Below are 115343 nucleotides of genomic sequence, written 5' to 3'. Positions count from 1 at the left end.
AGTTGGTCCTGTTCGACACCGGCGGACCCCAGGGCACGCGTGCGCTGTACGAAGCTGTGCGCGCGTGGAGCCGCGACCCGGTGCACCTCGCTGTCTTTTCGCACGGGCATATCGACCACGTCTTCGGCATGGACCCGTTCGACGCTGAAGACGGCCCCCGGCCCACGGTGATCGCCCAGGAGAAGATCAGCGACCGCTTCGACCGCTATCTGCTCACCAACGGGTACAACACCGTCATCAACCAGCGGCAGTTCCAGGCACCGGACCTGCGGTGGCCGATGTCGTACCGGCGTCCCGAACTGACCTACCGTGATGGGCTGACGGTGACGCGCGGCGACCTGACCTTCGAGCTGTTCCACGTCAAGGGCGAAACCGACGACGCGACCGTCGCCTGGATACCCGAACACCGCATTCTGTGCCCCGGCGACATGTTCGTGTGGGTGACGCCCAACTGCGGCAATCCGCAGAAGGTGCAGCGCTACCCCCGCGAGTGGGCCCACGCGCTGCGGCGGATGGCGGCCCTGGACGCCGAGATCATGCTGCCTTCGCACGGCGTTCCCGTCTTCGGCGCCGACCGGGTCCGGCAGGCGCTCACCGAGACGGCCGCCTGGCTGGAGAGTCTGGTGGAGCAGACGCTGGAGGGCATCAACGCCGGAGCCCGGTTGGACGACATCGTGCGCTCCGTCTCACCTCCCGTGCACCTGGCCGACCGCGTCTACCTGCGGGCGAGGTACGACGAGCCGGAGTTCGTCGTCCGCAATCTCTGGCGACGCTACGCCGGCTGGTACGACGGCAACCCCGCCCGGCTCAAGCCCGCATCGGACACCCAACTCGCCACCGCGCTCGCCGAGCTGGCGGGTGGACCGGCCGCCCTGGCGGATGCGGCGCGCCGGTACGCCGACGACGGCGAACTGCGCTTGGCCGGCCACCTCGCCGAACTGGCCGTCCAGGCGGCGCCAGGCGAGCCGGCGCTGCACTCCGTGCGGGCTGAGGTCAACCAGGCCCGCGCCGAGGCGGAATCGTCTCTGATGGCCCGTGGCATCTTCTCCTGGGCGGCCGGCGAGTCGCGCGCACACACCGCCGATGGCGGGGGGCCGTCCGCCGGCCCGCCTGCCCGGCTCCTGGGGGCCGGACGGGCGCAGGGCGGCGACGCGTGAACGGCTCACCGAGGCGGAATCCGGTGCATCGCCCCGCTCGAGTGCCGGATTGCCGCGAAGTGGCGGCTCCGAGCGGCGTGCGCCGCAGGGTGTGTGGGTCCGTGATCCCGGAAGGGTTGGAGGCATCTGCAGTGCACAGAACGACGCGGCTCACCGTGGCGCTCCTCTTCGCCGCCTGGAGCGTCGATTACATCGACCGGCTCGTCATCAATCTCGCCCTTCCCTCGATCGGCGAGACCTTTCAACTCACCCACGGCCAGCGGGGGATGATCGTCTCGGCGTTCTTCCTCACCTACGCTCTGGTCCAGATCCCGGGCGGTCTGCTCGCCGACCGGTTCGGCAGTGTGCGCATGGCGTGTGTCGCGCTCGGGCTGTGGTCGGTCTTCACCGGACTGACCGCCATAGCGTGGTCATTCGCCGTGCTGCTCGCGGTGCGCTGCCTGTTCGGCGCCGCACAGGGGCTGTTCCCCGGTGCCGCGCTGCACACGCTGAGTCGGCGCAGCCTGCCGGAGCAACGCATGACGGCGAACGGCTGGCTGCAGAGTTCCAACGCGGTCGGCGGGCTGCTGGCTGCCCTCATCTCTTCGGTGCTGCTGTCGCTGTGGGACTGGCGGGCCATGTTTCTGGCGGTGTGCGGACTGGGCCTGGTGGTCATGGTCGCGATCAGGCGCTGGATGCCGGGCCCGCTGCCGGAAACGCTGACCGGCCCCATGCTGCGGAAGGCACGCGGCGCAACGGCCGCGGTGCTGCGGTCCCCCGTGATGTGGGGCTTCGCGGTGATGTTCTTCGCCTACGACGTCATCATCTGGGGCCTCAACTCCTGGAGCGCCTCCTACCTCATCGAGGAGCGTGGCCTCCAGATCAGCCGCGCGGGGCTGCTCGCCATCGGCCCGACCGTCTTCGCAGCCGCGGGTGCCATCATCGGAGGGCGGCTTTCCGACCGCTTCGAGGGACGGCCGCGCCGCATCGTCGTACCGGCCATGTGCGTCGTGGCGGTGCTGCTTTTCTGGCTGCCGCGCACCTCGTCCATCACCGGCTACGTCGCCTGCGCCACCCTGCTGAGCGGGGCAGCCGGACTGTGTTACATGCCATGTCTCTCGGTCCCCCTGCGCAGTCTGCCGCCGGGCCTAAGCGGGGTCGCCTCCGGGATCGTGCTCTTCGGTGGTCAACTCTCCGGCATTTTCACCCCGACCGTGTTCGGTTCCCTGGTCGATCACTTCTCCTACTCGGTCGCCTTCCGGGCCCTCATCGTGGGGCCCGCTCTCGCCGTCATCGCCGTGCTCTGCCTGCCCCAGACCAGCGCACGCTTCCTCGTCCGCTTCCGCGACATCGTCACCGGCAGCACGCAGGAGGCGACCGCCAACAACTCGGAGGATCCGCGTGACCCCACAACTCACGGCCCCGCTCGGGACCGGACTTGATGAGCATCTGCCGCACTGGCAGGAGTTCTACCGCGACCTGCACGCCCACCCCGAACTGGCTTTCGCCGAACGTCGCACCGCGGCCGCCGTGGTCCGGGAAATGGCCGCAATGGACGGTTGGGAGGTGACCGAAGGAGTCGGCGGTACCGGCGTCGTGGCCGTCCTGCGCAACGGGGACGGGCCAGTCGTCCTGCTGCGCGCCGACATGGACGGCCTGCCCGTGCACGAGGAGACGGGCCTGCCGTACGCGTCGGTGGAGGCGGGCCGCATGCACGCCTGCGGCCACGACGTCCACGTCACCTGCCTCCTCGGCGCATGCCGACAGCTGTCCGCCCGTCCGGGGAGCTGGCACGGCACGGTGATCGCCGTCTTCCAGCCCGCGGAGGAGATCGGACAGGGCGCGCGGGCCATGCTGGACGACGGACTGCTGGCACGCTTCCCGCGCCCCCAGGTGTGCCTCGGCCAGCATGTCGGCCCGCTCCCGACGGGCGTCGTCATCACGCGCCCTGGGCCGCTGATGGCCGCGGCGGACAGCCTTCGCGTCACCCTGCACGGTGCGGGCGGTCACGCCTCCGCACCTCAGCAGGCGATCGACCCGATCGTTCTGGCCTCCGCCATCGTGCTGCGCCTGCAGACCTTCGCCGCCCGCCAAGCGCCCCTCTCCCCCGCCACTGTGCTGACGGCGGGCGCCCTGCACTCCGGATCCGCCGCGAACATCATCCCGCACGCCGCCGAACTCCTGCTCAGCCTGCGCACTTACTCCGCGCAGGCACGCGAGGAGGCGTTGACGGCCATCCGCCGCATCATCAACAACGAGGCCGAAGCCTCCGGGGTCCTGCGCCCGCCCGAGATCGAGACGTACGACGGCTTCCCACTCACCGTCAACGACGGTGAGATGACACGGCAGGTGATGCGCGCACTCGATCCGATCGCACAGACGGTGCACGAGTTGCCCTCGCCTCTCGGCGCGAGCGAGGACTTCGGCCTCTTGGGGACGGCCGCCGGCTGCCCGTCGGTCTTCTGGCACTTCGGCGGCACCGACCCGGCCGCGTACACCGCTGACGACCTGGAGAGGCTGCAGAACTCTGGCGCTCTTCCAGCGGGACTGCCTTCCAACCACTCACCGTATTACGCGCCGGCGCCCGAGCCGACACTGGCGGCAGGTATCCGCAACATGCTCGCCGTCGCCTCCTCCTGTCTCACCGAAAGGCCGGCCCCCGTCCACGACCACCGGTGACGTCGCACGTCACGGAGGCGGGGGCGACGTAAGTCGCCCCCGCCTGACGTGCGGTGCCTTCGTCCGGAACACGTGAAGACGGCTCACCCCCGGGAACCCACTGTTTGTCACTTCCGTCCCGGGGCGGCCTCAGCCGCCGTCCTGGGTGTCCTCCCGCAATACGGACTGGATAGCCGGGAGCGTCACCGCGCAGGAGAGCAGGGCAATTGGTCCCGGGAGGAGGAAGAGCAGGCCGGGCCCCAGCACCACCAGGACGAGCGCGCTGACACCGACCAGCATCAGCGATGCCAGGGTGGCCGCAGGGGTGCGGGCGGCGCAGCACAGGGCGGCGTACCACAGCCGGCGTCCGCGTACCCCGTACGCGGTTGCGAGGACCAGTAGGTGCCCGCCGGCCACTACCAGCAGCGCCAGGACGGCGCCGGCAGGCAGCAGTCCAAGCAGTGGCCAGGTGGCCTCGCTCGTGCGGTACGCGTGCACGTCGTACTCGACGGCGGTCAGGGCGATGCCGCCCACCAGCCCGGTGCCGGCCCCGAGGGGGGCGGCGCGCCACATCGCCGCCGCCCACCCACGCAATCGCAACGGGTCGGGGGAGAGCACCCGTGTCGCCGTCGCCACCGCACCCGCAGCCGCAGTGGTGCCCGGCACCAGCGCCACCAGCGGCACCGCCTTCCAGCGACCCGCCGCAGCGCAGGCCGCGGCCGGGAGGAGCGCCAGGCAGACCACCAGATTCACGGCAGCCAGCGCCGGCAGGTTGTCCCACAGCGCGTGCAGTACCGCTCGGGGCCTCCCGGTCAGCCGGCCGCGTCCCCGCGGACTTTCGTCCTCCACCATCTGCACCGGAGCGCAGCCCGCTTGCAGGGAATCGCCGTCCGTACGCCGATGAGCCGAGCCCGCCGGCGCCGCACCGCCCCACCACGGTCGATCCCCCACCGGCGCCGGCCTCATCGGCTGGCCCCGACGAAGGCCACACCCTCGGTGAGCTTGCGCTGGGCGAACAGGAAAAGGACCAACAGCGGCACCACGATCATCGAGACCGCCGCGAAGATGATGACCGGCGACCCGGTCTGCATCTGGTTCTGCAACGAGAAGACACCCACCGGAAGCGTCAGCTTGTCGGAGCTGGTGAGCAGCAGATTGGGCCAGAAGAAGTCGTTCCAGTACTGCTGGGCGGTGAAAATGGCCAGCGCCGACAGCGCGGGCCGGGCGGAGGGCAGCACGATGGACAACAGGATGCGCAGGTGGCCCGCGCCGTCGAGGAGTGCTGCCTCGCTGATCTCCTTGGGCACCGTCATGAAGTGCTGACGCAACAGGAAGATCGACACCACCTGCACCAGCGCCGTGAGGACCAGTGAGAGCCGGTTGTCGATCAGGTGCAGGTAGCGCATCAGCAGATAGACCGGGATGACGGTGATCTGCATGGGGATCATCATCGCGCTCAGCAGCACTCCGAAGATCCCCGAGCGGCCCCGGAACTCCAGCCTGGCCAGCGGGTAGGCCGCCACCGCGGCCACCACGAGCGAGCACACCACGATGGCGGCCGTGACCAGGACGCTGTTCAGGAACTGCTGGGCGAACGGCATCATCGAGAAGACGCTGCGGTACGCGTCGAACGTCACGTGCTGCGGGATCCAGTGCGGGGGCAGGGCGAACGCCTCATCCTCGGGCTGGAGCGAGGCCACCACCGTCCAGTAGAGGGGGATGAGCATGAGCACCCCTCCAATGACCAGTACGAGGTTGACGGTCCAGCGACCGAGTCGTCCGGCCACGGCGTGGGTCGGCGAGCGCCTTACGCCCACAGGAGCCGCGGAAGCATGTCGGATGTTGTCAGACACGGTCATAGTTCACCCAGTAACGGCTGAGGAAGAGTTGGAGGAGGGACAGGAGCACGATCACGACGGCCACCGCCACCGCGATGGAACTGCCGTAGCCGATCTTGAAGTCGCGGAAGGCGGAGTTGTAGATCTCCTCCACCACGCTGAGGGTGCGGTTGCCGGGCCCACCCTGGGTCATGATGTACATCGGGTCGAAGATCTGGAACGCTCCGGTGAAGGCGGTGATGGAGGCGAACAACAGGCTCGGCGAGAGCATGGGCACCGTCACACTGCGGAACTGCCGCCAGGTGCCCGCCCCGTCCACCCGCGCCGCCTCGTACAGCGTCGGCGGGATGGACTGCAGGCCGGCCAGCACGATGACGAAGGTGAACCCGATGGTGTGCCAGAGGTCGAAGGCCACCATGACCCACAGCGCAGTCGAGGAGTCCAGCAGCCAGTTCGGCGGATGGTCGGCCCCCAGCCGCCCCAGGTAGTGGTCGACGAACCCGAAGCTGGGGTCGACCATGTACATCCACACCAGCGCCCCGGCCCCCGCGGAAACGAGCAGCGGGAAGAAATACGCGGTGCGCAGGAAGTAACGCAGGACCGGGGAAACGGCCCGGTTGACCGCCAGCGCCAGCACCAGAGCCAGGACCAGGTGCAGAACGGTCGTGGCCACGGTGAACACCATCGTGTTGAGGAACGCCTGTCCCACGTTGGGGTCGTGCAGCATGGCGCGGTAGTTGTCCAGGCCGATGAACTTCGGCGACGAGAAGGTGTCCCACTGGAAAAAGCTGAGGATCACCGTGCACACCAGCGGCAGCGCGAGGAACACCAGGAACAGCAGCAGCGGCAGGGACAGGAAACGGTAGGCGGTCAGGGTGTCCTGGGCCCGCCTCCCGGCCCACCGCCCTGCGCCTGGTGACCGGCCAGGTGCGGCGTCAGCCCTGTGCCGGGCCGGCTTGGTTGCCATGATTGTCATGAGACCTTCCTTTCCGGCGTCCGCCTCATGAGACGAGCCCGCCGGAGATCTGCTGGTCCAGCGTTTTCAGTCCGGAGCCGATCGCCATGTTCCCGGTGAGCATCTGCGAGATGGCCTGGCTGAACGGCGTGGAGATCCTGGTTTGTTCAGGCACCCCGGGGACCGGGGTCGAGTTCGCCAGCGCCCCGTAGAGGAAGGATGTGCCCGACGGGGCGTTGTTTCTGGTCAGCGGCCCGGTCGCGGACGACCGCCGTACCGGCGAGACACCGAGGAACCCGGTCTTGGCGATGTAGTCCTGACACTCCTTGGACATGGCGTATTTCACGAACTGCCAGGCGGCGTCCTTCTTGTCGGACACCTTGAACATCCCGAATGCTCCGTAGCCGACCGACGATGCCGGGCGGGTGCGGTGCGGGTAGGGGACGAAGGCGTAGTCGTCCATCGCGTAGCCGCGGTGGCGCAATTCCACGATGGCGTTGAACGCGCCGTTCATCATCGCCAGCTTCCCGCTGTGGATGGCGGCGTAGGTGTCGAATGTCCCGCCTGCCTGCGGTGCCATACCGCGGCTGACGAAGGACCGGGTGAACTCCACGGCCTCTCTGGCCCGGCCTGACCCGATGGCCGACTTGCGCCAGGTGTCGTCCAGCACCTGTGCGGAGTTGGTCAGCAGCCAGGGCATGAACCCCCAGAGGTCGGTGGAGAAGGCGATGGAGTAGCTGCCGGTTGTCCGGTGGATCCGCACGGCTGCCCGCTCGAACTCGTCCCAGGTCCACTCCCCGTGCGGGACCTCCACCCCGGCCTGCCGGAAGAGCCTCCGGTTGATCAGCAGGCACGGGCAGTTCTCGCCCATCGGTACGTAGTACGACCTGCCGTCCGGTGGACGGTGGGCGTCGAACTGGTCGAGCACCCGCTTGTCCACGTCGGAGCGGAAGTCGCGCACCGCGTCGGCGTCCCGGTCCAGATACCCTTCCAGCGGCTCCAGCACATTGCGGGAGGAGAACAACAGCTGCCCCTCGGTGGGGGCGTACACCAGGTCGTACTTCTGGCCGCCGACGATCCGGGTCTGCACGGTGGAGAAGAAGCCGGTCCAGGTGTCGTTGCCCGAAGCGGGACCCGAAACGAAGACCGGCTGCAACGTGATGCCGGGGTGGCGGGCCTCGAAGCGCCTGACCAGCGCGCCCCAGAGGGGCCGGTCGCTGGCATTGCCGGAGACCACCACGCGTACCGCGTCGGAGTCGCCGCTCGCGCAGCCGGAGAGCAGCGTCGGTGCTGCGACCGCGGCGCCCGTGGCGCCCACGGCACGCAGGAAAGCGCGCCGCGGCGAACCGGTAGGGACCTTCTTGACGGTGCCCGGTGTCATCGCTCGCCGCCCGGAACGGTTCCGTGGACGGTCGCCGTCCCGCCGGCCGTCAGCACCCGGGGGCCGCCGAGCAGGGTGCAGCGGGCCGCGCCCTCCAGCTCGACCGTCCCGAGCGACAGCCGGCCGCCGTGCACCTCCACGTCGACCTCCCAGCTGCCGGAGGCCGCGTCCAGGCGCTGCCTGCTGGTGCCCCAGGCGTCACCGGTCGACCAGAACCAGCGTGCACCGTCCTCGCCACGCAGCCGCAGGGTCGAGGTGCCGGCCTGGTAACCAAAGCCGGTCCAGGCCAGCAGCACCCCCCACGAGGCCATCGCCCGCACGTAGTGGTGCCCGCACTCGGCCTCGTCGAAGGGGTTGCGCCGCCATCCGTCGAAGCGGTCCCGGATGTCCCGCACGACCTGCACGGCCTCCTCGCGGCGCCCCTCCTGCACCAGACCGATCGCCGCCGTGTACTCACACCCGGTCATGACCTCGTTGGCGTAGGGGAACGGGCGCTCCTCACGCCGGCCGTCGGGGTAGGTGCACATCAGCAGGCCGCTTTCGTCACCGAGGACGTAGCTGCGCTTGTGGTTGAAGTGGTGGTGCGCTCCCTCGATCCGGTTGTGCCGCACGATGCCGTCCAGCGTCGCGCCGACGTTCTCCGGGTCGAGTACGGTGCCCAGGCCGTAGAGCTTCGCGGCACTCTGGCCGACCAGCTGGTCGGTCAGGCAGCCGGCGCCGAGTTGCATGTCGGGACGGGTGGTGTCGCGCGCACCCATGAAGTGGTGTCGCAGCCCGTCCGCGATCGCGTCGGCGCCGACCGGGGCGATGGTGTGCTCGTACCAGGAGCCGTTGAACAGGTTGGCGTCGACCCACGCCGAGCCCCGCTCGAACAGGTCCCGGCAGTGCTGGGCGAAGTCGACCTCACCGAGGTGGCGGGCCATCTCCTCGCAGGCGCGTAGCGCGGCCAGGTACCAGCCCGCCATCTGCGGGTTGGGGCCGTAGTACTCCACGTCCATGGTGTTGTGCTGACACCCCTCCATGACGCCGTCCTGGTCGGCGTCCCACCCGCCGGGGGTCCAGCAGAACTCCATGGCGCGGCGCGCGGCCGGCCACAGCGAACGCAGCATCGCGTCGTCGCCGGACAGGCACCACTCACGGTAGAGCTTGACCAGGCACCCCATCTGCCCGTCGGCCGCGGCCAGATGCCAGTCCTGGGCGCGGTCGGCCAGCGGCAGCATCACCCGGAAACTCATCAGGCCGCGCTCGTCGGTGGCGTGGGCGAACTCGATCTCACGCATGGAACGGGCCAGCGAGCCGTAGAGATGGGCGGAGGCCGACTCGTAGTTCCACACATGGGTGCAGCTGCCCAGGCAGCTGCCGACCCGGTCGCCGCACCCCTCCCAGCCGTAGAACCGCCCGTCCTCGGTGCGGAAGCAGGTCTGGGTGCGCAGGGTGCTGAGGTTGTTGAGCGCGGCCTCCCGTACCACCTGGGGCAGGTCGCTCGCGCACACCTCGCGCACGAAGGCGACGGTGGTGCGCTCAAGGCCGGGCAGCCGGTCCTTGATGTCCTCGGCGACATGCCAGGCGTCCGGCCACAGGGTGGCGTAGTGGTTGCCGACGTAGGCGGTGCCCATGTGCGAGGGCTCGTTGTCCTCGTCGACGTCCCACGCCAGGCGGTTGGGGAAGCGCCAGGTGAGCAGAAACGTTACGGCAACCTCGCCGCCGGCGGGCACCGTACGGTTGACCGCCAGCGAAGCCGTGGGGCTGTCGCTACCGCCGGCCTCGCGCTCCTCCAGGCGGCCGTCGCTGGAGAAGTCGTCCCAGAAGTCGAGAAGGCTGTTGCCCCACTGTGCCTCGGCCCAGGCAGTCCGGTGCGTGACCTCGTCGTCGGGCAGCGTCAGCACGCTCAGCGCCGTGGTCCCCCAGCACTCGTCATCCTCGGGCACACCCTGGCTGGAACAGACCACCGAGTGCAGCCCGGGAGCCGTGCGCACCGCATTGCGGCCCTTGGAGCAGGTGCCCGATGAGCCGTCGGTGCCGATGAAGTTCGGCAGGCTGCCGCAGATGCTCGCCCTGACCGGCTCGGACCCCGGGTTGGTCAGGACGTATCGGAGCACGGCCACCGGCAGACCGCTGAACTCCTCGTCGCCGGGCACCATCGGGTTGTACGCCTGCAACCGCACCCCCAGAGGCATGGCGTCGTCCTCCAGCACCACCTGTGCCAACGGGTAGGCCACTTCGAACCCGGCCTTACGGAACCGGGGCAGGGTGTGGTTCGGCACCGGGCTGCCGTACGCGCCCTCATAGTCCGCGGTGTCGATGGCACCCTCGAGTGCCAGAGTGACGGGCGCCTCGTCGCCGCGCTGGGCCCGCAGGGCGAAGAAGGCGCGCTCGGGGGTGAAGCCCTTGGCGGGACGGTTGACGATCTCCCAGTCCCGCAGATCGCCCCGTCCGCCGAGGCTGACGGTGCCGGTGCCGATGCCGCCCAGGGGCATGGCCACGCGGCGCAGGTGGTCTTGGTCGTAGCGGCCCAGTACGGGCCAATGCGGAAAACGGTCGGTCGTCATTCTGTTGCCCTTACATGAAGCTCGAGTGAGACATCGCCGGACACGGGCCCGGTAGTCCCGGCCCGCGATGGTCGGGTGTCTGTTGAGGTGAGGGGCCCGCCCGTGCGTGGTGGGTGCAGGCCCGGGCCTGCCGCTGATCGCAGCTCGCACGCAGGCGGTCGACAGGTCACATCGGGGCGCCGTCCTGCGTGAAATCCATTTCAGCGAACGTAGGAGCGGGTCGGCATGATGTCAAGAGGTTGATCCGATGGGAATGTGATAGTCGGCTCTGGGATCCCGGCACGGCACAGGGGGCCACTACGCCCTCCAAAGCCTGCATTTGGGCTGATCAGTTGGCCAACCAGCGACCCCTGGGACCAGGCCACCCAATTCGTTGCGCTGCGGCTGTGAGCCCACCGCGCCAGTCGGGAGCGGAGGGGGTGCTCGACGCGCGGGCCACAGAGTCCAGATTGATTGAAATCGATTTCTCTGCTTTGCTGGTTCGGCCGGTGGACGGTGGTGCTACGGGGCCCTCCACCGGATCGGTCGCCTGCTCCCCCGCCACCCCTGGGCCAGGGTCCGAGCGGACTGATGGCACACGGGGCAACAGGGCGCCCCTCCCCGCGGTGGGTTGCGCGGGAAGGGGCACCTGATGTGCGTCCAGGGGGCCTGCCGTGGCATGAGCCCAAGGCCTCCAGGCGCTGGGGTTACTTGCGCTTCTTGCGGAGGGCCGCGAGGTTGGCGTAGCCGATCTTCGCGTCGCTCAGCGACTGGCCCGGGTCGGTGGAGCTGGGGGCGTTGTCCTGCTCGATCATCGGGTTGTGGTAGTTCCGGGAGCCGACGCGGGTGAAGAAGGTGGCGTAGTCGATGTCGCCCGTGCCGAACGGAACCATGTCGTAGCCGTCTCCGCTCGCGGTGTTGATGACGCCGTCCTTGGCGTGAAACAGCGGGTAGCGCTTGTCGTTTCGGACGACGAGCCCGGCCGGGTCGAAGATGTTCTCCTGCGGCGAGCCATCACTGGCCGTGTACGTGTGGAACTTGTACTTGGCCACGTGCGCCCAGAAGATGTCCATCTCCAGCCAGACGCTCTTCGGGTCGGTTATCCCGAGGAAATATTCAAGCTTGCGGATGCCGGAGCTGCGGGTCGGGTGGCCCTGTGCGTCGAGTGGGCCCTGGTCGAGCAGGAAGTTGTAGGCAGAGTCGTGGTTGTGGGTGTAGAGCTGGAGGCCCTCGCGACGGGCCATCTCGCCGAGCGTGTTCCACTTGTCGGCCGCCACGTCCCAGTCGGCCTGGTAGGAGCTGTCCGCCGGGTCGCCGCCGGTGCCCACATGGTCCATGCCGAGGATGTTGGCGATCTCCAGATGCTTCTTGAAGGTCTCCAGGTCGGGGGCCGTCAGCGGCCAGGAGCCGGGGATGAAACCGTGGTTGCCCTGCGCACTGAGGCCGTACTCGTCGAGCCAGGAGCGCAGCAGCTTGGCGCCCTCGACGGATTCGAGACTCGCCCCGCCGGGGGCGTTGGGGTGCTGGCCGTATCCGGCGAACTCGACCTGCTTGTAGCCGTAGCGGGCCAGCTCCTTGAAGACCTCCCGGAAGCCGGAGGGCACATTGGTGGACAGCGGGTCCCGGCCCGTCGCATCGCGGACGGTGTAAAGGATGATGCCGCGCTTCGAGGCAGGGACCAAGACGTCTCCGCCCTGGTCGTCGCCTCTGCGCCGGTCCTGGGCCAGGGCGGGTGAAGCGCCGAAGACAGGAGCGGCGATCGCCGCGGTCGCGACGGCGGTGCAGGTGCCCAGGAACCGGCGGCGGTCGATGCCGAGACTACGGCGCAGAGCATCGTCGGTGCCGTCGGTACGGGGGGCGTCAGGAAGGTGCGTCACGTGTTCCTCTTTCTTGTCGTGGCCGACGAGACGCACCTGCTGAGGTTGGTCAGGGCGCCTGGGGCCGGCGTGGTCAGTGGGGGGTGGTGTCCATGAGGGATGGCGGGCCGGTCGCACAGCGGCGCCGTACCACCGGGGTCGGGCGAGACCGGCGGTGGGTGCCACCTGCGGATGAAGGATCGAGGGTGACGGCAAGCATGCGGTAGCGCATGCGGAGTTCCCTTGTGAGTCCGCAGGACCAGGGGTGGTTCGGGTGGCGTTGGGTCCACCGGGAGGCGGACGGAGATGCGCGGGTCCGGTGGTCGGCGGTGGCTAACACCGTGCGAGTTCCAGGGACGATGCGATGGGGGGTCGCCTGGTCCGGACCGCCGAGGGTGGAGCCGCCGAATTACTCTTCACACCTTTGCCTCTCGGAGAACGAGTGACCTGTAAGTGCCTGCGCCGCCCCCAGGACCGGGCCGACACACATACCCGACCGCCGGCACCCACCGCGGTGTCAGGGGCGCCCTGCGGACGAGCAATGAGAAGCGTGTGTGGAGCCGCCGTCAACCGGCGGTCGCGTGGGACACGGCTCCGTGCGGTGTGGGCCCAGGAGGGCGGCGGCGGGGTTGGAGCCGCCCTCCCGGGGATCAAGGGCCGGTCGACCCGCTGTGGCGATGGCGAAGTCGTTCACGTCGTCGAGCGTTTCCGCGCCGCCTTGGGGGACGAGGTGAAGCGTGGCGGTGCGACTCCGGGCCCGAAGGGGATCCAGTAGGCGTCCTGCACGTCGCCGACCGTCTTCCCACCGTTGACCGGGCCGTGATGCCGGACTCCCCGTCATGCGCGATGCTCACCAGGTAAGCGCCGGCGAGCATGGCGTTCGTGACGCCGGCCAGGGTCTTGCTCATTCTGAACCGTTTCCTGTGCACGGATTGCTCTCCAGAGGGATGACGTGAGGCGCGCGCCGTCGCTCGCGCCCCGGGAGATCACCAGCAGGGGACCGTTCGTGAACCGGTACTTCGATAGGGAACCAGCAGGACCGTAACCGACTTCTTCTGTTTCGGAAACCCCTTCGTAGGAAAATCGGGGAACTTTTTCCCCTGTCTGGAGAAACTGGGCGGTGCGATGACAAGCCCGGAGCGCCCGGTCCGGGCATCAGCGCGTCCGGGGATCGAGCCCCCAGACGAGGCCGCAGACGGACGACCGTTGGGTTCCTGCCAACTCGTGCCCCGCAGTGGGCCGTTTGGGGCCACCTCCTGCCCAGGGGAAGCCGTCCGCCGTGACTGGTCCGCACGCGGGTTGTCCCTCCAGCACGCCGCCTTGTTCCTCGTCCCGCCGGGCCCCGACCGGAGACGCCGCGGCGGTGCCGATGGCAGGGCCTCTGCCATCGGCACCCCTGGCCGGTGCGGCCGGCGGTCCGCCGGCTCCGCTGCTACCGCTTGCCGCCCTCTCCCTCACCCGGGCCGCGGGTGATGTTGTTGCGCAGGCCCAGCCCCATGGTGGTGGGTCGACCCGTCCTGAAGAGATTGGTCGGACCGAGATCACCTCCGGGACACCAGGCCCAGGTCCAACACCGTGCGTGACGCAGAGCTTGGCTCGAGTCCTGGCAACAGGACTCACTCCGCGCAGTATTGCGGAACGGTCAGCCCTTGACGGTGATCCGCTGCTGCAGCACGTCCGAGCTGGAGGAGGTGCCCAGGTGAACGGTGCGCGCGCCGGTCGCCGTGACCCAGCGGCTGCCCGCCGTGGACCAGTACTGAAGCTGCCGCGGACGCACGTGGATCGTCATCGTCCGGCTCTGGCCGACGCGCAGGTGCACGCGGTCGAAGCCGGCCAGCGCCTTGGGCGCGAACTGCACGCCCTGCGGCTTGTCGTCCGGTGCGCCGAGATACACCTGGGGCACCGCGTCGCCGGCGGCCGCTCCGTCGTTGCGCACCCGGAAGGTGACGTCGAGGCCGCCGTCGTGCGCGGCCTTGACGTGCATGCCCGAGTAGTCGAACGACGTGTAGGACAGACCGTAGCCGAACGGGTACAGCGGGGTCTCACCGGTCGCCTGGAAGAACCGGTAGCCGACGTTGACGCCCTCGGAGTAGGTCGTCTTGCCGTCAATGCCGCTCGACGAGCGCTCGGGGTGGGAGGCCTGGTGCGCCACTTCCTGGTCGATGGACTTCGGCCAGGTGAAGGGCAGCTTGCCGGCCGGGTTGGCCTTGCCCAGCAGCACGTCCGCCGTTGCGTAGCCACCGCGGTCGCCCGAATACCACATCTGCAGCACCGACTTGACCTTCGACCGCCACGGCATGGCGATCGGCTGGCTGGTGTTGAGCACCACCACGGTGTTGGGGTTGACCGCGGCGACATCCTCGATGAGCTGGTCCTGTCCCTCGGGCAGTGGCTTGGACAAGTCGTCGCCGCTGCCGCCCCAGGCGAACACGACAGCGGTCTTCGCCGACTTGGCCGCGGCCACGGCCGCGTCGTGGGTCGCCTTCTGCTGCTCGGGGGTCACCCAGTTCAGCCGCACCTGGACGGCCCTGCCGGAGACGTCCGCGTGCTGGACCACCTTGATGGCGTGTTCGCCGGCGTCGAGCTTGATCTGCGCCCGCCCGTTGGCCAGCCCATCCGTGGTCGGCAGCGGACCGTTGCCGTCGGTGGCGTGGACGGCGCCGTAGCGGGGCGGCCCGGACTGACCGTCGTATCCGCCGCCCACATTGGTGATGATCTTGCCGTCGACGCTCAGCGTCCCCCAGGCTCCCAGGGACTGGATGTTCAACCCGTAGCTGCCGGAGGCGGGGACGTTCAGGCTGCCGGTCCAGGTGTGGTCCGAGCCGACGGGGAGCGAACTGTGGTCAGCGGTGCTGAAGTCCAGCCGTCCGTCGGCCTGCACGGCCTTGCCGCTGGCGTCCTCACGCTGCAGGCCCGGCTTGCCGTCGTGCGACAGCGCCGAGGCGGGGACCGGCACACCGGTCATGTCGTCGCCCACGGCGTAGCTCAGCTTCGCCCGGTCCCCGAGCTGCTTCTTCAGCACCTGGTAGGTGCCGACCTGCTCGGAGACGACGCCGCCGGACTTCTCGCCGCCGCCGTCGGTGGCGACGGTCTGACCGGCGCCCGGGCCGATCAGGGCCATGGAGGAGTTACCGCTCAGCGGCAGGGTGCCGCCGTCGTTCTTCAGCAGCGTGGCCGCGTCCTCGGAGGTCTTCTGGACGGCGGCGTTGTCAGCCTCGCGGTCCTCGGGGGTCACGGTGTGCTTGGACTTGCCGTCGAGCAGCCCGAACCGGTCGTATTCGTAGAGGATCCGGCCGGCGGCCTCGGTGACCCGGGACTCCTTGATCGTCCCGTCCGCGATCGCCGCCTTGATGGCGTCCTTGCCGAAGTACGCCGGGAAGCCGCGGTCCGTCCGGCCCGGGACCGTGTTGCCGTAGCCCTGGCCCGGCATCTCCATGTCCAGGCCGTCGTTGAGGTAGTCCGTGCCGTGGTTGGCGCCCCAGTCGGAGGTGACGAATCCCTTGAAGCCGAGCTCGCCGCGCAGGATGTCGGTCAGGGTGTGCTTGTTCCCGCAGGCCTGGGCGCCGTTGACCTTGTTGTAGGAGCACATGACCGAAGAGACACCGACGTCCACGGCGTCCTGGAAGGGCGCCAGGTATATCTCGTGCAGCGTCTGGTCGTCGAGAGTGATGTCATCCGCACCGTCGTAGGCGATGTAATGCTTGACCTGGGCCATCGTGCCCTGGCTCTGGGTTCCCGTGATCTCCTTGGCGCCCATCTGCCCGGTGAGGTACGGGTCCTCGCCGAAGGTGTTGAACCCGCGGCCGCCGGTGGTGTCGCGGTCGATGTTCACGAAGGGCTGGAGCGCGACGTCCTGGCCCATCGCCTTGGCGTCTCGGCCGACCACCACGCCGTTGAGCTGGGCGTCGGCACGGCTGAACGTGGCCGCGACGCCCATGGTCGCGGTCATCCCGGTCGAGTCCTGCTTGGTGATGACCCCGGGAGGTCCGTCCGCGAGCCTGAGCGAGGGGATGCCCAGGCGGGGAACGCCGGCGAGGTAGCCCGCCTCGTACTGCGGGTCGGCCTCGAGGTCGACCTGGCCCGCGATCATCGAGAGCTTCTCGTCGGGGGTCATCCGGGCCAGCAGCCGGTCGACCTTCGCGTCACCGGTCACCGACGGCGCCCCGGGCCGGTGGCCCGAGTGGCTCGGCGACGCGGCGGCGGCGATCGTGCCGCAGGCGAGCAGGACGACGGAGGCAGCGCCGGCCGTCAGCCGCAGCGCTCTGCGGCCGGGGTTTGCATTGCGTCTTCTGGGCAACATCACATGTCTCCATCTGTTGTTTCTTCGGTGCTTTCCGGGGCTCTCACCCCAGGAGGTACGTCAGCCGGGGCTCCCCCGGCGGTCACTCCACGGCGTTGGTGGAAACGACTGTGATGGACTGCGCGGGCAGGGTGAGTCCTGCGGCTGCCACGCCGGCGCCGGTCCACATCGCCGTCACCGACGGATGCGCCGCGCTGTAGGTGTAGAGGTGGAGATGCTGCCCGTTCCTGCCGGACAGTCCCTTGAGCTTGACCGTGCGGGCTGTGTCCGCCGAGTTGGCCAGCAGCACCCGCCTGGTGTCGCCCCGGGTGGCGGTAAAGGCATCGACGGACTTCTCGGGGGAGGCCAGGGTGGACAGGGTGAAGCCGCCGCCGGCGACCATCGAAGCCATCCGGTAACCGGAGTAGGTGGGCATCGGGGTGTTCACCGGCGGTTCGCCGGGGCGCCCGGTGGACAGGACGCTGAAGTCGCCCTCCTTGTCGGCGAAGCCGTAGTCGTGCAGGTCCCACCAGTCCACGCTCGTGGCTCCGTTGACCAGGTACTGCAGGAGGGTGGAGGCGGTGTACAGGGCGGCGATCGGCTGGTTGTCCTGCGGCAGTGGCGTCTGCGACATGTTGGTCTCGCCGACGAGGACCTTCGCGCCGGGCGCGTAGTGCCGGATGTTGGTGCGGATGGACTCCATCACCGCGGGGACCCTGCGGGCCTGCGCCATGATCTCGTCGTTCGTCACGTGCGGGGTGCCGTAGAACGGGTACCAGTGCATGTCCACGAAGTCGATCTTGTCGCCGAGTGCGCTGAGGACCTTGGTGTTCCAGTCCTCCGGCTTGTCCACTCCGGTACCGGTCCCGGTGGCCTGCTCGGTGGTCAGCGTGTAGGGGACCCCGATCTTGGCGTGCGGATCGACCTTGTGGATGGCGTCGATGAACTTCTCGGCGTTCTGGACATACGACTCCGGCGTGTGCGGATCGGCGTGCTGGTCCTTCTCCCACGGCCCGTACACCTCGTTGCCGATCTCCCACATCGGCTGCTTCGCGGTCGGGTGGGCGAGGAAGTCCTTGACCCAGGCCGCTGCATGCTCCGGGGTGCCGCTTCCGTAGTTGACGGTGAACAGCGGCTGGGCGCCGACCTGGTCGGCGATCCTGTCGAACTGACGGTAGTCGTTGGACTGTTTCTGCCCTCCGGAGGTGCTGGACTTCCAGTCGTAGTCGTCCGAGGTGGAGCCGCCGGGGTAGCGCAGCACTCCGACGTGGATCTTGCTGAGCAGATCGGGGATCCCCGGGTCGAGCAGGTGCTGGTCCCAGGTGGCGACATTCATGCCGAGAGCGGCCGAGGTGGTCGCAGCGCTCGCCGCGCCGGCATCTGCGTGCACCACCGGCACAGCGTGACTGCTGTCGGCAAACCCGGAAGGGGCGAGAACGAGTCCGGTCACGGCGGCCAGGACGGCGGCGGCCGGAAGGACCGTGCGGAACGGGCGGGGAATGGGTGAGCGGGCCACGCGGCCTCCCGTGGGCGGGGCGTGGGCGGCCTGTTCTCTCGCCACCCACTGCTACTTTGTTTTTGTTGTGGACAAATATTTAAGCCCATGAGCAAGGTGTCAAGCCCCGAGGCGGGCAAAGCTTCAGTCAACGGCGAGGCGCGGAACGGCACGCGCCACGCCCTCCATCCGGCACGGTCTGATCGTGCGCAACTGCAACGACAGCGGCCTGATGGTGTGTCACAGGCGCTCGCCCACAGGGGAGACGACGATAACCAGGTCCCCCAGTGACCTGTACCGGACATGCGCCTGGGCGTAACCTGCGGGCCGGCATACCGTTTGCACTGGCGCATTCCCTGCGCGGGAATTGGGATCGTCGAGCCCCGTGGGCTCACCCGCAGGACGGCTGCTCGGGCGCCCGGCAGGACCGTCCTCTCGCCGCTCTTTTCCACCAAGGGATGAATTCGCGGGAGAGTCCCAGCCCACCAGGACTCCATTTCTTGAATCCGCACAACGGGGGGCCGTCTCCTGAAAACAACGAGCGCGTGAAGGCGCAAGGTTGCCGGTGTCGTCACCGCGGACGCACCGGCTCACTCCTTCCCCCAGGGCTGCCTGGACACGAGGAAGCGTCGGGGCAGGACAATCGTCCGGCCCCGACGCTTGGTTGCGCCCTCTCCTGTCACCCGCTCAAGTCTCGGAGCACGCGCCCCGGAGGCGTCAACGTCAGCTTGAGAACGCGAACCACATGACTCGTGCTGCCACGGATGGCTTCAGGTAGATGTCATGGACACCGCTGAGCTTCCCGATGATCGCAGAGGAGAACGTCGCGTAAGCGACGTTGCTGCCCGAGGTCGCCGCCTTCACTGTGCCCAGCCGCTTCCCGCCCGCGCCGGCCGTCGGAGCGTCGGCCCAGACCTCGACGGTGACCTGGCCGTGCGAGTCGCTGTCAGGTGCCAGACGCAGGGAGACCTTCTCCGGCCGGGCCCCGGCGAAGTCGACGTTGCGGTAGGTCCAGGTGCTGCCGGCGGGCATCGTGGTCCGCAGACCGAACTGGTTGCCACCGAAGCCCCAGGTGGTGCCCACCTGAGCGTTGTCCTCGCTGGTCGCGTCGTAGGCGGCCGCCTGCACCATCTTGTAGGCGTCCTTGTGGCCCTGATTGCTGAGCGTGATGGCACGGGCCGCGGAGATGTCGGGGTTGTTCTTCAGCACAGCCGTGACAAGAACTTCGCCGTCCCCCTCGCCCGTCGCCGCGAGCAGTCCCTTGGCATCGACGGTCGCCAGCTTTGTGCTGCTGCCCGCGAGATCGGTGACCTTCCATTCCAGCTCGCCGGCCGGAAGGGTGCGGTACTCGCCGGCGAGGTAGTAACCGTCGGAGTTCTCGTCGAAGAGCCCGCCGAATACAGCTGTCTGCGGGCTGGTGCCCTTGTAGCGCTGGATACTGTCGCCGAGGCCGAGATCGTCGCCGGTACGGAGCAGTATGTAGTCCACCGTCTTCTGCTTGCCGTCGACCGTGACCTTGTTCGCGTCCCGCTGGTTGGTGACCAGGACTTCCTTTGCCGCCTTCTTCCCGGCGGATATGGCGGTCACCAGGACCTTCCCGTTGCCCTTCCCGGTGGCACGCAGTGTCCCCGTACTCCCGTCGATGGTGGCAACGGAGGTTGAGGATCCGTCCAGCGCGGAAACCGACCAGGTGACTGGCGAGACAGAAGTGACCGGCGTCAGCTCAGCCCGCATCTGCAGGACGCCTGCCTGCTTGCGGACGGAGTCCAACCCCTGCGGCTGGTCGACCTTCACCGAGCGGGTGGTCCCCCGCTCGGAGCCGAACGCCAGCCACTCGAGACGGGCGCCCCGATGCTCGGAGACGATGTACACGTCGACGGTGCCCCGGCCACGCGGAGCTTGCGCCTTCATGGCGACGGTGTGCCAATCGGGCTTGACATAGGCGTCCTTGTACGGTCGGCCGTGGACGTCCTTGCCGTTCTGCCCGGCCGGGGAGCCCGGGTAGGGCCGGTTGTCGTGGGCCTGGCCGGTGACCGCGATCGGTCCGATGCCCAGTCCGGTCGGCAGGCCGCGGACGGGCCGCGTGTCCTCCAGACGGAAGGTGGCCAGCGGAGAGACCGTCTTCAGAGCACCCGGATTCTTTCCCGAGGGCACAGCGTAGACCTTGACCGCACCGGTCCGGTCGGACGCCAGCCGCAGGGTCAGCCAGGAGGTGTCCGAGGTGAGGGCGACGTCCTTGAAGACGACCCATGCCCCGTCCTGCCGGAACTCGACGGCGGTGTTGCTGTGGTAGTCGGTGGAAGCCGAGATCAGTTCGATGTCCTGGACTCGGCCGCCGATGTCACTGTAGTCGTCGAAGTTCTCGGCGACCGTGAGCCGGTTGAGGTTGCGTCGGGCCGGCGCCGCGCCGCCGTTGTGCGTGCCGACGTTCAGCGTTGTGGACATGCCCTTGTCGGCGGAGGACTTGGCGGCCTTGATGCGGTACGTGCCCGCCTCGACGATGAATCTGTCCTTTTCGACGTCCCACACACCAAGCTTCTCGGCCATGTCGACTTCCAGGCGGAAGCGCCGTGACTCGCCGGGGGCGATGCCCTTGAGGCGGGCGAAGGCGATCAGCCGGTTGTTCGGCTGATCGATGCGGGAGCGGCCGCCCGTGAAGCAGCTGTAGATCTGGACGACCTCGTCACTCGAGTGCCGGCCGTGGTTGGTGACACGGCCGGAGACCGTGAACTTCCCGTCGCGGATCTCGGAGACGGAGACACCGGAGTAGGCGAACTGCGTGTAGGTGAGGCCATATCCGAAGGCATACAGCGGCTTGCCGGTGAAGTACTGGTAAGTGCGCTGCCCCTTGATGATGTCGTAGGTGAGCAGACCGGTCGGCACCGTGCCGTTCAGGTTGCTCAGGTTGTCGTTCTCCTTCTCGTCGTACGCGGGCCACCGGTAGGAGGCCGGCGGGTGGTCCTCGCTCGCACCGGCCATGGAGTCGATGGATCGGTACCAGGTCGCGCTCAGGCGGCCGGCCGGCGCATAGGCCGGGATGGACCTGCCGGAGACCAGGTACCCGGGGTACTTGGAGTATGCGGCGTACGGCGCGTAGCGGTCCTTGGTCGGGGCCCAGCCCTTTTCGGGGACGGAGTAGCCGTCGTCGAAGAGAACGCTGACGAGCGAGCTGCCCTCCTCCTGACCGGAATGACCGATCTCAAGAATGGCCTTGATCCGCGGGTTGTCGTGGACGCTCTCGTCGATCGTCATCGGGCTGCCGGTCTTGACGATCAGGATGACGTCGCGGTGCTTGGTCTTCGTCAGGTAGTCGATGTTGCGCTTCTGCTGCGCACTCAGGCCGGTGCGCTGCAGGTCGACGGCCTCGCGGGCGTTCAAGTGCGGCTCGTAGCCCACGACGAGGACGACCGGAGCGTCCGCCGGCGCGGCGGCGAGGGCGGCCTCGATGGCCGTCTCACTCGACTGCACCGTCTGGAAGTCGAACTTGTAGTCGTCCGGCAGGCCGTCCACGACGGCGTCGGATGACTTGCGGTCGAAGGGAGCCGCAGTGATGTCCGGTCCTTCTCGGTGGTTCTCCCTGCGGAATGGGCCGACGTGTCCCTTGGTGGCGTCCGCGACGATGGTGCCTCCGTCGGACGACAGGCGCAGGTAGCTCCCGTTGTTGATGTCCTCGTCGTCCTGGTCGTAGGCCATGGCGCTCTCGCCGTAGCTGTTGTTGGCTCCGTCACCGGCAACAGGGCTGTAGATGCCGAACTTTCCGTCCTTGGTCGGGACGAGTCGGAGCTTCTGATAGTTCACATACGCCGTCTGCCCCTGGACGAAGCTGGCCTCGCCCGGGGCCGAGGTGTTGTTGATCAGAACACCGGCGTGGGCTTTGGCGTCTTTCAGGTGCGGGACCTGGGCGTACAGGTCGTTGACGGGGGTGCGCAGCAGGCTGTCGTAGCCGCCGTAGTCGTAGATCTCGAAGAGCAGGTCCTGCTCACTGCGCTGAACATCATTGTCCTTGGCTGCGGAACCGTTGGCCAGCAGGGGCGTGTCGGTAGCCGCGGAGTCGCCGGGCTCACTGAACGGGTTCTTGCCGCTCTTGAGGTACTTGCCGTTGCTCGCCTTGATGGCGACGGTGTCGACGGCGCGGCTGTAATGCAGGTTGCCGGTGCCGAACTTGTTCTGCAGCGCGTCGCGCAGGCTGACGGCATAGGCCCAGTTACCGGTGTAGTGGTCCTTGAGGACCTCCTCACCCATCGACCCGAGCAACACCACCGCCCTGGTTTTCCTGCCGCGCAGCGGCAGGGCTCCGGCCTCGTTCTTGAGCAGGACGATCTGCTCCTGGGACGCCTCGAGCGCCGCCTTGCGGTGCTTGGGCAGCAGGGAGGCACGCGTGACGGCGGTCTCGGGGGTGTAGGGATTGCGGATCTGCAGCTGGTCGAAGTCGCCCATGCGCAGGGTGAGGGCCAGGTTGCGACGCGCGTTGGCCTCGATGTCTCGCTCGGTGAGCACGCCGCGGGCCAGGGCGTCGTACATCTGGGCCACCGGGTCGCCGTAGTCGCGGAAGCTCCATGACATCTGACCGTTCTTCGTGCCCTGGGCGCTCCCCCAGGCCCGCCCGGCGGGATCGTCGGGGAAGTAGCGCTGGCTGTGCACCCACATGCTCGACCCGCTGCCCTCATCATCGATGGTGGCGTACTCGTCGTGGCCGGTGCCCTCGTAGTCCGGCGTCCAGTGGTCCAGCATCTCGCGGAGATACGGGCTGACCGCCATCGGCTTGCCGTTGATGAGGTGGTAGCACGTCATCACACTCTTGGCGTGGCCGGCCTCGATCGCCCATCGGAAGGGCACCGAGTAGTGCTCCCTCGCCACCCGAGGAGGTATGACGGTGTTGGTCCAGAGCCGGTTGATCTCGTTGTTGTAGCCGAAGAAGTGTTTGAGGATGGGCAGGAACTGCTGATACCCGTCCTTCGTGCGGCTGTTCATCGCGCCGGTGATCGCCCGGCCGAAGGTACCGGCGAGGTGGGCGTCCTCGCCCATGGTCTCGTAGCCGCGGCCGGCCCGCGGGTCGTGGAGCAAGTCCATGATCGGGGCCAGCCGCGTCGTGGCGCCGTTGTCGGCGATGGACTCGGTGGCGACGATGTGGCCGACTGCCGTGAAGAGGTCCTCGTCCCAGGACTGGGACATCCCCAGGGGACTGGGGAAGACGGTGGCATGCTGACTGTCCTTGACTCCGTGCAGGCCCTCACCGCCGCCGCCGCGGCCGGCATTGAGCCCCAGCCGCGGAACGGCCGTGGAGTGACCGCTCGTCGCGATCTGGATCTTCTCGTCGAGCGTCAGCCGCTTCATGATGTCCGCCAGGCGTGTACCGGCGTCCACTGCGTCATCGCGGAAGACGTAGTCGACTGCGGGAGCCCCCAGGCGCTGAGTGGTCGTGGCCGCCTGTGCGAGGCCCTGCAGTCCCAGCCCGGCCAAAGTGGCGCCGCCGACAGCGAGTCCTCCAGTCTTGAGGATCTGCCGTCGTGAGGGATTGATGGTCATCCACGCCTCCGTTACATACTGTGCCGGTCGGTGCCGGTGAGAGATGAGTTGAGCGGGGTGTCGGTCGGTTCTCGAGGCGTTGAACGTCGAGCGTGTGCCGAGTTCGCAAAGGCCTGGGGGTGTGTGTTTCGTGCGCCGACGCTGGAAGTGGCAGCCAACGGTTCCGCGTCTGTGAGTACTGCGGGGTCAGGCCTTGAGCCGTTGCACCGGCGCCGTCAGCTGGACCGTCACCGTGCCGTCGCAGTCGTGCTCGACGCCACGCAACTCCGGTCGCCCACCGCCCGCTTTCCTCGTGGGACGACGATGGCCGGCTGGGTCGAACGGAACCCCGGCGATCACCGTGGGCCTGGCGCCGAGAGTTTGTCTTTGTCGTGGACAAATCTTTATGAGTCCCGACCTGGTGTCAAGCCCTTGCGAGCCCCGACTTTCCACCCGGAGTACAGGCACTGCATCGGCGTGCGACGATGGCCCTGGGACGTCCGGATCCACACCTGGACCCGGAACAGGCACCCGCCGGTTCGTTACCGACACGGGCGCCCAGGAGAAGCGGGGACGAGCAGCATGACCACCGGCCAAGCCACTCCGGATGTGCGCCGGCACAACCTGAGGGCCTTGCTACACCACTTGCACCTCCACGGTCCTGGTACGCGTGTCGAGATCGGTGAGAGTCTCCGGTTGACTCGGAGCTCTGTGGCCGATCTGGTGGGCGAATTGACGCGCCGCGAGCTGGTCACCGAGTCCGCGGCACAGCGCGCCGCAAGCAGCCGCGGCCGACCCTCGCACACCGTCGCGCCGGACGGGGCGCGTGCCCACGTACTCGCGGTGAGCCTCGGACTGGAAGGGATCCGGGTTGCCTCGGTCGGGTTGGGAGGTGTCGTGACCGCTGAGACCGTCCTCGACCATGTTCCGGAGCCCGGCGATCCGGGCCCCACCATCGACCAACTCGCGCAGGCCATGCGTCCCCATGTCTCCACGCAGGCGCCGCCGCTGGCCGTCGGCGTGTCCGTCCCTGGGCTGGTCGGCCACGTGCCGGGGGTCGCCTCCTATGTACCGCACCTCGACTGGCACGATGTGAAACTCGTGGACGAACTCCAGCGACGGCTGCCCCTGGACGCACCTGTGCGGTTGGGTAACACATGCAACGCGGCCGCTCTGGCCGAACTGATGTATGGCGCCGGGCAAGGGCACCCGGATCTGCTTTACCTGTACGCCGGCGTCGGGGTGGGCGCCGGCGCGGTCGTCGATGGCCGCCTGTTGGGCGGCCCGGGCTGGACCGGCGGCGAAGTCGGGCACATGGTGTTCGGCACCGGCGGCCGGCCGTGCCGGTGCGGATCATCGGGTTGCTGGGAGACCGAGGTGGGAGCCGACGCTCTGCTGCGCCGGGCCGGACGGAATCCGGTGGGCGGTCCTGCGGGCAAGGCCGCTCTGGCCGAGCTGGTTGAACGGGCCGAACGCGGGGAGCAAGAGGCGGTGGCCGCTGTCGTGGCTCTGGCGCCCGCGGTGAGCACGGGGCTGTCTTCTCTGCAAGCCCTGCTCAGCACGGATGTCATCGTGCTTGACGGGCTCTTTTCTCTTGTTCTGCGCCATACGCGACACACCCTGGAGGAAGCCCTCGGGCAGAGGCGGAGACGACTGGGTATCCAGCGGGGAGTGACGCTCCTGCCGGCAGCGCTGCGGGGCCGAGCTCCGTTGCTGGGGGCGGGAGAGATCGCGGTGGAGACATTCCTTGAAAGCTTGGCTCCGGCTGCACCGCAGCGACAGTCCTCTTCTTCTGGCCGCACGTCAAGTCCTGAACGCGAAGCCAGGTAATCATCGGCGGGTTATTCACCGAGTGAACACGAGCATGCATACTGATGACCGTGTCCGGCATCGCTCCGTAGGGCGCCCAGTGGTGTGTCATGGGTCCGAAGACCTACCTCCGGGTGGCTGCTGACGAGCCTGGTCGGGAGCGGCTTCTGCTGGGTCCCTTCAGGCAGCTCCGGGCCCACACGGGCCATGTCCATGGGGGCATCGAATTCCGGATACGGGGAGCCGGCCCTCCTCGCCGTCCTGCTCCCGTAGCGACGTCCGTAGCACTTGCACGACCCTGCGGTCCCCCCGGTACCTGAGGCACTGAAGCCGCCGGCGAGCCGCCTGCCCGAGCACACACCAGGAAAGGCCCATGACGCCTCGCCGCCGCCCCGACAACCGCCTGATCGTGCCCGTCATGTTTGTTGCCACCATGTCCATCGTGGTCATGGACGGCGCCATCAGCAACGTGGCACTCCCCGCAATCGCGGGGCAGTTCCGTGTACCTGTGGCCGGGGTCGACGGTGTGGTCGTGGTCTACCCGGTCTGCGTCGGCATGGCCATCCTCGTCTCAGGCTGGCTCGGAGACCGCTTCGGCGACAAACCCGTGCTGCTCACCGCCATGTCTTTCTTCACCGCTTTCTCCGCCTTGTGCGGGACGGCCGGCAGCCTCGGTGAGCTCGTCCTGCTGCGGGGCTTACAGGGGCTCTCCGGTGGTTTGCTCACCCCCGTTGTGAGCACCATGCTCTTTCGTACCTTCACCTCGCAGGAGCGGGTCCGTGTGTCCCGGACGATGATCGTGCCCCAGCAGATCGCGCCGGCAGTCGCCCCCATGCTCGGCGGGCTGCTGGTCGACGGGCTTTCATGGCGCTGGGTGTTCTACGTCAACATCCCCCTGGGGGCTGTGACCGTCCTCTTCGGACTGGCCTTTCTCGAGGACCGACGCCAACCGCCCCCCGGCCGTTTCGACTTGCCGGGGTTTCTTCTCTCCGCCGCAGGGGCGTCGGCGCTCATGTATGGACTGTGCGAGGGCGCGCAGCAAGGCTGGGGATCACCCGGTATCGCCGCCTCGTTGGCGGGCGGTGCGGTGCTGCTGGCAACTGCCGTGGCATACGAACTGCGCTCGCCACACCCTGTACTGAGACTGCGTCTGTTCACCGATCGGCTGTTCCGCAACGCCAATATTCTCAACCTGGTTGGACTGGTGCCTTTCATGGGGGCGATGTACCTGGGACCGCTGTTCCTTCAGGAGGCCCTGGGCGCCACCGCTCTGCAGTCCGGCAGCAGCACTTTCACTGAGGCAATCGGTGTGCTGCTCACCGTGCAACTGGTCGCGCGGCTGTACGGCCGCCTGGGACCGCGTCCGATCATCGCCACGGGCCTCCTGTGTGTAGCCGCCGGGCTCATGCTTCTGGCGACCTGCACAGCGCAGACCGGCCTGTGGACCTTCCGGCTGTACATGTTCCTTCTCGGCCTGGGGATGGGCGCGGTCTTCATGCCCGTCACGGTGGCCTCGTTCAGCACGGTGGCGGAGGCGGATGTCGGTCAGGCCTCCACCATGAACTCCGTGCTGCGTCAGCTGTCGACGGCCATCGCCCCGGCGCTGGTAGCGACGCTGCTCACGGGCGGATCGGGCCGCCTCCACAGCACGGCGGCCATGGCGTCGCCTCCCGTGCACACCTACCGCACCGCCTACCTCGTGCTGGCCGGCATCGCCCTGGTTTCCTGCCTCTTGGCCGCCGTCTCTCTCCGGGGCACCTCCGCTCGACAGACAGCGGCCGAGGAGGACGTCTCGCATCAGGGTGCTGTCCCAAACGAGCCGTGCCGGTGCGACGGGGGTCCTCTGCCATAGTGGCGCCCCCCGCAGGCCGGGGCCGGCACAAAACGACAATGGAGTGCGTCACCGAACGACGCCGCCTCCCGCGGTGTCACCCGTTGCTGTCAGTGCACCCGAATGGCCAGTATTCCCCTCCCGCATGAACAATGACCTGCGGTTCGTCTCTGCCTTTCAATCGTGACCGGCACATCAGTGGTGGATACGTGAGGGGACAGTCGTGAGTGAAGACCGACCGGCGCTGCCGGGTCGGCGCACCGTGGTCGTGACCGGTGGAACAAGCGGTATCGGTGCGGCGGTCGCCCGGCGGTTCGCCGCCGAAGGAGACGACGTGGTGGTGGCGGGCATTTATACGGACCGCGTGGCGGACGCCCTACCCGGCGGAGTCCGTGTAGTGCAGCTCGATGTGACGCACGACAGCGAACTGCGGGAATTCTTGTCGGATTTCAGAGATATTGATGTTCTGGTCAATGCAGCGGGCGTCGTCGCGCGGGACCGGGAGTACGACACGGAGATATTTGAACACGTTATCGGCGTCAACCTCACCGGAACCATGAGGTGCTGTGTCGCGGCACGCGAGGGCCTCGCCGGGTCCGGCGGCTGTGTCGTCAACATCGCCTCCATGCTGAGCTTCTTCGGCGGCCCCAGGGTTCCGGCGTACAGCGCCAGTAAGGGAGGCATTGTGCAGCTCACCAAGGCGCTCGCGGTGGCATGGGCGGAGCAAAACATCCGAGTGAATGCCGTCGCGCCGGGCTGGATCCGAACCGGACTCACCCACGATCTGCACGAGAGTGCAGAGGCGAGCCGGAACATCATCGCCCGTACTCCCATGCGGCGTTGGGGCGCGCCCGACGACGTAGCCGGCGCCGTCGCCTTCCTGGCCGGGCGTGACGCAGGCTTCATCACCGGTGCGGTGCTTGCCGTGGACGGCGGTTACCTCGCGGCCTGACGGCAGGGCATGGCTCTCCCCGACCGTGCATCACGGTTCCTACCGATGAAAGGACACATCCTCGAATGCATGACATCGTCTCGCCCAACGTTTCCGAGGGCCCGGTCATATCCGCGTCTCCCGTCGTTCCCCCGGAGATCGCCGTCGCGGCACTGCCGAACGACGACCGGGTGTGGGTTCCGCAGGCGCCCCATGTGTGGTTCAGGCCACTCATGTTCAACACCGTGACGGGCCAGTGGTGCAATCTTCTGAAGGTCACGTCCGCCGGCATCGTATCCCGCCACCGCCACCCCGGTGCCGTGTTCGGGTACGTCATCAAAGGTAAGTGGCACTACCACGAGCACGAATGGACCGCCGATGCCGGACACTTCGTCTACGAACCACCGGGCGAGACCCACACCCTGGCGGTACCGGAGGATTGCCCGGAGATGATCACTTTCTTCAACATCACCGGTGCCATGGCCTACGTGGATGCCAACGGTGTCCAGATCGGTTACGAAGACACTTTCACAAAGATCGAGATGTGCCGAGCCCACTATGCGAAGGTGGGGCTCGGAGCCGACTACGTGGAGCAATTCATCCGTTGACCGGCCGCCCCCGTCGATCGCCTGCATGAGGTTCCTCGTGTTCGGCCGGGGTGACCGGGGCAATCTCCCCGCGATCCCGGTGATCGGAGACATCCCCATGGACCTCAGCAGAGTTGGCGAGTACCGCCTGGACTGGATCGCCAGCTTCGTGGCGGTGGCCCACCACGGCAGCTTCTCCGCGGCAGCCAAAGCGCTCTATCGCTCGCAGCCTCGAGTCAGCAGTCACGTAGCGGCTCTCGAGCGCTTGCTGGGCCGTCGTCTCCTCGATCGGTCTGTGCAGCCCGCGTCCCTCACGCCCGAGGGACGCGGCCTGCTGCCGCAAGCCGAGGAGATACTTCGGCGACTCGATCGGCTGGCTGAAGCCGCGAGCGTCTCCATGTCCGGCACGGTCCGCATCGGCTGCTATCCGAGCGTTGCGGCATATCTGTATCCGCTCGCTGTGCACGCCCTCCGCGCCACACACCCGCTGGTGCGCCTGGTGCTGCAGGAAGGCTCGAGCGTGGAGCTGGGCACGCGCCTCCTCTCCGGCGAGGTCGACCTTGCCGTCCGCCCACTGCATCCGCTCATCAATTCCGACCTGGTTGCCAGTCAGGTCCTCTGGCGTGAACCGCTGGTCGCGGTATTCCGCGGCGACCACCCCTTGGCCGCCGCTACGAGTGTGAGCCTCGCCCAGGCCGCATCGCTTCCCGTCATCAGCATCGGCGAAAGCGGAGACCAACACAGCTATCAGTACGAGACCAATCTGGCCTTCGCGTCATCGGGCCTCCAGCCGGTGATCAGCGAGCGCACCAACCAGCCCCAGACGCTGATCTCACTGGTACGGCACGGCTTGGGCGTCGGCATCACGAACTCCCTGGCGATGACGACCGCGGACACCGAGGGCGTGACTCCCGTGCCCCTGTCGGATGCCGGATGCGAGCGCATCGTCGCAGCTTGGTGGCGTCGCAGTGTGCACGTTTCACCTGCGCTCGACACGGTGCGTGCCTGTCTCGGCCGGCTACCGCCGCCACGTTGGCCGTGGGCGGCTTCATCCCGCCCTCGAGGCACCGAAGAGACAGGTGCCGATGCATTCACCTGACGTCGCGTCAGTGCCGGCGCACGAACGGCCATCTGACGACTGACTCACAGGGCGGACACGCGTGCCTGTGCCACCAGGTCACGATGTGGGATCGGACCCACCGCACCCTGACCGGTGGTGGTCAGCGCGGCGGCCACGACGGCGTATCCGGCGGCGTCCGACACCGTGTCCCCCGCGACGAGCCGTGCGGCGAAAGCGCCGTCGAAAGTGTCGCCCGCTCCCGTGGCGTCCACCGCCCGCACCCGGTGGGCAGGGATTCTCGTGAGGCGTCCGCTTTCGGACAACAGGACTCCCTCGTCTCCCATCTTCAGTACCACCACAGCCGGGCCCTGACGGGCGAAGCAGGCGACCACATCCTCGGGGCGCTGCTGCCCCGTGATGAGCCGCCCTTCCTCCAGGCTCGGCAGGAGGATGTCTGCGAGCGACGCGCTGTGCAGGATCGTGGCACGTGCTCGATCCAGCGACCACAACGCGGGCCGGTAGTTGGGGTCGTAGGACACCAGGGTGCCGACCGAGCGGGCTATTCGCATGCCGTGCAGCGCGGCGTCGCACGCGGAGGCGGAAACGGCCTGGCTGATGCCGCTGACATGCAGGAGCCGTGCGCAGGCAAGGGAGGCTCCGGATATGTCATCCGGGCCCAGTCGGCTGGCGGCCGATCCGGCGCGGCGATAGGTGAAGCGATGGCCTTCCTGGGCGTGCCTGGTAATGAAGTACAGGCCCGTGTTCGCGCCCGGTTCGCGTACCACGCCGGTCACGTCGACCCCTTCGCGCGTCCACATCTCCGTCAACAGACGGCCGAACGCGTCGTCACCGATTCTGGTGAGGTAGCCGGTGCGGGCTCCCGACCGGGCGGCCGCGACGACCATGTTGGAGGTGTCACCACCGAATCCCAGAGTGAAGCGGACCGAATCCTCGAGCGCACCGTCGGACTCGGCGCTGAACTCGACCAGCGGCTCTCCGAGGGCGAGAATGTCGGGACCGGGTTCGGCAGTGCGGGCGGGAACCTGCAAGGTAGAGCTCTGGGTGGAGGACAAGGGATCAGATCCTGTTGTGCCGGGCCAGGCCGTCACGCAGCGACCCGGAGTCGAGTATGTGACGGGTCTGTTCCTTCTCACGTTCCTCGATCTCCTGAGCGGTGTGCAGTACCGCCTCGACCAGACTGACGGGGATGCGCACCACGCCGTCACGATCGGCGACGATGAGATCATCCGGCCGGATTTCGACGCCCCCGACGACAACAGGCTCGTTGAAAGCGACTGTGCGCATCCGCCCGAGTGTGGTGGCGGCGACTGTGGAGCGCGCATACACGGGGAAGTCCGGGAAGTCGCGGGTGATCTCCGTGACGTCGCGTACACCGCCCTCCAGCACGCATCCTGCGAGGTCGCGGGCCACGGCGCCGGCCGTCATCAGCCCGCCCCACACGGCGATGTCTGCACCGCCGGCGTCGATGCACACGATGGACCCGGCAGGGGATTCGTCGATCGCCTGGAGTGCGTGTGCGGGCGGACCGGCCTCCGCGGCCGGAATCTCCCGCACCGTGACAGCAGGGCCGGCGAGCGTACTGCCGCCCGGTGCGATCTGGCGGATGGCGCCGTCCAAGTAGCCACGTTGCCCGTGATGTTCCACGGCGTCCGCAAGGGAGGCGGTGGTGATCACGCGGAATGCATCGAGTGTCTGCGCCGTGTAGCGCCGCTGGTGTCCCGCCGGTGCGGGTGACGTGTTCTCGGACACGAAAGGTCTCCTCTTCGGGAAGAATCGGTCGGGTGAACGGACGAGAGGCGTCCGGTCATGCGGTGGTGTTAGAGGACGTTGTGGCGGGCCCCCCGGCCCGGGCGGGCGCTTGCTTACCCAGAGGCTCGAGGGAACGGATGACAAACCCGTAGACCAGGGCACCGAGCAGGGCCATGCCCCCTGCCACCGTCAGCGGTACGACATATGAACCGTCAAAGGCGTCGAGCAGAGCTCCCACGACCAAAGGGCTAACGAAACCTGCTGCGTTGGAGGCGAAACCCTGTATGCCGGCGAGGGAGCCGACGTTGGCGGGGCTGGGGGCCACATCGACAGGCAGGGCCCAGAGGCTGGATGCGGCGAAACACAGCGCGCTCTGTGACACAGCGAGCAGGGCGAGTGCGAGGTAGCCGTTCTCCACGACGCCGGCGAGCACGATGACCGAGGACAGCACCAGGCCGGTGACGATGGGGAACTTGCGTGCGTACGTCACCGAACGGCCGCGGTCCACCAGCCTCTTCTGCAGCCATCCGCCGTACCACTGCGCGGGTACTGCCAGCAGTGCTGGGAGCATGCCCAGGAAGCCGAGCTTGAGCAGGTCGAAGCCTCGCTCGTCGACCAGGTACGAGGGAAACCAGGTGAGGAAGAAGTACAGCACGAAGGAGAGGCAGAAGAAGCCGAGAACCATGCCCCACACCGTGCGGTGGCGAAACAGCTGCCTCCAGGCCATGGGGGGTTCGGACTGCGTGGAAGGCTGGGCTCCGCCGTCTCTGATGTAGTCACGTTCCCCGCTCGAAAGCCCGGGATGGGTGTCGGGGTCCCGGTAGTACCTCAGCCAGAACGCACTGTAGATGAGGCCGACGGCACCGGCGGCAAAGAAGGATCCTCTCCAGCCGAGGAAAGCTATCACCGCGGCGGTGACGGGCAGGGCGAAGGCAGTGCCCGCCCGCCCCCCGCTGTCGAAGATGGCAGCAGCCATCGCGCGTTCACGGACCGGGAACCACCGGCCGACCACCTGTGAGCAGGACGGATATGCCGGAGACTCGACTGCCCCCAGCAGCAGTCGCATCAGCAGGAGCACCAGGAATCCGGTGGCCATCCCTACACATATGGTGGCCACGGACCACGCGAGCAGTGCGAACGCCATCATGCGGCGTGGTCCGAAGCGGTCCACCAGCCAGCCCGCGCCGGGCAGAAAGGCTGCGTACGTCCAGAAGAAGGCCCCCAGCAGGAGACCGGTGGCTGTCTTCGACAGGTTCATCTCGTGCGTCATGTAGGGCAGCGCGACGCCCAGGTTGGCGCGGTCCACGTAGTTGATCGTCACGGCACCGAACGACAGCCAGATCATCGTCCATCGGACGCGGCCGGCAGCAGGCAGTGCGGTCTGCGGGGCTTCGGTCATCAGAGCTCCTGCGTACGGGTCTGCCACGCGTCCGGCAGAGAGGGCTGAGACGCGCGGTCATGGCACAGAAGGAAAGGGCTTCTGCCGCTTTGCGGCCGCCCCGGGTCGAGCAGGTGGAATGACGCCGAGCGTAGGCGAGCGGCGACGAGCCGTTAAGAGTCAGTCCCGCATGCCGCTATTCGCAATGCGGATCGACCCTTGTCCGAATGCAGGCCCCTCCTTGTGGGCCGCAGGGTGCCGGGATAAGAGGAGGACCATGCTGCGAACCGATGTACGTCTCGACTGGCTTGTTTCCTTCCTCAGCGTTATCGACACCGGCAGCTTCAGCGCCGCCGCCGAAGTGGTGCACCGCTCCCAGCCCCGAGTCAGCATGCACGTCGCCGCGCTGGAACGGGAGGCAGGTGTTCCGCTCTTCGACCGGGACCGACGGCCGGTGTGCCTCACCGACGCGGGCGCCGTTCTCGCCGAGCATGCACGTGCGATCCTGCGGCAGCTCTCCGGAGCGGAGGCCGCCATGGCTGCCCACCGGGGCGCTGCCCGTGGGGTGGTGACCCTCGGCAGCTATCCCAGCGCGAGCGTGGCGTTCGTCCCCCAACTGCTCGAACGTATGGCTCGTACCCGCCCTGCCATCAAGGTGGTTCTGGTGGAACGCTCAACCCTCGAACTCGACGCCGCCCTCGCATCCGGCGAGGTGGACCTCTGTCTGCGCCCGATGACTCCTCCCCCCGGCCCGTCGGTCGAGTACCGGCCCCTGTGGCGTGAGGGGCTCATCGTGGTCCATCGTCCCGACCATCCGCTGGCAGCCCTGCCGGAGCCGCTTCCGGTCGCCAGCGTGGCCGACTACCCGCTCATCACGATCGGGCGGCTGGGTTCACCGGACGCCATGGGCTTCGAGACCTACCGTGCCTTTCGTGAGCGCGGCTTCGAGCCGAACGCCGTCCAGGCCACGAACCAGCCCCAGACTCTGATCTCTCTGGTGCGCAGTGGCCTCGGCATCGGGGTCACCAATCTTCTTGCGGTGTCCACCGCGGACACCAAGGGGCTGGTGGCGCGCAAGCTGGACGTACCCTGCGGCCGGAGGGTCGCCGTGCTCTGGAGCGGCACCAACCCCCTGACGCCGGCCGCTCGAACTCTGCTGCGAGAGATCGAGTCTTCCAACGTGCCGCATGACACCCAGCGGCTCGCACCGGCGCGTCAGACCCCGGACCGGTCACGGTGACGACTCGGCCTTCGCCGATCGCTCAGCCCACGTAACCATTCGCAATGCGAATGCCGTTATGCACGCACGCTTCTTCACCGCACGTGTCGGCGCCCTTACCGTTTCCGTCGATTCCCGATGCCTGCCGTCGTCTCCACGCGCCTCGCTCTGTGAGCGGCGAAGACTGCGCACTGATCGGAATCGTCCATGCTCCCCCGCATCGTCGTCATGCATGACTGAGGAGAAATGTATGAGGAAGTTCAGGCATGTCATTCCCGTGACCGTGTGTGCCTCCGCGCTGTTGATCGGCGGCCTGGCCATAACGGCATTCTCCGCCACAGATGTTTCCCCGGCAGGCCGGGGCCGTGTCCCGGACGCGGTAACAGGGCAGTACCGGGCAACGTCCGCGCAGGAGGCGCTGAGCCGGATGAATCCGGTGGCCACCAAGGCGGACGTGGTGGCCCTGACCGCGGACTGGAAGGGAAAGCGATTCCCCGACGGGCGCCCGAAGGTATCCGACGACCTTCTGCAGCGCATGAAGCTCGTGTCTGTTGAACAAGCCTGGGGGTACCTCAAGGGCAAGGGCTACCACAACCAGTTCACCGGCGGCTGGAAGATGATTCACGAGAACCAGACCATCATCGGCCGGGCCCTCACCGCACAGTTCATGCCCAACAGTCCAGCCCTGGAAAAGCGGATGACGGACGCCGGGCACGCTGCGGGAAACGACGGTCAGATGAATACCTGGCCCGTCGAGAAGCTCCAGAAGGGCGACGTCTACGTGGCCGACGGGTTCGGCAAGGTGGAGGACGGCACCCTTATCGGCGGCAATCTCGGCACCGAGATCTATGCCAGGACACACAACGGTGTCGTCTTCGACGGCACGCTGCGCGACCTGGAGGAGCTGCAGAGCGTCAAGGGGTTCAATGCGTTCACCCGCGGCTGGCACCCGTCGTACATACAGAACGAGATGCTGACCGGCGTCAACCGGAACATCCGCATCGGCGAAGGAGTCGTCCTGCCCGGTGATGTCGTACTCGCCAAGCGCGAAGGCGTGGTCTTCATCCCCGCGCAGCTGGCCGAAGGTCTGGTCAAGGACGCCGAAGTGACGTTGCTGCACGACATGTTCACCAAGCAGCGACTCGCCGATGGCACGTACACGGCCGGTCAGCTGGACAAGGGATGGGACGACCTGGACCAGAAAATCAAGGACGACTTCGTTGGCTGGCTGAAAGAGAACAAGAACAAACTGCCGGTATCGCCCGAGCGCGTTCAGGAAATCATCGTCAGCTCGAGCTGATCACAACCTCGAAAAGGGTCAGTCGTCACCCGCACGTCATCAGCCCGGTCGCGGCCTACACCTGGTCCGAGCATGTCCCACGCCCCCGGGCGACTCCATGTCCGCAAAGTCAGGAGACCAAGTCATGAGCGATGCTGCGCACTCTTCACAGGATTCCCCGGACAGCAGGAACGGGCGCCGGCGCCCCAACAGGCGAGATCTGCTCAAGTTTTCGGCGCTGGGTGCCGGCGGGCTCAGTCTGGGAGCCATGGCGTTCCGTCCCGTCGAAGAACAGGTCGACTACGTCTCGCAGAAGGTCAGCCGGGCGTCCAAGCCGACACAGCTGAAGATCACAGACATGCGGGTGGCGGTTCTCGAAGGCGTGCCCTTCACGAGCCCCGTCGTACGCATCTCCACGAACCAGGGGATCTCCGGATACGGCGAAGTCCGTGATGACGCGGACAAACGCTACGCGCTGGAGCTCAAGAGCCACCTGCTGGGCGAGAATCCGTGCAACGTCGAGATGCTCTTCAAGCGCATCAAACAGTTCGGGAACAATGGCCGCCAGGGCGGCGGGGTATCCGGCGTCGAGATGGCCCTGTGGGATCTGGCGGGCAAGGCCTACGGCGTACCCGTCTTCCAAATGCTCGGCGGCGCATACCGCCGGAAGATCCGCCTCTACACGGACACGACCGAGTCCGACGATCCCAAGGAGTACGCGCGCCGCATGAAGGAGCGCGTCGACAAGGGATTCACCTTCCTCAAGATGGACCTCGGCCTGGAGCTCGTGGCCAAGAAGCCCGGGACCATCATCGGCAAGGACTACTGGGGCGGGAATCTCGAGCAGTACAACGGCGAGGCCGGAAGTTACGGCCAGACCCAGCACAACTTCACCATGGTGCAGGTCACCGACAAGGGCATCGAGCTGATGGCTGACTTCGTGGAGGCCGTGCGCGACGCCGTCGGGTACAACATCCCTCTCGGCATGGACCACACGGGCCACTTCGACGTCAACACGGCGATCCGACTGGCACACCGCTTCGAGCGCTACAACCTGGCATGGATGGAAGACCTGGTGCCGTGGAATTACACGGACGACTGGAAGGAAATCACCAAGGCCATCAACGTGCCTACGATGACGGGGGAGGACATCTACGGGCTCGAAGGCTTCCGCAAGCTGTGCGACGAGGACGCCATCGACCTCGTGCAGCCCGACCCGGCCACCGCCGGTGGCATCCTCGAGACCAAGCGCATCGGCGACTACGCCGCCGAAAAGGGCAAGGCGATGCCCCTTCACTATGCCGGCTCCCCGGTCGGGGCCATGGCAGCAGCGCACATCGCCGCCGCAACCGAGAGCTTCGTCGCCCTCGAGTACCACGCAACGGACGTTCCCTTCTGGAACGACCTCGTCAAGCAGGACCAACCACTGATGGACAAGGGTTGGTACCACCTCACCGACAAGCCGGGCCTGGGCATCGAGATGGATGAAAAGGAGATGGAGAAGCACCTCGCCAAGGGCGAAAAGATGTTCGCCCCGACTCCGGAGTGGAACAAGAAGGTCGCCTGGGACCGCACCTGGAGCTGACGCAGTCCTGTCGTACGGCGCCCTGTTGGCCGGCAACGGCGGTGAGCCTGCCTCGACTTTTGCAGCGGGGCAGGCTCCAGCCGATATCGATGCACCCGCGGCTGACCGTGTCCCGCGGCTGCCACCGCAACGCATTCGGCAGCTCAGCGCCTGGCAACCACGTCGGAACCGCCGCGAACCGCACCCGCCGCGCTGGAGGGGCCCCGCGACTCGTGACCGGCATCTTCCGCTCCGTCGAGGAGTGGGCGACGCTCCTCCCCCACCCTTTCCGGCCCTGGCACTTCAGGGGTTACTCCCCTGCTCGCGAGGCCCGGGCGATGCGCTTCACGATCTCTGTCGCGATCGCCGGCAGATCGGCGTCCACCACCCTGCGCACCGGCCCCGTTGGGTCGGGACTGAAGACGGTGAGGCCGTCGTCGGCGACCGTGACAGTTCCGTGTTCGGTCTCGAACAGGTCGGGCCGGAGCATGGACATGATGGTGATCGGGTCGTGCGGCACGGTCCATTCCCGGCCCTTGAAATCGATCCATACGTCGATCTCTCTGGCAAGAGCCGCACCGTAGGGTCCCGCCGAGCGGATCGTCTCGATGGCCTCCCGGCCCATGCGCATCCGGGTGGTTGTCTCGAGGCCCGTGATGGCTATCACGCCGCCCTGGCGGAGGCCGGCCTGCCGACCTTCGACGATCTCGTGGTGTGGACCAGCTTCACCCGTGAGGGCGGCCGGGCCGGCGCTGCACGCCTGCTGGCCGCTACTCCGCCACCGGAGGCCGTGGTGTGCGCCAACGACCTCATCGCCATCGGCGCCCTGGACATCGCGCGGGAGCACGCCCTGGCCGCGCCTCAGGATATGGCTATCACCGGCTATGACGATATCGAGGCGGCCTCCCTCGTCTCGCCCGCGCTCACCACGGTACTCAACCCCGCCCGCGAGATCGGCCGCACCGCAGCGCAGCTCCTCCTCGACCGACTCGCGAGTGCGGCGGATACCTACGCCCGGGAAGTGGTGCTGTCCCACCGGCTGGTGATCCGCGAATCGACGTGACGGGCGCCGAGCGCGCAATGACGTGGAGCTCACGGCGCTGCGGCCGGCAAGCGTCGGCCGTGCGCGTAGGTTCGGTTCGAGGTGGCGGGGCGCCGAGCGCGGTTCGCCTCTCGGCGCCCCACGAACTCAATCGGTGTGGTCCTCAGTGCCCTCGACCCGCGCCGCGGCGATGTGGTTCATCAGCCCGAGGCCCGTCGTGGTGGGGGCACCGGTCTGGAAGGAGGTGGTCAGACCGAGGTCACCACCCGGGTTCCATGCCCACTGGAGGTAGGACAGGCCGTGCTGGTCGGACCAGTCCTCGAACCTGCCGGTGAAATTGTTGTCGTAACCGTTCTGGCCCATCTCTCCGGTGAGGACTGGGTACTTGGCCGCAATCGGCGCGAGCCGGCTGTTCCAGCAGGACTCGGTGGCGCAGACGTTCCAGTCGTAGAGGTGGTAGCTCAGCGAGATCTGATGGTCGGGGTCGTTCGGTACGTGACTGAGGAACCCCGAGGTGTCGTTGGCGTACTGCATGCCGCCGAGCATCAGCACTCCGTGGAACCCCGCCGTACGGACGCTGTCCACCAGTGACTGCATGCCGGCGACCGGCCACGTGTTGACCGTGCCCTGATCGACCTTGTTCGAGGCCCCCTGGGTGACACAGCCCTTGAGCCAGCAGTCCCAGCTGACGCCGTACGGCTCGTTGTAGAGATCGAGGACGACCGAGTCGTCGCCGCGGAAGGTCTTTGCGACCTGGCTCCAGAATGTCGGGGTGTGGTCGGCGTCGGGCATCGGGCCCTGGAATGTGGCCTCAGTGTCCCCGGGTGCACCCCAGTGCAGATCGAGCACAGCGACGATACCGGCCTTGTTCAGCCGATGCACATACGCCTCGACAGCCTTGCGGTAGGTGGCGCCGGATGCCTCGGGACGGGTGCCGTTGATACCCAGCCAGCAGTCCTCGTTGAGGGGGAGACGGATGGTGTTCAGTCCCCAGGACCGCATGCGCTTGATGGAGTTGGCGTCGATGGGTCCGTCGAAGACCTGGTCGGTGGACAGGCACTGATATTCCTGACCCATCCGGTCCGCGCCGAGCAACCGGATCGTCCTGCCCTTGGCGTCGACGAACTTGTTCCCCTTGACGTGCACGGCGGGGGCCGGAGCCTCCTTCGGAACCGGCAGGGCCGGCAGGTCCTTGCCGGTGGGACCGGTGCCCGGCGTGGCCGGCTTGACATCCCCGCCGGCCTCGGTGGTCACCACCCGGTTGGCGCCGGTGTCGGAGACGTACAGGACGCCGTCCCCTACGGCGAGGCCGCGGGGGTCGGTGACGTGGCCCTCCAGCAGGCTTTTCGCAGCGTGTCCGGAGCGCAGCTCGACCACACGGTCGTGACCGGAGTCGGCGACGAAGACGTCACCCGCCGCGTCGGTGGCGACGGCCGTAGGATTATCCAGCTTCAAGCCCCCGGTGCCCAGCACCTTGGCATGCCCGTCGGACACGGAGACGATCCGGTCATGGCCACTGTCGGCGACGAGCAGGGTGCCGTCAGGAGCGATCGCGAGGCCGGCCGGTTTCGCGAGGCCGCCCTTCAGCTCGACAGGGCCCTGGCCCCGCGGCCCGCCGACGACGGTAGAGATGCGGTTCTGGGTGGGACTGTGGGTGTCCACCATGCGGACGGCGTTGTTGGCGGTGTCGGCGATGTAGACACGGCCCGAACTGTCCGCGGCCACGGCCTGCGGCTGGTCGAGCTGGGCGGAGCCGGCGGAGGAGCCGTCCCCGCCGAAGCCGGGCTTGCCGGTACCGGCCAGCGGGTTGAGGGTGCCGTCGGCTGAGACGGAGACGACGCGGTCGTTGACGGTGTCGGCGACGTAAGTGGTGCCTGACGGGCCACTCGCCACGCCCTGCGGCTTGTCCAGGCCGGCCTCCGTGGCCACTCCGTGGTCGCTGGAGCCCGCGACGCCGGTGCCGGCGACAGTGGCGATCTTTCCAGCACCATCGACGGCGCGAACCGCGTTGTTGAAGCGGTCGGCGATCAGGAGGCGACCCCCGGCGTCGACCGCCAGGCCGGTGGGTGCGTTCAACTGGGCTGTGTCGGCGGCCTCGTTGTCGCCGGCGTTGTGCTCGGTGCCGTTGCCGGCAACGGTGGTGATCGTGCCCCCGGCGGCGACGTGGCGGACCCGGTGGTTACCGCGATCGGCAAAGTAGTAGCCGCCCGAACCGTCCACTGCGATGCCTTCGGGGAGGTACACCTTGGCATTGGTGGCGTCGCCACCGTCCCCGGCGAAACCGTTCTTCGTGGCCTGGCCGGCTGCGCGCGCCATCTTGCCAGTGGCGTGGTCGACGCGGCGGACCTCATAGTTGCTCATGTCCGAGATCAGCAGGTCGCCGTTCGGCTCCACCGCTATGCCGTCAGGAAACTGCAGTTGGGCCATGGTGGCCTTTTCGCCGTCACCGGTGTACCGGGGCCAGCCGTTGCCGGCCACGGTGGCGATCTTCCCGTCCGCGGCGGTGACTTCCCGAACGCGATTGTTCTGCGTGTCCGCCACGAAGATGTCACCCTTGGCGTCAAGAGTGAGGGTGTACGGGGTGTTGAGGGCGGCCTTGTCGGCCGGGCCGCCGTCGCCGGAGTAGTCGGGTGTTCCGGTGCCGGCCACCGTGGTGACCTTGCCGTCGGGACCCAGTTCGCGGACCCGATTGTTGAAGGTGTCGGCGATGTAGACCTCTCCCTCGGCCCCCACCTCCAGCCCATGAGGCTGGCGCAACTGGGTGGCGGTGCCTCGGTGATCGCCGTTGTAGCCGCTCTTGCCGGTGCCGGCGACAGTGGTGATGGCGCCGTTCGAGTGCGCCACCTCGCGGATCCGGTTGTTGTCGGTGTCGGCGATGAAGAGGTTGCCCGACCTGTCGACCGCGACTCCTGCCGGCTGATTCAGGCGGGCGGAGGTGGCTTTGCCGTCGTCGCCGGAAAAGCCTGGGGTGCCTGTGCCGGCCACCACGGTCTCCTTGCCGGTGGTGGCGTCGAGGGCGCGGATCACGTTGTCCGTGGCATCGGCGATGTAGACGGTGTGCCCGAACGATGCAACGTCGGTGGGTGTCTGACCCGCAGTGAGAGCGTCCACGCCGGAGCGTTCACCACCTGCCGCCACCATGCTGGTCGGTGGTCTGTCAGCGGTGACGCGGGGGGCCGCCGTCGCGGGCAGGCTCACGCCGGACAGGGCGGTGACGGCCCCGATCGCGAGGGCCAGCGAACGCAGGGTCGGTTTGCCGGAACTAGCCACGGCTTCTCCTGTTCGTAGGACTTGGGAGATGGTTCGGAGACTCCGGGCCTCACGAAGGTCACTTCCGGGCATCGCGGCGGCCGGTCCTCTATGCGGAGGAGCGGGGCAACGCGGCGATGAGTGGACAGACGGCGTCGTGGTGACGACTACGCGTATGTCATTGATGACCGACTGAACATAAGTCTGACTTACTGGCAAAGTCAACAGAGCATCAGATGGCGACGCCCAGATCATTTTCGAACCCCGGTGACGCCGAAGGGACGCGCTTCGTCATGGCGCCGGAACTCGGAAGGCCCGGAGAACCGGTAGTGGCGGGTTCTCGTCGCGGGCGGGGGGCGGTTACGCCGGACCGACCTCGATCAGCGTCTGGTCTACGATTTCCCGGGCGGCTTGTTCGCTGGCGGACGCGTCGCGGGCGGTGAGCTGTACCACCAGGTGACGGTGACGCTTCACCGACGCAGGGGTGCTGGGGTCCCGGAAGAATGTCTCCTCGACATAGCGTGACGCCAGCGCAGCTGCCACGGTATGGGCGAGTTGGCGGATCACGTCGTTGCCGCAGTGGTGCAGCATCAGCACGTGGAACCGGATGTCGGCCCGGAAGTAGGCCGCCTTGTCGCGACGGCGCCAGGCGTCGGCCATCACCCCGCAGCAGTCCCCCATCTCTTCCAGCGCATCCGCCGGGACGACCGCGGTGGCGGCAAGCCGGGCGGCCATCGGCTCGATGCCGGACCGCAGTTCCAGCAGCTCCTGGCGCTGACGCGCCGATCCGGGGCTGTCGGCATACCAGTCGATGATGCGGGGATCGAGCAGGTCCCAGTTCTCACGGGTCAGCACACGAGTGCCGACGTGCGGCCTGGCCTGTACCAGTCCCATGGACTCCAGTACGCGTACGCATTCACGCACCACCGATCGGGAGACTCCGAACGTGCGGGTGAGTTCGTCGGCATTGAGGAGCGTCCCGGGCACGATGCGGTTTTCCACGATGGCCCGGCCGATCCCGTCCACCACCACGCCATGCAGTCCCTTTGCGGCTTGGCCCCGACGTCCGGCGGCGCCCAGCGCCGGACGCACGATGTCGCCATAGGCGACCTTGGGCCGCTGCTCGGGTGTCACATCGCGTCCTTGCCCTGGGGTGGCCCCGCCGCACGTCACCGGCTTGCCGGGGGGTGCGCACACTCTAGCGGGGGCTGCGGCCTGGTACGAGGCGGCCTGCGCACGGCTGGACCACCGCTCACGGCGAGCCACTGAACGGAAGCCAGAATTCCGGTCATGGCGGTCACCTCCCGTCCCTCTCAGATCCGTGCTTCATTTCGTCAGGACCCTTGACCGTCCCTATAAGTCAGATCTATACCTGCATAGCCACCGCCTCCGCCTGGCAGGTCCATGCCTGCTTCTCGGCCCTTTGTCCTGCCGGGCATCGATGGCCGGTGAGCCCCCTCCCATCCGTACGCGTCCACGGAAGGTCCTTATGCCACCGAACACTTCGTCCTCGACATCGTCAGCCGCTCCGCCACCGCAGCGGAGGCGCCGTACTGGCAGACGCCTGCCCGTCGCCTTGACCACAGCTGTGGCCCTGGCCGTGACCGCCGGCGTGGTCTGCCAGCAGGCACTGGCAGCGGGCGCCCCGGATGCCGCCATCACCCGCGCATCCGCGTCGTTGGACGCCTCCAAGCCATGGATGAATTCCGCTCTCAGCGCCGACAGACGTGCCGACCTGATCGTCGACCGGATGACTCTCAAGGAGAAGACATCGGTCCTCGAAGGGGACTGGCCCTCATGGATCGGGATCCCCGCGCCGCAGGGCGCTGACGGCCCGCTCGGGGTGGACGGCGGTCTCCAGATGCCCGCACCGCTCGCCCTTGCTGCCAGCTTCGACACGAAGGATGCATCGAACTTCGGGGCGATACTCGGTAAGGAGGCACGGGAGCTGGGCAAGAGTGAAGTGGCGGGCCCCACCGTCAACTTGGCGCGCTCCCCGCTGGGTGGACGCACCGCCGAGTCCTTCGGCGAAGATCCCGAGCTCATCTCCACGTTGGACGCGCCCGAGGTCAAGGCCATCCAGCAGCAGAAGGTCATCGCGCAGACCAAGCACTACGCGGCGAACAGCGTCGAGACCAACCGCCGTGGTCTGGACGCCCGGATCGACGACCGCACGCTCAATGAGATGTACCTGCCGGCCTTCCGCAGCGCCGTGGAGAAGGGCGGCGCGTCGAGCATCATGTGCTCGTACAACGAGATCAACGGCGTGCATTCGTGCGACAACGACCAGCTGCTCAATCAGATCCTGCGGCAGCAGTGGGGCTTCGACGGATACGTCGCCTCCGACCACTCGGCACACATGACGACGAAGTCCATCGAACATGGCAACGATCAAGAGGGTCCGCCGTGGATGGAGCTGTACGGCACACACTTGGTGGACGCCGTACACCAGGGCGACGTGTCGGAGAAAGCCGTCGATGACGCGGTCCACGACCACTTCGTGGCTCTCATCGATACCGGCGCTTTCGACGCGCCCCCGAGCAAGCCGGACTCCGGCACTGACGCGAAGATCCGTGCGGACATCCCCTCGCTGAAGAAACTGGCCGCCGACTCCGCGGTGCTGCTCAAGAACCAGAACGACGCGCTGCCGCTGAATCCGAAGCAGACCAAGTCGTTGGCTGTCGTCGGTTACGACGCGAACACCACCTCCACCTCTATCGGCGGCAGCGCCGCGCGCTCGCCACTGACCAAGGACACCGTCCTGGACGGCATCAAGAAGCGGGTACCGAACGCCAAGGTCACCTTCGCACCGGGCACCGACGAGCTGGCGGAAGCCAGCGCACTGGGCGGAGACGACGCCGTGCCTTCAGGCGTGTTGCGCAGTGACGATGACAAACCAGGCCTGACTGCCACGTACTACTACAACGACGACTTCACCCTGACCGACAACCAGCGCATCGAACCCAACGTGCTGCAGTCCGACCAGGACGACGCCGGGGTGCGCACATCCCAGGGCACCCAGCGGGCACAGATCACCCGTGGCATGGACAAGAGTGTCCAGTGGACCGGCACATTGAAGGCGCCGAGCACCGGCACCTACGAGTTCGACCTGTCCAGCTTCAACGACAGCCGCTTCTACCTCGACGGCAAACTGGCGATCGACAACATGGGCAAGCACCTCGACACGCCCAAAGCCAAGAAGGTCAAGCTCCAAGCGGGCCATTCGTACAAGGTACGAGTCGACTACTGGCCCGGCGGGCTCAACCCGAACGTCGACTCCATCCAGGACGACGCCCAGGTCATCAAGTGGGGCTGGAAGCCACCGGTCGGAACAATCGACCCGCAGATTGCCCAGGCAGTCTCCGCGGCGAAGAAGGCGCAGACCGCCGTCGTCGTCGCGCGCGACTACAGCAGCGAGATGCTGGACAAGCGCGACCTGGCACTGCCCAACCGGCAGAACGAGCTGATCGAGGCGGTAGCCAAGGCCAACCCGCACACCGTCGTGCTGCTGACCACGGGCAGCGCGGTCACCATGCCGTGGCTGAAGGATGTGGACGGCGTCATCGAAGGCTGGTGGGGTGGCTCGGCCTCAGGTGCGGCGGCGGCCTCCGTGCTGTTCGGGGACACCAATCCGTCCGGTCACCTGCCACTGACCTTCCCGAAGAAGGACAGTGACATGCCGACCGCCGATCGGGAGCAGTTCCCGGGTAAGGACCGTGTCGCGGACTACTCCGAGAAACTGGGGGTCGGCTACCGTGGTTACCAGAGTTCCGGCACCGAACCGCTGTTCGCCTTCGGGTACGGCCAGTCCTACACGACCTTTTCCTACTCTTCCCTGAAGGTCTCCCCGACCGCGACGGCCGGGGTGGCCGGCAAGGACGGGGCTTTGCCGGACGGTAAGGCCGCGACCGTCAGTCTGAAGGTGACCAATACAGGTAAGCGCGCCGGCGCGGCAGTCCCGCAGGTGTACCTGAAGTACCCCAAGGCCGCCGGTGAACCGCCGCTCCAGCTCAAGGGGTTCCAGAAAGTCTCCCTGCAACCGGGACAGAGCAGAACGGTGTCGATCCCGCTGAGCCAGCAGGACTTCGGGATCTACGACACTGCTGCGCAGCAGTGGAAGGTGGTTCCCGGCACCTACGGGGTGCAGGTCGGTGACTCCAGTGATCACTTGCCGCTGAAGGCCACCACCAAGATCGGTTCCAGCCCCGGAGCACCGCACGTTCAGCTCGCCGCGCAGCCGTTCTTCGACGCCGGTAAGACCACCACACTGTCCGGCGCAGTCGTCAACGACGGCGACCAGGCACTGCACAACGCCTCGGCACAGTTGACCGTCCCGGCAGGCTGGAGCGCCAAGTCGATCGGAAAGGTGCCGGCCGAGGTCGCGGCCCACAGTAAAGCGACCGTGCGCTGGAAGGTGACGGCCCCGAAGAAGGCCACTGCCGAAGGCGTGGACCTCACCGCCCGCCTCTCGTACACCGGCGGAAGCGCCAAGCGAACCAGCACGACGCACACCACCGCGTACGTGCCCTACACATCGCTGGCCGACTCCTTCGACAACGTCGGTGTGACCTCGGACGCCAAGCCGGAAGCCGGTGACCTCGATGGTCGCAAGGACTCCCTGTCGGCCGAGTCGTTGGCCGCGGCAGGCATCAAGCCGGGCGGGAAGATCGCCGGATTCACCTGGCCCGGGTCCGCACCCGGCACCAAGGACAACACCGATGCCTACGGCCAGCCGATCACCTTGGCCGGTAAGGGCAGCTCGGTCTCCGTCCTCGGCACGGCCACCGCGATGGACCGTAACTCCGGTCCCATCACCACAGCGGAGATGAAGATCGTCTACACCGACGGCACGGTCAGCAGCTCTCCGATCCACCTCAATGACTGGCGCTACGGCTCCCCGGTCCCCGGGCAGAAGACCGCCGCGGTGCTCTCGCACTACAACGGTGCGACTACCTGCCCGCCGCCGGACGCCACCACGAAGTGCACTGAAGAGACTCGCCTGTTCACCGCATCGGTCCCGGCCGATCCGCACAAGAAGGTGGCCGGCGTCGTCCTGCCACAGCTGAGCCCGAGCCCGGCCGGTGGGAACGAGACGATGCACGTCTTCTCCCTGCGCGTCGGGTAACTGACAGAAGGCGAATGTGACCCACCGCGCTTCCGCCGTATGTCTGCCCGCCCGGCGTACCCCCGCCCACCAGGGGTACGCCGGGCGCCGCTGCTCAGGAACAGACAACCCTAACCACAGGGAAGTCCTATGGATAGCCCAGGGATCTCGCCCGTTGACCTATGGTCGAGGGCTATTTTAGGGTCATCGACAAGGAGGCTGTCGGTGCATAAGCCTCCCCCTCGGGCACCGCGACGAAGCGGCAATCGCCCTCCTGCGCACGCGGCCCGCCGCGTCCGCTCCATCGGACGACCAAGGAGGCCGTACGCCGGTGTCCAGCACTCCATCTCCGCCCGTGGAACCGTCCTCGGGCAGCGCACTGCGCCGCGACCTGAAGGTCACGGACACCGCCGCGTTCTCCATCGGTCTGATCGGCCCGGTCGGTGCCATGGCGCTGCTGGGCGTGGGCGCCGCCGGGCTGCTGGGCCGGGGCGCGACCTGGGCTTTCGTTTTCGCCATCCTCGGGGTCTGCCTGGTGGCGTACGGATTCGTCAAGCTCTCCCGGCACATCACCCACACCGGTTCGGTCTTTGCACTGGTCGGCCGCACGATCGGCCCACGCACCGGTTTCGTGGCCGGCTGTCTGCTCTTCATGGCCTACGTGACGATCGGAACCGGCTCGACCATCGAGATCGCCCTCTTCTCCAACCGTGTGCTCAGTGGCGTGCACCTGGCCACCGGGGTGACCGAGTGGTACTGGACCGCGCTCGTCGCTCTCGTCGTGACGGTCCTGCTCTCACTCAGCGAGACCCGCGTGATCACCCGTACGCTGCTCGCCTGCGAACTGGGCGGCGCCGTACTCGTGGGCCTGCTCAGCATCATCGTGCTGATCCGCACCGGCATCGGACATGCCCCTGGTCACGCGCGTCTGAGCTGGGCCTTCCTGGAGCTTCCGCACGGCACGGGTGCGGGGACCATCGCTGCTGCGGCGGTGTTCGGATTCCTCGCCTTCGCCGGGTTCGAGGGGGCGGCCACGCTCGGCGAGGAGACCGTTGATCCGAAGCGGCAGATACCCCGGGCCATCAAGATCACCGTGGTGGTCGTGGGCACGTTCTTCCTGCTGACCATCGTCGGCCAGTCGATCGGGTACGGCACTGATGCCGCAGGCGCTCATGCCTTCGCCGCTGCGGACTCGCCCTACTCGGATCTCGCCCAGCGGTATGTGGGGACACCCATGGCCGTATTGCTCGAACTCGTTGCGAGCCTCAGCGTCTTCGCCATCACCCTGGGTACGGTCGGAGGCGCCGCCCGCGTCGGCCTCGCTCTCGTGCGGAGCACCGGATTCAGCGGGCCGGTCACCCGGCTGACCCGGCGGGGCGCGCCCATCGGCACGGTCGGCGTGGCCACGCTCCTGATCGCGGTATTCGTCACCGCACAGCGTTTCGCCGGCACCGGAGCTCTGGCCGCCACCTTCCTGTGGCTCGGTCTGGGCTCGCTCGCCCTGCTGGTCGCCTACGGGCTGGCCACCGTGGGCGCGCTGCGCTACCTCTTCTTCAGCGGGAGACCGAAGGCCCCCCGCTGGCAGGTGATCATCCCCGTGCTGGCGACGGCCTTCGTCTGCTACACGATCTACAGCAATGTCGCTGACGCCGAAGGTGTGTCCGGGCTGTTCCCCTGGATCGTCCTGGCCGTGGCCGTGGTGACCGCGGGTGTCGCGCTGGGCGTGCCCGGTCTCGCAGCCCGGGTCCGGCGGCAGATCGGCGCCGTGCCCCCGGCATCCGGTTCTCCCCTCGAGGCTCCGGCGTCGGACCAGGTGAAGGTCTCGCCATGACCCGCATCGTGTGTCGGCCACTCGCTCCCCGACTGGGGGATCTGGCAGCCAACCAGCGTGCCATCGTCGGGGCCATCGAGTCCGCGTCCGCCGAGGGCGTCGAGATTCTGGTCCTTCCCGAACTCGCCACCTGCGGCTACGTCTTTCACTCCGCCGCCGAGGCCGCCTCCTGCGCCGTCTCCGCAAGTGGCCGCGTCGTGGCCGAATGGAGCGCCGCCGTCAGCGGGGACATGGTCGTTGTGGCCGGATTTGCCGAGCTCGGCTCGAACGGTCTGATCCACAACAGTGCCGCGCTCGTCGACAGCGGAGGCGTGCGGGCCGTGCACCGAAAGGCCCACCTCTGGGACCGGGAGAAGCTGTTCTTCGAGCCCGGCGACGGGCCGGCACCGGTCGTGGAGACAGCCTTCGGCAACATCGGTGTGCTGATCTGCTACGACTTGGAATTCCCGGAGTACACCAGGCGGGCCGCTCTCGACGGTGCCGATCTGCTCGCCGTACCGGTCAACTGGCCTCTGCTACCGCGTCCCCGCGGGGAGCGGCCGCCCGAGGTCGTCATCGGCCAAGCGGCAGCCCGGGTCAACAGGACCGTCGTAGCGGTGTGCGATCGCGGTGGCAGGGAGCGCGGGCAGGAATGGACGGAAGGCAGCACGATCATCGGGAGCGACGGCTGGGTCCTGGCGGCGGACGACGGTGCGGACCCCAGCGGCGTGCGCGCGGACGTCGATCTCGTCGCATGCCGTGACAAACGGTTGACGGAACACTGCGATCTCTTCGGTGACCGGCGTCCGGAGCTGTACGGACGCTGAGCCGCACACGGGCCGCCCGGGATGCTTCACCGGGCGGCCCTGCGACGTGCCGGTGGATTCAGTGTCGGCGCGTCAGCATGCGGTGTGCCAGCCGGGCCATCTCCCGTGCGGCGGGCGACAGTTCCGATCCCTGACGTTGAATGAGCGCGATGGTGTCGTGCATCGGCTCGTCGAATCCCGTGGTGTGCAGCCCGGCGGGGAAGGACCCGCTCTCGGCGACCGCGCGCGAGACCACCGTGTCGCCCACCCCGTTCGCGACGAGGTCCAAGGCCTGTTCCACATGCTCGACCTCGACCCAGGGCTCGATACGCATCCCGGCGAACTGCGCACGCTCGGCGAGCTGTCGGCGGGTGGGATCGCGCCAGTTGTAGTGCGCGTCGTACAGCACCAGGCGGGCCTGTGCCAGATCAGCGACCGAGACGGGGCGCTGGACGTGGTCGGGATCGCGGCTGACGTACAACACCTCGTCGCGCAGCAATGGGGTCACCTTGAGCGCGGTGTCCTCGATCGGCAGCACCACCAGGCCGGCCTCGATGGTGCCTGCTGCGACCTCCTCGGCGACCTCGACCGAGTTGAGACCGACCATCCGCACCCGGACACCCGGATGATTGCGGTGGAAGTGCTGGACCAGATCGGACAGGACGTAGAAGGCGGCATTGCGCAGCAGCCCGAACGTCACGACGCCGCCCTGCAGGGACCGCAGGGCGCGCAGGGCGTGTGCTCCCTCGTCGACGGCTGCCAGCGCGCGCTCGGCGAACGGCAGCAGCGTGCTGCCCGCACTGGTGAGCAGCAGTCTGCGACTGCCGCGGACGAAGAGGGTGACCCCCTCCTCGTCCTCGGCCTTTCGGATCAATTCGGAGACGGAAGCCTGCGCCACGTCCATGCTCTGCGCGGCGGCGGTGAAGGAGCCGAGACGGGCCGCGGCGACGAAGGACCGGAGCTGCTTGAGCGTCAGGTGTGTGGCGATATCCGAGGGCGAAGGCCGTTTCATAGGAAAACCCTATGCGTCTCGGAGGTAAAGTCAAGGTTGTCCTGTGGCTTCCCAGGTTCTAGCGTGATCGGCATGCGATTCAACCCCTCCCGCCTTGCGGAGTTCGACGGCTCGTACCGCTTCCTCAAGCCCCCGTCGGACGCCCCGGCCGCCCAGCGCGATCCCGCGGTTGCCTCCCGTGTCTCCGACATGCTCTCCACCATCCAGCGCGACGGCATGGACGCCGTCCTGCGCTACGCCAAGGACCTCGACGGCTGGCAGCAGCCCGACGTCGAGATAGGCGCGGCTGAACTAGCCCGGACCGGCGACAAGCTGCCGGCCGACGTGCGCGCCGCTCTCGAACTCGGCCAGGCCAGGACCAGCGACTTCGCTCGTCGTCAGCGTGCCCATCTCGTCGACTTCGAGGCGGAACTGGCACCGGGCCTGGTGGCCGGGCAGCGTTATGTGCCCGTGCAGCGCGTCGGCGCCTATCTGCCCGCCGGACGTTTTCCGCTGCTCGCCGGTGCCTTCATGACCGTCGGTGTGGCGAAGACCGCCGGCGTCCCCGTCGTGCTCGCCTGTACTCCCCCCGGCCGGGAGGGAGCAGCCGACCCGGCCGTCCTCTACGCCGCTCACCTTTCGGGCGCCGACCGTGCCTACGTGCTCGGTGGCGTCCAGGCGCTCGCCGCCATGGCGTTCGGGCTGCTCGGGGAGCGTCCGGTGGACATGCTCGTCGGCGCGGGCAACGCCTATGTGGCCGAGGCCAAGCGGCAGCTCTACGGGCAGGTCGCCATTGACCTGCCGGCCGGCCCCTCCGAGGTCGCTGTCCTGGCCGACGAGACCGCCGACCCACGCCTTGTCGCCGCAGACCTGCTCGGCCAGGCCGAACACGGTACGGAGTCTCCCGCCGCGCTGGTGACCACCTCCCTGCAGCTCGGCGAGGCGGTGATCGCTGAGATCGACCGGCAGTTGGAGACTCTCGCCACCCGTGACATCGCGGGCCCCGCTTGGCGTGACTACGGCTCTGTGACCTGGGCCAAGGACGCGTCGACGGCCATCCAGCTGATGGACGAGCTGGCTCCCGAGCACCTGGAGATCCAGACCGCCGACGATGACATGTACCTCGCGGGTCTGCACAACTACGGTTCGGTCTTCCTCGGCCCGTGGTCGACCGTCGCGTACTCGGACAAGGGGATGGCGGGCACCAACCATGTCCTGCCGACCGCTGGAGGCGCCAAGCACAGTGCGGGCCTCTCGGTCTCGCGTTTCCTCAAGCCCCTCACCTACCAACGGGTGAGCCGGGAGGGTACGGAGGAGTTGGCCGGCGCAGTCGAAAGCATCTCGGCCTACGAGGGGATGGCGGCGCACGGCGCTACCGCCACCCTCCGTCTTCAGGCACTCCGCAAGGGGGAACAGGCATGAGCCGTCCCGAGAACAGCAGCGCGCCCGCCGCGCATGAGTCGGCTGCAGCACCGGCAGCCCGTCCCGAGCAGCCGGCCCCGGCACCCCAGCCACATCCTGCCGCGGACCGCACCGACCGGGCACTGAGGCGGCACATGCCCCCCGACTACAGCATCGCGCTCCGCCCGGCCAACGGCGCGGATGTCCCCGGTTTCGTCCCCGGCGAGCGCCGTCACCCGATGCGCGGGTTCGAGGACGACTACAGCGACATCGTCGACTACATCGTCCGCATCACCCACCGCATCTGGGAGGACCAGGACGTCGGCTACATCTACGACACCTACGCCCCCGGCTGTCGGCTGCACGACGACAGCGGTCTGAAGATCGGCGTAGAGCCGTTGATCAGCGGCACCATGGCGAGCATCCACGCCTTTCCCGACTGCCGTCACTATGCGGACGAAGTCATCTGGGCGGGCGACGACCGGGACGGGTTCGTCACTTCTCACCGCGCCCAGAACATCGGAACGCACACCGGGGACTGGCAGTGGGGGCCCGCCACCGGAAAAGCCCTGCGCACCTGGGTGATGGCCAACTGCGAGGTGGTCGAGAACGAGATCACCGAGGAGTGGGTGCTCTACAACACCGCCGCCAAGCTGTCCCAGCTCGGCATCGACGTGCGCGAGGCGGCCCGGTCCTTCGGCAACGCAGGCGGTCTCGACCCGCTCAGCGACCGTACGCTCGGCGATATCGACCGTCTGGTGGGCGGCCGCAAGCCGCTGCCCTACCCCCGGAGCCGACACGACAACGGCTTCGATGTGGACCACCTGGTGCGCGCCCTGTTCCACGACGTCTACAACCGGCGTGTCCTGAGTGCGATCGACCGCGCCTACGCGCCCAACGCCCGGTGGTACGGCCCCTCCAACCGCTCCGGCTACGGGCGCGCCGATGTCCGTGGAATGGCGCGCGGTCTGCTCGCGACCTTCCCCGACCTCGGCCTTCAGGTCGACGAGGTCTACTGGATGGGCAACGAGGCCGACGGTTTCCGCGTCTCCGTGCGCTGGACCGCCGTGGGCACGCACCGGGGCCACGCGCTGTACGGCCGCCCCACCGGACGCCGGGTGTATCTGTGGGGGCTCTCGCAGCTGTACCTCTCGCACGGCCGTATCACTGAGGACTGGATGCTGTTCAACGAGTTCGACGTACTGGCCCAGTTGCTCCGTGACGATCCGGTCGAGCTGGTGGCCGGCTGACCCACGGCGGCGGCAGCCAACTGCGCGGGAATCACCGATCAGTTGGCGGCCGCCGCCGGTAGTCCGGGGAAGCCGGACGGAGTCCGCACCGGCAGCCACCGCGCGAAGCATGGTGAGTCGAACAGCTCGTCGATGACCATGAACGCCGCTCCCACGAGACCGCCCGATTCGCCGTCCGGCATCCGATGGATCTCCAGATCGCGCGTCGAGAGCGGCAGGGACCGGCGGTAGATGGTCTCCCGGACAGTGGCCAGGAACAGGTCCCCGGCGCTTGCGACCCCGCCCCCGAGGAGGATGGCAGCAGGGTTGTAGAAGTTCACCAGGGTGGCCAGCAGGACACCGATCCGCTGGGCTGCGGTCGTGAGCAGCTCCACGGCAGTCCGGTCACCTGCGCGCACGGCGCTCGCAATGTCCTTGCTGGTCACCGTGCCGGTGGTCGTCAGCACCTCTCGTAGATAGGGGCTGCTGCCCGCCTCAGCAGCCGCCTTCCCGTCGCGCGCCAGGGCGGCCCCGCCTGCAAGCGCTTCGAGGCATCCGGTCTTGCCGCAGCGGCATACGACGGGGCTGTCGTCGACGACGGGGGCGTGGCCGATGTCGCCGGCGCAGCCTTTGGCGCCGCGGTGAAGCAGGCCGTTCGTGGTGATACCGGCACCGATGCCCGTGCCGACCTTTACATAGAGCAGATCGCCGGGCGCGGAATGGCGACCGGAGCGGAGGGCGCCGAGGGCCATGAGGTTCACTTCGTTGTCCACCCAGACGGGCGCGTCATAGCGTGTGGCCAGGCGATCACGTACCGGGTACCCGTCCCAGCCGGGCATGATCGGGGGTTCGTTCGGTCGACCTGTGGCGAATTCGACGGGCCCCGGCAGTCCCACTCCCAGGCCCCAGATCGGCATGGACCCGAAGTTCTCATCCTGCAGCATCTCATCGAGCATCGCTTCGACACGCTCGAGTACGGTCTCAGCACCGGCGGCGATGTCACCCGGCTCGGTGCGGGACGTTTGCAGGGTTCCGTTGAGATCGGCGATGCCGACAGAGAATGAAGTCGCCCCCAACTCCACTGCCAGGATGCAGCCGGCATCCTGGCGGAAGCGCAGGGTCCGCGGCTGGCGTCCGCCGGTTGACGCGCTCAGTTCGCCTTCCTCCAGCAGCCCGATCTCGATCAGCTGATTCACCCGCTGAGTGACGGCTGTCCGGCCGAGCCCGGTTGCCGCGCTCAGTTCGGGGCGGGTCCGGGCCGCCTTGGTGCGCACCAATTCCAGCAGGATCAGCAGGCTTGTGGCGAGCTCGCCGCCTGCGGCGTCCACCCCTGGCTTCTTACTCATCTTGCCTACCTTTCGTATGCCGTAGGCCCGATTATATCCCCCAAAGCGTTGACTTATGTTTTTTTGCGGCGTTAGATGGACCTACTTCCAACGGAAGGTAGACCAATGCGTTTCGACTCTTACTCCATCACTCGGGGCGGAGCCGTCGGGGACGCCGCCGGCGCTCCGGTGCGCACCTTCGGTATGCACAATGCAGCAGCCCCACAGCAGACGCCGCAGTTGCGGCTTCGGGCCCGCAGCCGCCACCCCAGGCACCCGGCCTCACCCCCCGCTGTGCCCGCGCCGACGCGCTCACTCAGGGCCCCTCGTACGCGCCGTGCTGTCATTACGCTGCCCGCCGAGGAATGCCGGGTCCGGACCGTCCGTCGCTTCGTATCGGCCCTGCTGACCCAGTGGTCAGTGGTCGGCGACGCCCAGGACCGTGCCGTGCTCATCGTCAGCGAGCTTGCCGCCAACGCCGCTCAGCACGGGCGCACCGACATGACTGTGGCCCTCTGCTTGGTGGGCCGCGCCCTTCACGTCGACGTCGTTGACTCCGGGGAGCCGACCGTGACCCGCACCGGGCCCACGGTGGGCATGGCCGAAGACGAGCACGGCCGGGGGCTCGACATGGTCACCGCCCTCGCAGACTGGACCGAAATGCAGCGGCAGCCGACCGGCTGGCACACCCGTGCCCGCCTGCACACGGCACCGGCCTCCTCCCCCGCCGCGCTCTGATCCTTGAGTCAGTCGCGGGTCCTCTGCCGACTGCCCGGGCCCCTGACCATGTTCACGCCCACGGCATGAGCGCGCTGGGTGACGAGCTGCCGGGCCGCGACGTTCGGCACGTAGCCGAGGCGGTCAATCGAATCGTTCACGGACTTGGCGAGCCCGCTGCTCACCGGCACTGATCCGCGCACCACACGCGAGCCGGTGGAGGGTGATACCCCGCCGGAGCGGCTACGCCGGCAAGGGCATGCCGCCCGACCTGGGCCTCCCGCTGTGATCCGACGCGCGGGGCCGATCAGTCCTTGACCGCGCCCAGCGTCATGCCGGCGACGAACTGCCGTTGCATACGGACGTACACGACGATGATCGGGACGACAGACATCGTCAGCGCGGCGGTGAGGACCGGCCAGTTGGTCGTGTACTGCCCTACCAGCGAGTACAGCGTGGGCTGCAGCGGAAGGTGCGACGGCGTCTGGATGATCGTGTTGGCGTAGAGGAACTCGTTCCAGGTCTGCAGGAACTGGAAGATCACAACCGTTGCCACGCCGGGACGCGCCAGCGGCAGCATGACCTTCCAGAAGACCCTGACTTCGCTCGCGCCATCCACGCGCGCCGCCTCAATGAGCTCGTCAGGCAGCGTCTCGAAGAACGCCCGCATGAGGAACACCGCGAACGGCAGCGACGTCCCGACGTAGACCATCACCAGGCCGGTCCTGCTGTCGATCAGATCGAGCTGCTTGAGCATCTGGAACAGCGGGACGATCAGAGCCGTCGCGGGCATCATCAGCGTGCTCAGCAGACCGAAGAAGATGATCTGTCTGCAGCGGAACCGCAGCTTGGCGAACGCGTAGCCCGCCGGCGTGGCCAGGGCGACCACCACGGCCACCGTGACCGAGGTGATGACCAGGCTGGTAAGGAAGTGACTGCCGAAGGAGATCTGGTTCCACGCCTGGCGATAAGCCGAACCGGTGAACCGGGTCGGGAAGAAGGGCCCGTTGAAAACCGTGTTGGCCGGGCGCAGCGAGGTCAGCAGCATCCACACCAGGGGAATGAGCGTCACCACGCCCAGCACGACGAGCACTACCGTGCCCGCACCCCGCCCAAGGATGGAGGCCCTGAAGCGCGGAACTTCGCCGTGCTGGGCGCGAGGGGTGCGGGTCAGCCGCACAGAAGGGCCCTTCCGCTTGTTGCTAGGCATCGGCCTTCCTCCGGTTCACACCGAACTGCGCTGCCACCGCGATCACGCAGAGCACCACCACGACGATGCTGACAGCAGTCGCATAACCAACCTGTGGAACCGAACCGGACAGAGTCCCGAAAGCGAGGCTGTACAGGTAGGTGCCCAGCACGTCGGACGCATGGTTGGGACCACCCTGAGTCATGACGAAGACGAGATCGAAGGTCTTGAGTCCGTTGATCAGATTGAGGGTGATCACCACTCCGGTGACGGTGCGCAGCATCGGGACCGTGATCTTGGTCAACCGCTGCCACCCATTGGCTCCGTCGATCCGAGCTGCCTCGTAAAGGACGGGATTGATGCCCTGCAGGCCGGCGACGAAGATCAACATGTACAGGCCGAACGACTGCCACAGCGACACCACGATGATCGCGGGCACTACCGTTGTCGGGTCGCCCAGCCACTGGCCGGCGAGCGCGTTCAGGCCGATGTCCTTCAGGAGGCGGTTGAGGACGCCGAGGTTGGGGTCGTAGATGAGCTGCCAGATAGTGCCCGTGACCACGAAGGAGATCACACCGGGCAGGAACAGGATCGTGCGAATGAGGGCGCCTGCTCTGCGCCATGCGGTGTTGACCAGCACCGCGACCAGCATCGGGACCACTGTCTGCAGGACCGTCGTAACGGCCGTGAAGATGATGGTGACGAGCAGAGCGCGGCGGAAGACCGGGTCATGTGCCAGGCGGGTGTAGTTGTCCACACCCACGTAGGTGGGGGTTGCGTACCCGCTGTAGGAGGTGAAGCTGAAATAGATCGCCCGCACGATCGGCCATGCCACGAAGGCGAGGAAGAGGACGACCGTCGGCAGAATGAAGACATAGCCGGTGAGCTGCTGTCGTGGCTTCCGGCGGGCGACACTTCGGCCAGGTGTCCGCTGTGCTGTGGCAGCCATTACCTGCGCGCCCTTTCGACGGTCTGCTGCATCGCTTCAGCCGCCTTCCTCGGGCTCATCTGTCCGCCGATGAGCGCGGCCAACGGGTCAGCTGTGCCGGCCGATCCCCGGCCGAAGGGGATGTGGGGTGCGCCATTCCCGGCGATGAGCCACGAGGTCATCTCCTTCAGTGTCGGGTCGGACACACGCTCGGCAGCGGCCTTGGTCGACGGCATGCCGAACGAGGCATTCATGACACCGGTGTACCGGTCACGCTGGTAGAGAAACCGGAGGAACTCCAGCGCGGCCTCTTTGTTCGGGCTGGTCTCGCTCACGGCCAGCCCTGCGCCCGCTTGATTGGCGCACCAGTGTCTTCCCCCGGACTTGAGAGCGGGTGTCTGCGCGACACGGTAGCTGTGCGCGAATGAGGGCGACGCGTTCTGTTGGATGTCCTGCGGCACCCACGAGCCCATGAACAGCATCGCCGCCCTGCCGGTGTAGAACAGCTGCTCGGCCTGGGTTGTCTGGGTGGCGTTGACGCCGTCCTGGAAGGCCCCGCCCCGCACGAGCCTGTCCACCAGCTCGAGAGCATGGACGACCGAGGGATCCGTCCACTGCACGCCGCCTTCCAGGCGGTCCAGCTTCAGCACGTATCCCGGATCGTCGGCGACCTGGGCAATCAGTGGCCAGAAGAAGTCGATACCGTTGGTGCCCGGATTATTGCTCAGGATGCATGGGAGTTTGCCCGTCTTCGACTTCACCGCCTTCGATGCAGCGAGCAGATCGTCCCACGTCTCCGGTGGTTGCACTCCCGCAGCAGAGAGGATCTGCGGGTTGTAGAAGATCCCGAATGTTTGCGCCATCCATCCGACCGCGTACTGCTTGCCGCTGTCCGCGTACTCCTGATTGATGGAGTCGAAGAAGTCGGCGATGAAGTCGGAGCCGAGCTCTTTCCTCAAATCGGCCGAGATGCCGGCCTTGCCGTACTCCAGCGCGAGGACATGTGGGGCGAAGACCTCCGGGGGGTTACCGCCGGCGACAGCCGCCTGCAGCGCGGGGAGATAGGAATTGGTGCCCCCGAACAGCCGGTTCTCGATCTTGATACTGGGGTGGTGGTGCTCGAATTCCTCGATGAGCTGCGGCCACTGGTGGCTTTGGTAGGTGTACCAAGTCCAGACCCGGACCCTGGCCTTGCCACCGACTCTGTCTCCGGAGGAATCGCATCCAGTCAGTAGGGGCGCGGCGGTGGCGAGTCCCGCGGCACCGATGCCTGCTCTCAGCAATCCCCGCCGGCTGAGCGGCTTTCCGGAATGGACGTCCACAGATGCGGCAGGAGTGCCGGGGTGCGCTGTTGACATGCTGCTCTCCCTTCAGCAGGGTCGGTACGCAGCCCGCAGGGGGCCACGTACCAACCCTGACCCCAAAAATGAGGCCAGGAGAACGTCGACGTACCTCGCGGCCGACCAGAGGCCGAAGCACCACCTCAATGGCGGTCTCACGTCGAGAAACGAGCGCTGATCCACTGCGGCTCACACGCGCCGTCCCGCTTCCGGAGTACCGCCGGATCAGCTCAGGGAACGCGGGCGTGTGTGGCCCGCGGCACGAACTCGGTGGGCAGAATCAGGCGTTCGCCTGCGGGATCGGCCTCGCCGTTGATCCGTCGTACCAGCAGGCGCGCCGCCTGGTAGGAGAGTTCGCACAGGTCGTGCCGGACCGTGGTCAGCCGGAACACCTCCCAGTCCGCCATGGGGAGGTCGTCGAAGCCGATCACGGTGAGATCGTCCGGAACCCGGATCCCGGCCGCGACCGCTGCGTTCAGAACGCCGATGGCGACCACATCGTTACCGCAGAAAACCGCCGTCGGTGTTTCGGCGGCGGCAAGCAGAAAGGGCAGCGCCTCATATCCTGTGTCGTACTCGAAGGACCCGCGCGCCACGCGGTCCTCCGGCAGACCGATCCCGGCATCGGCCAGGGCAAGCCGGAAGCCGAGTTCACGCTCGCGTCCGGTGGTCGTATTGGATGACCCGAAGATGCCCGCGATCCGGCGGTGCCCCAACCCGACGAGCACGTCGGCCACCAGACGGCCCCCGCCCTCGTTGTCGACGACGGAAGCGTAGTCGCCCCGCTTTCCGGTGTCCCGGTTGAGAAACACATACGGCATGCCACGGCGGTCCAGCTGAGCCGGAAGACTCGACTCAGTCGTCGCTGTCGCCAGAACAACGCCGTCCAAGGACTGATCCAGGAGGTTCTCCCCGGCCACAGCTTCATCGGATCGCTCTGTGATGAGCATCATCCGGTAGCCCAGGCGCTGGAGTTCGTCGTGCAGCGGCGCGACAACATGGGGGTAGAAAGGATTCGTCAGGTCTGTCACGATGACCCCGATGCGACGCGTGGAACGGGTCGCGAGAGTCCTTCCCGCCTCGCTGGGTACGTAGTTCAACGCCTGCGCGGCCCGCTTGACCTTCTCACGAGTGGCGACCGACACCCGGTGGTCGTCCCGCAAGGCCCGGGAGACCGTCGGCTGCGAGACACCCGCCAGTCTCGCCACGTCGTGACTCGTGATCGCCATCGACCCTCTTCCCGTCGCCCCGTTACGCCGGCGTCGGCGTCGACGCCCAAGCCACTCACTATACGTATGTAGCTTGCGCTCCCCAGCGCCGGCCGCCCCGCACCTCCCGGTCCGACGCCGCGAGAACTCTCACCGCGACATGCAGCATACGCCTGAAACCGATCACGCGTGTGCCCTTGACATCACCCGGTGGAAGGCCTGTTATGGGTAATGCATACGTATTCCAGGTCAAGGAGCAGCCATGCCCGATGTCGTCGTTTCTACCGGGGAGCTGGGTCGCCGCACGGTCCGCCGCAGTGACTTCGTCTCCTGCAACCAGGCATTCATCGACTGCCGTACGCCGGGATCGGACCGAAAGGAGAACTACGCGATGATCGGCCCCGGTGTCTCACAGGCCGCCGGCCAGCACGTCAACCTCCGACTGCCGCACGGTTTCAACATCGGTGCCGCGGCCATGCCGCACGGCATCACCAACAACCTTCACCTGCACTACACGGCGGAGGTGTTCGTCTGCACCGAGGGCGAGTACCTGCTGCGCTGGGGCGCGGACGGCAACGAGGGGGAACTGCTGCTCAAGGCGGGAGACATCGCCTCCATCCCGACGTGGATCTTCCGTGGCTTCACCAACACCGGTCCGGACGACGGATGGCTGTTCACCGTGCTCGGCATGGACGACACCGGCGGCATCATCTGGGGTCCCTCGGTACTGCGTGAGGCGGAGGGGCACGGCCTGTACCTCACCGCCGACAATGAACTGATCGACGCGGTCGCCGGCGACGAGATCCCGGTCGACACCGAGCTGACCAGGCCCATGGAACAGGAGTACATCGACCAGCTCCGGCACTACAGCGCTGATCAGATGAAGCGCCGCATTGCGGCGGCGGACGAACTCGTGTGGTCCGAGCGACCCTTCCTCGACAGCACGCTGGCCGGCGGAGGCGTGCGGCTGAGCTGCGTCGTCGGGTACGGCATGACGGAAGATCCGCACCAGGAACCCCGGATCTTCAATCCGCACGGCCACAACATCGCCTGGCTGCGCGCCGAGCCCGGCCAGGGCGTCTCCCTCCACCGGCAGAGTGAGACACAGACCCTGATCATCAAGAGCGGCCTCTGGGAAGTCACCCTGAACCGCACCGACCCGGTCTCGGTGCGGCTGGGACCGCGCGACATTCTCTCCGTTCCGCAGGACGCCTGGCGCACGCTGCGCAATGTCGGTGACACGGAGGGCGATCTCCTGGTCGTCAACTCGGGCGACGGCCGGGTGCGCATGGAGTGGGACGAGGAGGTCGTCAAGAGTGCCGCCGACGCGGGGCTCGGCATCGACCACAACGGCTACATCGCCCCGTACGCCCTCCTGCCTCGCTCCGCGCGCCGCTGGTGACCGCCGCCCCCCGGAGCGGGCCCTCCGGGCCCCTGCCCCTGGTGGCGATTCCCGGTATGCTCTGCGACGCGAGCCTCTGGTCCGACGTGGTATTCCCGGACGGGCACGAGGTGCATCACCTCGCACTGACGAAGCCGGACATCGGCGAGCTGGCCAACGACGCCCTGTCCTCGGTATCCGGCCCGTTCGTCCTGGTCGGGCTCAGTCTTGGGGCCATCGTCGGCTTCGAGGTGCTGCGCCGGGCTCCGGAGCGGGTCGCGGGCTTCTGCGCGATGTCGACCAACGCGGGCGCACCCAGGTCCGAGCAGTACACGGCCTGGCACGCGATGGGCGAACTGATCACCGACGGCCGGTTCGCCGACGTCGTGGAACAGACGCTGCCCGGCATGTTCGATGTGCCGGATCCGCCGGAAGCGTTGGCGGGACGCTACCGGAGCATGGCACAGGCCGTCGGCCCAGGTGCCGCCCGTGCCCAGCTCACCGCGCAGGCGACCCGCGCCGACGCGTTCGGCTGGCTGCGGAACTCCGGATGTCCTTCGGTCGTGCTGTACGGCACCCGGGACAGGCTGTGCCCGCCGGACTTCCACCGGTCGATCGCCGGGGCCATGCCGGGCGCGCGGCTGCGCGAGCTGTCCGGCGCCGGTCACCTACTGCCGTGGCAGCGTCCACACGCCGTTTCCTCCGCACTGCGGGACCTGCTCAGGGAGGCGGAACGGGCTCGACAACCGGATACCGGCGCCCCTCCCCCTGCTTCATCCTCACTCGTCCGAACACCATCACCGCATTCGACAACCGACCTGAAATGAGAGCCGTCCATGCCCCGTTTCCTCAAGTCCCCCGTACCCGCCGGTGAGGTGCGCGCCGCCCGGGCGGACGTCGCCGACCGCGTCAGCGCCATCCTCGCCGACATCCGCGAACGGGGTGACGAAGCGGTCCGCCAGTATTCCGAGAAGTTCGACAACTGGAGCCCCGAGTCCTTCCGTCTCGGACCTGACGAGATCAGCAGGATCGTTTCCGGAGTGCCGGACACGGTGCTCGACGACATCCGCTTCGTTCAGCATCAGGTGCGTACGTTCGCCCAGGCGCAGCGCGATTCGTTGCGTGACGTCGAGATCGAGACGCTGCCCGGCGTGCACCTGGGGCACCGGCATGTGCCGGTGGCCGGCGCGGGTGCCTACGTACCCGGCGGCCGCTACCCGCTGACCGCGTCGGCGCACATGACGATCGTGACCGCGAAGGTCGCCGGTGTGCCCCGGGTCGCCGCCTGCACTCCGCCGATCCGTGGGGAGATCCCCGCCGCCACGGTCGCAGCGATGCAGCTGGCGGGCGCCGACGAGATCTACCTCCTCGGCGGCGTCCAGGCCGTCGCGGCCCTCGCCATCGGAACCGAGACCATCGGCCGGGTGCCGCTGATCGCCGGGCCGGGCAACGCTTACGTCGCCGAGGCCAAGCGCCAGCTGTTCGGCGAGGTCGGTATCGACCTGTTCGCCGGTCCCACCGAGATCCTGGTGATCGCCGACGAGCAGGCGGACCCGTTCGTCGTCGCCGTTGACCTGCTCTCGCAGGCCGAGCACGGACCGGACTCCCCGGCCGTCCTCGTCACCACCTCCGAGAAGCTGGGCCGGACCGTGCAGGGGCACATCGACCGGCTGCTCCCCTCCATGCCGACCCGGGACTTCGCCGAGCCGGCCTGGCGCGACCACGGAGAGATCGTCGTGGCCGGTTCCCTCGACGAGGCCTTCGAGATCGCGGACTCCTACGCCAGCGAACACGTCGAGGTGCTCACCGAGAACCCGCGCCAGGCGCTGGACCGGATGCGCGACTACGGTGCACTCTTCCTGGGCGAAGGTACCTGCGTCTCCTACGGCGACAAGGTCATCGGGACCAACCACGTCCTGCCCACCCGGGGCGCCGCCCGCTACACCGGTGGCCTGTGGGTCGGCAAGTACCTGAAGACGGTCACCTACCAGGAAGTGACGGACACCTCCTCGTCGGCGCTGCTCGGCGAGGTGTGCGGGCGCGCCGCGCGCGTCGAGCTGTTCGAGGGGCATGCCCGCTCCGGTGACGTACGAGCGGCCAAGTACGGCAACGGCACGCTGCCGTGGAACGGTGAGGACGGCGCATGACCGGCAGCACGGCCCCGCTGACCGGGCGCACCGCGCTCGTCAGCGGAGGCGGCAGCGGACTCGGCAGCGCCATCACGCGTTCCCTGCTCTCCGACGGCGCCCGGGTGGTGATCACCGGCCGGCACGGGCGCAAACTCAAGGAGACGGCGTCGGCCTTCGGCCCGGACGTCACCTACCGGGTCTGCGACGTCTCCGAGCCCTCCGACGTGGAAGCACTCGCCGAGAGCCTCGCGGGTGAGGAGATCTCGGTCCTCGTCAACAACGCCGGGATCGCGGGGCCGGTGGCTCCCCTGACCGACATCTCGGCGGACGACTGGGACGAGGTCTTCGACGTCAACGTCCGGGGAGTGTTCCTGATGTGCCGCGCCTTCCTGCCGGCCATGGCGGAGCGGGGCACCGGCGACATCATCAACATCGCCTCGGTGTCGGGAAAGCGCCCGCTGCTGCGCCGCACTCCCTACTGCGCGTCGAAGATGGCGGTCATCGGCCTGACCGCGACCCTGGCGGGTGAGGTCGGCCCCTCGGGGGTCACGGTGAACTCCCTGTCCCCCGGGCCCGTCTCAGGACCGAGAATGCAGCGGAACTTCCGCCTCGAGGCGGAACGGACCGGCTGCAGCTACGCGGAGGCGGAGGCAGCCTTCGTGTCGCGGTCGGCGCTCGGGCGGATGGTCACCGAGGAAGAGGTCGGTGCCGCCGTGAGTGCGATGCTGCGGATGCCGGGGCTCTGCGGTGCCGACATCGACCTGTCCGCGGGGATGGTGGCGCGGTGACGGCGGCGAAAGAGGGACGCCGTTCCCTCAAACAACGATTGGCCGCAGGGGAACGGCTCTACGGTGCTCTGCTCCGGCTCCCGTCGGAGACCCTGGTGGAGATGGCGGGCGTCGCGGGACTCGACTACGTGGTCATCGACTGCGAGCATGGACCCGCCGACATGACGGTGCTCCAGCACCACGTGACGGCCGCCGCGGCTCAGGGGCTCGACGTGCTCGTCCGCGTCGGCATGTCCGAGCCCGCACTCGCCCTGCGCTGCCTGGATCTGGGAGCCGCCGGTCTCATCCATCCACACGTCGACAGCGCGCAGGACGCGCGGCAGGCGGTGGCGGCCGACCGATACCCGCCGCTGGGCCGGCGCGGGTTCGCGACGTACAGCAGGGCGGGCCGCTTCGGCACGGTCTCTGCGGCCGACCACTTGGCCGCGGCGGAACAAACCCTGGTCGTTGCGATGATCGAGACGGCCCGGGCCTGTGCCGTCGCCGAGGAGATCGTCTCCACAGAGGGCGTGGACGCCGTGCTGGTCGGCCCGGCCGACCTGGCGGCCGACTGCGGCTTCCCCGGTCAGGACGTCATCGACGGGCTGATCGCCACGGCGCACCGGGCGACCCGTGCGGCGGGCCGGTCGGTCATGACCATCGTGCCCGGCGCCGCCGGCGCCAGGGCGGCAGAGCAGGCAGGTGCCCAACTTGTGCTCTACAACATGGCGCACGTCCTGATGGACACCTTCCGGGCCCTGGTCCCACCTCGGCCCGGGGACGGGGACCACCGACGTTGACCGGCAGCGGCCGGCCGCCGGCCACCAGCCCTCGATGTACCGCAATTCACCTCTTGACGTCCTCCGCCCCGCTCCTTAGTGTTCGGCGGAAGTTCATACGTATGCATTGCAGGTAACCGCGCGAATGGAGAAGCCATGTCCGCTGTAGTGCCGCCCCCGACCGCCGTTGATACCGAGAGGATCGACGAGGAGAAGCGGAATGCGATACGCCGAGCCATCGGCGCGGGAAGCATCGGGAACTTCGTAGAGCAGTTCGACTTCGGTCTCTACGGCTACCTTGCACCGATCCTGGCCCCGTCCTTCTTCCCCGACAGCAACCCGACCGCGGCAGTGCTCAGCACCTACGCGATTCTCGCCATCGCGTGCCTGTTCCGTCCCCTGGGCGGGACCCTGGTCGGGCGCTGGGGAGACCGGGCGGGCCGCAGGAAGACGCTGCTGTGGACCATCGCGTTCATGGGAGTAGCCACCGCCCTGATCGGCGCACTGCCGACGTACCAACAGATCGGGCTCTTCGCACCCCTCCTTCTTCTGCTGCTGCGCGTCGTCCAGGGCATGATCTCCGGCGGCGAGTACGTGGGAGCGGTGGCCTTCATCGTGGAGTGGGCGGAGCCCAAGCGGCGCGCCTACTACACGTCGTACGCCTCCAACAGCTGCTTCCTCGGCCTCCTCGCCGGGGCCGGCACCGCCGCGCTGACCAGCTGGGCGTTCCAGGGCCCCGCGCTGGATTCGTGGGGCTGGCGGATCCCCTTCCTGCTCACGCTGCCGCTGAGCGCGGTCGGGATCTGGCTGCGCAAGCGCATCGGGGAGACGCCGGAGTTCGTCCGCGCCACGCAGGACGGCACCCAGATCGCCAAGGCGCCGGTCCGCGAGGCGCTGCGCTCGCAGTGGCGGCCGATGCTCGTCTTCTGCGGCGTCTCGGTGATGCTGGCGATCCTGTCCTACAGCTGGGTCACGTTCTATCCCCAGTATCTGACCGGCACACTGGGTCTGCCTCGCTGGATGGCCCTGATCTCCAACGCGATCTCGATCGCGGTCCTCATCCCGCTGCTGCCACTGGCCGGCCGCCTCTCGGACCGGATCGGCCGCAAACCGATGCTGATCGCTGGGGCCATCGGGTGCATCGTCCTGGTCCCGCTGGCCTTCCGGGTCGGTCAGGAGGGCACGTTCGGCGCGGCGATCGTGAGCCAGCTGATCTACATCATCCCGGAATTCTTCCTGACCGGCATCGTCACGGTCTGCGTCGCGGAGCTCTTCGCCACCCGCACCAGGTTCAGCGCCAGCGCCATCGCGTACAACAGCTCCTTCTCCATCTTCCAGGGGATCACGCCGTTCGTCGCAGCCGCGCTGGTCAGTACCTTCGGCACGATCTACGCGGTGTGGGTGTACCTCGCGGTGGCGGCGGTACTCGCCCTGGTCGTGGTCAGCGCCTTCATGACGGAGACGTTCCGGAGCCAGCTGGGCGCTGACAAGTTCGCACGGTGAACCTCCTCGGCCGCAGGACCACCCGCTGCCCGGGACCCGCACACCACCCCGGCGTCCGACACGTCATACATACGCATACAGCGATTCGCGAGAGGACAAGCCCATGCCGTTGGACCCCGTTGCCTATCTCCCGTACAACGACCCGGACGACTTCATCCGTGAGGTGACCGACCGCATCTGGGTCGGCCGGGACGTGGCGTACATCGTGGACAACTACGAGCCGGACTCGATCGTCCACACCGGCCTCGGCACCCTCGTCGGTCGTGACGGTGTGATCGAGGGCAGCACGATGCGGATGGGCAGTACACCCCAGCACATCGGCCAGGCCGAGGACGTGGTGTGGGAGGCCCGCGGGAACGACGCCTTCCTCAGCTCGCACCTGGTCTTCTCCGCGGACGAGCATCTGGTCGGCGGTCAGAACATCCGTATCCGTAAGCGGACTGTCGCCAACTGTCTCTACCGCCGGGGACGGATGGTCGAGGAGTGGGTGGTCCGCGACGAGCTCGCGGACTGTCTGCAGCGCGGCGTGGACCCGGACGACGCGGCGCGCGCACTGCGGTTCCAGGGATACAGCGGTTCGATGACGGAGGAGCCGCCGAAGGACGTTCTGCTGGCGGGTGTCAGTGGTACGCGTCCGGACGACTTCCGGCCCGAGTGCGAGATGGTCCTCGAGTTCATCGACGAGGTCTGGACACAGCGCCGACTGCACAGGGTCAACGACTTCATGGTGCGAGACCTCTTTCTGCACACGATCGGCGACCGGACCGTCATCCGGCCGGAGCGATACCAGAGCGATCTGCTGGCCATGGTCGGCGCCTTCCCCGACGCGCAGTTCGCGGTGCGGGACGTGCAGACCAACTACTCCGAGCGTTACGCCGGCCTGCGGGTCGCCGTCCTGTGGACCATGCACGGCACCTACCGGGGAACGCCCGCCTTCGGGCAACTGACCGACAGCCCCGTCACCGTCCTCGGGGTATCCCAGTTTCTGATCCAGCAGGGCCGGATCGTTCGGGAGTTCCGGATCTACGACGAGATCTCACTGCGGGCCCAGATCAACAGCACCCGCGGTGACGGCCCGCCGGCCGAGGCCAACATCTACTGAGCCGAACGGCCCACCGTGAGCCCGGGCACTGCGACAGTGCGGGCCATGTCGGCGTCGGCGCCACCGGGTCAGGAGATACGCGCCGCGGATCCGCCGGAACCTGCTGCGCACCGGCTGCTGCCTCGGACATCGAGCTGATGCGGGATGACGACATCCAGCGGAGGCACCGCCGCGGCAGGGCTGTAGATACGGTCGGCCAGACACTGCAGCGCCCGTTCGGCGATCTGCTTCTTGTCCGGCACCACGGTGGTCAGCGGCGGATAGGCGTATCGCGCGTCCTCGATGCCGTCGAACCCCACGAACGCGAGGTCCTCCGGGATGTGGAGGCCGCGTTCATGTGCCACGTGCATCGCGCCCAGGGCGAGTTCGTCACTGAACGCGAAGACGGCGTCGGGCCGCGCATCTCGCTCCAGGAGCGAGGTCATGGCCTCGGCGCCGTCCTCGCGGTGCAGCTCCGCCACCGGCCTCTCCAGCGCCGGGTCGGGTGACAGCCCCGCACGGCGCAGTGCGCGGTGATAGCCCTCCAGCCGCTGGCGGGCCGTCTCGTTGTGCAGATGGGGCTGCACACCGATCGCCGCGATCCGCTTGCGCCCGATGCCCAGCAGGTGGGTCGTCGCCTCGTCGGCCGCGAGGACACTGTCGACGGCGACACGATCCGCCAGCCCCTCCGCGCGTTGCTCCCCCAGCAGGACTACCGGCACGTGGCGGGCACGGGCAGTCACTTCCTCCGTCCTGAGGGCCCAGGGGCTGGTGATCAGGCCGTCGACCAGCCGCCCCCCGGTTCCTTCGAGGAGCCGCCTCTCCGCCTCGGCATCGCCGAAGGTCTGATCGATGACGACGGTCCAGGACCGCTGCTGAGCTGCGGCGACGATGAGGCCGGCGAGCTCACCGAAGTACGGCGAGTGCAACTCGGGAATGGCCAGGCCGATCAGCCCCGTACGGCCGGCGCGCAGGTTGCGGGCAGCGAGGTTCGGGCGGTAGCCGAGTTCGTCCAATACGGCCTGCACCCGGGCCCGGGTCTGCTCGGCCACCGGTGCGGAGCCACTGACGACATTGGAAACGGTACGGATCGATACCCCGGCCCGGGCGGCCACGTCCTTCAGGCGACTGCTCACGGTGGCCATCTTGGCATGGGGCGATGCGATGGACCAAGAGCGCCAAGAAGTCGCAAGAGGGGTATTGCAACGTTGCATGCTTCGTTGCACGATGAGGCGAACGCAGTACGGCGTAAGGAGGCCCCATGACTACGCACGCATACCCCGGCATCTCCATGCACAGGCTCGACATCGACGTGTCGGCCGACGTGGAGGCCCTGTACAGCGACGGCATCACCGCCCGGAAGGGCGCGTTCACCAAGGAGTGGGCGGACCAGCTCCGGGAGGACGTGGACGCGGCCTTCACCGACGCATACGCACGCCCCGGCGGCGCGGTGGGGCGCGGGCCGAACCGGTACTACGTGGAGATCCACCCCGAGCAGATCAGGGGCTTCGTCGAACTGGTCGACCATCCCTGGGTGCGATCACTGTGCACCGCGGTGCTCGGACCGGACTACCGGATCGTGGAACTCGGCTTCGACGTTCCGCTGGAGGGCGCCGTCAACCAGCCGTGGCACAGGGACTTCCCGATGCCCGAGGAGACTCGCCGCGAGCGGCGGCTGACCTCCCTCGCCATCAATGCGACCACCGTCGACACCGCCGAGGACATGGGTCCCTTCGAAATCGCGCCGGGCACACAGTGGGACGACAGCCCTGAGTTCGAGCACGGCATGTTCCCGCCCAAGTCGCACTACGACCGGTACCTGGAACGTGCCGTGCGCAAGTACCCCCGGCGCGGGGACATCTCCGCCCGCACCGCGCTGACCGTTCACCGCGGCACGAAGAACGAGTCCGCCATGTCCCGCCCCGTCCTGGTGCTCGGCATCGACGGGCCGCAGGCGAGCAACGGCGACCGGCACGACACCGCGGTCACCCGTGCCTTCTGGAACTCCCTGCCCGAGCGTGTCCGCCGGCACCTCGACTGCCCGGTGGTGGACGAACTGGTACCGGTCAGCCAGAAGCACACCATCGAGGGCCTGGTCATGGGCGATGTCTGAGGCGGCCACGATCACGGCAAAGACCCCTGATACAGGCCGCTGGCCCGCCCATGTCTACGCGGTGGCAGCCGTCTCCGCCCTGGGCGGCCTCCTCTTCGGATACGACACCGGCATCATCTCCGGTGCGCTGCTCTACCTCCGGGAAGATCTGCACCTCTCGTCACGGGGACAGGAAATCGTCGTCAGCGTCATCCTCGTGGGCGCGATGATCGGTGCCGTGGCGTCCGGACGGCTCGCCGGGCGGCACGGCAGGCGCCGCATCGTGCTCTGGGTCGCGGTGATCTTCGCGGTGGGCGCGCTCGGCGCCGCGGTCGCCCCGAACACCGGCACCCTGATCGCGGCACGTCTCGTCCTCGGGCTGTCCGTCGGCGGGGCATCGAACATGGTGCCCGTCTACATCGCCGAGGTGGCCCCGCCCGCCATCCGCGGGCGCCTGATGGTGCTCTTCCAACTGATGGTGGCCATCGGGCAGTTGATCGCATACCTGTGCGGCTGGCTCTTCGCCGGCAGCGGCGGGTGGCGGGTGATGTTCGGCCTGGCCGTCATCCCGGCCGCCGCACTGGCCGTCGGTATGACCAAACTGCCGGAGAGCCCCCGCTGGCTTGTCGAGCAGGGACGCGCCGACGTGGCCCACGCGGTGCTGCGCCGGCTCCGCCCGCAGGGGGTTGACGTCACAGCCGAGATCGCCGGCATCCGCGAAGTCTCCAAGTCGGCCCCGCCGCGGGACAGCCGGGCGCTTCTGCGGCCGTGGCTGCGCCCTGCCCTGGCCGTCGCGCTCGGGGTGGCCGCGTTCTCCCAACTGACCGGTATCAACGCGATCGTCTATTACGCCCCCACGATCCTGTCGGACGCGGGGTTCGGAAAGTCGGCCGCGCTGGTCACCGGCATCGGGATCGGGGCGATGCTCGTCGTCGCGGGCATCACCGGCGCCGTCGCGGTGGACGCCATCGGCCGCCGCCGGACCATGCTCTGCTTCCTCCCGTTGTCCGGCCTGGCCATGGCCGTGCTGGGCGTGGCCTTCCTGCTGGACGATTCAGCCGCCCAGCACTGGATCGTGATCACCGCGCTGTTCGCATACATCCTGTGCAACGGCATCGGCATGCAGTCCGTTGTCTGGCTGATCGGGCCCGAGATCCTCCCGCTCAGCGTCCGCGGACCGGCCACCAGCCTCGCTACCCTGACCGTCTGGGGTTTCGACCTCCTGATCGCCGTCACCGCACTCAGCGCGATCAACTCCGTCGGCAGGTCCGGGACGTTCTTCCTCTACGCCGCGATGAACGTGCTCTGCGTCGTCTTCGTTGTGCTGAAGGTGCCGGAGACCCGCAACAGGCCGCTGGAGGACATCGAGCGAGCGCTGCGCGCACCCGGTTCGCTGCGCCGGAATCTCGCCGCATGAGAACGACCGGGTACGGCGGCCGGGCAGGCGTGCCCCACTTTGGGGGTCAGCCTGCCCGGTGCCGGCCGAACAGTGCTGCCGTGGCGTTCGGAACTGCCAGAACTTGCCGGTTGTCCGGCTTGGGACGACGCTGGGTGCAGAGCGGCATGGGCTTCGCGTCAGTGCCCGCGCGCGACCGATCAGGTACTGCAGCCGATGTGGAAGGGGGCGTGTCGCGTCATGTATCTCGGCATTGTGCGTGGTCTCGCTGCGGGCGCAGCCGGTACGACGGCATTGCACGCCATGACGTACGCGGACATGGCCGTGCGTGCGAGGCCTGCGAGCAGTACGCCGGACGAGGTGGTGGACAGACTCGCCGAGAACCTGGGCCACCCCGTACCGGGTAGCGGGTCCGGCCGGGAGAGCCGGCTTTCCGGCCTCGGCGCTCTTTCGGGGATCGCTGTGGGGTGCGGCGTGGGTTCTGCCGTCGCGCTGACGCGTCGCGCGGGGGTGCGCTTGCCGCTGTGGCTGGGCGGACTGGTCACCGGGGCGCTGGCCATGGCGGCCACCGACCTGCCGATGGCCCGGCTGGGCGTCAGCGATCCACGTTCCTGGTCGGCCGTCGACTGGACCTCCGACGTGCTGCCTCATGTCGTCTACGGGCTGGTGACGTACGGCCTGATCACCGCCGGGGACCGGCGGACATGAACGCGACCGCCCATGCACTGGCCCGGGCGGGCCTGATCGGGGCCGCAACGGGCCTGCGCAGCCAGTGCGGACTGGCCGCCGTATCTCTGACCGCCGCCCACCACCCGGCAGGGCCGGCGGCTTCCTTGCTCACTCGGCGCTGGGTCAGAGTGGTGACCGTTTCCGCAGCAGCCGGCGAGTTCCTCGCCGACAAGTCACCGCGCATACCCGACCGTCTTTCACCGGCAGGCCTGATCCCCCGGCTGGTCTTCGCCTCACTGGCAGCCGCCGTACTGACCGTCCGGCACCGCGGCGCAGAGCCTGTGCTGCTCGGCGCTGCGGGCGGCGCCTGCGCTGCCGCGGCCACCGCTTTCGCAGGGGCGAAGTGGCGCGAGACGCCGTCACACCGTGCCTTTCCCGACGGCGTGGCCGCGGTGATCGAGGATCTGCTCGCCCTTGCGCTGGCTCGTGCTGCCTGCGGGTCGGCGCGTCCGACGTACCGAGCTGGGTCAGGCGACAGCCCGGGCCCGGCGGAAGTCGAGGAAGTCATGCCGATGGACGGAAATGCCCCCGGGTCCGGGTCATGGGAGGTCACGTGATGGTCGTCCAGGTGCTGCACAAGGTAGGACTGCGCAGTTCACATGTGCATCTGGCGTCGCTGGGCTCGGTCCTGTTGTGTATCGGTTTTTGGACGCGAGCCAAGGGCTACGACCAGGACGAGCGGGGCAATGCGGAGCGCCGAGCGCTCTTCGTCGGTCTGTGGCCGCCCATGCTCTGGTTGATCGGGCAGTCGCTGCGGGAACTCGAGAGGTGACCTGATGGGCGGCAGGGCGTGGTGTCGGGCTGCGGATGGGGGCGGCCGTGCTGCGTGAGCGCCGCCTGCACCACGATCGAGCGGCCGGACGACTGCGGGCCCTGGCCCGCTTGGACGTCAACTACCGTTTGCCGGCGGGATCCGCTCCTTACTGGAACGCCGGCTGGAACCAGGACAGGTTGTGGTGCACTCTCGCCCGCGAGATCCCGGGAGACCCCGTTTCCGGCGGCGCCTGGGACATCGCCTGTCGCCTGGTGCATGACTATCAATTTGCAGAACCCCGCATTGTGCGCGCGCTGTATCTGCGCGACGACGTGCTCCTCGGCCGGAACATGCTTCTGGAGGGACGCTTCTGCGGTCTCCGATTCGACATGGGTGTCCGCGTCACCTCCGTCATCGACGAGGCACGAGGCACCGGAGAGACGGCTCGGCGCGTATGGGGGTGGGGCTACGAAACCCTGCAAGGCCACTTGGAACAGGGTGAGATGACCTACGAAGTGGTCAAACACCTGCACACCGGGGAAGTGGAGTTCGTGGTGACCGGCCATTCCCGTCGGGCACCACTGGCCAATCCGGTCATCGCGCTCGGCTTCATTCTGTTCGGCCGGATGACACAACACCGCTTCTACCGAGCGAGCGGCCGCCGCCTGCGCCGACTGGTCCAGGCGGAACTACAAGGGTCCGCTCCCCTGTCGGTGCGGACGGTACCCGGCAACACCGCCATCGCCCTCGCCCCCAGCCACGCGCCGGACGGCCGGTGACACCCCAGCGGCGTGTCACGCGTACCGGAAGGCCCGCTGTCAGCAACCCTGCGCCCCGGCGCACAGCTCCGAGGATACGGACCGGGTGACAATGCTGACGCCTCCGCGTGGCCGGCCTCCGGCGATCGCTGCCGCCTGCAAGCAGAAGTGGACCCACATGTTGAACTGGATCTCTTTGCTGATGCGCAGCCTGCCGTAAAGCAGCTCGGCAAACCGGTCCCCGGCCCGCGCCCACGCCTCGACCTGGAAGCACAGAAACTCGCCCTCGGCGGTTGCCCTGAACTCGATCTGCCCGGCTTCCAGATGCCCGCGCAAGGTGGCCAGCCGAAGAGATACCGCGTCCCGGTGCACGACGCGTACCGGGCCGTCCCACGGCCCGGGCATCTGTACCCGGTACTCGTCGCCCGGGCGGGCAGACGCGTCCGGACCGACCGTCTTGTGGAAGACCGCCGCACCGAAGGGCGCCGCCCGGTTGAAATCCCGCGCGATGCGCTCCATGAGCATCTCGGGTTCCATCCGGGCGCCCTCGATGCGGACCATGAATCGGCGATGCAGCAGGCGACCCGAACCGTCCATCAGACGCTGGACGCACTCGTCCACCTGCTCGGCGGGCAGTGGTGGCGGAAGATCGCCGCTGTCCCCGTCCTCCTCGCAGCGGTGCAGTGCGGTGACGCGCCAGACATAGCGCCACGTGACCAGGGTCAGACCGAGGGGAAAGCGCAGCAGCGTGCCCGCCCGACGGGCGAAAGGCGGCCGCCGCGGCTGCGCCGTACGCGGTGCTCTCATCAGCCCAGGATGGCACCGGCCCCGGCCGGTCGCCACGCGATCCTGACCGGGGCGCACAAGCCGAGCACAGCGCCCGGGCCTGGCCGGTCAGCGCCGGGACACCGGTCCGGGCTGCGGTTCCGGCTCCGGTACCGGGTCGGGACCGGGCGGCTGCGGAATCGGATCCGGCGTCGGGGGCGGCGCGGGCGTCGGTCCGGGCACCGGACTCGGCCCGGGTCCTGGCCGGGGCCCTGGGCCCGGTGGCGGTGTGGGCGCCGGGGGCACGGGGTCCGGCCCGCCCGGTCCTGGGATCGGGGGCGCAGGATCGGGGTATGGATGCGTCACGATGGGCCTCCCTCAGTGCCGGCCGTTGTCCTGACCAATGTCTCCTGTCTCCCGTTACGAGTGCCCGTGCCTGCCCGACCCAACCAGGCGCGCCGCCGCCCGCAGCCCCCGACGAGGACTGGAGAGCCGTGACCCCGTCGGCGGACCGGACACCCGCGTCCGGATAACCGTCGCGGTCACCCGCTGCGAAGAGCTCCCAGGCGCCTTCTGCCAGAAGGGTTACCTTCCACCGCTGCGGCTCACCGCTCCCGCGGGTCCGCCGCGAGCTGCTTCCTGGCCTTCTCCACCAGCTCCGGCGAAGCCTCCGGCGCCTGGTCGGGGTGGCGCCCGGCCCAGCGGGCGGCATAGGGGCAGAGCGGCACGACCGGCACGCCCTGACGGGCGGCGATGGCGTAGAACTCGCCGACCAGCGCGCCCGCCACCCCCTTGCCTTCATGGCCGGGCTCCACGACGGTGTGCACCGCGACGAGAGCGGCGGGCACCGCATCCAGTACGAAGTAGTCGATGCGGCCGATGACCCGGCCGCCCTCCCGTGCTTCCAGCCGTCGCTCGGCCCGGTCGTCGCGGATGTCCGTCATGGATCAGGCTCCTACGGTGAGCGGGCGGGCGTGCGGGCTTCGTTCCTGGTCCGTACCGGGCACCGGCGCGGAGGCGTCCGCGCCGAGCGCAACGATCCGGTTGTCCGCGTCGACATGGACGATGCGCGGCTGGAGTGCGCGGGCCTCCGCGTCGTCGACCTGGGCGTAGCTGATGAGGATCACCAGGTCACCGGGGTGTACGAGGTGGGCGGCAGCGCCGTTGATGCCGATGACGCCGGAGCCGCGCTCGCCCTCGATGACATAGGTCTCCAGTCGGGCACCGTTGTCGATGTCGACGATGTGCACCAGCTCGCCGGGCAGCAGATCGGCCGCTTCCATGAGCTCCGCATCTATCGTGACGGACCCCACGTAGTGCAGGTCGGCCTCGGTGACGGTGGCGCGATGGATCTTGGACTTGAACATGGTGCGCAGCATTCGGTACTCCAGGGGGTTGGCTCCCTGCCTGCTCTTACAGGTCAAGGGCGTTTTTCACTCTACATCGACACGGTTTTGCGATGGGGTGCCGACCAACATCAAGGACTGAAGCCGACCAGTCGCCGACTTACCTGACGGCACGTCCGCAACGAAGTCGAAAGGACCCTACGCGACAGACGCGGACCACGCTCATGACAGCGGTCACATCATGAGTCCGGATCACAGCGATTCGGTGGTCGGCTGCCCAGCCAAGTCCGCTCGACCACGGCCACGAACACCAGCATGCGTCCCGGAGTCTTGACCTCGCGCGAACGGGGAGCGAGAGCGCACCGTCAGCGACGAGCGGCTTGCGCGCATCTTCGTCTCGGTCCTCGACGGCCTCTTGTTGCGATTCGGCGTCACGCGTTCCGAGGACGGCTGCCGGGAGGACCTCGCGACCGCCATCGAACTGGTCGAAGCCGCGTCTTTCGAGGAGGCGCCGGCCGATGGCCGGCCATCAGCCACCCGGGGCCGCTGATGGCCAAGGCCGAGGAGAGCGGGGAGATCACCGCCTGGTGGTGCTCGCTCAGGCCGCGCCGCCGTGCGGTGCGGATAGTCGCCGAGGTGCGACCGGACTACGACACTGAGCGGTCCGCGAAGAAGACGGTCAGGCGTGCGGCCCAGGCATGTCACGGCTGCACTCGTGTGGAGCGGGGCCGGTCCACAGATGCTCGGCGTAGCGGTCGGCGATCGTGTTCCAGGTCTCGGTCATCAAGATGCAGAGACGACTTGGAACGGATCGTCTAACGCACCAGGCAGGGGCGCTTGGCGTTGAACGTCCAGTTGGGCACGAGGTACTTCATGCCGACGGCGTCGTTCCGCGCCCCCAGTGCCTCCTTCCGGTACAGCTCTTGGGCCGCGAGGAGGCGGTCCATGTCGAGTTCGACGCCCAGGCCGGGAGCGTCGGGGACGGCGACCTCGCCGTCGACGATCCGTGGCGGGATGACGGTCAGCCGCTCCAGACCCTCCTGCCAGATCCAGTGCGTGTCCAGGGCGTTGTACTCCCCGGGGGCTGCGGCGCCGCAGTGCGTGATCATGGCGAGCGAGATGTCGAAGTGGTTGTTGGAGTGGCAGCCCCAGGTCAGGCCCATCGCATTGCACAGCTGGGCCACACGCACCGAGCCCTGCATGGTCCAGAAGTGGGGGTCGGCCAGTGGGATGGAGACCGACTGCAGGGCCAGGGCGTGGGTCAGCTGTCGCCAGTCGGTGGCGATCATGTTCGTGGCCGTCGGGAGGCCTGTGGCGCGACGGAACTCAGCGAGGATCTCGCGCCCGGAGTAGCCGTCCTCAGCCCCGCAGGGATCCTCGGCGTAGGCGAGCGTGCCGACCAGGGGCGAACACAGTTCGACCGCCTCGCGCAGCGACCACGCGCCGTTCGGGTCCAGGGTGATCCGCGCAGTGGGAAAGCGGTCCTTGAGCGCGCGTACGGCCTTGACCTCGTCCATGCCGGCCAGGACTCCGCCTTTGAGCTTGAAGTCCCGGAAGCCGTACAGGTCGTACGCCGCCTCGGCCTGACGGACGATCGCCTCGGGTGTGAGGGCCTCCTCGTGCCGGAGGCGGTACCAGTCGACCTCCGAGTCGGCCTCACGGACGTACTCCAGATCGGTGCGGTCGGGGTCACCGACGTAGAAGAGGTATCCCAGCACCCTTACTGCGTCGCGCTGTTGGCCGTCGCCGAGGAGGGCCGCGACCGGTACGTCGAGGTGCTGCCCCAGGAGGTCGAGCAACCCTGACTCGACGGCGGTGACCGCGTGGACGGTGGTGCGCAGGTCGAAGGTCTGGGCGCCGCGTCCATCGGCGTCACGATCGGCGAAGCGGTGGGCGATCGCCCGCAGGACACGCTTGTAGTCGCCCACCTTCGCACCGATCACCAGGGACTCGGCATCGCGCAGCGTCTGCGTGATCTTCTCCCCGCCGGGGACCTCGCCGAGTCCCGTACGGCCGTCGGAGTCCTTCAGGACGACGACGTTACGCGTGAAGTAGGGACCGTGCGCGCCGGAGAGGTTCATCTCCATGCAGTCCCGGCCGGCTACCGGATAGACGGAGAACTCGGTGACGATCGGCTGGTTGCGCATTTTCATCAAATCCTTGGGTATGGCGCTGCTAAGGGTTCTGTGGTCAGAGGCTGAGGGCGTCGAGAACCCATTCGCCCGCCAGGACTCCTCCCAGACCGAGGATGGCGAGCACCGTCGTGTAACTGGTGCGGACCTTGATCGCGTCAATGACCGACAGGTTGAAGTACTCCTTGAACAGCCAGAATCCGGGATCGTTGACGTGCGAGAAGGCGATGGATCCGCAGGACACGGCGAGCACCATCATCTCGGCGTGGATCCCGCTGCCCGAGAGGAGCGGCAGCACCACACCCGATGCCGTCACGACGGCCACCGTCGCCGAGCCGAGTGCGATGCGGAGGATGACCGCGATGAGCCAGGCGAGGATGATCGGCGAGATCGCCCAGCTGTCGGTTGCGGTCTTGATGTAGTCGGAGATCCCGCCTTCGACCAGGACGTTCTTGAAGGCGCCGCCCGCACCGATCACCAGCAGAATCATGGCCATGGCCTTGGCCGCCGAGGTGCAGGAGGCGTTGACGTCCGCGAGGCTGCGGCCGATCCGCGGTCCGAACGCCCAGGTCGCCAGCGCCAGGGTCAGCAGAAGCGCGACCGGCGCCGAGCCGATGAAGGCGACCAGGTGCAGGAAAGGGGTGTCGGCGGAGGTGGCCAGATCGGTGAGCGCAGCGCCGGCGATCAGGACGACGGGGAAGAGGGCCACGGACAGCGACCAGCCGAGGCCGGGCATCTCCTCGTCGGTGAACTCGCGCTCGCTGACGAGGCCCTTGGGGATCGCGGGGTCCATCGCCTTGACGAATGGCAGACGCGGCCACACGAGGGCGATGAGCGCGCCGGCCGGGATGGCGATGAAAAGGCCGTAGAGCAAGGTCAGCCCGATGGACGCGTGGAAGGTCGCGGCGACAGCGGTGGGGCCGGGGTGCGGCGGCAGGAAGCTGTGCATGGTGGACAGGGCGATCGACATCGGCAGGCCGACCCAGAGCAGCTTCGATCCGGTGACCCTCACGAGGGTGAACGCGATGGGCACGATGATGATGAACGCGACCTCGTAGAACATGGTCACGCCGATGAGCATGGCGGTGACCACCATGGCCATCTGGACCCAGCGGGGACCGAAGGCGTCGAGGAGCTTGCCGGCTATGCGCTGTGCTGCTCCGGAGTCCCCCATGACCCGGCCGACCATCGCACCGAGCCCGATGACGAGCATGGTGTCACCGATCTGGCCCCCGATGCCTTCCGCGAGGACGTCCGGGATCTTCTCCAGTGGGATCCCCTGAACCACAGCGACGCCGACCGCCACGAGGAGTAGGGCGGCGAAGCCGTTGAGTTTCAGTCGGGTCATGAGAAGCAGCAGAACCAGAACGCTGATACCGACTACGACGAGTGGCATGTCAGTTCTCCTTTGAACTGTCGAACTATCGAATCGCCGGCCTGCCACCGGCTTCTCGCAGTAGGTGGCAGCGGCGGCGGGTGCAGGGCATGCGGCGGGCGCCGGGGTCGTGTCAGTCGGTGCGTCGGCGTCCGGCTCCCACCAGGCTCAGACCGTGGTCGAGGATCTTTTCCAGCTCGCCGAGGTCGGCCGGGCCGGGGTCGGTGAGTGGGGCGCGTACGGGGCCGACCGGCAGACCTCGCAGCCGGGCCGCGGCCTTGACCAGCGACACGGCGTAACCCGGCATGCGGTCACGCAGTTCGACCAGCGGGACGTAGAAGTCGCGCAGCAGATTGTCCACTTCCGCGTCGTCGCCATCCCGCAGGGCGGTGAAGCAGGCGCCGGCGATCTCGGGTGCGAACGCGTGAACGGCCGACGAGTAGGCCGGGACCCCGACGGCGGCGTACGCGCGGGCCTGGATCTCGGCGGTGGCGGCGCCGTTGAAGAAGAGGAAGCCATCGGGCGCGGCGAGGGTGAGGCGCTGAAGCCGATCGAGATCGCTGTGGCCGTCCTTCAGGCCGATGACCGTAGGGATCCCGGCGATCCGGCGCACGCTTTCTGCGGTGAAGGCGACCTGGCCGCGCTGGTATGCGATGAGCGGCAGCCGGGTGCCGGACGCGATCCGGCGCAGCTGCTCGATCAGACCGTCCTGCGGGGCTCGGACCAGGTAATGCGGCATCACCAGCAGGGCGTCGGCGCCGGCGTCCTCTGCGATGCGGGCAAACCGCAGTGCCTGTGCCCAGCCGTAACCGATCCCCGCCACCACGGGCAGCCGGCCGTCGGCGACCTCGACCGTGGCCTCGACAACTGCGCGGTACTCGTCCTCGTCCAGCGCGCTGAACTCCCCCGTACCGCAAGCCGGGAACACCGCGCCGGGTGCGGTGGCCACCTGAGCGGTCAGATACGTCCTGTACGACTCCAGGTCGAGGCTGCCATCGTCCCGGAAGCTCGTGAGGGGGAAGGACAGCACCCCGCCGGCCATGCCCTCGCGCAGCCGCCGAGCCACGTCTTCGATCTCCGCACTGAACCGCTCCATGGATCCCATCCCCATATGCAGATGACGTGCATGTATGAGAACGGAGGTTAGGTGGGTGGCCCGGCCTGGGTCAATGGGCACGACAACGCGGATCTAAAATGCGGCCATGCCGGAAAACAGCGGGGTCCGCGGGGTGAAGTCGGCGGCCCGGACCGTCGCGCTACTCGAACTGCTCGCCACACGGGGCGACCGGCCCGCGCGCCTGGACGAACTCGCCAAGGACCTGGGAGTGCCGCGCAGCAGCATGTACCAGCTGCTGCAGACCCTCGTCGACTGCGGCTGGGTGCGCTCCGACACGACCGGTTCCCTCTACGGCATCGGCATCCGCGCCCTGCACACGGGGACGAGCTACCTGGACAGCGACCCACACGTGCGGACGGCCCGCCCGTATCTCGACAAGGCGTCGGACGCGCTCGGTGAGACGATTCATCTGGCCCGGCTCGACGGGCCGAACGTCATCTACCTAGCGACGCGCGAGTCCCACGAATATCTGCGCACCATCAGCCGGGTCGGCCGCCGGATCCCGGCCTACGCCGGAGCCCTTGGCAAAGCGCTGCTCGCCGAGCGCGCCGACGACCAACTCCCGCTCCCCGAAGGGACTTTGAAGGCCCTCACGGACAACACGCACACCGAGAGCACCACGCTGCTCGCCGACCTCGCCGGAGTGCGGGAGCGCGGCTACTCCGTCGACTACGAGGAGACGGTGTCCGGCATCGCGGGTTTCGGCTTCGCTCTGAGGTACGACACACCGGCCATCGACGCCATCAGCTGCTCGGTGCCGGTGGCGCGACTCAGCGAGGGGCACAGGGCCCGGATCGTTGAGGTCATGCAGGGGATACGGACGGAGATCGAGAGCGCCCTGTCACCCGCCGCAGGTGCTCCCGACTGGCGCTGACCCCTCGCTACTTGACCGGCGCGTCCCATGGGGCGGCGCTGACCCCGCAGAACGCGGTCGAGGACGGCTCGCAGGAGTGGCAACTCGTCCACTCGACGGTACGCCGCTGACGAAAGGCTGTTGGCTCAGCTCCCCTCAACGGTGAGGATGGGGCCGCCGCGACAGTCGGCGGCCCCATACCCGGACTCTCCACTCGGTGCCACCGTTTGACCGAACCAGCGAAAGGACTCGATGAAGGTGTCGAGCATGCCCGAGCCGCGCAACACCATCAACAACCCAGTGATCCCCGGCTTTCACCCCGACCCGAGCATCTGCCGGGCGGGCGCGGACTACTACCTCGCCTGCTCCAGTTTCGAATGCTTTCCCGGCGTGCCCATCTTCCACAGCCGGGACCTGGTGCACTGGACGCAGATCGGCAACGTGCTGGACCGGCCGAGCCAATTGCGCCTGCCACCCGGCACACCGTCGTCCGGCGGCATCTACGCGCCCACGCTGCGCCACCACGACGGCCGGTTCTGGCTGATCGTCACGAATGTGAGCGACGGCGGCAACCTTCTGGTCACGGCGACCGACCCGGCCGGTCCTTGGTCCGATCCCGTCCAGCTGCCCGGGGTCAAGGGCATCGACCCGGACATCGCCTGGGACGACGACGGCACCTGCTGGTGCACCTATGCCGGAGTCGAGCAGGTCCGCATCGACCCGCACACCGGGCAGACGCTGGGTCCGCCACGCCGGCTCTGGTCCGGCAGCCCGGACGCCAAAGCCCCCGAAGCTCCGCATCTGTACCACATCGGCGACTACTGGTACCTGCTCATCGCCGAGGGCGGCACCGAACGTTCTCACGGCGTCTCCATCGCCCGTGGCCGCACGCCGGCCGGCCCGTTCGAGCCGTGCCCGGACAACCCGGTCCTGAGCCACCGCGGCACCGACCACCCCATCCAGAACACCGGCCACGCTGATCTGGTGCAGGCGCCCGACGATTCCTGGTGGATGGTGCTGCTCGGCGTGCGACCGGGCGGCGGCACCCCCGGCTGGCACGTACTCGGCCGGGAAACCTTCCTCGTTCCGGTCGACTGGATCGACGGCTGGCCGGTCGTCGGCGAACTCTCAACCGTCATGCCCGCACCCCCATGGCCGCTCCAGCCACCAGCCGTCCCCTCGGGCCGGGACGACTTCGACCTGGCCGAGTTGGCTTCCCCCTGGATCTCGCTGCGGCGCCGCTCCACCGAGAACTGCACCACGAAGGAACGGCCCGGCTGGCTGACCCTGCATGCCCGTGGCGGATCACTCGACGACACCGATGTCACGTTCGTCGGCCGGCGCCAGCAACACCTGTCCTGCCGGGCACGCACGCTCATCGACCCGGCAGACGGACGCGGTGGCCTGGCCGTCCGCCTCGATGAGCAGCACCACTACGACATCGAGGCAGCATCCGGCGAAGTACGCGTAACAGCCCGCATCGGCCCGCTGAACACCGTCGTGGCATCCCGGCCGATACCGGCCGGCCCCGTGGTACTCCGCATCGAGGTGGAAGCCGTACGCACCGTGAACGATGCACGAACCGGCCCCGATGCCGTCTCCATCGGCATCGAGGAACCGGACGGCACCTACGCCGAGCTCACCGCGCTCGACGGCCGCTACCTGTCCACCGAGGTCGCCGGCGGCTTCACCGGGCGGGTCATCGGAATGTTCGCCTCAGCCGGCTCCGTTCACTTCGACTGGTTCGGCTACGAGCCGCTCGAGGGCTGAGCGGCCGGCCGATCGGTTGCGGTGAGGGGCCGCCATCCGCAGCGATGTCCGGGATCTCCCACCGTGTTGACCCTCGACCTTGTCGAGGGGTCAGAGTTCGGGATGTGGAGAACGAGATGCGCAGCATTGGGGAGATGGCCCGCGACAGCGGACTGGGGGCGAGCGCCCTGCGGTTCTACGACCGTGCCGGCGTCCTGGTCCCTGCCTGGGTGGACCCGGCGAGCGGCTACCGCTGGTACGCCACCGAGCAGCTCGAAGAGGCCGGGGCGCTGGCCCGGCTGCGTCGGGCCGGCATGCCGCTCGCGGACGTCCGGCTGGTGCTGGCCGGCTGGTCCAGCGCGGACACGGACCTGGTGCGCAAGCTGCTCCAGGCGCATCTGCGCCGTCTCGAGCTCGGGCTGTCCGACGCCCGCAGTGAGTTCTCCACGCTCCGAGCACTACTCGACCACAGGGAGAACCCCATGACATCGCCCCGCACCACGACCGTCCGGCTGTCCGTCTCCGCGCCCGAACTGGCCGCCGCGTTGGACGCGGTCCGTTTCGCGGCCAGTACCGACCCGGAACTGCCGATGCTCGGCGGGGTCCTCTTCGACGCGGAGGACGACGCACTCCACGTCGTGGCCACCGACCGCTACCGGCTGGCCGTGGCGCAGGCCGGCGCCACCGGGCATGGCGGGCCCCGTACACAGGTCATCGTGCCCGCCCCGCTCGCCGACGCGATGCGGGCGCTGCTGAGCGATGAGGAACCCGCCGAGCTCGCCGTGGACGGAGACCGCGTGAGCCTGGAGACCGGGGGCCGTCAGGCGGCCGGGCAGTGTCTCGCGTACGACTTCCCCGACTACCGCCGACTCGTCAACCTGCCGTCCGGGCGCCGCACTCCGGTCGATGTGCCGGCCTTCCGGCAGTCACTGGAGACCGGTCCGGTCCGTGCCGGCGAGGTGCGCGAGCAGGACGGCGCTTCCTATGACCTCAGTGTGCTCAAGGTGGCCGACGACGGCACGGTGGTTCCCTGCGCAGACGGTGACGACGACCGGAACAACGTCGCCGTCAACCGCGATTTCCTGCTGGACGCACTCACCGCCGCGGGCCGGGACCAGCTGATCCTGGAGTTCGGCGCCTCCACGACGCCTCTGGTGATCCGCCGCCCCGACGACGAAGAGACGTTCTCGATGCTGATGCCGGTCCGCCTGGACGACTGACCGCCATACGCTCAGCGCAGGTACACCGGGAGTGCTTCGATGCCGTACACGATCGACAGCCTGCGGAAGGCCAGATCCTGCGGAGGGCTCGCCAGGCGCATGTGAGGGAACCTACGCACCAGGGCCGGGTAGGCCGCGCGGAGTTCCATCCGCGCCAGTTCGGCGCCGATACAGCGGTGGATTCCGTAGCCGAACGCGAGATGCCCCGTGGTGTCGCGGTGCGGGTCGAAGCGCCCGCCGTCCGCGGTGTACGACGGGTCGCGGTTGGCGCCGCTCAGGGAGCAGAGGACCATGTCACCCCGGCGGACGACCTGCCCGGCCACCTCGATGTCCTGGCGGGCGAACCGAGGGAAGGCGATCTGCACCGCGGTGAGGTAACGAAGCGCCTCCTCGACGAACGGCGCAGTCATCGCACTGTCGGTCCGTATGCGCTCGAAGAGGTCCTGGTCCCGCAGGAGTACGAGTGAGCCGAGAGCGAGGGTACTGGCGGTCGTCTCGAACCCGCCGGTGAGCACGCCGTCGGCGAGGCCGGCGAGTTCCTCGTCGTCGACACTGTCGCCGTGCTCGCGCACGATCATGCCCAGCAGACCGTCGCCCGGCTCCGCCCGCTGCTTCTTGACGACGTCCCGGAAGTAGCCGAGCGACGCCGACATGGCGCCGAAGGGTGCGGTCGATCCGGCGGCGAGGTCGAAGCGGTCCATGGCCAGCCGCTGAAAGTCGTGACGGTCCTCATAGGGCACGCCGAGCAGTTCACAGATGGTCAGGGAGGGGACCGGCAACGCGAACTCCTGCACCAGGTCGACGGGCCCCGGCAGGGCCTCCATTGCGTCCAGGCGCTCCTCCACGATGGCGTCGATCCTGGGAGTCAGGCGCCGCAGCCGACGCATCGTGAACTCGGGGGTGAGGATCCGTCGCAGCCTGGTGTGAACGGGAGGATCGCTGAACCCGAGCCCGCCGGGGGCCTGTTCCGCCGCCACCCCGGCATTCGCAGCGAGATGAGCGAAGTCGGTACTGAAGGCGTCGGCCGCGCCGAGGACGGCTCTCGACTCCTCATAGCCGGTGACTATCCAGGCGTCCATGCCGAACGGCAGCGATACCTTGGACACCGGCGTCTTCGCCTGCACCTTGGCCAGCCTGTCCACGGGATCCGTGCCGTCGCGGCGCATCAGCATCAGCAGATCTGCCGGCAACAGCCTGATGGTGGAGGGCCCGAGCCCGCGCTGCTGGATCCTGGACAGGTAGGCGCGCCCGATCCGGGCGGTCATACGAGAACGGAATGTCGTCCTCAACGTGCACTCCAAAGGCTGGGCAGAAAGCGCGGAATCGAACGTGGGCGGGTGCGAGAACGGGCGGGCGGCGAGTGGTGTCGGCGTTATGTCTCGAACAAGGGAGACAGCCGACGGTACACAGTGGTGCGGGCGCGCCCGTCCGCGGCCTCCACCAGCCCTTGACGTCGCTCCTGGCCTGCGGATGAATGGCGCTTCGGGTGAGCGGTCAATCGGCGAACTGTAGGAACACATGGGACGTATGAGTCGAAGGGCGCTGATTGCGGGAGGTACTGCGGTGGTTGGGGGGCTCGCGCTTCCCAGCCGGGCCGTGGCAGCCGCGCACGCGAACCGCCGGGGTGGAGGAGGCGGTAGGTGACGCGAGCTGCGCGGCGTATGGATCGCCACGGTCGCCAACACGGACTGGCCGTCCCGGCCCGGGCTGTCTGCCGCCGACCAGCATGCCGAACTCCTGGCGTATCTGGACAGCGCGGTACAGCGGAAACTGAACGTCGTCATCCTTCAGGTACGGCCGACCGCAGACGCACTGTGGCCTTCACCCTACGAGCCCTGGGCGGAGTGCCTCACCGGCGTAAAGGGGCGGGACTCCGGCTGGGACCCGCTGGGCACCGCGGCCGAGGAGGCACACCCAGGACGCGATCATGGACGCCGTACGCCGCTACGACATCGACGCGGTGCACTGGGACGACTATTTCTACCCTTATCCCGTCGCAGGTCAGACCTTCGAGGATGACGCCACCTACGCAGCTTACGGCGCCGGCTTCCCGGACAAGGCAGCCTGGCGGCGCGACAACAACGACCGACTGGTACGCGACACGGCCGCCCGGATCAAGCGACACGGCCCAGCCCGCACCCTGGCAGGATCCGGCCGAGCTCTCCCGCCATCTCACCTTTGCCGACCATGACCAACGGGTGCGGGGACACGTGTTCTTCTCCGGCAAGGAAGTTGTCGCGGATCCGACCGGTGCCATGGCCACTGCCTGTGTGTCAGTCAGCGCGACGCTGGCAGGAGACGACGACCAAGAAGGGCCACAGCGCCTGGAGGAAAGTCAGCGCACGCTCGGCAACGCCGGGCGCCCTGCCGGTCTGCAACTCCACCACGAACCACATCGCGCTCACGCACATCAGCGCGCTCGCCGAGAGCGACACGCCGAACCGCAACCCCCACGGCACTGCTCTCCCCCTGCGGTCGGCAGCCAGCAGGGGCCATAGCGCCAACAGGACGAAGCCGACGCTGGCCACGGCCCCGTGTTTCAGTGCCCCGCCGCTACTGGGCGCGGGCACCAGGGTCAGTGCCAGCGCAGCCAGTCCGCCACCGGCCAGAGCCGCACGCCCGGCGAACGCCGCCGCCCGAAGCCCGTGCGCCGTGGCCAGGTAGCAGGTCCCGAGCCCGATCAGTATCCCCGTCATCAGCCAATAGCTGCTGGCTCCATAGGATGCCAGCACGCTGAGGGTCTGCTTCTCCGGGTCGTACGTCGGGCCTTGCCGCAGTTGCGCGATCGTCCCGGCACCGACCAGAAGCACAGGGGCGCACCCGGAAGAGAGCAAGGTCCACCGGGGGGCAAGTCGCATTACACCACCATAAACCGGACGGAACCGTCACCCCGAGGTGTCCGGGCCGCGCCGCTCGCCCGGCACAGCACACGTCCAGGTCGGCCCGCGCGGGCCGACCTGGACGTGGTGATCAGGACGTCGCGATCAGGATTTCGCGATCAGGCGACCTCGAACCGGTCGAGGTTCATCACCTTGTCCCACGCTGCGACGAAGTCCTTCACGAACTTCTCCTTCGCGTCGTCGCTCGCGTAGACCTCGGCCAGCGCCCGCAGCTCGGAGTTCGAGCCGAAGACGAGGTCGGCGCGGGTGCCGGTCCACTTGACCTCGCCGGTGGCCGCGTCGCGGCCCTCGAACGTGGTGCTGTCCTCGGACGTCGGCTTCCACGTCGTGCCCATGTCGAGCAGGTTGACGAAGAAGTCGTTGGTCAGCGATCCGGGAGTCTCGGTGAGGACGCCCAGCGACGACTGCCCGTGGTTCGCACCGAGGACCCGGAGGCCGCCGACGAGCACGGTCATCTCCGGCGCGCTCAGCGTGAGCAGGTTGGCCCGGTCGATGAGCAGGTACTCGGCGGGCAGTCGGCTGCCCTTGCCCAGGTAGTTGCGGAACCCGTCGGAGGTCGGCTCCATCTCGGCGAACGACTCGACGTCGGTCTGTTCCTGCGAGGCGTCCGTGCGGCCCGGCGTGAAGGGCACCTCCACCGTGAGACCGGCCTCTTCGGCGGCCTGTTCGACGGCCGCGCAGCCGGCCAGCACGATCAGGTCGGCGAGCGAGATCTGCTTGCCGCCGGTCTGCTCGGCGTTGAACGACTTCTGCACGCCTTCGAGGGCGGTCAGCACGGTCGCCAGCGACTCGGAGTCGTTGACCTTCCAGTCGCGCTGCGGCTCGAGGCGGATCCGGGCGCCGTTGGCTCCGCCGCGCTTGTCGGTGCCGCGGAAGGAGGCAGCCGAAGCCCACGCGGTGGACACCAGCTGGGACACGGACAGCCCCGAGCCGAGGATCCGCGTCTTGAGTGACGCGACGTCCTGGGCGTCGACGAGCTCGTGCGTCACCGCCGGGACCGGGTCCTGCCACACCAGCGTCTCGGTCGGGACCTCCGGGCCGAGGTAGCGGGAGACAGGGCCCATGTCACGGTGGGTCAGCTTGAACCAGGCGCGGGCGAAGGCGTCGGCGAACTGGTCGGGGTTCTCGAAGAAGCGCCGCGAGATCGGCTCGTAGACCGGGTCCATGCGCAGCGCGAGGTCGGTCGTCAGCATCGTCGGGGCCTGGCTCTTGGACGGGTCGTGGGCATCCGGGATGGTGCCCGCGCCGGCGCCGTCCTTGGCCGTCCACTGCTTGGCTCCGGCGGGGCTCTCGGTCAGCTCCCACTCGTAGCCGAAGAGGGTCTCCCAGAAGGTGTTGTCCCACTTCGTCGGGGTGGGCGTCCAGGTGACCTCGACGCCGCTGGTGATCGCGTCGCCACCCTTGCCCGAGTTGAAGGTGGAGCGCCAGCCGAGGCCCATCTCCTCCATGCCGGCCGCCTCGGGGTCGGCGCCTACGTGGTCGGCGGGGCCCGCGCCGTGGGTCTTGCCGAAGGTGTGGCCGCCGGCGATCAGGGCGACGGTCTCCTCGTCGTTCATCGCCATCCGGCGGAACGTCTCACGGATGTCGCGGGCCGAGGCGATCGGGTCCGGGTTGCCGTTCGGGCCCTCCGGGTTGACGTAGATGAGTCCCATCTGGACCGCACCGAGGGGGTTCTCCAGCTCGCGCTCACCGGTGTAGCGCTCGTCCCCCAGCCAGGTGGACTCCGGGCCCCAGTAGACGTCCTCCTCGGGCTCCCAGACGTCCGCACGGCCGCCGGCGAAACCGAAGGTGGTAAAGCCCATCTCCTCCAGGGCGACGTTGCCGGCGAGGATCAGCAGGTCGGCCCAGGAGATGTTCTGGCCGTACTTCTTCTTGACCGGCCACAGCAGGCGGCGTGCCTTGTCGAGGTTGCCGTTGTCGGGCCAGCTGTTGAGCGGCGCGAACCGCTGCTGGCCGGCGCCGGCTCCGCCCCGGCCGTCGCTGACGCGGTAGGTGCCCGCGCTGTGCCAGGCCATCCGGACGATGAGCGGGCCGTAGTTGCCGAAGTCGGCCGGCCACCAGTCCTGCGAGGTCGTGAGCACCTCGGCGATGTCCCGCTTGACCGCGGGCAGGTCGAGGGCCTTGAACGCCTCGGCGTAGTCGAAGTCCTCGCCGAGAGGATTCGCCACGACGGGGTTCTTGGCCAGGACCTTCAGATTGAGCCGGTCCGGCCACCACTGGCGGTTACCGCCGCCCTGAGTCGGGTGCTGGGCGCGCACGTGCGCAACCGGGCAGCCGCTTGTGCCCTCCGTCTTCGCGTCTGTGACGATTGCGTCGTGGTTCTCGGACATGGGAATCCTTCCGGACTGGGCGAATCACGGTGCTGTGGAACTGCGGGCGGTGGAACTGCGGGGCCACGTCCGGGACGGCGTGTCGCGTCACGTCCGTGTCTCCTGCCGTACCGGAGTCTTCCCGTCCCTTGGCTATCGCCGTAAGCGATCCTACAATGGACACAGTCCAAGTCAAGAAGCAGGCCAATCCCCTGTACGATCCCCCACCGAACCTGAACGGGTGAACCGATGTGAGTGACCTGCTGGAGCGACTGCGAGGGCGTGGCTGGCGGATGACCTCGCAGCGGCGGGTCGTCGCGGAGGTCTTCGACGGCGATCACGTGCATCTCACCGCCGACGAGGTGCTCGTCCGCGCGGCAGAGCGGCTGCCGGAGATCTCCCGGGCGACCGTCTACAACGCCCTGGGCGAGCTGGTCAGCCTCGGTGAGATCACCGAGGTCTCGACCGACGGCCGCGCCAAGCGCTACGACCCCAACGCCCACCACCCGCACCAGCACCTGGTGTGCTCCGGCTGCGGGACCATCCGGGATGTCCACCCGACCGGTAGTCCGCTGGCCGACCTGCCGACGGAGGAACGCTTCGGCTTCACCGTGTCCGGCGTCGAGGTCACCTACCGCGGGCTGTGCCCGTCCTGCGCCTGACACCGCACCACCGAGCCGTCGGCGCCCGGCCGCCCCGCGCAACGGCGAAGCCTCCGCCCCTTCCGGGACGGAGGCTTCGCCGGGGTCGGTCCCGGGAACGGCTCGGGCTAGCCGCAGGTCAGCGTCGGCGCCGCCCAGTCGCCGTGGTCGCTGCCGTTGCCGTCACCGGCGTCGCCGACCTTGAGGTCGACCACCTGCACCCCGGTGAGATCGACATCGATCGGCACCGCGGCCTGCTTGCCGCGCACCGGATCGGTGGTGACCAGGGTTTTGCCGTCGGCGATCACCGAGAACGTGACCGTCCCCGCACCACCGGTCTCGTCGTCGACCCCGACGTCCGCAGTGAGCCGCGAGCACTTCCCTGCCAGATAGAGCTCGACGTCGCTGACCGCATTGGTGCCGAGACCCTTCGGATAGCCGACGCCGGCGACAGTGAGAGGACGGCCGTCCCCGGCCGCCTGCTCGCCGACGCTGCTGTCGCGCTCCACCGGACCCCATCCGTTGGTGGAGGACAGGAACGGCAGAGCGCTCACGGCGACCTTCCCGTCCGGCGGGGCCGGCGGGATCCCGGCGACGATGCGCTCGTCACCGGCGGCGGCCTGCCGCCCGCGCTGCGTGTAGTGCACCGTGGCGGTGAGGGCCGAGGCGGAGGGCAGCGTGCCGGCCGGCGGCTGCACCTTCCAGGTGAAGGTGGCCGACCTGCCGGGCGGCAGGAGCTTCACCGACGCGGGGCTCGGCTCGCTCGCGCTCCAGCCGTCGGGCAGCCCGAGCGAACCGGTCAGCAGGGCGGCCGCCGGGCGGCCCGCCGGGACGCGCACCGTTGCCGTGGCCGTGAAGGACTGTCCTGATGCGGCGGTGTCCGGCACGTCCAGAGCCACATCCGCCCCCGGCCGCTTCGGCATCGCGTAGGTCGCGCTCCGGTAGCCGGGGCTGTCGTTCTGCGCGACCCGAAGGGAGGACGAGTAGCTGCCGTAGTTGGTGAGCGACACCTTTCCGAGCCCGCCGGTGCTGCCGTCCAGATTCCACACGGCGATGGCGATGGTGTTGTGACCGTCCGGATTCAGGATCCCGTTCGGCACCGGGAAGGTGTGCTGCGGCCCGAGGTAGTTGACGTAGTTGCCGACCTGCCAGCCGTTCACGAAGATCGTGGCGCGGTATTTGCGCGCCGGGTCGTCGGTGAACGTCAACCCGAGCGAGGTGTCCTGGCCGTGCGGCAGTTTCAGACTGACGTCGGTGCGATACCAGGAGACCCCGGGGCGGGTGTCGCTGGTGGGCAGGGACGTGCTGCTCCACTTGGCGTCCGGGAAGCCCGGCAGGGACCAGCCGGCGCGCTCGCCGTACAGCCCGCCGGTCGACAGCGCGCCGCGCGTCGTGTCCAGCAGGTCCTCGCCGCCGCGCACGCCCTGCAGCCGCCAGGTGACGGGGGTCAGCGCCGCCCCGACCAGGGAAGCGCTGGTCAGGCCGCGCGGCGTCTTGTTGCCGTTGGTCGAGTTGTAGTCCTCTTCGTGCCCCATGTTCACGGTGAGTACGGAGATGACGTTGTCGCCGTCCGGCTTGACCGCATCGGCCGGGAAGGTGAAGTCGGCGCTGCCGGTGGTGGAGCTGCCGAGGAAGGTGCCGTTGAGCCAGGCGGAGAACGCCTGCGCCTTGCCGCCGGAGTCCGAGACCAGGTGGATGCCCTTCTCCTTGCCGGTGGCGCGGAAGCGGCCGCGGTACCACGTGTTGCCGGTGTGGAATCCGTAGTCGTCGGCGTAGAGCACCGGAAGCGAGTTGATGCCGGACACGCTGTTGGTCGTGGTCCTGTCGGCCACCTGCCAGTGGGAGTCGTCGAAACCGGAGGCCGCTTCGGGTGATTCCTCGGCATGCTTCCAGTTCGTCAGCGCCGGCAGGTGGATCGGGGCGGCGACCGGGATGGTCCCGGTGAGGCCGCTGGTCTCGACGGCCCGGGAACCGAGCGCGTCGCCGTTCCAGGTGACGTGGTCGGCTGAGGTGAACACCTCGATGTTCTTGTCGTCGGCGTTGTCACCGGTGAGCGCCACGGTGTGGCCGTCGTCCAGACTGGTCGCCGTCCGCAGCAGGTGGCTGCCGCGTACGAGTACCGGGCCGGTCGCCGTGTCCTGGCGCCAGAAGGTCTCCGCCGTCGACTTGTCGCCGACGAGCAGCATCAGCGGGCGCGATCCGCCGCCGCTGATGTTGACGCGGATCAGGCCCTTGTGGGTGTAGTTCAGCCGGAGGTCACCGGTGTCCGCGTCCCAGGTGGTCGTGACCGGCCCGCCGCTGCTGGTCACGGTGGGCTTGGAGGAGTAGTGCAGGACGGTCTCGCCGTCGCTGCCCGGATCGCCGTAGAGGACCGCGACGTCCCGGTTGCCGATGGTCGCGTCGGTCATGATCTCCGACGTCGAGTACTGCAACTGCGAGTCCCCGAGGCGGTAGTTCGCCACGATCACGTGCGAGTCGCGGCCGTCGAGCGTGATCGCGGTGCCCGGCTGTTGCGGCACGACCGGGTAGGTCGGCGTCGAGGTGGCGTCCGTGGGCAGGTCGATCGCGTCGATGGACACGAAGTTGTCCGACGACGCCGAGCTGTGGGTCCCGGCGACGACGATTTTCAGCGTGTGCGCTCCGGGTGACAGACCTGACTTCTGGAAGATCACCGCCTGGTCGTCGCTGCCGGAGTCGTCGACCGTTGCCGCCTTGGCGCCGTCGAGGTAGACGTCGGCGTACCCGTGGTTGTTGGTCTTGGACCCGATCCAGCGAACGGCGGTGCCGTCGAACGGGACGGTGACCGAGTCACCGGCCTTGCTGGAGAACGACTCGGTCTTCTTGTAGTCGCCGCCGGTGTAGCTCTCGTTCGCCACATGCGACCACGACCCGGTGTACTGCAGGGCGGAGTCGGTGTCGTCCCAGGTGTAGCTGGTGTCCGCGGACGGCTGGGCGCTGAAGTCCAGCGAGATGTGGGTCTTGTCGACCGCCGTGGAAGTGGAGTCCCCGTGCCGCAGAACATGGAACTGGGTCTTGGTGTCCGGGTTCATCCGGGCGGTGTCGACGACCGCCGCGTCGTCCGGCCGCGCCGCCTTGATCGCGTCGGTCTTGGTCAACGGCGTGACCGCCTGCGTGAAGTACCCGATCAGCTTGTCCTCGTAGTACTTCGGGTCCAGCTGGCGGTTCTCGCGAATCGCCGCGCCGTAGTCGTAGGACGTGTAGTTCTCCGGCATGCCCAGCCAGCCCCAGTTGGTGCCGCCGTAGGTCATGTAGAAGTTCTGCGCTGTCGCCCCGACGGCTATGTTCTGCTTGTAGAACACGTTCGCGAACTGATCGTTGATCAGCTGGGCGCACTTGTCATAACCGGGGCCGCCCCAGGGGTCGAAGGCGCCCCCTTGGAACTCCGGAGAGTAGAGCGGCTTTCCGGCCGGGTGGTCGTAGCCGATGTTCGGGACGCCGTTCCACTTGGCGGGGTTCGAGCAGTTGAAGCCCTGCGGGTAGGAGTCCGGGCCGTCCACGTCGAGGGCGCCGTCGCCGGAGTTGAAGGTGCCGTTGTTGTTACCGGTCAGCGGGACCGTGATGCCGTCCGCACGGGCCTTGTCCTCGAGATGCTGCATATAGGCGCGGGCCGCCGCCGAGCCGTTGTAGTACTCGTTCTCCACCTGGTAGGCGATCACCGAGCCGGTGCCGTCGGTCAGCTGGTGCCGGGCGATGATCCGGTCGATCTGCGTCAGCCACTCGTCGGCGTACTTGAGGAACTTCGGATCGTTGCTGCGGTTCTTCCCGGCCTTCGTGGTCATCCACCCGGGCAGGCCACCGCCGTCGACCTCCGCGTTGATGTACGGCGCCGGGCGTGCGATCACGTAGAGCCCAGCCTCCTCGGCCATGTCGAGCAGCTTGTCGACGTCGCGCACGCCGCTGAAGTCGTACACGCCGGGCTTCGGCGAGTGGTATCCCCAGTCGAAGTACAGGGAGGTGGCATTGAAACCGGCTGCCTTCATCTTCTGGAAGATGTCGCGCCACAGGTCGGGGCTGGGGAGCCGGAAATAGTGGAACTCCCCGGACCACAGGTAGGTGCGCTTGCCGTCGACGAGGAACGAGTAGCCGTCGAAACTCACCTTGTGCGCCTGAGAGCTGATGGCGGGCGCGGAAGCAGGAGTCTGCTTCCCGGCGCTTTCCGCCATGGCGGGCGCGGTCATGCCCGCGAAAAGGGCGAGGGCCAGGGCTGTCGCGAGGATCGCCCACCACCGTCGAAGGTGGGCGGGTCTCGCACCCGCTGAACTGTCCCGATTCCGACTACCTTGCACTGCGGCCTCCACACTGCCTGAGGAATCAACACCCAACAAATTCGAGCGAAGTCGAACACTAAGGGCGGCCGAGAGGCAGCACAAGGGGGTGGGACGGAGGTAGTCGCGATGCGCCCCCGAGGCGGGGTGGTGGAGCGACGGCAGCGGCTGACGCCCACTCATCGGGCGGGCAGGCACGGCTGCGACGGCTCACAGCCGCCATGCGGCCAACTGTTGGGTTACGTCGAATCGTGTGTCCCGGCGTACGCCCACCGCGCTGTCCGGCCGGCCGGTGGCGTCGGTGCGGCCGGGCGGCCTTGTCCGGCGGTACTCCATCGGAGGGCAAAGTCCGGGACTCGCCGTCAGCAGCACCCGCACCGCCTGCTCCCTGCCTAGGTTTCGAGTAAGGGGCGGGGCCTTTTTCAACCGGATCAAGGGAGACGATGGCTGTGGCGGACCGTGCGACACGTCGACGAGGTTATCGGGAGGGTATCGGCGGCGAAATGATCGCCGAATTCCTGGGTACCTTCGTTCTCATTCTGTTGGGCGTCGGTTCGGTGGCCGTCGCTGTTGCCGGGCTCCCCGGATCGGGCCGCCAAGCAGCCCCGTTCGGGGCCGCCGACTGGCTCATCATCGCCTGGGGCTGGGGCTTCGGCGTCACCTTCGGTGTGTACGTCGCCGGAGGCGTGACCGGCGCACACCTCAACCCGGCGGTGACGCTCGCTTTCGCGGTCCGGCGCACCCTGGCCTGGCGGAAGGTCATCCCCTACTGGTTCGCCCAGCTCGTGGGAGCCTTCGTGGCTGCCGCCCTCGTGTACGCGTCGTACCGGTGGGCGATCGACTTCTTCGATCACAAGGCGGGCCTCCCCCGGGACAAGTCGCTTTCCACCTACTCCATTTTCGCCACCTTCCCCGCCGAATACTTCGGGAATTCGTGGTGGGGCCCGCTGCTCGACCAGATCATCGGCACCGGCATTCTGCTGCTGCTGATCTGCGCGGTCACCGACACCCGGAACACAGCAGCGCTGTCGAATCTCGCCCCCTTCATCATCGGCCTCGTCGTCGTGGTGATCGGGCTGGCCTTCGGCACGAACGCGGGGTACGCGATCAACCCTGCTCGCGACTTCGGGCCACGGCTGTTCACGTTCTTCGAGGGATGGGGGAAGATCGCGCTGCCCGGCACGTATCAGTGGTTCAGCGGCTACTGGTGGATCCCCATCGTCGGACCGCTCATCGGCGGAGTGATCGGCATGGCGGTCTACGACCTGGCGATCACGCCCTTGGTCAAGGCCCGCAGCGGACCGGCCCAGGAGGGCCGGGTGACCGAGGAACCGGAGACGGAACGCTGACGGGCCGCGGTCAGCCGCGTCCCGGGACACCCCGGGCCGACCCCGATTGGCCGCCCTCCGCATGCGAAGGCGACCGCCCTCCCACGATGGTGGTGAGGGCGGCGTCAGCATCGTCGGCCCCGGGCCCTGTGCCGCGGTGGCCCCCGATCCACCGCGGCCCCCGGAGTCCGTCCGCGGACGTCTACAACCAGCAGAAGGGGCGGCAGCGATGCCCGATTTCGTCGGCGCTGTGGACCAGGGGACCACCAGCACGCGCTTCATGATCTTCGATCACGCCGGTAACGAAGTGGCCCGGCACCAGCTCGAACACCACCAGATCCTGCCCCGTTCGGGGTGGGTCGAACACGACCCCGTGGAGATCTGGGAGCGCACCAGCACGGTGATTCAGAACGCCGTCCGGGCCGGTGGCCTCAGCGCCTCGGACCTGAAGGCCATCGGCATCACCAACCAGCGGGAGACCACCGTCGTCTGGGACCCGCGCACCGGACACCCGTACTACAACGCCATCGTCTGGCAGGACACCCGCACGGACACCATCGCCGCCGCTCTGGAACGCGACGGCCACGGAGACGTCATCCGGCGCAAGGCGGGTCTGCCTCCGGCCACCTACTTCTCCGGCGGCAAGATCAAGTGGCTGCTGGAGAACGTGGACGGGCTGCGGGCGGCGGCCGAAGCGGGTCACGCCCTGTTCGGCAACACGGACGCGTGGGTGCTGTGGAACCTCACCGGCGGACCGAACGGCGGGGTGCACGCCACCGACGTCACCAACGCCAGCCGCACCATGCTGATGAACCTGGAGACGCTGGACTGGGACGACGAGCTGCTGAGCATCTTCGACATCCCGCGGGCGATGTTGCCGAGCATCCACCCCTCGTCCCACGCGGAGGCGTTCGGGACCACCCGCACCTCGCGGCCGCTGAACGCGGCCGTCCCGATCGCCGGTGTTCTCGGTGACCAGCAGGCGGCCACGGTCGGCCAGGTCTGTTTCGCACCCGGTGAAGCCAAGAACACCTACGGCACCGGCAATTTCCTCGTCCTCAACACGGGTACCGAGCTGGTGCGTTCGCAGCACGGGCTGCTCACCACGGTGGCGTACCAGTTCGGCGACAGCCCGGCGATCTACGCGCTGGAGGGCTCCATCGCCGTCACCGGCGCCGCCGTTCAGTGGCTGCGCGACCAGCTGAAGATCATCGGCAGCGCGCCGGAGAGCGAGCCGCTGGCCCGGTCGGTGGCGGACAACGGTGGGATGTACTTCGTACCCGCCTTCTCCGGGCTGTTCGCCCCGTACTGGCGCTCGGACGCCCGGGGCGCGATGGTCGGGCTGGCCCGCTACAACACCAACGCACACATCGCGCGCGCCACCCTTGAGGCCATCTGCTACCAGAGCCGCGACGTGGTCGACGCGATGGAGCAGGACTCGGGTGTGCACCTCGATGTGCTCAAGGTGGACGGCGGTGTGACCGCCAACGACCTGTGCATGCAGATCCAGGCAGACGTGCTCGGCGTGCCGGTCAGCCGTCCGGTGGTCGCCGAGACCACGGCGCTCGGCGCCGCCTACGCGGCCGGCCTCGCCACCGGCTTCTGGCGGGACACCGACGAACTGCGCTCCCACTGGCAGGAGTCGAAACGGTGGGAGCCGCAGTGGAGTGAGGACCAGCGCCAGGAGGGTTACCAAGGCTGGCAGCGGGCGGTGGAGCGCACCCTGGACTGGGTGCAGGTGGAAGCCGGCTGAGCTCAGCGAACGCCGTCACCGGCCATCGCGGGCGCGGCGGGTACGCCGGCATGGCGCAGGGACAGGTCGAGCAGGACGTCCCACCGGGCGTCGATCGTCGCCGCGGTGGCTCGTTCCTCGTCCAGGTGATGCCTGATGAGCCGGGCTGTGGTGTCGTCGTGCATGCGGTCGGCCAGATGACCCAGCATTTCGTAACCGGCGATGGCCAGGTGGATGAGCACGTAGGCATCGCGGGCGTTCTTGCCCGCGTGGTCCCTCCTGGCCTTCGCGAGCAGCCCCTCGCCGAACGCCGCCAGTGCGAGACCGGTGTCCTTGACCGCCGATGGCCGCGCCTCGTGCGCGTGCAGCCGGTCGGCCAGGGCGTTCAGGTGTTCTCGTGTCATCGAGCGGTGGTGTTCGAGCGGGATGCGCAGCTCGGGTGCGTCGGTCGTACGGATGAGGGCGCCCAGCGCCGTGTCGATGAGACGCTCCAGTGCGTGGGCGTCCCGGAGGTAGGTGACGAAGACGTCTTGCAGTGTTCGCTCACTCATGAGACAGCGGCGTCCTTCGAGTCGGTCCTGCGGGTGCGGAGGGCGGTCGGCGGAATATCGGCGGCCTGCGGATCGCGCAGCAGGTCGGCGGTCAAGGAGTCCAGGAGACGCACGGCTTCACCGACCGCGGTACGTACCGGTGCGCTGAGGCCGGCCGCGACCTCGGGTTCGTCGCCTCGCATGCGCACCAGTGGCTCACAGCCGAGGACCAGCACACGGGGAAGCCGCGCCTGGTCCACGTCGCCGAGGGTGCGGGCGAGCGCGAGCACCTTGACCGGGTCCATGCCATGTGCCTCGGGGACCTGCCGGGGGTCGCCGTCCTCGAGGTCCGGTTCGATGACGTACAAGGTGCCCGGCTCCTCGCCGCGTGGTGCCGCGTCGACCAGCACCGCCACGTCGTAGCCGTCCAGCAGCCGGTAGGCCAGGTCCATGCCGCGGATGCCGAAGTCCGCCACGTGCACCCCGTCCGGCACCGGGCGACCGCTCATGGCGGTGATGACCTCGGGGCCGAAGGCGTCGTCGGCCAGGAAGATGTTGCCGATGCCGGCGATCAGGATGCGCGGGCCCGGCCGCCCGGTGTCCGTGACGGGTCGGGCCGCTGTCATGCGTCACTCGGCTCGGCGGACCGCACGGGCGCGGGCTGTTTGTGTACGAACGCGGCGCGGAGCGCGTGGTACGGCTCCTCGGGCGAGAAGAACGTCCGGCGCATCCTGGTCAGTTCCTCTTCCCGGTACACCGAGAGCGGCCGGACGGCCTCGTCGCGCTCCCGGGCCGCCTTCTTGTCCGTGATCCGCCGATCGGTGGCGGATGTACCGGCGAGGCGGATGGCCAGCCGGGCCACCTCATCGGTGAAGTCCCGCGGTGAGCCGGCCAGCACCCGGTCTGCCAGGCCCAGGTCCTGAGCTGCGGCGGCGCTCATCGGAGCAGCATCGCGCTGCAGCGCGGCGGCCACCTCCGCGCCCACCCGTCGGGGCAGGGTGTACGTCCAGAACTCCGAGCCGATCAGGCCCATGAGCCGGTAGTGCGGGTTCAGAACGGTGCCCGCCCTGCACCACACCTCGTCGGCGGCGAGCGCCAGCATCGCCCCGCCGGCCGCAGCGTTGCCGGCCAGTGCGGCGACGACCAGCCGGTCGGTCGTGGTCAGGACCGCCTCGACGAGGTCGTCCATGGCCTGGATGTTGGCCCACGACTCGGCGGCGGGGTCAGCCGCGGCCTCGATGACGTTCAGGTGGATGCCGTTGGAGAAGAAGTCGCGTTCGCCGCCGAGGACCAGCACGCGGGTGGGCCGGGTGCAGGCGAACCGGTAGGCGGCGAGGAGACGGCGGCACTGCGAGGTGCTCATCGCACCGCCGGGGAAGGAGAAGCGCAGGAACCCCACATCGGACCGCTCGTGGTAACGGATGTCACGCCAGGTGCGGCGGTTCTCCGGCAGTTCCAGCGGCGCGGGCATCTCCGGGACGCCGGTCAGCCGGTCGCCGAGCGCCGACACGGCCGGCAGTTTGATGGTGGGCGGCCCGCCGGGCGTACGGCGCAGTCGCAATTGCGGGATCCAGACGGCGCCGTCGACGGTGGCCCGGCAGATCGCCTCGTCCCGCGTGGCCAGGATGCTCCCCGGCTCGCCGCGCAGCCGGTCCTCGGGATGACCGCCGTGCAGGAAGCATTCGACACCCAGCAGTTCGTCGAGGACCCCGGGCTGCGAGTCGGCCGCACGCAGCGTGCGCAGGACCGACTCGGTCGACCAGGACGTCCAGTCGATGCAGCGCTCGGGCTGTCGCAGGAACGGCCGGGACCGTGCCGTCATACCGCGCTGCGACATCGGCAGGTAGGTGCCGGAGGCGTACCGCTCGACCGCGACCTGCACCGCCGTGAGCGCCGCGTCCGCGACCTCGCCGCGGTACAGGTCGCTCTTGGCGACCGGCGGCAGCGCGCACGGCTCCCAGGCCCAGATGTCGCCCGCGTCCATCTCGGCCTCCGCCTGCAGCACCGTCACGCCCCACCGGCTCTCGCCGTCCTGCACCGCGCGGTCCAGCGAGGACGGGCCCCGGTCGCCGGGCGGGCCGGGATGCACGATCAGGCACACGTGCTGGGACCAGATGTCCTCGGGAAGCGCCGTCCGGAGCATCGGCGCGATGATCAGCTCTGGTGCGTGGCGGCGGACGGCGGTACGCACCGAGGCGTCGTCGGCGGCGAGAACGACGGCCATGCTGTGGCCGTCGTCACCGAGTTCGGCACGAACCCGCTGCGTCAGACTGTTGAACGCGCTCGCGATGAGCAGGATGCGCACCACAACCTCCAGGCGATCGGACTGCGGCGGACGGTCGGCCGCACGGCGCCGGATCCGTCCCACGTCGCACGCGATCCCACCGGCGCTCCCAGCACGCCGATCGTCACCCGGCGCGAGCGGATCCGGCCGCGGCCCGCCCGTGAACCGCCGCCGGTTTGCGCCGAACGGAGGAACACCGGCGCGGACGGAGACCGGCTGCCGGAGTCGGGGCGGCGACCTTCCTACAGTGACGGCCGGCAGGACAACGCCCTGGCGTTGCCCGGCCTCACACCGTGGACGGGAGCGGCATGCACGAATTGTCGATCGCCACCGCGATCGTCGAACGGGCCGAAGAGGTGGCCCGTCAGCACGGCGTTCCGGCCGTTTCGGCGGTGCGGGTACGGGTCGGCGAAATGGCAGGTGTCGTAGCGGACGCTCTGCTGTTCTCCTTCGAGGTCGCCCGGGAAGGAACGGTGGCCGGCACGGCTCGGCTGCTCGTCGAGGACGTGGCCGCCCTGGCCCGGTGCGAGCCGTGCGGCGCCGACTTCGCGGTCGGCACTCCCCCGTTCCTCTGGTGCCCGGCGTGCGACCGGCCCGCATCCGGTCTGCTGAGCGGGCGGGAGCTGGAAATCACCGCTATCGAGTTCGAGGAGACAGCCGGATGATGTGCCGAGTGGTGGACGTACGGCAGGCGGTGCTCGCCAAGAACGACACCCTGGCGGCTGCGCTGCGTGCCGAATTGACGGCCCGCGGAACCACCCTGGTCAACCTGCTGTCGAGTCCCGGCAGCGGCAAGACCGCCTTGTTGGAACGGGTGCTGGCACGGGCTGCCGAGCGCGGGATCGGCGTCGCGGCGCTGACGGCCGACCTGGCCACCGAGAACGACGCCCGGCGCCTCGCCCGGTCCGGCGCACCCGTCAAGCAGATCCTCACCGGCGGACTGTGCCACCTGGAGTGCGACCAACTCCGGGCGCAGATCGACGGATGGCTGCCGGACGGTACCGAGGTGCTTTTCGTGGAGAACGTCGGGAATCTCGTCTGCCCGGCCTCCTACGATCTCGGCGAAAGCCTGCGCGTGGCGATGATGTCGGTGACCGAGGGCGAGGACAAGCCGCTCAAATACCCGACCGCGTTCGGTCTGGCGAATCTGGTCGTCCTCACCAAGACGGACCTGGCGGGCGCGGCAGCCTTCGCTGACGACGAGTTCCGCGCCCATGTCGCGGCCGTCAACCCCGGCGTCGAGATCCTGCCGACCTCCGCACGCACCGGTGACGGCGTCGACGCGCTGGTGGACCGGGTCATGGCGGTGTGTCACGGGGCGGCGGCGCACCAGCCATTGCTCGCTGACCGGCACATGAGCGAGCACGGCCACGACCACGGTGACGACGGCGGGCACGGTCATGGTCAGGACGGCGGTCACCGTCACGCGCCTCTGGCCGTCGGGCCGTGACGGTGCGTCCGCAGGTCACGGCGCCGCGGCAGCAGAGCACCGTCGCCGCACCCGGCACGCCTGACACCGTCCGGGCCCGGCTCACCGTGAGCGGCGTCGTCCAGGGCGTCGGTTTCCGTCCTTTCGTGCATGGACTGGCCGGCGAGCTTCACCTCGCCGGGTACGTCACCAACACGCCCGCCGGCGTGGTCGCAGAAATCGAGGGCCCGGTCGGTCCGGTGGGTGCCTTCTGCGAGCGGCTGAGCCGCGAGGCTCCACCCCTGGCTACGGTCTCCTCGGTGTCCCGGCTGGACCTGACGCCCCTCGGCGTCACCGGCTTCGCCATTCGGCCGTCCGAACAGGGCTCGGGACACACTCTGGTGCCTCCGGACACCGCGCAGTGCGCCGCATGTCTCGACGAACTCGGTGACCCCGGGGATCACCGGTACCGCCATCCCTTCATCACCTGCACGCACTGCGGGCCCCGCTTCACGATCGTCACGGCTCTGCCCTACGACCGGGCGACCACCACGCTGGCGGACTTCCCCCTGTGCGAGCGGTGCACCGGTGAGTACACCGATCCGAGCGACCGCCGCTTCCACGCCCAGCCGGTGTCCTGCCGCCGGTGCGGCCCGCGACTCCGCCTGACGTCCGACCGGCCGGCCCCGCCGGATGGCGACGACGCCGCGCTGGCGGAGGCGCGCCGGCTGCTCGCCGCCGGCGCGGTGGTCGCCGTCAAGGGCGTCGGCGGCTACCACCTGGCCTGCGACGCGGAGAACGACGACGCAGTGCGGAGACTGCGGGAACGCAAGGAGCGCGGCAACAAGCCGTTCGCCGTGATGGCACCCGACGTATCCACCGCCGTCTCCATCGCCCCGGCCGGCGCGACCGAACGCCGGCTGCTCGAAAGCGGCCGTCGCCCGATCGTGCTGCTGCGGCGCGCCGCGCGCTCTACGGGTGATGCCCCGTCCGGCGGCCCGGTGCTCGCCGCGGGCGTGTGTCCCGGCAGCCCGGACATCGGGGTCATGCTGCCGTCCACACCGTTGCACCGGCTGCTGTTCGGGCTGCCCGGTGATCCGCCCGGCCCCCGGGTACTGGTGATGACCAGCGGCAACCGCTCCGGCGAACCCATCGCCATCGACGACGCCGACGCCCGTGCCCGGCTGGACGGTATCGCTGACGCCTGGCTGTGGCACGACCGGGGAATCCGGGTGCCCTGCGACGACTCGGTGATCCGGGTGCGGCCGGGCGGCGAAAGCCTGCCGCTGCGCCGCTCCCGCGGTTACGTTCCGGAAGCGGTCACCCTGCCGTTCGACGTGCCGGACACCCTCGCCGTCGGGGGTGACCTGAAGAACACCTTCTGCCTGGCGCGGGGACGGGCGGCTTGGCTGTCACAGCACATCGGTGACCTGGACCACCTCGCCACCGGACAGGCCTTCGACCACGCGCTCGCCCATCTCACCGCCCTCACCGGGGTACGCCCCGGTCTGCTGGCCGCCGACCGGCACCCTGCCTACCGTTCCACCCGATGGGCCGAGCGGCGGGCCGCCGGCCGGCCGTTGCGACTGGTCCAGCACCACCACGCGCACATCGCTTCCGCCATGGGGGAAGCCGGTCTGGACGGGACCACGCCCGTCATCGGGGTCGCCTTCGACGGCACCGGCTACGGGGACGACTCCGCCGTGTGGGGCGGCGAGGTGATGCTCGCCGACTATGACGGATACCAACGCCTGGCCCACCTGGCCTATGTGCCGCTGCCCGGAGGTGATGCCGCCGTACGCAATCCCTGGCGGATGGCGCTGTCCCACCTGCGCTCCGCGGGCATCGAGTGGGACCGGGACCTGCCCTGTGTGGACAGTTGCCCGCCTGCTCAGCGCCGAGTGCTGGCCCAGCAGTTGAGCCGGAATGTGGCCTGTGTGCCGACGTCCAGCATGGGCCGGTTGTTCGACGCCGTCTCGTCCCTGCTCGGCATCTGTCATCGGGTCGGTTACGAGGCCCAGGCGGCCGTCGAACTCGAGGCGTGCGCGGCGCCCGCGATGGCCGGCTGCGGCAGCGGTTACACCTTCGGGGACCGTGGCGGCCTGCTGGATCCCGCACCGGTGCTGCGCGGCGCGGTCGCCGATCTGCGGGACGGGACCGAACCGGCAGTGATCGCCGCCCGGTTCCACCGCGCCGTGGCCGACGCCGTGACAGCGGCCTGCCGGGCCGCCCGGCAGCGGACAGGGGTGGGCACGGTGGCCCTGACCGGTGGGGTGTTCACCAACGCCCTGCTCGACGAGGCATGCACGCGGCAGCTGGGCGCCGAAGGGTTCACCGTGCTGCGTCACCGGATCGTGCCGTGCGGGGACGGGGGCCTGGCCCTCGGTCAGCTCCTGGTCGCCGCCCGGCTGCAGAACCGGGTCGGCCCGCTCCGGACCGACCCGGTGGAATCCACCCACGGAACAGGAGGTGCCCATGTGCCTGGCAGTGCCCGGCAAAGTGGTCGCCGTTGAGGAACGCGACGGTACCCGTATGGCTCAGGTGGACTTCGGCGGCGCCGTCAAGGAGGTGTGCCTGGCCTACCTCCCGGACATCGAGGTGGGCGACTACGCGATCGTCCACGTCGGTTTCGCGCTGCAGCGACTCGACGAGAAGTCGGCGCTCGCCACGCTCGAACTCTTCGAGCAGATCGGTGCGCTCGACGAGGAGTTCGGTGATCCCTGGCAACGCGCCGCGGCGGAGGCCGGTACCGCGGTGCCCGCTTCGGTCGCAGCACAGCCGCACGTCGTCTCCGAGGAGGCCTAGATGAAGTACATCGAGGAGTTCAACGACCCGGCGCTCGCCCAGCGGTTGCTGGACGACATCCATGCCACGGTGACGCGACCGTGGGCCATGATGGAGGTCTGCGGCGGACAGACCCACTCCATCATCCGCCACGGCATCGACCAGCTGCTGCCCGAAGGGGTGGAACTCATTCACGGGCCCGGCTGCCCGGTCTGTGTCACCCCGCTCGAGATGATCGACAAGGCGATGGCCATCGCGTCGCTGCCGGACGTCACCTTCTGCTCGTTCGGTGACATGCTGCGGGTGCCCGGTACCGACCGCGACCTGTTCCGGGTCAAAAGCGCGGGCGGTGACGTTCGCGTGGTGTACTCGCCGCTGGACGCGGTGGAGATCGCCCGGCAGAACCCGGAGCGTCAGGTCGTCTTCTTCGGCATCGGTTTCGAGACCACCGCTCCGGCCAACGTGATGGCCGTCCACCAGGCACGGCAACGAGGCCTGCGCAACTTCAGCCTGCTCGTCTCCCATGTGCGGGTACCCCCCGCGATCGAGGCGATCATGACCTCGCCCGACTGCCGGGTGCAGGCCTTCCTGGCGGCGGGACACGTGTGCAGTGTGATGGGCCTGGCCGAGTACCCGGAACTGGCCGAACGGCACAAGGTGCCCATCGTGGTCACCGGCTTCGAACCGCTCGACATCCTGGAAGGCATCCGTCGTACGGTCCACCAACTGGAGCGCGGCGAGCACCGGGTCGACAACGCCTACCCCCGCGCCGTCCGCGACGAGGGGAACCCCGCAGCGCTGCGCATGCTCGCCGAGGTGTTCGAGACCACCGACCGGGCCTGGCGCGGGATCGGCACCATCCCGGACAGTGGCTGGCGGCTGTCGGAGGCGTACCGGGAGTTCGACGCCGAGTACCGCTTCCAGGTCAGGGACATCAGCACCGAGGAGTCCCCGATCTGCCGCAGCGGTGATGTCCTGCAGGGGCTGATCAAGCCGCGCGAGTGCTCCGCGTTCGGCACCACCTGCACCCCGCGCACCCCGCTCGGCGCCACCATGGTCTCCAGCGAGGGCGCCTGCGCCGCGTACTACCTCTACCGCCGTCTGGAGCCGGCGGCAGCCGCCCGTACCCCTGAGGAGGCGACTCCGGTTGTCTGACACGACCCTCGACCTGTCCGGCTGGACCTGTCCGGCACCGCTCCGCGACCAGCCGGTCGTCGTCATGGGGCACGGGGGTGGCGGCGCGCTCTCGGCGGAGCTCGTCGACCACCTGTTCGCCCCCGCTTACGGCAACGAGATCATGGGCGGCCTCGCCGACTCGGCGGCGCTGAACCTGGGAGGTGTCCGGCTCGCCTTCTCCACCGACTCGTACGTGGTGCGGCCGTTGTTCTTCCCCGGCGGCAGTATCGGTGATCTGGCCGTCAACGGCACGGTCAACGACCTGGCCATGAGCGGCGCCCGGGCGGCCTACCTGTCATGTGCCTTCATCCTGGAGGAGGGCACCGACCTGTCGACCGTGGGACGGGTCGCGCGGGCGGTCGGCGCGGCAGCCGAAATGGCCGGCGTCACGGTGGCCACCGGCGACACCAAGGTCGTCGACGCCGGACACGGTGACGGGGTGTACATCAACACCTCGGGTATCGGCCTGATCCCCGACGGTGTGGACATCCGCCCGCAGCGGGCCACTCCGGGCGACGTCGTCATCGTGAGCGGCCCGATCGGTATGCACGGCGTCGCCATCATGAGCGTGCGTGAGGGCATCGAGTTCGGCGTCGACATCTCGAGCGACACGGCCCCGCTCGGCGGGCTGGTGGAGACCATGCTCGGCGTCACCGCCGACCTGCACGTGCTGCGGGACCCCACCCGCGGGGGTGTGGCGACCACGCTCAACGAGATCGCATCGGCTTCCGGCACCGGAGTGGTCATCACCGAACACGACCTGCCGGTGCCCGAACCGGTGGCCAACGCCTGTGGATTCCTCGGGCTCGATCCCTTGTACGTGGCCAACGAGGGCCGGCTGGTCGCCTTCGTACCACGTCAGCATGCGGACGCCGTGCTGGCCGCGATGCGCGCGCACCCGCTGGGTGCCGGAGCGGTGGCCATCGGCGAGTGTGTGACGGAGCACCCGGGCATGGTGGTGTCCCGCACCAGGTTCGGAGGTACCCGGGTGGTCGATCTGCCGATCGGGGAGCAGTTGCCGCGGATCTGCTGAGCTCGCCGTACCGGGACTCGGGCGGTGTGAAAGGGGAGGCCGCAGTGGGAGCGGTGCAGCGGTTCGACGCCTACCAGCAGCGGCACACCTGGGTCGGCCAGCCGCTGGCGGTGGCGTACAAGTTCTTCGACGACGAAGGGGCCTACCTGGCAGCGCTGCTCACCTACTACGGCTTCCTCTCGCTCTTCCCGCTTCTGCTGCTGCTCATCACGGCGCTCAGTGCGCTGCTGGAGAACGACCCCGGATTGCAGGAGCAGGTATTGCATTCGGCTCTGCGGCAGTTTCCGGTGATCGGGGATCAGCTCCAGAACAACATTCATTCCTTCCGCGTCAACGGTCTCGCCCTTGCCGCGGGCGTGGTCGGCAGCCTGTACGGCAGTCTGGGTGTGGCCCAGGCCGCGCAGCACGCGCTCAACGCGATCTGGGCGGTGCCACGGCACCTCCGTCCGAATCCGATCCGCTCGCGTATGAAGGGCCTGGTGTTCCTGGCGATGGTGGCCGTCGGACTCGGCGCTGCCACCGGGCTGTCGTTCATGGCGTCGGCGACCAGCGCCTTCGGGCTCAACCTCGGGGACGAGTTCCGGTTTCTGGCGACCGTGCTGGCGATCCTGCTCAACGCGTCGTTGCTGCTGCTGACCTACCGGATACTGACCCACCGCGAGGTCGAGTTCCGGAAGCTGTGGGCCGTGGCGCTGGGCGGCGCGTGTGTCTGGCAGGTGCTGCAGTGGGCCGGGGCCTACTATGTCAGGCACGCTCTGCGGGGGGCCAGCGCCACGTACGGGATGTTCGCGATCGTGCTCGGTCTGATCGCCTGGCTGTATCTGGGCGCCCTCATCTTCGTCACAGCGGCCGAGGTGAGCGCGGTGCGGGTGCACCGGCTGTGGCCCCGCAGCCTGCTGACCCCCTTCACCGACCGGGTCCAGCTCACGCCGGCCGACCGGCGCGCCTACACCTCCTATGCCACCACCGCGACGTTCAAGGGATTCGAGGAGGTCCGCGCCGATTTCCACCAGGAGACCGGCCGGGCCGAGGACGACGGCGAGCCGGATACGCCGGAGGACGATTGACGGAACCGCCGGTGGGGACTCGCCGCCAGGGCGTCCCTTCGATGTGATGGCCGGGCCGACCCCGCCCATCCCCAACTCAGCGCGGAGGATTCCGATGAGCTCTGCCGACCGTGGCAGCACCACCCCGGACCGGCCGCACGGCCGTACGGGACAGGCGTCCGGCAGCGGGAAGACCGGGCTACCGGTTCCCACCGCCACCGTCGTCCTTCGGCCGTTGGGCAGCCCTTTGCCGATCGGCTTCCTCGGACTGGCCGGCGGGACGTTCGTGCTCGCCGGTCTCCAGCTGGGATGGGTCGCACCGTTGCAGGGGCACGATGTGGCGCTGGTGCTGCTGGCTTTCGTCTTCCCGGTCCAGGCCGTCGCGACCGTCTTCGGGTTCCTGGCCCGGGACTCCGTGGTGGCCACCGGGATGGGGGTGCTGTCCGGCACCTGGCTGGCTCTGGGGGCCGTCACGGCATCCAATCCGCCGGGATACACCAGTAACGCGGTGGGCCTGCTGCTGATGGTGGTGGGACTGGCGCTGCTGGTGCCCGTCGCTGCGAGCGGGAGCAACAAGATTCTCGCCTCCACTGTCCTGGCCACCGCTTCGGTCCGGTTCTTCCTGACCGGTGCCTACGAACTCTCCGGCGCCCAGGCGTGGAAGCACGCCGCCGGCGCGGCCGGCCTGCTGCTCACGGCCTTCGCGCTGTACGCGGCGCTCGCCTTCGAAATGGAGGACCAGAAGCACCGCACCGTGCTCCCCACCTGGCGGCGCGGCGCCGGAGCGGAGGCCTTCGACGGCGACCCCGCCGACCAGGTCGAGCAGATCACCAAGGAAGCGGGTGTGCGCCAGGAGCTGTGACCGCCGGGCGTGACGGGGTCATGGGTTCCCGGCGAGGACGCGGGCGAGCTCCCGCAGGTCGCTCACCGTGTGGTTCGGCGCGGACATCCCAGCCGGGTAGCCGGTCGCGGACCGGCTGAGCCACGCGGCCCGCAGACCCGCGCGGCGTGCGCCGTCGATGTCCCACGGATGGACGGCGACCAGCAGCGTCTCGGCCGGTGCGACGCCGAGGAGACCGGTGGCGTACCGGTAGGCCGCGGGAGCCGGTTTCCATGCCCGCGGCGCGCTGACGTCGAGGTGTGCCGTGAAGCAGCCGCCCAGGTCGCTCAGCGTCTCGTTGACGTCGAAGAGCACCAGCCGGACCGGCACGGCAGCCGCATCGGGCGGGTCGCCGGCGCTCAGGGCAGCCGCCGCTCGACTGCTTCCCGGCCCTTCTCGGCCAGTTTGCGGCGGGCCCAGTCCAGATTCACCGGTGTGATGTCCCGTCCACTGGCGAGTACGAGATCTTCTGCCGACACCTCACCCTCGGCGCCGGTGTGCAGGTCGGCGTCCGGCGTGACCTCCGAGGGTTTCGGGGTGAGCCGCCGGTCGCTCTCCTCCCCGGCGCCACCGCCGAAGCGCCGCTCGAACTTCTCGATCTGACCGGCGGAGTCGACGGCGCGCGCCTCCCCCGTGTAGAAGGGGTGGCTCTCCGCGGAGATCTCCACGTCGATCACCGGGTAGCTCTGCCCCTCCTCCCAGTCGATCATCTCCTCACTCGTGGCGGTGGACCGGGTGAGAAAGGCGTACCCGGCGGCGCGGTCCCGGAAGACCACCGGCCGGTACGAGGGGTGCTTGTCCTGTCGCATACCTGCTCCTTGCTGCTGACCGGCGTGTGGCGCGTGCCCTGGGCACCACGCCTCGCCCACGGCCCATGAGCGAGCGCGGCGGCGCATCCGGGCGGCGGGAGGACCGGGGGCTGCGGGTCCCTGCATCTCGCGCCGCGACTTTCCGCGTTTCGGGTTCCTGCGATTCGGGTTCCCCCATTTTCGCGCAGAGACACCTGGTCCGCCCGAGGAGACTTCCGGTACCCGGCCGGACGAGGCAACCGGTACCGTGACTGGTTTGCACAGCTCGACGATTCCTTCCCATTGACCACGGTCACAGACAGGTCATAGCGTAGAGACCGGTTTCCATACCGCTACCCAAGGACATCACCTGTGACCCAGCGACCGGTGGCGCTGTTCGCCATGCGTTCCCGCGATCTGCCAGACGTCTTCCCGCCTCAGGTACTGCGGCAGCTGCGCGAGGCGGTGACCATCGACCCGGACCTGATCGCCGAGCGGTTCGACGATCCGCGGGTGCTCGAGGTGCTCGCGTCGGCCGAGATCCTCATCACCGGATGGGCCAGCCCGGTGATCGACGCCGAAGTGCTCGCGGCCGCGCCGCGGCTGCGTTCCGTCGTGCACTGGGCCGGAACCGTGAAGGGCCACCTGTCCGACGACTGCTGGGACCGCGGGCTGCTGATCTCCTCGGCCGCGGAGGCCAACGGCGTGCCGGTGGCCGAATACTCCCTAGCCGCGATTCTCTTCGCGGGTAAGGGCCTGTTCGCCCTCCGTGAGCGCTACCGCGCCGACCGGGCGTTCACTCTGGCCGCGGTCGAACCCGGGGTCGGAAACTTCCGCCGCCGGGTGGGCATCATCGGCGCTTCGCGCATCGGGCGTCGAGTGATCGAGCTGCTCCGTCCCTTCGACTTCGAGGTCTTCCTGGCCGATCCGTACGTCGAGGCGTCCGATGCGGCGGCGCTCGGCGTCACCCCGGTCGACCTCGACACCCTCCTGGCCTGCTGCGACGTGGTGAGCCTGCACGCCCCGTCCACCCCCGGCACCCGCAACATGCTCAACCGCGACCGGCTGGCGCTGATGCGCGAGGGCGCCACCCTCATCAACACCGCCCGCGGTGAACTAGTCGACACCGAGGCCCTCACCGACGAGGTGGCCCAGGGCAGGCTCACCGCGGTGCTCGACGTGACACACCCCGAACCGCTGGACCCGGAGTCCCGGCTCTTCGATCTGCCCGGTGCGTTTCTGACCCCGCATGTCGCCGGCTCGCACGGCAACGAGCTGGAGCGCCTGGGCCGCAGCGCGGTCGGCGAAGTGGAACGACTCGTCTCGGGGCTGCCGCTCGCGTATCCCGTTCTCCGTGAGCAGCTCAGCCGCAGTGCGTGAACCCACGGCGGGCGTCAGGTCGTAAGCTGCGAGCTGTCCTGCCGGGGGATGCGAAGGAGAGCGCGAGCCAGTGGCCAAGAAGCAGACACCGCACAGCGCTCAGCGTGCCACCGTGCGGGATGTCGCGGCCCGCGCCGGGGTGTCCCCCGCGACCGTTTCCCGGGTGCTCGGCGGCACCTATCCGGTGGCCACCGCCACCAGAACGAAAGTCCAGCGGGCCATGCGTGACCTCGACTACGTGGTGAACGCCCAGGCCCGGGCGCTGTCCGGGGGCACCACCAAGACGGTGGCCTTCATCGTCGACGATGTGACCGGGGCCTTCTACGCCCATATCGCACGCGGTGTGGAGGAACAGGCGGCGCAGGAGGGCCGGCTCTGTCTGCTCTGCACCACCCAGGGCGACCCGGAACGCGTGCTCGCCGTGGTCGAGTTGATGCGGGAGCAGCGTGCGGACGCGGTGATCGTGGTGGGTGGCGCCTGGGAGGACCCGGTCTACCACGAGCGGATGACCCGCTTCGCGTACGCCCTCGACCAGGCAGGCTCCCGGCTTGTCCTGGTGGGCCGTCCGCCGCTGGGCGAGGATGTGCCGGCCACGGTCGTGAACTATGACAACGAGGGCGGAGCCTACGCGGCGACCAGCCATCTGCTGGCCGCCGGCCACCGCAAGGTCGTCTACGCCGGCGCCACGGCGGGCCTGGTCACCATCACCGAGCGGCTGCAGGGATTCCGGCGCGCGCACCGGGCGCACGGCATCGAGGCCGATCCCTCGCTGATCGTGCCCGGTGACTTCAGCCGCGCGGACGGACGCCGGATGATACGTGAACTGCTGGCCCGGAAGGCCGAGTTCACCGCCGTGGTGGCCGCAACGGATGTGGTGGCGGCCGGTGTGCTGCTGGAACTGCGGGAGGCGGGCCTGCGGGTCCCGGCGGATGTCGCCGTGGTCGGCTATGACGACATTCCGCTGGCGTCGGACCTGTATCCCGCGCTGACCACCGTCCACGTGCCGCAGGAGGAACTGGGCCGCACCGCGGTACGGCTCGCGCTCCGGCGGGATGCGCGGTCCGGGGCACAGAGGCAGCACGTGACGCTGGGGACGCATGTGGTGGTACGGGAGTCCGCACCTCCACCGGGGAGCCTGCGGGTCTGAGGCGCGCCGGGCGGGGGGACGACGACCAGGGACAGACCGGCGATTACGGAAACTTTCGGTGTCGGGGGAATACGGGCGCGGCGCTCGCCGGCCGGGCACGATCCGCACCATGAGCGCACTCACCGTCAACGGCGTCACGCTGTCGTTCACCGATCATCCGGGCCCCGCCGGGCCGCCGCCGCTGCTGCTGGTACACGGCTGGGGCGGCAGTGGAGTGGAGTGGCGGGAGCAGGTCCGAGCGTGGGCCGGGCGGCGCCGGGTCGTGGTGCCCGATCTGCGCGGCCACGGGAAGTCCTCGGTACCGCCCGACGGGTACGGCCCGCGCGACTTCGCCGCTGATCTCGGGGGTCTGCTGCGCGAACTGGGCACCGGCCCCGTGGTCGCTGTGGGGCACTCGATGGGCGGCCAGGTGACGACCGCACTGGCCGTGGAACACCCCGGCCTGGTCGCGGCATTGGTGGTCCTGGATCCGGCGTACGGCGCCGATGCGGCGGAGGCGGCTCGGCTGCCCGCCGAACAGGCGGCGCTCCGGCGCGAGGGTGTGGGGTGGGCCGTGCGCTTCGTACACCGGGCGTTCGGCCCCGACTCCCCCGCCGATGCCCGCGCCCGCCACGCGGAGTTGATGGCCACCATGTCCCCGGACGTGCTCCTGCGGTGCAGGGACGGCATGTATCTGGCTCCGGGCGCCTTCGGTTTCCGGCCGGCCGCCGTGGAGTATCTGGCAGGCCGCCGCTGCCCGGTGCTCGCGGTGTACTCCACGTCCGGTGCGGCGGACTGGGAGCGGAGCACCCGGCCGCCTGCCGGTTCACGCACGGTGGTATGGACGGGCTGCGGTCACTACCTCCACGAGGAGCGGCCTTCGGAGCTGGCGGCGCTGATCGACGAGTGGACCCGCCACCTGCGGTGATTTCGCTGAAGGAATCGGTCGTTCACCGGGCGGGCGCCGTACTGCTGCGCTCGATGAGCCGGGTGGACAGCTCGGTCCGGACGCCGTCGGGACGCTCGCCGTCCATCATCCGGCCGAGCAACCGCAGCGCCGTGGCGGCCATTTCGGACAGCGGCTGCCGCACGGTCGTCAGCGCCGGTGTCGCCCAGCGGGCCTCGGGCAGGTCGTCGAAGCCGACCACGCTGATGTCGTCGGGTATCCGCAGACCCTGTTCGGCAATTGCCTCGTACACCCCCAGCGCCATGGGGTCGGAGCAGACGAAGACGGCGGTCGGCCGGTCCGGGAGTGCGAGGAGGTCGCGCATCCGCTCGCGCGCCGTGACCTGGTCGAAGTTGCCGTACCTGACGTAATCGGGGCGGTGCCGGACACCGGCCGCGGCCAGTGCGGATCGGTAGCCGGCCACCCGCGCGCTGCTGCACATCTTGCGGCGGTAGCCGCCGATCACGGCGATCCGCTCGTGGCCGAGGGAGAGCAGGTGCTCGGTCGCGCTGACGCCGCCCTGCCAGTTGGCCGCGCCCACGGAGACCACGCCGGACGACGGCTCGACGACCGGGTCGATCATGACGTACGGAATGCTGTGCTGGTCGAGCCAGGCGTACTGGGTGGCGGTGAGTTCGGCCAGGTTGAACAGGACGCCCGCCGAACCACGCGCACAGAGTTTGTCCAGCCAGCCCCGTTCGGGCCGGCCGCCGCGGGTGCGGGTCAGGCCGGCGGAGACCACCACCTCCAGGCCCGCATCGTGTGCGGCCATTTCCACGCCGTGCAGGATGGCTCCCGACCAGGAGCTGTCCAGCGAGTGCACCACCAGATCCACCAGCGCGGGCGGCTTGTTGGCCTGGAAGCGCGGCCTGCGTACGTAACCGAGCCGGTCCAGCACTTCGGTGACGCGGCGGCGTGTCTCGGGGGCGACGTCCTCGCGGCCGTTGACCACTTTGGACGCCGTGGGCACCGAGACTCTCGCCTCGCGGGCGATCACGGACAGAGTGGGGCCCATCGCGGTTGCGGATCCGGCCATCGGTCTCCCCTTGGCGTTCGAAAATTTCGAGTAACGGCTGTAGCCCGGCAGAAACATTGACCCGGCAGCAACCGGTTCCTACATTAAACGCGCCGTGAACATGCAGGGAAGACCTGGGAATTCGCCGGACCGACCCAGCTGAAACTTTCGAAATATCGAACACGGAATCATCCCGGACTCCCTGAGAGGTGAGCGCGCCATGCATGTCTCCACCCACCGGATACGCATCGCAGGAGCAGCGGTGGTGGCGGCGGCCATCACCTTCACGGCGAGCGGCTGCGGCAGCTCATCGGCCGGCGGCAGCGCAGGAACCATCACGCTGAAGGTCACCACGCAGGTCGACTACGGCTACCGGAAGTCGCTCTACAAGGAGTACGAGAAGACCCACCCCGGCATCAAGATCAAGGAGGTCCTCATCGACGACCTCCCGAAGAAGCTGGTCACCCAGCTCGCCGCCGGGCGCGGGGCCTCCGATGTGGTGGGGCTGGGCGACGACACCATCACCAAGTTCATGCCCAGCCACGACAAGTTCCTCAACCTCGCCGACTACGGCGTCGACAACGTCAAGGACCCCTGGGTGGACTGGGCGTACAAGGCGGGCACGGTGGAGAACGGCAAGTTCGTCATGGGCCTGCGCACCGACATCGGCGGCATGGGCATCTGCTACCGCACCGACCTGTTCAAGAAGGCCGGACTGCCGACGGATCCGGCGAAGGTGGCCGCGCTCTGGCCCACCTGGCAGAAGTTCACCAGCGTCGGCGAGCAGTTCAGCAGCAAGGTGAGGAACGCCTCCTTCACGGCCAACACCGGGGACGTCTGGGTGGCCATGGGCAATCAGATCAAGGAGACCTTCTTCGCCGCGTCGGACGACTCCTTCATCGCTGACAAGAACACCGCGCTGAAAGCCGACTTCATGGAGGCCGCCGCCATGTCGGTCAAGAAGGTCAGCGGCGGCTTCCCGCCCTTCACCCCCGAGATGGCCAACGCGCTCAAGAATGGCAAGACCGCGACCGCGATCTGCCCGGCCTGGAAGCTCGACCGTACGAAGGAGGCCTCGGGCCCGGAGAACTCCGGCAAGTGGTCGGTGGCCGCCGCACCGCTGGGCGGGAACTGGGGCGGCTCGTACCTGACCGTGCCCAAGCAGACCGCGCATCCGAAGGAGGCCGCCGCGCTGGCCCGCTGGCTGACCGCATCGGCGCAGCAGAAGAAGCTCTTCCTCGACGCCGGCTATCTCTCCAGCCACCCGTCGGTCTACAACGATCCGACGGTGCAGGCCAAGAAGGACCCCTACTTCTCCGACGCCCCCACGGGCAAGATCTTCGCCCAGGCTGCCGACGCCATGAAGCCGATCTACCGCGGCACCAAGGACAGTGACGTGCAGAGCGCGTTCATGAACGCGCTGCTCCGGGTCGAACAGGGCAAGCAACAGCCCGAAGCCGCCTGGGCCCAGGCCGTCTCCGACGCCAAGAAGGCCATCGGCTGATGACCGTCACCGAGACCCGTCCCGCGGCGGAGGCACCCGAGGCCCCCGCCGCGGGGCGCTCCCCCTGGCGCACCCGGCTCTCCCGCTTCGACCTGCGCTACACGCCGTATCTGTTCATCGTCCCGTTCTTCGTCATCTTCGGCTTCTTCGGAGTCTGGCCGCTGCTCTACACCGGCTGGATCTCGTTCCACAAGTGGGCCATGATCGACGGCGACCAGGGCTGGGTCGGCCTCGACAACTACACGGCGCTGTTCAAGGATGTGTACTTCTGGAACGCCCTGCTGAACACGGTGCTGCTGTTCCTGCTCGGCACCATCCCCCAGCTCTTCGCCGCACTGGGACTGGCCGCGCTGCTCAACCGCAAACTGCGGGCAAGTTCGCTGTGGCGCGCCTCGGTGCTGCTCCCGCATGTGGTGTCGGTCGTCGCGGTGACGCTCGTCTTCGCGCAGCTCTTCGGCCACAACACCGGTCTGGTCAATGACGCGCTGGGAGTATTCGGCATCGACCGCATCGACTGGCAGGCCAACCGCTGGTCCGCGATGATCGGCATCAGCACCATCATCATCTGGCGCTACACCGGCTACAACACCTTGATCTTCCTGGCGGCGATGCAGAGCGTCCCGCACGAACTCAAGGAAGCCGCGATGCTCGACGGGGCGTCACGGTGGCGCGTCTTCCGGTCGATCACCGTGCCGAGCATCCGGCCCACCATCATCTTCGTCGTCATGATGTCCTCCATAGGCGGCATGCAGATCTTCGCCGAGCCGCAGCTCTTCGACGTGGCGGGCACCGACGGGACGGGCGGCAGCGACCGCCAGTTCCAGACGCTGATGATGTACCTCTACGAGAAGGGCTTCCGGGACTTCAACGCGGGCTACTCCGCCACCCTCGCCTGGGTGATGTTCCTGCTCATCGCCGTGGTC

At 68.4% G+C, this 115343-nt stretch carries 88 protein-coding genes and 2 pseudogenes (2 of these 90 cut by a window edge); 51 read left to right on the top strand and 39 right to left on the bottom strand.

Annotated features, from left to right (window positions below; genetic code table 11):
- From AB0436_RS06410 to AB0436_RS06400, 3 genes are all read left to right on the top strand, one after another.
- On the top strand, positions 1 to 1157 hold the 3' portion of the coding sequence (locus AB0436_RS06410; protein WP_366466560.1) for an alkyl sulfatase dimerization domain-containing protein. It extends 163 nt beyond the left edge of the window; the window shows 1157 of its 1320 coding nt (coding positions 164–1320); its start codon lies beyond the left edge, outside the window; the stop codon is at positions 1155 to 1157.
- A gap of 131 nt (positions 1158 to 1288) precedes the next feature.
- The gene (locus AB0436_RS06405; protein WP_366466559.1) at positions 1289 to 2578 is read left to right on the top strand and encodes an MFS transporter; all 1290 of its coding nucleotides are present in this window, start codon (positions 1289 to 1291) and stop codon (positions 2576 to 2578) included.
- Positions 2538 to 3815, top strand: a complete 1278-nt coding sequence (locus tag AB0436_RS06400; RefSeq protein ID WP_366466558.1) for an amidohydrolase — start codon at positions 2538 to 2540, stop codon at positions 3813 to 3815. Before AB0436_RS06405 ends, AB0436_RS06400 begins: the two co-directional genes overlap by 41 nt.
- A gap of 129 nt (positions 3816 to 3944) precedes the next feature.
- On the opposite strand, the gene AB0436_RS06395 is transcribed toward AB0436_RS06400, so the two are convergent.
- The 9 genes from AB0436_RS06395 to AB0436_RS06355 form a co-directional block, all read right to left on the bottom strand.
- Positions 3945 to 4745 carry a hypothetical protein gene (locus AB0436_RS06395; RefSeq protein ID WP_366466557.1) on the bottom strand — a complete coding sequence of 267 codons (801 nt, stop codon included), beginning with the start codon at positions 4743 to 4745 and terminating at the stop codon, positions 3945 to 3947.
- 11 nt (positions 4746 to 4756) lie between these two features.
- The gene (locus AB0436_RS06390) at positions 4757 to 5521 is read right to left on the bottom strand and encodes a carbohydrate ABC transporter permease (protein WP_366466556.1); all 765 of its coding nucleotides are present in this window, start codon (positions 5519 to 5521) and stop codon (positions 4757 to 4759) included.
- 118 nt (positions 5522 to 5639) lie between these two features.
- Positions 5640 to 6608: a sugar ABC transporter permease gene (locus tag AB0436_RS06385; protein WP_366466555.1), complete on the bottom strand. Its 969-nt coding sequence runs from the start codon at positions 6606 to 6608 to the stop codon at positions 5640 to 5642.
- Positions 6609 to 6633: 25 nt separating this feature from the next.
- Positions 6634 to 7905 carry a sugar ABC transporter substrate-binding protein gene (locus AB0436_RS06380; protein WP_366466554.1) on the bottom strand — a complete coding sequence of 424 codons (1272 nt, stop codon included), beginning with the start codon at positions 7903 to 7905 and terminating at the stop codon, positions 6634 to 6636.
- A 59-nt stretch (positions 7906 to 7964) separates the two neighbouring features.
- The gene (locus AB0436_RS06375; RefSeq protein WP_366466553.1) at positions 7965 to 10517 is read right to left on the bottom strand and encodes a GH116 family glycosyl-hydrolase; all 2553 of its coding nucleotides are present in this window, start codon (positions 10515 to 10517) and stop codon (positions 7965 to 7967) included.
- A 686-nt stretch (positions 10518 to 11203) separates the two neighbouring features.
- Positions 11204 to 12373, bottom strand: a complete 1170-nt coding sequence (locus AB0436_RS06370) for a sugar phosphate isomerase/epimerase family protein (protein WP_366466552.1) — start codon at positions 12371 to 12373, stop codon at positions 11204 to 11206.
- A 1621-nt stretch (positions 12374 to 13994) separates the two neighbouring features.
- A complete protein-coding gene (locus AB0436_RS06365; protein ID WP_366466551.1) occupies positions 13995 to 16652 on the bottom strand; it encodes a glycoside hydrolase family 3 C-terminal domain-containing protein in 2658 nt (885 codons plus the stop codon).
- A gap of 82 nt (positions 16653 to 16734) precedes the next feature.
- Positions 16735 to 18147 carry a hypothetical protein gene (locus AB0436_RS06360; protein ID WP_366466550.1) on the bottom strand — a complete coding sequence of 471 codons (1413 nt, stop codon included), beginning with the start codon at positions 18145 to 18147 and terminating at the stop codon, positions 16735 to 16737.
- 702 nt (positions 18148 to 18849) lie between these two features.
- A complete protein-coding gene (locus AB0436_RS06355) occupies positions 18850 to 23652 on the bottom strand; it encodes a glycoside hydrolase family 3 C-terminal domain-containing protein (RefSeq protein WP_366466549.1) in 4803 nt (1600 codons plus the stop codon).
- Between the two features lie 690 nt (positions 23653 to 24342).
- Here AB0436_RS06355 and AB0436_RS06350 point away from each other — a divergent pair.
- The 5 genes from AB0436_RS06350 (at position 24343) to AB0436_RS06330 (ending at position 29888) form a co-directional block, all read left to right on the top strand.
- The gene (locus AB0436_RS06350; protein ID WP_366466548.1) at positions 24343 to 25461 is read left to right on the top strand and encodes an ROK family protein; all 1119 of its coding nucleotides are present in this window, start codon (positions 24343 to 24345) and stop codon (positions 25459 to 25461) included.
- A gap of 352 nt (positions 25462 to 25813) precedes the next feature.
- Positions 25814 to 27292 (top strand): DHA2 family efflux MFS transporter permease subunit, encoded by a 1479-nt coding sequence (locus AB0436_RS06345; RefSeq protein WP_366466547.1) that lies wholly within the window; start codon positions 25814 to 25816, stop codon positions 27290 to 27292.
- A 202-nt stretch (positions 27293 to 27494) separates the two neighbouring features.
- Positions 27495 to 28223 (top strand): SDR family oxidoreductase, encoded by a 729-nt coding sequence (locus AB0436_RS06340; protein ID WP_366466546.1) that lies wholly within the window; start codon positions 27495 to 27497, stop codon positions 28221 to 28223.
- Positions 28224 to 28288: 65 nt separating this feature from the next.
- Positions 28289 to 28810 carry a 2,4'-dihydroxyacetophenone dioxygenase family protein gene (locus AB0436_RS06335; protein ID WP_366466545.1) on the top strand — a complete coding sequence of 174 codons (522 nt, stop codon included), beginning with the start codon at positions 28289 to 28291 and terminating at the stop codon, positions 28808 to 28810.
- A gap of 25 nt (positions 28811 to 28835) precedes the next feature.
- The gene (locus AB0436_RS06330; protein ID WP_366466544.1) at positions 28836 to 29888 is read left to right on the top strand and encodes a LysR substrate-binding domain-containing protein; all 1053 of its coding nucleotides are present in this window, start codon (positions 28836 to 28838) and stop codon (positions 29886 to 29888) included.
- 44 nt (positions 29889 to 29932) lie between these two features.
- Here AB0436_RS06330 and AB0436_RS06325 read toward each other — a convergent pair whose 3' ends face one another.
- Genes AB0436_RS06325 through AB0436_RS06315 form a run of 3 tightly spaced genes read right to left on the bottom strand, consistent with a single transcriptional unit; the run spans position 29933 to position 33018 of the window.
- The gene (locus AB0436_RS06325) at positions 29933 to 30922 is read right to left on the bottom strand and encodes a sugar kinase (protein WP_366466543.1); all 990 of its coding nucleotides are present in this window, start codon (positions 30920 to 30922) and stop codon (positions 29933 to 29935) included.
- A gap of 4 nt (positions 30923 to 30926) precedes the next feature.
- Positions 30927 to 31619 (bottom strand): RraA family protein, encoded by a 693-nt coding sequence (locus tag AB0436_RS06320; RefSeq protein WP_366466542.1) that lies wholly within the window; start codon positions 31617 to 31619, stop codon positions 30927 to 30929.
- Between the two features lie 55 nt (positions 31620 to 31674).
- Positions 31675 to 33018 (bottom strand): MFS transporter, encoded by a 1344-nt coding sequence (locus AB0436_RS06315; protein WP_366466541.1) that lies wholly within the window; start codon positions 33016 to 33018, stop codon positions 31675 to 31677.
- 256 nt (positions 33019 to 33274) lie between these two features.
- Between AB0436_RS06315 and AB0436_RS06310 the strand changes: the two genes are divergently transcribed.
- From AB0436_RS06310 to AB0436_RS06300, 3 genes are all read left to right on the top strand, one after another.
- Positions 33275 to 34237, top strand: a complete 963-nt coding sequence (locus AB0436_RS06310) for a LysR family transcriptional regulator (RefSeq protein ID WP_366466540.1) — start codon at positions 33275 to 33277, stop codon at positions 34235 to 34237.
- Positions 34238 to 34517: 280 nt separating this feature from the next.
- On the top strand, positions 34518 to 35516 hold the full coding sequence (locus AB0436_RS06305; RefSeq protein WP_366466539.1) for an RraA family protein: 999 nt from the start codon (positions 34518 to 34520) through the stop codon (positions 35514 to 35516).
- A 247-nt stretch (positions 35517 to 35763) separates the two neighbouring features.
- Positions 35764 to 37080 (top strand): mandelate racemase/muconate lactonizing enzyme family protein, encoded by a 1317-nt coding sequence (locus AB0436_RS06300; protein WP_366466538.1) that lies wholly within the window; start codon positions 35764 to 35766, stop codon positions 37078 to 37080.
- Between the two features lie 289 nt (positions 37081 to 37369).
- On the opposite strand, the gene AB0436_RS06295 is transcribed toward AB0436_RS06300, so the two are convergent.
- A complete protein-coding gene (locus AB0436_RS06295) occupies positions 37370 to 37684 on the bottom strand; it encodes a hypothetical protein (protein WP_366466921.1) in 315 nt (104 codons plus the stop codon).
- Between AB0436_RS06295 and AB0436_RS06290 the strand changes: the two genes are divergently transcribed.
- Positions 37571 to 38122, top strand: coding sequence for a substrate-binding domain-containing protein (locus AB0436_RS06290; RefSeq protein ID WP_366466537.1), 552 nt, complete (start codon positions 37571 to 37573; stop codon positions 38120 to 38122). The two genes, AB0436_RS06295 and AB0436_RS06290, sit on opposite strands and share 114 nt — an antisense overlap.
- Before the next feature lie 126 nt (positions 38123 to 38248).
- On the opposite strand, the gene AB0436_RS06285 is transcribed toward AB0436_RS06290, so the two are convergent.
- Entirely contained in the window at positions 38249 to 41371 is a 3123-nt protein-coding gene (locus AB0436_RS06285) for a cellulase family glycosylhydrolase (RefSeq protein WP_366466536.1), read from the bottom strand.
- A 339-nt stretch (positions 41372 to 41710) separates the two neighbouring features.
- Positions 41711 to 42484, bottom strand: coding sequence for an FCD domain-containing protein (locus AB0436_RS06280; RefSeq protein WP_366466535.1), 774 nt, complete (start codon positions 42482 to 42484; stop codon positions 41711 to 41713).
- Positions 42485 to 42926: 442 nt separating this feature from the next.
- Between AB0436_RS06280 and AB0436_RS06275 the strand changes: the two genes are divergently transcribed.
- The 3 genes from AB0436_RS06275 (at position 42927) to AB0436_RS06265 (ending at position 49091) form a co-directional block, all read left to right on the top strand.
- On the top strand, positions 42927 to 46475 hold the full coding sequence (locus AB0436_RS06275) for a glycoside hydrolase family 3 C-terminal domain-containing protein (protein WP_366466534.1): 3549 nt from the start codon (positions 42927 to 42929) through the stop codon (positions 46473 to 46475).
- 310 nt (positions 46476 to 46785) lie between these two features.
- A complete protein-coding gene (locus tag AB0436_RS06270) occupies positions 46786 to 48285 on the top strand; it encodes an APC family permease (RefSeq protein ID WP_366466533.1) in 1500 nt (499 codons plus the stop codon).
- Positions 48282 to 49091, top strand: coding sequence for a nitrilase-related carbon-nitrogen hydrolase (locus tag AB0436_RS06265; RefSeq protein WP_366466532.1), 810 nt, complete (start codon positions 48282 to 48284; stop codon positions 49089 to 49091). Before AB0436_RS06270 ends, AB0436_RS06265 begins: the two co-directional genes overlap by 4 nt.
- A 58-nt stretch (positions 49092 to 49149) precedes the next feature.
- On the opposite strand, the gene AB0436_RS06260 is transcribed toward AB0436_RS06265, so the two are convergent.
- Positions 49150 to 50082, bottom strand: coding sequence for a LysR family transcriptional regulator (locus AB0436_RS06260; protein WP_366466531.1), 933 nt, complete (start codon positions 50080 to 50082; stop codon positions 49150 to 49152).
- A gap of 72 nt (positions 50083 to 50154) precedes the next feature.
- On the opposite strand from AB0436_RS06260, the gene hisD (AB0436_RS06255) reads away from it, so the two are divergent.
- Positions 50155 to 51483, top strand: coding sequence for a histidinol dehydrogenase (hisD, locus tag AB0436_RS06255; RefSeq protein WP_366466530.1), 1329 nt, complete (start codon positions 50155 to 50157; stop codon positions 51481 to 51483).
- On the top strand, positions 51480 to 52712 hold the full coding sequence (locus tag AB0436_RS06250) for an ester cyclase (RefSeq protein WP_366466529.1): 1233 nt from the start codon (positions 51480 to 51482) through the stop codon (positions 52710 to 52712). The genes hisD (AB0436_RS06255) and AB0436_RS06250 overlap by 4 nt, the downstream gene beginning before the upstream one ends.
- Before the next feature lie 38 nt (positions 52713 to 52750).
- Here the strand turns inward: AB0436_RS06250 and AB0436_RS06245 are convergent, their stop codons facing one another.
- Positions 52751 to 54019: an ROK family protein gene (locus AB0436_RS06245; RefSeq protein ID WP_366466528.1), complete on the bottom strand. Its 1269-nt coding sequence runs from the start codon at positions 54017 to 54019 to the stop codon at positions 52751 to 52753.
- Positions 54020 to 54142: 123 nt separating this feature from the next.
- Here AB0436_RS06245 and AB0436_RS06240 point away from each other — a divergent pair, with 123 nt between their 5' ends.
- Positions 54143 to 54754, top strand: coding sequence for an ATP-binding protein (locus AB0436_RS06240; RefSeq protein ID WP_366466527.1), 612 nt, complete (start codon positions 54143 to 54145; stop codon positions 54752 to 54754).
- A gap of 8 nt (positions 54755 to 54762) precedes the next feature.
- Here the strand turns inward: AB0436_RS06240 and AB0436_RS06235 are convergent, their stop codons facing one another.
- The 5 genes from AB0436_RS06235 to AB0436_RS06215 form a co-directional block, all read right to left on the bottom strand.
- The gene (locus AB0436_RS06235) at positions 54763 to 54918 is read right to left on the bottom strand and encodes a hypothetical protein (protein WP_366466526.1); all 156 of its coding nucleotides are present in this window, start codon (positions 54916 to 54918) and stop codon (positions 54763 to 54765) included.
- A gap of 122 nt (positions 54919 to 55040) precedes the next feature.
- On the bottom strand, positions 55041 to 55913 hold the full coding sequence (locus AB0436_RS06230) for a carbohydrate ABC transporter permease (RefSeq protein WP_366466525.1): 873 nt from the start codon (positions 55911 to 55913) through the stop codon (positions 55041 to 55043).
- 22 nt (positions 55914 to 55935) lie between these two features.
- Positions 55936 to 56871, bottom strand: coding sequence for a sugar ABC transporter permease (locus AB0436_RS06225; protein WP_366466524.1), 936 nt, complete (start codon positions 56869 to 56871; stop codon positions 55936 to 55938).
- Positions 56871 to 58208, bottom strand: coding sequence for an extracellular solute-binding protein (locus AB0436_RS06220; protein WP_366466523.1), 1338 nt, complete (start codon positions 58206 to 58208; stop codon positions 56871 to 56873). The genes AB0436_RS06225 and AB0436_RS06220 overlap by 1 nt, the downstream gene beginning before the upstream one ends.
- A 212-nt stretch (positions 58209 to 58420) precedes the next feature.
- The gene (locus AB0436_RS06215; RefSeq protein WP_366466522.1) at positions 58421 to 59419 is read right to left on the bottom strand and encodes a LacI family DNA-binding transcriptional regulator; all 999 of its coding nucleotides are present in this window, start codon (positions 59417 to 59419) and stop codon (positions 58421 to 58423) included.
- A 241-nt stretch (positions 59420 to 59660) separates the two neighbouring features.
- On the opposite strand from AB0436_RS06215, the gene AB0436_RS06210 reads away from it, so the two are divergent.
- The 7 genes from AB0436_RS06210 (at position 59661) to AB0436_RS06180 (ending at position 67059) form a co-directional block, all read left to right on the top strand.
- On the top strand, positions 59661 to 60800 hold the full coding sequence (locus tag AB0436_RS06210) for a hypothetical protein (protein WP_366466521.1): 1140 nt from the start codon (positions 59661 to 59663) through the stop codon (positions 60798 to 60800).
- A 41-nt stretch (positions 60801 to 60841) separates the two neighbouring features.
- On the top strand, positions 60842 to 61606 hold the full coding sequence (locus tag AB0436_RS06205; protein ID WP_366466520.1) for an alpha/beta fold hydrolase: 765 nt from the start codon (positions 60842 to 60844) through the stop codon (positions 61604 to 61606).
- 9 nt (positions 61607 to 61615) lie between these two features.
- Positions 61616 to 62926, top strand: a complete 1311-nt coding sequence (gene hisD, locus AB0436_RS06200; protein ID WP_366466519.1) for a histidinol dehydrogenase — start codon at positions 61616 to 61618, stop codon at positions 62924 to 62926.
- Positions 62923 to 63696: an SDR family oxidoreductase gene (locus AB0436_RS06195; RefSeq protein WP_366466518.1), complete on the top strand. Its 774-nt coding sequence runs from the start codon at positions 62923 to 62925 to the stop codon at positions 63694 to 63696. The genes hisD (AB0436_RS06200) and AB0436_RS06195 overlap by 4 nt, the downstream gene beginning before the upstream one ends.
- Positions 63693 to 64475, top strand: coding sequence for an aldolase/citrate lyase family protein (locus tag AB0436_RS06190; protein ID WP_366466517.1), 783 nt, complete (start codon positions 63693 to 63695; stop codon positions 64473 to 64475). Before AB0436_RS06195 ends, AB0436_RS06190 begins: the two co-directional genes overlap by 4 nt.
- A gap of 135 nt (positions 64476 to 64610) precedes the next feature.
- Positions 64611 to 65957 carry an MFS transporter gene (locus tag AB0436_RS06185; RefSeq protein ID WP_366466516.1) on the top strand — a complete coding sequence of 449 codons (1347 nt, stop codon included), beginning with the start codon at positions 64611 to 64613 and terminating at the stop codon, positions 65955 to 65957.
- A 103-nt stretch (positions 65958 to 66060) separates the two neighbouring features.
- On the top strand, positions 66061 to 67059 hold the full coding sequence (locus AB0436_RS06180) for an ester cyclase (RefSeq protein ID WP_366466515.1): 999 nt from the start codon (positions 66061 to 66063) through the stop codon (positions 67057 to 67059).
- 68 nt (positions 67060 to 67127) lie between these two features.
- Here AB0436_RS06180 and AB0436_RS06175 read toward each other — a convergent pair whose 3' ends face one another.
- Positions 67128 to 68174 (bottom strand): LacI family DNA-binding transcriptional regulator, encoded by a 1047-nt coding sequence (locus AB0436_RS06175; protein WP_366466514.1) that lies wholly within the window; start codon positions 68172 to 68174, stop codon positions 67128 to 67130.
- A 125-nt stretch (positions 68175 to 68299) separates the two neighbouring features.
- Here AB0436_RS06175 and AB0436_RS06170 point away from each other — a divergent pair, with 125 nt between their 5' ends.
- The 6 genes from AB0436_RS06170 (at position 68300) to AB0436_RS06145 (ending at position 72788) form a co-directional block, all read left to right on the top strand.
- Entirely contained in the window at positions 68300 to 69151 is an 852-nt protein-coding gene (locus AB0436_RS06170; RefSeq protein ID WP_366466513.1) for a phytanoyl-CoA dioxygenase family protein, read from the top strand.
- Entirely contained in the window at positions 69144 to 70547 is a 1404-nt protein-coding gene (locus AB0436_RS06165; RefSeq protein ID WP_366466512.1) for a sugar porter family MFS transporter, read from the top strand. The genes AB0436_RS06170 and AB0436_RS06165 overlap by 8 nt, the downstream gene beginning before the upstream one ends.
- Positions 70548 to 70766: 219 nt before the next feature.
- Complete coding sequence (locus tag AB0436_RS06160) at positions 70767 to 71234, top strand: hypothetical protein (RefSeq protein WP_366466511.1); 468 nt, start codon at positions 70767 to 70769, stop codon at positions 71232 to 71234.
- Positions 71231 to 71812, top strand: coding sequence for a DUF4126 family protein (locus AB0436_RS06155; protein WP_366466510.1), 582 nt, complete (start codon positions 71231 to 71233; stop codon positions 71810 to 71812). The genes AB0436_RS06160 and AB0436_RS06155 overlap by 4 nt, the downstream gene beginning before the upstream one ends.
- Complete coding sequence (locus AB0436_RS06150; protein WP_366466889.1) at positions 71812 to 72027, top strand: hypothetical protein; 216 nt, start codon at positions 71812 to 71814, stop codon at positions 72025 to 72027. Before AB0436_RS06155 ends, AB0436_RS06150 begins: the two co-directional genes overlap by 1 nt.
- A gap of 47 nt (positions 72028 to 72074) precedes the next feature.
- Positions 72075 to 72788: a DUF1990 family protein gene (locus tag AB0436_RS06145; protein WP_366466509.1), complete on the top strand. Its 714-nt coding sequence runs from the start codon at positions 72075 to 72077 to the stop codon at positions 72786 to 72788.
- A 39-nt stretch (positions 72789 to 72827) separates the two neighbouring features.
- Here the strand turns inward: AB0436_RS06145 and AB0436_RS06140 are convergent, their stop codons facing one another.
- The 6 genes from AB0436_RS06140 to AB0436_RS06115 form a co-directional block, all read right to left on the bottom strand.
- Positions 72828 to 73574 (bottom strand): hypothetical protein, encoded by a 747-nt coding sequence (locus AB0436_RS06140; RefSeq protein ID WP_366466508.1) that lies wholly within the window; start codon positions 73572 to 73574, stop codon positions 72828 to 72830.
- Between the two features lie 563 nt (positions 73575 to 74137).
- Positions 74138 to 74476: a GNAT family N-acetyltransferase gene (locus AB0436_RS06135; protein WP_366466507.1), complete on the bottom strand. Its 339-nt coding sequence runs from the start codon at positions 74474 to 74476 to the stop codon at positions 74138 to 74140.
- Positions 74477 to 74479: 3 nt separating this feature from the next.
- Positions 74480 to 74911, bottom strand: coding sequence for an aspartate 1-decarboxylase (gene panD / locus AB0436_RS06130; protein ID WP_366466506.1), 432 nt, complete (start codon positions 74909 to 74911; stop codon positions 74480 to 74482).
- A gap of 782 nt (positions 74912 to 75693) precedes the next feature.
- Positions 75694 to 77025: an enolase C-terminal domain-like protein gene (locus tag AB0436_RS06125; protein ID WP_366466505.1), complete on the bottom strand. Its 1332-nt coding sequence runs from the start codon at positions 77023 to 77025 to the stop codon at positions 75694 to 75696.
- A 43-nt stretch (positions 77026 to 77068) separates the two neighbouring features.
- Positions 77069 to 78406, bottom strand: a complete 1338-nt coding sequence (locus tag AB0436_RS06120) for a gluconate:H+ symporter (RefSeq protein WP_366466504.1) — start codon at positions 78404 to 78406, stop codon at positions 77069 to 77071.
- 112 nt (positions 78407 to 78518) lie between these two features.
- Positions 78519 to 79481 (bottom strand): 5-dehydro-4-deoxyglucarate dehydratase, encoded by a 963-nt coding sequence (locus AB0436_RS06115; protein WP_366466503.1) that lies wholly within the window; start codon positions 79479 to 79481, stop codon positions 78519 to 78521.
- A gap of 106 nt (positions 79482 to 79587) precedes the next feature.
- Between AB0436_RS06115 and AB0436_RS06110 the strand changes: the two genes are divergently transcribed.
- The 3 genes from AB0436_RS06110 (at position 79588) to AB0436_RS06100 (ending at position 83324) form a co-directional block, all read left to right on the top strand.
- A complete protein-coding gene (locus AB0436_RS06110) occupies positions 79588 to 80376 on the top strand; it encodes an IclR family transcriptional regulator (protein WP_366466502.1) in 789 nt (262 codons plus the stop codon).
- 231 nt (positions 80377 to 80607) lie between these two features.
- Complete coding sequence (locus AB0436_RS06105; protein WP_366466501.1) at positions 80608 to 82125, top strand: glycoside hydrolase family 43 protein; 1518 nt, start codon at positions 80608 to 80610, stop codon at positions 82123 to 82125.
- Between the two features lie 116 nt (positions 82126 to 82241).
- Positions 82242 to 83324 carry a MerR family transcriptional regulator gene (locus AB0436_RS06100; RefSeq protein WP_366466500.1) on the top strand — a complete coding sequence of 361 codons (1083 nt, stop codon included), beginning with the start codon at positions 82242 to 82244 and terminating at the stop codon, positions 83322 to 83324.
- A gap of 11 nt (positions 83325 to 83335) precedes the next feature.
- Here the strand turns inward: AB0436_RS06100 and AB0436_RS06095 are convergent, their stop codons facing one another.
- Positions 83336 to 84589, bottom strand: a complete 1254-nt coding sequence (locus AB0436_RS06095) for a cytochrome P450 (protein ID WP_366466499.1) — start codon at positions 84587 to 84589, stop codon at positions 83336 to 83338.
- A gap of 253 nt (positions 84590 to 84842) precedes the next feature.
- On the opposite strand from AB0436_RS06095, the pseudogene AB0436_RS06090 reads away from it, so the two are divergent.
- Positions 84843 to 85585 (top strand): annotated as a pseudogene (locus tag AB0436_RS06090) (family 10 glycosylhydrolase); the annotation flags it as partial.
- Positions 85586 to 85597: 12 nt separating this feature from the next.
- On the opposite strand, the gene AB0436_RS06085 reads toward AB0436_RS06090, so the two are convergent.
- Together AB0436_RS06085 and katG are read right to left on the bottom strand one after the other, a co-directional pair.
- Positions 85598 to 86182, bottom strand: a complete 585-nt coding sequence (locus AB0436_RS06085; RefSeq protein ID WP_366466498.1) for a DUF998 domain-containing protein — start codon at positions 86180 to 86182, stop codon at positions 85598 to 85600.
- 140 nt (positions 86183 to 86322) lie between these two features.
- Positions 86323 to 88554 carry a catalase/peroxidase HPI gene (gene katG / locus AB0436_RS06080; protein ID WP_366466497.1) on the bottom strand — a complete coding sequence of 744 codons (2232 nt, stop codon included), beginning with the start codon at positions 88552 to 88554 and terminating at the stop codon, positions 86323 to 86325.
- A 230-nt stretch (positions 88555 to 88784) separates the two neighbouring features.
- Here katG and AB0436_RS06075 point away from each other — a divergent pair, with 230 nt between their 5' ends.
- Positions 88785 to 89195: a Fur family transcriptional regulator gene (locus tag AB0436_RS06075; RefSeq protein ID WP_366466496.1), complete on the top strand. Its 411-nt coding sequence runs from the start codon at positions 88785 to 88787 to the stop codon at positions 89193 to 89195.
- Between the two features lie 107 nt (positions 89196 to 89302).
- On the opposite strand, the gene AB0436_RS06070 is transcribed toward AB0436_RS06075, so the two are convergent.
- Positions 89303 to 93373, bottom strand: coding sequence for a beta-galactosidase (locus tag AB0436_RS06070; RefSeq protein ID WP_366466495.1), 4071 nt, complete (start codon positions 93371 to 93373; stop codon positions 89303 to 89305).
- 590 nt (positions 93374 to 93963) lie between these two features.
- Here AB0436_RS06070 and AB0436_RS06065 point away from each other — a divergent pair.
- Both AB0436_RS06065 and glpK read left to right on the top strand, forming a co-directional pair.
- Positions 93964 to 94809, top strand: coding sequence for an MIP/aquaporin family protein (locus tag AB0436_RS06065; RefSeq protein ID WP_366466494.1), 846 nt, complete (start codon positions 93964 to 93966; stop codon positions 94807 to 94809).
- Between the two features lie 208 nt (positions 94810 to 95017).
- Positions 95018 to 96541: a glycerol kinase GlpK gene (gene glpK / locus AB0436_RS06060; RefSeq protein ID WP_366466493.1), complete on the top strand. Its 1524-nt coding sequence runs from the start codon at positions 95018 to 95020 to the stop codon at positions 96539 to 96541.
- Positions 96542 to 96543: 2 nt separating this feature from the next.
- Here glpK and AB0436_RS06055 read toward each other — a convergent pair whose 3' ends face one another.
- From AB0436_RS06055 to AB0436_RS06045, 3 genes are read right to left on the bottom strand one after another with little or no spacing between them, the layout of a single operon-like run.
- Positions 96544 to 97071, bottom strand: coding sequence for a DUF892 family protein (locus tag AB0436_RS06055; protein ID WP_366466492.1), 528 nt, complete (start codon positions 97069 to 97071; stop codon positions 96544 to 96546).
- Positions 97068 to 97676, bottom strand: coding sequence for a hydrogenase maturation protease (locus AB0436_RS06050; RefSeq protein ID WP_366466491.1), 609 nt, complete (start codon positions 97674 to 97676; stop codon positions 97068 to 97070). Before AB0436_RS06050 ends, AB0436_RS06055 begins: the two co-directional genes overlap by 4 nt.
- Positions 97673 to 99355 carry an enoyl-CoA hydratase-related protein gene (locus AB0436_RS06045; RefSeq protein WP_366466490.1) on the bottom strand — a complete coding sequence of 561 codons (1683 nt, stop codon included), beginning with the start codon at positions 99353 to 99355 and terminating at the stop codon, positions 97673 to 97675. Before AB0436_RS06045 ends, AB0436_RS06050 begins: the two co-directional genes overlap by 4 nt.
- Positions 99356 to 99642: 287 nt before the next feature.
- Between AB0436_RS06045 and hypA the strand changes: the two genes are divergently transcribed.
- The 8 genes from hypA (at position 99643) to AB0436_RS06005 (ending at position 107643) form a co-directional block, all read left to right on the top strand.
- Positions 99643 to 99999, top strand: a complete 357-nt coding sequence (gene hypA, locus AB0436_RS06040) for a hydrogenase maturation nickel metallochaperone HypA (protein WP_365858676.1) — start codon at positions 99643 to 99645, stop codon at positions 99997 to 99999.
- The gene (gene hypB, locus AB0436_RS06035; protein WP_366466888.1) at positions 99999 to 100784 is read left to right on the top strand and encodes a hydrogenase nickel incorporation protein HypB; all 786 of its coding nucleotides are present in this window, start codon (positions 99999 to 100001) and stop codon (positions 100782 to 100784) included. Before hypA ends, hypB begins: the two co-directional genes overlap by 1 nt.
- 86 nt (positions 100785 to 100870) lie before the next feature.
- A complete protein-coding gene (gene hypF, locus AB0436_RS06030; protein WP_366466887.1) occupies positions 100871 to 103255 on the top strand; it encodes a carbamoyltransferase HypF in 2385 nt (794 codons plus the stop codon).
- Positions 103218 to 103547 carry a HypC/HybG/HupF family hydrogenase formation chaperone gene (locus AB0436_RS06025; RefSeq protein WP_366466489.1) on the top strand — a complete coding sequence of 110 codons (330 nt, stop codon included), beginning with the start codon at positions 103218 to 103220 and terminating at the stop codon, positions 103545 to 103547. Before hypF ends, AB0436_RS06025 begins: the two co-directional genes overlap by 38 nt.
- A complete protein-coding gene (hypD, locus tag AB0436_RS06020) occupies positions 103548 to 104681 on the top strand; it encodes a hydrogenase formation protein HypD (RefSeq protein ID WP_366466488.1) in 1134 nt (377 codons plus the stop codon). It begins immediately after the preceding gene.
- Entirely contained in the window at positions 104674 to 105735 is a 1062-nt protein-coding gene (gene hypE / locus AB0436_RS06015; protein WP_366466487.1) for a hydrogenase expression/formation protein HypE, read from the top strand. The genes hypD and hypE overlap by 8 nt, the downstream gene beginning before the upstream one ends.
- Before the next feature lie 44 nt (positions 105736 to 105779).
- Positions 105780 to 106802: a YihY/virulence factor BrkB family protein gene (locus AB0436_RS06010; RefSeq protein ID WP_366466486.1), complete on the top strand. Its 1023-nt coding sequence runs from the start codon at positions 105780 to 105782 to the stop codon at positions 106800 to 106802.
- A gap of 94 nt (positions 106803 to 106896) precedes the next feature.
- Positions 106897 to 107643: a GPR1/FUN34/YaaH family transporter gene (locus AB0436_RS06005; RefSeq protein WP_366466485.1), complete on the top strand. Its 747-nt coding sequence runs from the start codon at positions 106897 to 106899 to the stop codon at positions 107641 to 107643.
- 18 nt (positions 107644 to 107661) lie between these two features.
- Here AB0436_RS06005 and AB0436_RS06000 read toward each other — a convergent pair whose 3' ends face one another.
- On the bottom strand, positions 107662 to 107991 hold the full coding sequence (locus AB0436_RS06000) for an HAD hydrolase-like protein (RefSeq protein ID WP_366466484.1): 330 nt from the start codon (positions 107989 to 107991) through the stop codon (positions 107662 to 107664).
- A gap of 227 nt (positions 107992 to 108218) precedes the next feature.
- A pseudogene (locus AB0436_RS05995) lies at positions 108219 to 108470 on the bottom strand (type B 50S ribosomal protein L31); the annotation flags it as partial.
- A 351-nt stretch (positions 108471 to 108821) separates the two neighbouring features.
- Between AB0436_RS05995 and AB0436_RS05990 the strand changes: the two are divergent.
- The 3 genes from AB0436_RS05990 (at position 108822) to AB0436_RS05980 (ending at position 111883) form a co-directional block, all read left to right on the top strand.
- Positions 108822 to 109829 carry a hydroxyacid dehydrogenase gene (locus tag AB0436_RS05990; protein ID WP_366466483.1) on the top strand — a complete coding sequence of 336 codons (1008 nt, stop codon included), beginning with the start codon at positions 108822 to 108824 and terminating at the stop codon, positions 109827 to 109829.
- A 70-nt stretch (positions 109830 to 109899) separates the two neighbouring features.
- Positions 109900 to 110976, top strand: a complete 1077-nt coding sequence (locus tag AB0436_RS05985; RefSeq protein ID WP_366466482.1) for a LacI family DNA-binding transcriptional regulator — start codon at positions 109900 to 109902, stop codon at positions 110974 to 110976.
- A 109-nt stretch (positions 110977 to 111085) separates the two neighbouring features.
- Positions 111086 to 111883: an alpha/beta hydrolase gene (locus tag AB0436_RS05980; RefSeq protein WP_366466481.1), complete on the top strand. Its 798-nt coding sequence runs from the start codon at positions 111086 to 111088 to the stop codon at positions 111881 to 111883.
- A 22-nt stretch (positions 111884 to 111905) separates the two neighbouring features.
- Here the strand turns inward: AB0436_RS05980 and AB0436_RS05975 are convergent, their stop codons facing one another.
- Entirely contained in the window at positions 111906 to 112937 is a 1032-nt protein-coding gene (locus AB0436_RS05975) for a LacI family DNA-binding transcriptional regulator (protein WP_366466480.1), read from the bottom strand.
- Between the two features lie 199 nt (positions 112938 to 113136).
- Here AB0436_RS05975 and AB0436_RS05970 point away from each other — a divergent pair, with 199 nt between their 5' ends.
- Positions 113137 to 114420, top strand: a complete 1284-nt coding sequence (locus AB0436_RS05970) for an extracellular solute-binding protein (RefSeq protein WP_366466479.1) — start codon at positions 113137 to 113139, stop codon at positions 114418 to 114420.
- Positions 114420 to 115343 carry the 5' portion of a sugar ABC transporter permease gene (locus AB0436_RS05965; RefSeq protein ID WP_366466478.1) on the top strand. 48 nt of this gene lie beyond the right edge of the window, so the window shows 924 of its 972 coding nt (coding positions 1–924); its start codon is at positions 114420 to 114422; its stop codon lies beyond the right edge, outside the window. The genes AB0436_RS05970 and AB0436_RS05965 overlap by 1 nt, the downstream gene beginning before the upstream one ends.

Source organism: Streptomyces sp. NPDC051322 (assembly GCF_040689485.1).
Classification (GTDB): Bacteria; Actinomycetota; Actinomycetes; order Streptomycetales; family Streptomycetaceae; genus Streptomyces.
This window is presented reverse-complemented; position numbering and strand designations above follow the sequence as displayed.

Excerpts from the sequence above, each read along its gene's own strand:
- AB0436_RS06390 (WP_366466556.1), bottom strand. The coding sequence starts at position 5,521 with ATGCTCATCCCCCTCTACTGGACGGTGGTGGCCTCGCTCCAGCCCGAG.
- AB0436_RS06385 (WP_366466555.1), bottom strand. The coding sequence starts at position 6,608 with ATGACAATCATGGCAACCAAGCCGGCCCGGCACAGGGCTGACGCCGCA.
- AB0436_RS06375 (WP_366466553.1), bottom strand. The coding sequence starts at position 10,517 with ATGACGACCGACCGTTTTCCGCATTGGCCCGTACTGGGCCGCTACGAC.
- AB0436_RS06365 (WP_366466551.1), bottom strand. The coding sequence starts at position 16,652 with ATGTTGCCCAGAAGACGCAATGCAAACCCCGGCCGCAGAGCGCTGCGG.
- AB0436_RS06355 (WP_366466549.1), bottom strand. The coding sequence starts at position 23,652 with ATGACCATCAATCCCTCACGACGGCAGATCCTCAAGACTGGAGGACTC.
- AB0436_RS06345 (WP_366466547.1), top strand. The coding sequence starts at position 25,814 with ATGACGCCTCGCCGCCGCCCCGACAACCGCCTGATCGTGCCCGTCATG.
- AB0436_RS06335 (WP_366466545.1), top strand. The coding sequence starts at position 28,289 with ATGCATGACATCGTCTCGCCCAACGTTTCCGAGGGCCCGGTCATATCC.
- AB0436_RS06330 (WP_366466544.1), top strand. The coding sequence starts at position 28,836 with ATGAGGTTCCTCGTGTTCGGCCGGGGTGACCGGGGCAATCTCCCCGCG.
- AB0436_RS06315 (WP_366466541.1), bottom strand. The coding sequence starts at position 33,018 with ATGACCGAAGCCCCGCAGACCGCACTGCCTGCTGCCGGCCGCGTCCGA.
- AB0436_RS06310 (WP_366466540.1), top strand. The coding sequence starts at position 33,275 with ATGCTGCGAACCGATGTACGTCTCGACTGGCTTGTTTCCTTCCTCAGC.
- AB0436_RS06300 (WP_366466538.1), top strand. The coding sequence starts at position 35,764 with ATGGCGTTCCGTCCCGTCGAAGAACAGGTCGACTACGTCTCGCAGAAG.
- AB0436_RS06295 (WP_366466921.1), bottom strand. The coding sequence starts at position 37,684 with ATGGGCCGGGAGGCCATCGAGACGATCCGCTCGGCGGGACCCTACGGT.
- AB0436_RS06265 (WP_366466532.1), top strand. The coding sequence starts at position 48,282 with ATGACCCGCATCGTGTGTCGGCCACTCGCTCCCCGACTGGGGGATCTG.
- AB0436_RS06260 (WP_366466531.1), bottom strand. The coding sequence starts at position 50,082 with ATGAAACGGCCTTCGCCCTCGGATATCGCCACACACCTGACGCTCAAG.
- hisD (WP_366466530.1), top strand. The coding sequence starts at position 50,155 with ATGCGATTCAACCCCTCCCGCCTTGCGGAGTTCGACGGCTCGTACCGC.
- AB0436_RS06250 (WP_366466529.1), top strand. The coding sequence starts at position 51,480 with ATGAGCCGTCCCGAGAACAGCAGCGCGCCCGCCGCGCATGAGTCGGCT.
- AB0436_RS06240 (WP_366466527.1), top strand. The coding sequence starts at position 54,143 with ATGCGTTTCGACTCTTACTCCATCACTCGGGGCGGAGCCGTCGGGGAC.
- AB0436_RS06225 (WP_366466524.1), bottom strand. The coding sequence starts at position 56,871 with ATGGCTGCCACAGCACAGCGGACACCTGGCCGAAGTGTCGCCCGCCGG.
- AB0436_RS06220 (WP_366466523.1), bottom strand. The coding sequence starts at position 58,208 with ATGTCAACAGCGCACCCCGGCACTCCTGCCGCATCTGTGGACGTCCAT.
- AB0436_RS06215 (WP_366466522.1), bottom strand. The coding sequence starts at position 59,419 with ATGGCGATCACGAGTCACGACGTGGCGAGACTGGCGGGTGTCTCGCAG.
- AB0436_RS06210 (WP_366466521.1), top strand. The coding sequence starts at position 59,661 with ATGCCCGATGTCGTCGTTTCTACCGGGGAGCTGGGTCGCCGCACGGTC.
- hisD (WP_366466519.1), top strand. The coding sequence starts at position 61,616 with ATGCCCCGTTTCCTCAAGTCCCCCGTACCCGCCGGTGAGGTGCGCGCC.
- AB0436_RS06195 (WP_366466518.1), top strand. The coding sequence starts at position 62,923 with ATGACCGGCAGCACGGCCCCGCTGACCGGGCGCACCGCGCTCGTCAGC.
- AB0436_RS06185 (WP_366466516.1), top strand. The coding sequence starts at position 64,611 with ATGTCCGCTGTAGTGCCGCCCCCGACCGCCGTTGATACCGAGAGGATC.
- AB0436_RS06180 (WP_366466515.1), top strand. The coding sequence starts at position 66,061 with ATGCCGTTGGACCCCGTTGCCTATCTCCCGTACAACGACCCGGACGAC.
- AB0436_RS06170 (WP_366466513.1), top strand. The coding sequence starts at position 68,300 with ATGACTACGCACGCATACCCCGGCATCTCCATGCACAGGCTCGACATC.
- AB0436_RS06165 (WP_366466512.1), top strand. The coding sequence starts at position 69,144 with ATGTCTGAGGCGGCCACGATCACGGCAAAGACCCCTGATACAGGCCGC.
- AB0436_RS06160 (WP_366466511.1), top strand. The coding sequence starts at position 70,767 with ATGTATCTCGGCATTGTGCGTGGTCTCGCTGCGGGCGCAGCCGGTACG.
- AB0436_RS06155 (WP_366466510.1), top strand. The coding sequence starts at position 71,231 with ATGAACGCGACCGCCCATGCACTGGCCCGGGCGGGCCTGATCGGGGCC.
- AB0436_RS06150 (WP_366466889.1), top strand. The coding sequence starts at position 71,812 with ATGGTCGTCCAGGTGCTGCACAAGGTAGGACTGCGCAGTTCACATGTG.
- AB0436_RS06140 (WP_366466508.1), bottom strand. The coding sequence starts at position 73,574 with ATGAGAGCACCGCGTACGGCGCAGCCGCGGCGGCCGCCTTTCGCCCGT.
- AB0436_RS06135 (WP_366466507.1), bottom strand. The coding sequence starts at position 74,476 with ATGACGGACATCCGCGACGACCGGGCCGAGCGACGGCTGGAAGCACGG.
- panD (WP_366466506.1), bottom strand. The coding sequence starts at position 74,911 with ATGCTGCGCACCATGTTCAAGTCCAAGATCCATCGCGCCACCGTCACC.
- AB0436_RS06125 (WP_366466505.1), bottom strand. The coding sequence starts at position 77,025 with ATGCGCAACCAGCCGATCGTCACCGAGTTCTCCGTCTATCCGGTAGCC.
- AB0436_RS06120 (WP_366466504.1), bottom strand. The coding sequence starts at position 78,406 with ATGCCACTCGTCGTAGTCGGTATCAGCGTTCTGGTTCTGCTGCTTCTC.
- AB0436_RS06115 (WP_366466503.1), bottom strand. The coding sequence starts at position 79,481 with ATGGAGCGGTTCAGTGCGGAGATCGAAGACGTGGCTCGGCGGCTGCGC.
- AB0436_RS06110 (WP_366466502.1), top strand. The coding sequence starts at position 79,588 with ATGCCGGAAAACAGCGGGGTCCGCGGGGTGAAGTCGGCGGCCCGGACC.
- AB0436_RS06105 (WP_366466501.1), top strand. The coding sequence starts at position 80,608 with ATGAAGGTGTCGAGCATGCCCGAGCCGCGCAACACCATCAACAACCCA.
- AB0436_RS06100 (WP_366466500.1), top strand. The coding sequence starts at position 82,242 with ATGCGCAGCATTGGGGAGATGGCCCGCGACAGCGGACTGGGGGCGAGC.
- AB0436_RS06095 (WP_366466499.1), bottom strand. The coding sequence starts at position 84,589 with ATGACCGCCCGGATCGGGCGCGCCTACCTGTCCAGGATCCAGCAGCGC.
- AB0436_RS06085 (WP_366466498.1), bottom strand. The coding sequence starts at position 86,182 with ATGCGACTTGCCCCCCGGTGGACCTTGCTCTCTTCCGGGTGCGCCCCT.
- katG (WP_366466497.1), bottom strand. The coding sequence starts at position 88,554 with ATGTCCGAGAACCACGACGCAATCGTCACAGACGCGAAGACGGAGGGC.
- AB0436_RS06070 (WP_366466495.1), bottom strand. The coding sequence starts at position 93,373 with ATGACCGCGCCCGCCATGGCGGAAAGCGCCGGGAAGCAGACTCCTGCT.
- AB0436_RS06065 (WP_366466494.1), top strand. The coding sequence starts at position 93,964 with ATGATCGCCGAATTCCTGGGTACCTTCGTTCTCATTCTGTTGGGCGTC.
- glpK (WP_366466493.1), top strand. The coding sequence starts at position 95,018 with ATGCCCGATTTCGTCGGCGCTGTGGACCAGGGGACCACCAGCACGCGC.
- AB0436_RS06055 (WP_366466492.1), bottom strand. The coding sequence starts at position 97,071 with ATGAGTGAGCGAACACTGCAAGACGTCTTCGTCACCTACCTCCGGGAC.
- AB0436_RS06050 (WP_366466491.1), bottom strand. The coding sequence starts at position 97,676 with ATGACAGCGGCCCGACCCGTCACGGACACCGGGCGGCCGGGCCCGCGC.
- hypA (WP_365858676.1), top strand. The coding sequence starts at position 99,643 with ATGCACGAATTGTCGATCGCCACCGCGATCGTCGAACGGGCCGAAGAG.
- hypB (WP_366466888.1), top strand. The coding sequence starts at position 99,999 with ATGTGCCGAGTGGTGGACGTACGGCAGGCGGTGCTCGCCAAGAACGAC.
- AB0436_RS06025 (WP_366466489.1), top strand. The coding sequence starts at position 103,218 with ATGTGCCTGGCAGTGCCCGGCAAAGTGGTCGCCGTTGAGGAACGCGAC.
- hypD (WP_366466488.1), top strand. The coding sequence starts at position 103,548 with ATGAAGTACATCGAGGAGTTCAACGACCCGGCGCTCGCCCAGCGGTTG.
- AB0436_RS06005 (WP_366466485.1), top strand. The coding sequence starts at position 106,897 with ATGAGCTCTGCCGACCGTGGCAGCACCACCCCGGACCGGCCGCACGGC.
- AB0436_RS05980 (WP_366466481.1), top strand. The coding sequence starts at position 111,086 with ATGAGCGCACTCACCGTCAACGGCGTCACGCTGTCGTTCACCGATCAT.
- AB0436_RS05975 (WP_366466480.1), bottom strand. The coding sequence starts at position 112,937 with ATGGCCGGATCCGCAACCGCGATGGGCCCCACTCTGTCCGTGATCGCC.
- AB0436_RS05970 (WP_366466479.1), top strand. The coding sequence starts at position 113,137 with ATGCATGTCTCCACCCACCGGATACGCATCGCAGGAGCAGCGGTGGTG.